The sequence below is a fragment of the Variovorax sp. VRV01 genome (assembly GCF_014852545.1).
In the GTDB taxonomy this organism is placed as follows: domain Bacteria; phylum Pseudomonadota; class Gammaproteobacteria; order Burkholderiales; family Burkholderiaceae_C; genus Variovorax; species Variovorax beijingensis_A.
Genome location: NZ_JACVBS010000004.1, coordinates 111,662 through 222,890 on the forward strand (window position 1 = coordinate 111,662; position 111,229 = coordinate 222,890).

Below are 111,229 nucleotides of genomic sequence, written 5' to 3' on the forward strand. Positions count from 1 at the left end.
GGCAAGAAAGCGACACTCGCGCACCTGGCCGCGCACGGCGTGCAGACACCGCTGGCCTTTGCCGAAGCACTCGATATCGCACGCTGGGTGGTCAAGCCCGACGATGGCGCCGGCGGCGTGGCCACCCACGTGCACACCCACCACGCCGATGCGCTCGAAGACCAGGCCCTGCGCGCGCAGGCCGGCGCCACCTTGACGCTCGAGCCCTGGATCGAGGGTGAAGCCCTGAGCCTCTCGCTGCTGTGCACGGAGCAGAATGCCGAAATGCTGAGCATCAACCGCCAATGCATTTCGATCGATGCGCACGGCAGGCTGTCTTTCGATGGCGTGAACGTCGATGCGGTGGGCCGCGGCGATCCGCGCCGGCATGACCTGGCCGCGCTGGCCATGCAGGTGGCGCGCGCCATCCCCGGGCTGCGCGGCTTCGCGGGCATCGACCTGGTCTGGCACCCGCAGCGCGGGCCGGTGGTGATCGAGGTCAATCCGCGTGTCACCTGTGCCTACGTCGGGCTCTCCGCGGCGCTGGGCCGCAACCTCGCAGCGGAGCTGCTGGCAGACCGCCGGCACGGCGGCGGCACTCCAGAACGGGAACTTGCGCGTGCCGACGCCTGAACGCACCACCATCGGCTGGGACATCGGCGGCGCCCATGTCAAGGCCTGCCTGCTGCAAGGCGGCGAGGTGGTCGACGTGGCGCAGTGGGGCTGTCCGCTCTGGCAGGGCCTCGACCATCTGGCGCGTGCGCTGCAGGCCGCAAGCACGCGCTGGCCCGCGCTTGCATCCGCGCAGCATGCCGTCACCATGACGGGCGAGATGGTCGACCTGTTTCCCGACCGCGAAGCCGGCGTGCGCGGCATTGCCGCGGCGCTGGCGGCATCGCTTCCCGCGCCATCGGGCGCCCTGCACTTCTTTGCCGGCGATGCCGGCTGGTGCGCCGCCGCGGATGTGGCACGGCACTGGGAGCACATCGCCTCGGCCAACTGGCTCGCGACCGCGCGGCATGCCGCGCTGGTGTTTGCCGAAGGCGTGCTGGTCGACATCGGCAGCACCACCACCGACCTGATCGCCTTCGGCAACCGGCGCGTGCTGACCACCAGCCGCAGCGATGCCGAGCGCCTGGTGACCGGCGAACTCGCCTACCACGGCGTGGTGCGCACGCCGGTGTGCGCGCTTGCCCAGCGCATCGAATGGCGCGGCCAGGCAAGGCACGTGATGAACGAGTTCTTCGCCACCACGGCCGACGTCTATCGCCTGTGCGGCGAACTCGATCCCGCGCACGACCTGCACCCCAGCGCCGACAACGCGGCCAAGAGCCTGCCAGCCACGCGCCAGCGCCTTGCGCGCATGGTGGGGCTGGACGAGCGCGATGCATCCGCCGAAGAATGGCTTCAACTCGCACGCGCCTGGCGCGCGGCACAGGTGGAGGCCATCGGTGCGCAGCTGCGCGGTGTGCTGGCGGCGCATGCGCTCTCGCGCGATGCCGTGGCGGTGAGCGCGGGCTGCGGCGCCTTCCTGGTGCCCGGCCTGGCCGCGGTCGCTGCGGAGGGCGAAGGCGCGGGAGCCGTGCCGCGCCACTTTGCCGCCTATGGCAGCGACGTGGCAAACGTCGCCCGCCATGCGCCCGCGGGCACCGCCGGCTGGGCGCAGGTGTGCGCACCGAGCGTGGCGGTGGCCGCGCTGTTCGAAAGGGAGCACGACTGATGTGGGTGGTCAAGATTGGCGGCAGCCTCTGCGCCGACCCTGTGCTGCCGCAGTGGCTCGATCTGCTGGCGCAGATCGGCGGCGGCCGCGTCACGGTGGTCTGCGGTGGCGGCACATTTGCAGACGAAGTGCGGCGCGTGCAGGCGCACTGGCAGTTCAACGACCTGGCCGCGCACAACATGGCGGTGCTGGCCATGGCGCAGACGGCCTACCAGCTGCATGCGCTGAACCCGGCGCTGCAGCTGGCCGCGCGCAAGACCGAAATCCCCGACCTTCTGCGGCGCGGAAAGACCGCGCTGTGGCTGCCGCTCGAACTGCGGCGCGACAAGCCGGACGGCCGCACCAGCTGGGACGCCACGTCCGACACCATCGCGCTCGACCTCGCCAAGCATCTCAACGCGGAGCAGCTGGTGCTGGTGAAGTCGTGCACCATCGATCCGCAGATGACGCTCAATGAGCTTGGCGACGCGGGCGTGGTCGACCGGCAGTTTTCCGAGCGTTCCGGCGATGCTGCGTTTCCGATCACCCTGCTTCACAAGAACCAGCTCGCGACCATGCGTGCGCTGCTGCTGGGCGAGGCGACCTTCGCCCCGCGCTGAAGTTCAGACCGCCACAGGTTCCACCGCCTCGCCGTGCAGCAGCGCGGCCAGTGCCGCCAGCCGCTCGGGGCTGAGGGCCGCCTTGCGGTCGCCCACGCACACCGCGCTGCGAAACCCCGCGAAGTCCGGTGCCAGCGACTGCAGCAGCGGAACATGGGCCGTGCGCAGCGCGCCCGCCACGCCGGCCATTTGCCCTGCGGCGCGCACCTGGGCCAGGAAGGCGCGCAGGTCGGCCATCGGCACGGCATCGAACAGGCTGCCGGCCTGCTTGTCGGCGGTGTCGACCATGAGCCCCGGAAAGCCCAGCGTGCAGGCATGCGCGGTCAGCGCGGCATCGAGCCCGTGGTCGCCGATGAAGACCGGCACCACCGGCCAATCGCAGGCCGCGAGCGCATCGAGCACCGCAAGGGCCTCGGGCCCGCGCTCGATGCCGACCTTCACATAGTCGACGCCGCAGGCACCCACCGCATCCACCTGCGCCAGGATGACGTCGAGCGCATGCATCGGCAGATCGCCGATCGTCGCGCTCACGGGCAGGTCGATGCCATGCGCACGCAGCGCGCCCACGATGGCGCCGATGGTTGCCGTCGGCAGGCCGCCCAGTGCGCCTTCGTTGGGTTCCTTCAGGTCGATGAAGTCGGCGCCGCCGCGGGCCGCGAGCAGGGCCTCGTCCACGCTGCGCACGCTCACCAGCATGCGCGTCGTCATGATGTGCGCTCCCGGTCGGCGGCACGGTGCTGCGCGACCGCGGCGCGCAGCCACTCCCAGGCCTCGCGTTCCTCGGGGCCGGCGGTCTTGTCGATCGCGATCTGCAGGTAGGTCATTTCGGTTTCCACTTTCTCGGGAGGGAGCATGTGCAGCCGGCTCACCAGCACGGCGCCTTCGATCACCGCGGCCTGCGCGCGGTTGAAGCCGGCAAACGGCGCATGCGTGGCCTCGTGCACTGCCACCATGCGCAGCACCGGCCGCTGCACGTCGTCGCGCTGCTCGGCCAGTTCGAGTTCGACGTGCCGCAGCGCAGCGGCCAGCCGCACGCCTTCGATGCGCTCGGCCGGCAGCGTGGGCCACGTCTTGCGGCCCGTGACGCAGCCCGCGAACACGCGGGTGTCGCAGACGATGTTGAGCACCGCATGGCCGGTGGCCACGATGTTGTCGTGCGTGGTCGAGGGCTTGAACGGCATCAGCAGGATGCCGCCCTCCTGGTAGCGGATGCCCATCGGCGCCACGTGCGGCTTGCCGCCGGGGGCCACGGTGGTCACCACGGCTTCGAAGATCTGGTCGTTCATGAGGGGGATGGCGCAGCGGTGGTGCTCGTGGCGCCGGTCTCGGCCGCGCTGCTCTTCTTCGATGTCTTCATGGTGGTTCCCGGCGCGCACCAGCGCGCGAGGTCTTCGGCGGGCCGCGGCGCGGCGCAGCCCCAGTCGAGCGGCTGGTCCTGCACGTAGCGCTTGCCGAGCTGCCAGGCGATCTCGGCCCGCGCCAGCTCCACGCCCATGTAGAACGCATGGTCGGCATCGTCCTGCAGCCGGAGCTGCGGCCAGAGCTCGAAGGCGCCCTGCGCGAGCCGCATGCCGTCGCGGTTGTAGACGTGCAGGCCCAGCGGCGAGATCTGCACGCGGAAGTTGGGGTCGCGCACCTGCGAGGCGATCTCGCCGATTTCTTCCGGCGTGTCGGGGAACGGATGCTTGGCGTGCACCGTCATCAGCGCATCGCTCATGCCCTTGGGCAGCGTGGCGTTGCGCGCTGCGGCATGCATGATGCGGCGCGCCCAGTCGGCCTCGCTCACCGCGCGGCGCGCATGCTGGCTCACCTGCGTGGTCAGCACCGCCGCCACGTTGAGCTCGGCGGCAATGCCGAACAGCACTGCGTTGATGCCGCTGGTGTCGGCCTCGGTGAGCTCGGTGAGGTTGCCTACGCCGAGCATGATCGGCGCATCGGGAAAGCGCTCGCGCAGCCGGTGGTAGCGCACGATGGAGGCGGTCAGGCCGAAAGGTATCGGGTCGAGGATCGAATCGGCCAGGAAGGCGCGGCCGCGCCGCTGCATCTGTTCGACGGCCGCATACAGCGACGCTTCGTCGGCCGGAACGCGCGGTATCAGCACCGGCGTGGCCGCAACCTCATCGGCGATCCACAGCGTGTCGAGCGTGAGGCTCAGCAGGTAGTCGGCGCCGGCCTTGCCGCCGAGCAGCAGTTCCTGCGCGTCGCTCGAATCGACGCTGACCTGGAAGCCCGCGGCCTTCAGCGCCTGCACGCTTTCGCTCAGGTGGTCGAAGCGCGTCTCGGGCAGGCAGCCCAGGTCGATCACGTTGGCACCGTCGGCCGCAAGCTGCTGCGCGCGCTCGATGATCTGTGCCACCGAGAGCCGCGGCGCGTCGACGATCTCGGCGAAGATGGCGACCTCGTACTCGCTCAGGTCGACCGCGCGCGCGCTGCGGTTGAAGTGGCGCGGCAGATCTTTCAGCTCCTGCGGGCCGCGTTCCACCGGAACGCCGAAGTGAAGGCTCAGCGCCTCGACGTCGCCGCGGCAGCGGCCCGGCACCATGATGCGGTCGGCGCGGCGCGGTGCGGCGCCCTCGCCTTCGGCCTCGGTGAACACGGGGGCCGCAACGCGGCGGCGGATCATGTCGGCCGTCATCAGCGCCGCCACCTGCAAACCGATCTCGCGCACTTCCCATGTGAACGGTGCCGCCTCGATCCCGGCCAGCACCCGCGTGAGGCTGGCTTGGGCGAGACGCCCGGTCAGGAAGACGATGTGTTCCATGCGAGAGAAAGTTCCTTCAGGCGCGTGTCGAGCGCGGTCTCCAGTTCGGTCGGTGAACAGACCACCTGGCAAAAGTCGATGCCGCGCAGCCGCTCCACGTTGTCCAGTTCGATGCGCCGCGGACGCAGCGTGACCCAGTCGTGCGGCGACTTGGTCACCACCACCGGTTCCGTATCGCATGCAAACACGATGCCAGGAATGCCGAGCTTGCCGGCCTGGGCAAACATGTTGGTCGGCAGCGAGTCGCTGATGCCGAATGCGCACTTGGCCACCGTGTTGCTGGTGGCCGGCGCCACCACCACCGTGTGATAGACGTCGTCATAGAGCATGCCCACCGGCACGCCGCTGGCGGTCTTGTCGCGGAACACGCGAAAACGCGGCTTGAGCGCCTCGATCTGCAGCTTGTAGATGGGCAGCACCTCCTCGGCCGCAGCCGAGAGGAACAGGTCGACCGAGGGCAGCCGCGCCGCAATGGCAAGCGATTCCTCGAGGAAATGGCCCGAGCCCGTGATGCACCACGCCAACCGCGAGCGCGGCGGCGATGCGGGCATGGGCGCCTCGCCGTCTTCGGCAGCCAGCGCGGCGCCGCGTGGATCGATCTTGCCCGTGCCCGTCGGCTCCCCGTTCGTCATGTCTGCGAGCCTTGAGGCTCAATCGGGTGGAGAGATCTCGATGTGAAGCTTGTGGAGTTTTCGGTACAGGGTGTTGCGGCTGACATCGAGCGCCTTGGCGACGTTGCTCACGTTCCAGCGATGCTGCTCGAGCATCTGCAGCAGCACCTGCCGCTCGTTGGCCTGGATCGGGTTGAGTTGCTTGATGGCGGGCGCCGCATCGGACGGCGCTGCGTCCGCGGCCGTATCGGCCGGTTCGGAGGACGCTGCAGCCGCATGGGCCAGCGCGGGCAATGGCGACGGCGCCGTGCGCACCGCCAGCGAAGGCAGGTGCTCCCGCGTGATGGTCTTGCCGTCGGCCAGCGCGGCGGCGCTGCGCAGCACGTGGCGCAGCTGCCGCAGGTTGCCGGGCCATGAATAGGCCATGAGCAGGCGCTCGGCCTCTTCGCCGAGCCGGCTGTCGCTGCCGCCTTCGTCCTTGAGCACGTCGTGGATCAGATCGCGCTTGTCCGTGCGGTCGCGCAGCGCGGGCAGGTCGAGCTCGATGCCGGCCAGCCGGTAGTAGAGGTCTTCGCGGAAGCGGCCTTCGCGCACCAGGCTCGGCAGGTGCTGGTGGCTCGCGCTCACGAGCTGGAAATCCACCGGATGGGTGTCCTCGGTGCCCAGCGGCGTGACCTGGCGCTCGTCGAGCACGCGCAGCAGGCGGGCCTGCAGCTCCAGCGGCATGTCGGCGATCTCGTCGAGGAACAGCGTGCCGCCATCGGCCTGCAGGATCTTGCCGCGCCGGCCGCTGCGCTGTGCGCCGGTGAAGGCGCCGGCCTTGTAGCCGAAGAGTTCGGATTCGATCAGCGTCTCGGGCAGGCTCGCGCAATTGACCGCGACGAAGGCGCCTTCTGCATGCGGGCTGCTTTCGTGGATGGCGCGCGCGAATACTTCCTTGCCCGAACCGGTCTCGCCGCACAGCAGCACCGGGGTTCGGCGCGCGACCACGCGCCGCGCGGTGTCCAGGTGCGCGACGAGCCGCGCGTCCTTGAAGGTGCGAACGCTCGGTGCACGCGCGGCCGCTGGCCGCAATGGCGCACGGAAGGAGTCGGCGCCCGTCTCTGACACCATCGATGCCGTGCCTGCCGCACCCGCCACGCGCGCACGGGCCGGCGTGGCGGCATCGGAGGCCGGCCGCCGCGCCACCGCGAAGAAGCGCAGCGCCGCATTGGCCCGGTAGGCCACCACCGGATGGAATGAAGAAGAAAGGCTGCGCTGGACGATGTCCTCGAGCGAGGTCTGGAACAGGTCGTCGATGCGCTGCGTGCGGATCTCGTCCATCGACTGCAGGCCGAGCTGGAACAAGGCGCTGCGGTTGGCGGCAAGAATGCGCCCGTCGTCGCCGACGGCGAGCTTGCCCTCGTGCAGCGTGTAGACGAATTCGGGCCGGCTGTGGAAGTGCAGCGGATGCGCATTCGAGAAGCGCTTGTCGATGAGACGGTTCTCGATCATGCGCGCCGTCATGCCCAGCAGCACCAGCACGTGCTGCTGCATGAGGCTGGAGCGGCTGGTCACGTCGAGCACCGCGATGATCTCGCCGGACGGATCGAACACCGGCACCGCCGAGCAGGTGAGCTGCGTGAAGTGGCTGAAGAAATGCTCTTCGCGCCGCACGGAGATCGGATGCGCCGCGGCCAGGCAGGTGCCCATGCCGTTGGTGCCGGCCTCGGCCTCGCCCCACATGCCGCCGGCGCGCAGGCCCATGGGCTCCGCTTCGGCGGCGAACTCGGGCGAGGACACCATGTGCACGATCACGCCATCGGTATCGGTCAGCACCACGGCGGACTCGGCGTCGGCGAGTTGCTGGTAGAGCGTGGTCATCTCGTAGCGCGCGCACTCGATGACGTCGGCATGCTGGTTGCGCCGACTCTGCAGCGCAGACGATGCAATGACCACTGGTTCGCGCGGGCGGCCCGGATCGAGCTGGTACTGGTTCAGGCAGCGGCTCCACGAGCGCGTGACCAGGTCGTTGCCCTCTTCGTGAAAGCCTCGCCTCACCACGTCGAGCACACGGTCAGCGTGTCGATCGCCTTGCCTCAGCGTCAATGTCATTGGAGTTCTCCGGCGCGTTCCATCGTGTCTCCTTGTTCGGCCCATTGTTGTGCCTGCCGGCCTGCCGCGCACCCGGTGAAACACCAAGCACTGGCAATGCCGGAGCGGGTCCGGTCTCTGGCCTGCATTTTGCGTTGACGAATCTCGCTGGGGTGGGCTTGCATGCCGCCAGACACACTTTCAAACATATTCGATCACTGGAGACACCACTTGAACACCAGCCCGCGTCCTTCCATCGCCCGCCTTTCCTCCCCGAATGCGTCGAACGCATCGCCCGACGCCGCCGAGGCAGCCGCGCCCATGGACCTGATCTTCATCGAGGGCTTCAGCGGCCAGACGGTGATCGGCATCCACGACTCCGAACTGCATCATCCGCAGCCCCTCTTGATCGACGTGCATGCCGGCGTGCCCCGCGCACGTGCCTGCGACACCGACCGCATCGGCGACACCATCGACTACGGCATGGTGCGCGAACGGCTGGTGCGGCTCATGGCCGAGCACCGGCTGCAACTGCTCGAAGCCTTTGCAGAAGCCATTGCCGACATCCTCATCGACGAGTTCGGCGCCAGCTGGGTTCGCGTGAAGGTGGTGAAGCCGCGCAAGTTCGATGACGTGCAGGCCGTGGGCGTGCAGATCGAGCGCCATGCGCCCACGCATCGCGCCTCGAAGCTGGGGCACGGCGCCACCGTACTCAACTTCCTTGCGAGCGGCATGGTGCCCGCCAAGCACTGAACACGAACACTCGCCGCACCATGCGGCAGCAGCAAAAAAACCGACGCGGTCCACGCGTCGGTTTTTTTGTTTTGCGGCTCAGAGGTGGGCAGCGAACGGATGCGCCGTGGTGCCCTTCTTGTCCACCACTTCCGCGGCGGTCGGCGAGCCGGCCACGGCACGCTGGATGGCCTCGCGGGTGGCCTGGTAGTTGTAGTCCTGGATCTTCTTGTCGTCGTCGGCAAGCCAGTGGATGAACACGCCGACGCAGATGAACAGGTTGTCCGCCTCCGCCATGGGGATGGTGCCATCCTCGACGCTGTCGGCCACCGCCAGCGCCACGGCGCGCTGCGCCGGCCCGAACATCTGCACCGCCTGCTTGGCGCCCTTGATGGTCACTTTGTTGAACATCACGGTGGCCGGCTTGGTCAGCAGGTTGGGAGCCACGACTGCGAGCAGCGAAGTGAAGCCGTCCTTGTTGTTCGTCAACGCGTTCGCGAAGGCTGTCTCGGCAGCGCTGCCGCGCGGTCCGATGATCAGGTCGATATGGGCGACTTCATTGCCGTCGCCAACGAGCGATTCGCCCACCATCAGTCGATCGATTTTTGCCATGGTTTCGAGTCTCCTCTCAGAGGTCCAAGGTGTTTAGGGTCAATACGACACCGGTCAGGAAGACCAGCGCAAAGCCATGGGTATCACGATCCGTGCCATCCGTTCGCCGCCTCGCGCGCGGGCGCCGCGCACGAGCGGATCCAGCCTGACAGCAGAAGCGCCGCCACGGTGAAATCGGCGCTGGTCCCGGGGTTGACGCCTGCGGCCTTGAGGGAGAGGTCCCAGGCGGCGAAGCCGGGGTCGGCATCGAGCGCGACGCCGGCACCGGCGCACCCCTGCCAGGCCTGCGCCGCCGTCATGACAGTCTGTGCCACGCGCTCGCCGTGTTTTCGAACAATGTGTGAATCAGGAAAGGCGCTCAGGCAGGCCAGGTAAAGCCGTTGGACCGAAGCCACAGTGGCCGCATCGGGCGGCGCTTCGGCATCGGCCGGCGCTTCGCTGCAGCCCGCCGGGTGGACTGGCGCCTGGAACGCCAGGGCGAAAAGATCCGCAAAGCCGTCGCGGTACTGCCGCGCGATGAGATCGCGGTCCGCAGCAAGGGCCATGGCGGCCCGCAGATCGACGCTGGGTGCATCGCGCACGTCTTCGGTCGGTGCTGTCCCCAGTCCGCCGGGATGGGCGCGCGCAATGGCGCGATAGGCGGCGCGGGCATCGTCGATGTCGAGCGTGGCCAGCACGCCCTCGACGGCCGCGCGCAGGGCCGCGGGGGTTCCGGCGTGGGGGTGCTGCTCCACCGCCAGCGCAATCGGCGCGCACAGCAGCAGGATGCCGAGGTTGGTGTTGCACCCGGCCACCGCCCAGGTGGCCTCTACCGCGGCCTCGATGCGCTCGCCCACGCGCAGGCCCGGCTCGAACAGCGCCCCGGCCGCGGCCTGGGCGCTGGCAATGAACATCGACGCCTGCATGCCATGGCCGGGCGAGGCCTGGCTGACGTTGCCGGGCTTGCGCACGGCAACGTCGAGCCAGCACGCGCGCAGGAAGCAGGCCCGCGCACGCTCGATGGCCAGCTGCCGCGCGTTCATCATCAGGCGCGGCGCTCCGGCGGCAGGCTCTCTTGCGCGCGGCGGCGCGCCTGCGCGAGCTTGCGGTCGAGCAGGTCGTCGACGATGGCGCGCGCGATGTTGAAGCCCGTCACGCGCTGCAGCCCCTGCCAGGCGGCCACGCCATTGACCTCGAGCACCTGGATCTTCGGCCCGCTGGCCGCGGCGATGAGGTCCACGCCCGCGTAGTCCATGTCGAGCGCCTGCGCCGCGCCTTCGGCCAGTTGGGCGAGCGCGGGCTCCAGCACGGCCGGCTCGCAGCGCGCGCCCTGGGCCACGTTGTGGATCCAGTGCATGCTGACGCGCCGCATCGCGGTGACGGCGCGCCCGCCGACCACCATCACGCGCCAGTCGAAACCCGGCGAGGCCATGGGCGGCACGAAGCGCTGCAGATAGGCCAGGCCCGCGTAGCGCGCATCGATGTCGGGCATCGGATGATGAACGCCGTCGACCTCGCCCACCAGCTGCAGGTTCTTGCCCTGCGAGCCGAACAGGGGCTTGAGCACCAGCGCATGGCCCGCGGCCATCTCGCGCATGGCGATGCGACGCGCCTGCGCCGCCGATTCGGTGGCCCAGGTGGCGGGCGCGGGAATGTGCGCGGCATGCAGCAGCAGGCTGGTCATCGACTTGTCGACTGTGCGCTCGATGGCGCGCGCATCGTTGTAGACCGGCACGCCCAGTTCGCGCAGCGCATGCAGCACGCCAAGGCGCTTGGTGACCTGCTCGAAGCTCCCGCCGGCGATGCCGCGCACCAGCACCGCATCGGGCAGCTCGCGGCCGTAGCCGGGAATGACCAGGCCATGCCATGCCGCGGTGGTGTCGATGTTGCAGTCGGCCAGGTCAACGCAGCGCCCCACCGCGCCGCGTGCGCGCAGCGCGGCCTGCAGCTGGCGCGTGTGCCAGCCGATCTCGTCCGTCATGATGACGATGCGCATGGTCAGGCCTCCTGCAGCCACAGCCGCTGCAGCAGCGCCATGTCGGGTGCGCCGCCATGCCAGGTGTTGCCGCTGTCGATGTTGCTGACCCACACTTCGGCCGGAGCGAACAAGGCGCCATCGATCTTGTAGAAGTCGTACGCGACCTCCTTGAAGATCTCGGCGAACGAGCGCCCGTGATCGCGTGAATTGCGCGACGGCAGCGCACGCGCCAGTTCGCGCGCCGCGCCGTCGTCGCCGCGCACCGTCAGGTGCACGCGGCCGCCGTACAGGATGGAGTCGTTGGTGCGGCCCATGGCCTCGACGCCATCGGCGCTTGGCGACGGCAACGGCGCGGTGCCGGCGCCGTCGACGATGTTGGCCAGCGCAAAGCCCAGCTCGTGCGCCTTGTGCAGCGCCACCTCGAGCACACGCGCCACCACCTGCGTGGTGCCCGCCAAGCTGGTGGTGGGCGTGAGGATCAAGGTCAGCGCTTCGGCGGCCAGGCCGCAATCGCGCAGCAGCTTGTCGATCACGATCTTCGGCGGCGCGCGATCGACTTCCAGCACCAGCACGCCGCAGGGCGCATGGTCGCGGTAGCCCAGTTCGGCAAAAAGTTTTTCCTTGACCGCCAGCGCGCGCGCCGGCCCCGAGCCAAGCGAAAAGAACTTCTTGCCGCCGGTCTCTTCCTTGGTGGCCGCGAGGCTCCAGCCGGCGTACTGGCTGCCAAGGCAGGCCAGCACCGGCTGCGAGCTGCGCACGTCGAGCCAGGTGGGCCAGCCCTCGGCGCTGCCGCCGCTGCGCAGGTTCACATGCCCCAACCCGCCCATGCAGATCTCGCCGATCTGCAAGCCGGCCGCCACGCTGCCGCGTGCCTCGATGCCGGCATCGACGATGCGCGCGCCGCTGTCGTCGCGGCGCAGCTGCAGCCCGAGCGCATCGGCATCGGCCAGCAGGCGCTCGACCAGCGGGCGGGCCAGCAGGTTGACGCTCAGGCCCGACGCGGCCGCGGGCGGGGAAGTGTTGCTCATGCCTTGGTCTCCAGTGATTGCAGCAGCCGCTCGCGGCCTTCGTCCAAGCGGGTGCGCACCTGCTGCGCGCTGCTTCCGCTCGCCGTCAGGGTGCACACGGGGTCGTCGATGTCGAAGCGCTGGCCGGCTTCGGGCAGGTCGCGGATGCCGGGCCATGCGGCAAGGCGCTGCGCCAAGGCCGCGTCGAGCTGCAGCGGCTGCCGCGCGAACACGATCTCGAGGCCTTCGACCTGTTGCGCATGCGATGGCACCGGCGGCGGCAGTTCGCCATGCAGGCAGGCACGCAGATGCGCCTGCATCACGCCCGGCGAACCGGCGGGCGCCTTGTAGAGGCTCATGCTGGCTGGCGGCCTCGGGTTGACCTCCAGCACGCCGATGGCGTCGCCGTCGCGCATGAAGTCGAGGCTGCACAGGCCGCGCAGCTCGAACTCCGCAGTCAGCGTGCGCGCGATGGCCGTCACGCGGCGCGCGATGGCCTCTGCCACGGGCACCGGCCCGACGGCGCCGCAGAACACGAAAGGCCGCGTGCCGAAGCGGCGTACGGTCTGCTCGTTGAAGCCGAGCACGTGCACATCGCGGCCGTTGGCGATGAAGGTGGCCGACATCGGCAGCCCGGCCATTTCGCGCTGGAAGTAGTGGTGCGAGGACGGCGGCTCGTCCATCGACCACGGCGCATGGCGCACATGCCAGCCGCCGCAGCCGTGCGCGTCTTTCATCAGCCATCCGGCGGGATCCTCGGGCGGCTGCAGCAGCACTTGCGGAAAGGGTATGACCTGCGCCGCAAGAAAGCCGAAGAAGGCGGCCGGATCGCGCAGGCGGCGCACGGCCGCGGGCGCGGTGCCGATCAGCGGCAGCACGGCCGCGCCCTCTTCCAGCAATTCGGGCTCGCCTTCGAAGCCGCTGCCTGCGATCCAGCCCAGCACCGGTTCGCCAGCCTCTGCGAGCGTGCGCAGCGCGGCCAGGACGCTGGCCGCATCGATCTGCAAACTGCCGGGCGCGCCAATGGGCAGCCAGCGTGAGGCCGCGCGGCGCGTGTCGACATCGCCGAACAGGTCGAGCGCGACCACCTGGAAGCCATCGCTCGCCGCCGCCTCGGCCATGGCGCGCGCAGAGATGGCGGCAACGACGATCGTCTGCATGGTGCCCGCGGGCTTCAAGCCGTCTTTCCGGCCTGCTCGACCAGGAACGCGCGGGCCACCGCAAAGGCTTCGGGAAAGCTCAGCACCTGCGCCTTTTCAGCCTCGCACATCTGCACCAGCAGCCGATGCTGCGTCTGGTACTTGACGTTGCCCACCGCCAGCGCGCCGATGGCCACGGCCTGCGTGCCGGCCAATGGCTTGGCGTCGTCCATCACGCCGACGCCGGCAATGCCTTCGGGGGGCACGGCGTTCACGTCGGCCGCCACCTTGAGCCGCGTCGCGGCGCCGAGCGCCTCGCTCGATACGACCTGCACGCCCGCGGCCGCACAGGCCAGCAGTACGTCGGCATCGGCGATGGAGCGGCGCACGGCGTCGGGGTCGCCGCCCGAGAGGCCGTGCAGCTTCACGCCGAAGCGCTGCCCGGTTTCGTCGGCCGCTTCCTGCGCCGCGTCGATGCCGTTGCGGCTGGACAGGTACACCTCGGCACCAGCCTGCGCCGCGATCACACCGGCCACGCGGCCCACCGGGCCCGTGCCGCCGAGGATCACCACGCGCTGGCCTTCCAGTCCCTGCCCATGGTGGCGCTTGAGCGCGGCCTCGACGCAGGCCACCATGGCCGCGGCCGTGGTGTAGGCGCCGCTCGGATCGGCCATCGCCGAGACGACGAAGGGCTTGACCATCGACGTCCGCGCGCGCTCTAGCATGTCGGCCGCCAGCTGCGCGTCGCGTCCGCCGATGAAGATGCCGGTGCGTGCCACGCCTTTGGGCCCACGCGAGAAGATGGTGTCCTGCGTCAGTCCGGTGATGCGGTCCAGGCCCACTTCGCAGTAGGGCACGATGATCTGGTAGCCGGCGTCCGCCGCCATGTTGATGTCGAACGGGCTCATCTGTTGGCCGGGGGTGAACATGTGGAGGATGCGGGGACGTTCCATGAGGGCCTGCGTTGGTTGATGTTGATGTGTGGAAGGTTGAGGCGTCGGGTGGCCTGCGCCAGCAGGATTCAGCGGTTGCGCGGCTCGGCGGCACGGCCCCGCACCACCGCCCCGCGGTTGCGGCCCGAGACGATGCGCAGCTCGAGCCGCGGGTCGAGCTGTCCGGAGGCACGCGCCGCATCGACCAGCATCTCGGCCCGCACGTGCGAAGGCACGATCGCAAAACTCGTGGGGCCCCACGAACTCTGGCCGATGGCCACATCGTGCCCGCGGCTCGCATCCGCGAACCAGTGCATCAGCCGCCCGACCGCCGCGCTCGTGTAGATGCCGCCCTGCGCGGGCGCGAAGTGCTCGCCGAGCAGCTGCTGCATGCGGTTGATGCCCGCGGCAAACGGCGCGAACTCTGCGCGCGCGGCGCCGGGCAGCACCCGCATCAGCACCTGATGGCAGATCTCGGCCGCGCCTGCCTGCGGCAGGGGCGGCAAGGCCGCAATGGCTTTCTTCTCCGCGCCGCCCGACAGGCCCTTGTGCGTGGGATCCTGGACCACGATGACGCGCCATTCCTCCGGAAACTCGATGCGCGACAGCAGCGGCGCGGGCAGCCCGTCGGCGCCCGGGCCGCCATCGAGCAGCAGGCCGCCGCTGTCGAAACCCGCAATGCCGATCCCCGAGCGCAGGCCACGCCCGAGCCAGTGCGCCAGCGTGCCCGTGTCCAGACCGAGCCCATGCCATTCGGCAAAGGCCCGCCCGATGGCCGACGCGAGCTGCGTGCCCGAGCCGAAGCCCGCATGCGGCGGCAGCGCATGGCGCAGCCGCAGCGACAGCGGCGCGTGGCGGCTGCTGCGCTGCTTCAACACCGCCAGATAGTCCGCCGCGCGGGCCAGTTCCGCTTCGCCGGCCGGCGTGTCGGCCGCCAGGTGGTCCACCGCGGACGCCGACAGTTCCACGTCGGTGGTGAAGCCGTCGATCACCAGCCCCAGGCTGCCGAACGCGCGCCCGAGCGAGCCCGAGGGGTCCAGAAAGCCCAGGTGCAGGCGCCCGGGCGCGCTCACGTCCACCGTGCGAACGCTCTGGTCGAGCCTGGAAGCAAAGGCGAGGTCGGCGGAAGTCATGGGCGGCGGTGTGCGACGAGGCGAGGTCATGGACCCGCTTGTCGTAGCAAGGGCCGTTCCGTCCATGCGCCCAGAGGGAGCACCGGGGCCAGGGCGCGTTCAGGAGGCCGCCGATGTCCCAGGAGCGGGACAATGTGTCACGGCGCGCGGGGCCGCGGCGGGAGTCGCGGCTGCGGCGCAGCGCCCCAAATGAAAAACGCCCCGTGAGGGGCGTTTTTGTTTGCTATCTGGCGGAACCGGAGGGATTCGAACCCTCGATGAGGCTCTACACCCCATACTCCCTTAGCAGGGGAGCACCTTCGGCCACTCGGTCACAGTTCCTGAAAGAAGCCGAGATTATGCCACCATCAGGCGGCCGGTTGGTCCAGATCGAAGGCTTTGTGCAGGGCGCGCACGGCCAATTCCATGTATTTTTCGTCGATCACGACCGAGGTCTTGATCTCGCTGGTGGAAATCATCTGGATGTTGATGCCCTCTTCGCTCAGCACGCGGAACATCTTGCTGGCAACGCCCACGTGGCTGCGCATGCCGATGCCCACGATGCTGACCTTGCAGATCTTGGTGTCGCCCACGATCTCGGTCGCGCCCAGCGAGGGCATGACCTTCGACTGCAGCAGGTCGACCGTCTTCGCGTACTCGTTGCGGTGCACGGTGAAGCTGAAGTCGGTCCGGCCGTCCTTGCTGAGGTTCTGGATGATCACGTCGACCTCGATGTTGGCATCCGCCACGGCACCGAGGATGTGATACGCGATGCCCGGCTTGTCGGGCACGCCGAGCACCGAGATCTTGGCTTCGTCGCGGTTGAAAGCGATGCCGGATACGACGGCTTGTTCCATGTTTTCGTCTTCCTCGAAAGTGATCAGCGTGCCGGACTTGGCCTCTTCATTGATGTCGATGTCCCACGGCGTGAAGCTCGAGAGCACACGCAGCGGCACCTTGTACTTGCCGGCGAATTCCACCGAGCGGATCTGCAGCACCTTGGAGCCCAGGCTCGCCATCTCGAGCATCTCTTCGAAGCTCACGGTCGAGAGGCGTCGGGCATCGGGCTCCACGCGCGGGTCGGTGGTGTAGACGCCGTCGACGTCGGTGTAGATCAGGCACTCGTGCGCCTTCATCGCCGCCGCAATGGCCACGGCCGAGGTGTCGCTGCCGCCGCGGCCCAGCGTGGTGATGTTGCCGTCGTCGTCCACGCCCTGGAAGCCGGTGATCACCACCACCTTGCCGGCGTCGAGGTCGGCACGCACGCGCTCGTCGTCGATGCTTTCGATGCGCGCCTTGGTGTAGGAGTTGTCGGTGCGCACCGACACCTGCCAGCCCGCGTAGCTCACGGCTTCCATGCCTTCGGCCTGCAGCGCAATGGCCAGCAGCGCGGAAGAAGCCTGTTCGCCGGTCGAGGCGAGCATGTCGAGTTCGCGCCCGTGGGCCTCGCTCGGTTTGCTCGGCGCCAGTTCCTTGGCCAGGCCGAGCAGGCGATTGGTCTCGCCGCTCATGGCACTCGGGACCACGATCATCTGGTGGCCGGCGCGCGCCCACTTGGCGACGCGCTTGGCGACATTCTTGATGCGCTCGGTCGAGCCCATCGACGTACCGCCGTATTTGTGAACGATCAATGCCATGGATGAATTCAGAGAATAAGAAAGGGCCGGTGCTGCACCCCCGAGTGCCAGCGCGGCGCCCTGCAAGCCGTCAGCGCGAAGCCTTGGGCGAGGGCCCGGAATTGTACCAATGCAGCAGATCGCCCCTGCGCTGGGCAAATCCATTGGCCACCTTGAGGTGGATCCGGTGGCCGCGGGTGGTGCAGGCGCGAACCTGGTCCAGCAGCTGGTCGAGCTGCGCCGCGCTGGGCGCGCAGCCGTGTGCCTGCATCAGCCAGTGCCGCAGCACATTGGCCTGCCGCGCGCGTGAAAGCGCCTGCAGCGCGGCGATGCGGGGCGGGTTGCCCACCACCGCCAGGTCCTGCGCCGCGAGTTCGCCCAGCAGTTCCTGCGCTTGCGCGGCATGGCCGATGCTGCGGGCGAAGGTGGCGCGGAACTGCGGGAAGGTCCGCTCCAGCGCGGGCAGCAGCACGGCGCGGATCCGGTTGCGGGTGTAGCGCTCGTCCTCGTTGGTCGGGTCCTCGATCCAGGGCAGGCCGACGCCCTTCAGCCACGCCCGGATGTCGGCCCCAGGCACCGCCAGCAGCGGCCGGTAGATGTCCAGTCCGTTGCGCCGCGCATGCGCGGGCATGGCCGCGAGGCCCGGCAGACCGGCGCCCCGGGAGAGCGCCAGCAAAAGGGTTTCGACCTGGTCGTCGGCATGGTGCCCGAGGACTATCGATTCGATAGCGCCGAGCGCCGTATCCATGCGCGCCATGGCTGCAAAGGCGTCGTAGCGGGCGCGGCGCGCCGCATCTTCGGGGCTGTCGCCCTGCGCATGGCGTGCGTCCACGCGGTGCACCACCAGCGGCACGCCCAGGCGTTCGCACACCGCCGCGCAATGGCGTTCGAATTCATCGGCTGCCGCCTGCAGTCCGTGGTGCACATGAAACGCGAGCACCTGCCCTGGCCAGGCCGAAGCGCAAGCGGCCAGCAGGGCCGTGGAATCCGCTCCGCCGCTGAAGCCCACCGCCAGCGGCAGATGCGCCGGCTCGAACGCGGCCATGGCGCGTTCGAAGGCTTCGTTCATGGAAGGAGCAGCGCGCTGGGCTGGCTTGTTCTTTACCTGCCGGTGTCGGCCTTGGTGTCGTTGAAGCGCCCGTAGCTCTGCAGGCGTTCGTAGCGGCGCTCGAGCAGTTCCTTCGGCTTCAGGTCGCTGACCTGGCGGAAGGCGTCGTTGAGCGCGCGCTTGAGGAAGGCGGCCATCTGGCGATGGTCGCGGTGCGCGCCGCCGACCGGCTCGTTCACGATCTTGTCGACCAGGCCCAGCGCCTTCAGGCGGTGCGCGGTGATGCCGAGCGCATCGGCCGCTTCCTGCGCCTTGTCGCTGGTCTTCCAGAGAATGGAGGCACAGCCTTCGGGGCTGATGACCGAGTAGATCGAATACTGCAGCATCACGAGCTGGTCGCCCACCGAAATGGCCAGCGCGCCGCCGGAGCCGCCTTCGCCGATGATGGTGACGATGATCGGCACCTCGAGCTGCGCCATCTCGTAGATGTTGCGGCCAATGGCCTCGGACTGGCCGCGCTCCTCGGCATCGATGCCCGGATAGGCACCGGGCGTATCGACGAAGGTGAAGACCGGCAGCTTGAACTTCTCGGCCGTCTTCATGAGGCGCAGCGCCTTGCGGTAGCCCTCGGGCTTGCTCATGCCGAAGTTGCGCGCAGTGCGCTCCCTCGTGTCGCGCCCCTTCTGGTGGCCGAGCACCATGCAGGGCGTGCCGTTGAAGCGCGCCAGGCCGCCCACGATGGAAAGGTCGTCGGCAAAGTGCCGGTCGCCGTGCAGTTCGACGAAGTCGGTGAAGATCTCGTTGACGTAGTCGAGCGTGTAGGGCCGCTCCGGATGCCGCGCGATCTTGGTGATCTGCCAGGGCGTCAGGTCGCTGTAGATGTCCTTGGTGAGCTGCTGGCTCTTCTTGCCGAGCTGGTCGATTTCCTCCGAGATGTCGACCGCCGATTCGGTCTGTACATAGCGCAGTTCTTCGATCTTGGTTTCGAGTTCAGCAATGGGCTGCTCGAAGTCGAGGAAGGTTCGTTTCGCCAACGTCTTCTCCTGTTGTTCAATATGCGACCGGTACCGGGTCGAGCGATCGCCAAATATACCAAGTCGCCACGCTGCAATACGGGGCCCAGGCCACGGCAACGTCGCGGGCATCGCTTCGGCTCACGGGATCGCCCGAAAAATAGTTAACGCTGATGCCGTTGAGCAGGCCCAGGTCGTCGACCGGCAGCACGTTGGGCCGCATCAGGTGGAAGATCAGGAACATCTCGGCCGTCCAGCGGCCGATGCCGCGGATGGCCACGAGTTCATCGATGATGAGCTCGTCGGCCATGTCCTTCCAGGCGTCGACGTGCACCGCGCCCGAATCGAAATGGATGGCCAGGTCGACCAGGTACTCGATCTTGCGCGCCGACAGCCCTGCCGCGCGCATGTCGTCGACCTTGAGCTTGAGCACGTTGGCCGGCGTGAGCTTGCGCGGCAGCAGCGCGAACTTGTCCCACACGGTCTGCGCGGCCTTCACCGAGATCTGCTGGCCCACGATGCTGCGCGCGAGCGTGGTGAACGCGTCGCCGCGCGACTCGAGGCAGGCGTCGCCGAACTTCGGGATCAGCCGCTTCATCACGCGGTCCTTCCTGGACAGGTGCTTGCAGGCCTCTTCCCAATAGTCCGGCGTATAGATCTGGACCGCCGGATTTTTCGAGGAAGCAGGCATGGGATTCGTGGTTCCGTTCACTGCGCTGCGGCCCAGGTTGTGCCGGTGGGCGAATCCTTGAGCACGATGCCCTGCGCGAGGAGGTCGTTGCGGATGCGGTCGGCCTCGGCAAAGTTCTTGGCGGCCTTGGCAGCCGCGCGCGCGTCGATCTGCGCCTGGATGGCGGCTTCGTCCAGCGTGGCGCCTGCGCGCAGGAAAGCACGCGGGTCGCCCTGCAGCAGGCCCAGCGAACCGGCCAGCGCCTTCAGCAAGCCGGCTGTTTCTGCGGACTTGGTGCGGTTGACTTCGCCGGCCAGCTCGAACAGCACGGCGATGGCCTCGGGCGTCCCGAAGTCTTCGTCCATGGCGGCCTTGAAGCGCGCGGCATGGGGCTGCGTCCAGTCGATCACTGCTTCGGCCGGAGCGACCAGATCGAGCGCGGTGTACAGGCGCTTCAGCGAATTGCGGGCGTCGTCCAGGTGTGCGTCGCTGTAGTTGAGCGCGCTGCGGTAGTGCGTGCGCACCAGGAAGAACCGCAGGCTCTCGGCGTCGTACTTCTGCAGCACCTCGCGGATGGTGAAGAAGTTGCCCAGGCTCTTGGACATCTTCTCGTTGTCCACGCGCACGAAGCCGTTGTGCACCCAGAAGCGCGACAGCGGCTTGCCATTGGCGCCTTCGCTCTGCGCGATCTCGTTCTCGTGGTGCGGGAACTGGAGATCGGCGCCGCCGCCATGGATGTCGAAGGTTTCGCCGAGCGTGGCGCAGCTCATGGCCGAGCACTCGATGTGCCAGCCCGGCCGGCCGGTGCCGTAGGGGCTTTCCCATTTGGCGTCGGCAGGCTCGGTCTGCTTGGCAGCCTTCCAGAGCACGAAGTCGAGCGGATCCTGCTTGCCGTCGAGCACCGCCACGCGTTCGCCCGCATGCAACTCGTCGAGCGACTTGCCCGACAGCTTGCCGTAGCCCGGGAACTTGCGCACCGCGTAGTTCACGTCGCCGTTGTCCGAACGATAGGCCAGGCCCTTCTGCTCGAGCTTCTCGATGATGCCCAGCATCTGCGGCACGTATTCGGTGGCGCGCGGCTCGAGGGTGGGAGGCTCGATGCCGAGCGCGCCGATGTCCTGGTGCATGGCCGCGATCACTTCGTCGGTCAGCTCACGGATGGTGATGCCGCGCTGCACCGCGCGCGCAATAATCTTGTCGTCGATGTCGGTGATGTTGCGCACGTAGGTCACGGCGTAGTCGCTCGCCCGCAGCCAGCGCTGCACCACGTCGAAGGCCATCATCATGCGGGCATGGCCGATGTGGCAGAAGTCATAGACCGTCATGCCGCACACGTACATGCGCACCCGGCCCGGTTGCAATGGGGAGAACTCCTCCAGTTCACGCGAAAGCGTGTTGTAGATGCGCAGACTCATGAGGCTCGGAAAGCGTCGCTTCGCGCTCGTGCGGTACGGGCGAACGACGATGTATTTCAGGGGTGACGGGACAGTGGCCACGAGGGGTTGGACATGGCCCCTCGGCTACAATGCACCGCAGTATAAACGGCTGCTGCCGTCTCATTCCGGGTGTTTTCGAAGCCCGCATTTCCCACTCCTGCCGAGGCTTCATGAAGCACGTCGCGTTCTCCAAACTCTCCATCGCCTTCGCACTGCTGTTCAGCCTGTGGGGGTCGGCTGCCTACGCCAACGACTACGACGACGTCAACCAGCTGCTGCGCCAGGGCAAGTCGAACGAGGCGCTCGTCAAGGCCGACGCCTACATTGCCGGCAAGCCGCGCGATCCGCAGATGCGCTTCCTGCGCGGCGTGATCCTCACCGAGCAGAAGAAGCAGAACGAGGCCATTGCCGCGTTCACGCAGATGACGCAGGATTTCCCCGAACTGCCCGAGCCCTACAACAACCTGGCGGCGCTCTATGCAGCGCAAAGCAAGTTCGACCAGGCGCGCGCCGCGCTGGAGCAGGCGCTCAGGCTCAACCCCAACTACGCCACCGCGCACGAGAACCTCGGCGACGTGTACGCCCGACTGGCGGCCCAGGAATATGTGCGAGCGCAGCAATTCGCCAGCACCAACGCCAGCGTGGCGCCCAAGCTCTCGCTGATCCGCCAGATCTTCACGCCCAAGGCCGAGGCCGATGCCGCAGCCCTGCCGGCGGCACCGCCTGAAGTGCGCAAGCCGGTCGGCCGCGCCAGCAAATAGCAACAACCGTCGGCAGCATCCCGGCCGCGGCCGCTTGCATTGCCCGGTCCGTGCCCCACATCATTCGCACACGGAGCCATCCTTGAAGATCCAAGCCCCTTCCCTGTCCACCCGCTTCAGCCGCCGCGGCGCGCTCCTGCTGGCCGCCTCGCTCGCGCTTGCCGGCGCCGTCCATGCGCAGCAGCCCGGCCCGCGCGTGAAGCTCGCCACCTCGGCCGGCGACATCCTGGTCGAGCTCGACCAGGCCAAGGCGCCCCAGACGGTCGAGAACTTCCTGCAGTACGTCAAGGACAAGCACTACGACGGCACCGTGTTCCACCGCGTGATCGACGGCTTCATGATCCAGGGCGGCGGTTTCACGGCCGACATGCAGCAAAAACCCACGCGCGCGCCCATCCCGCTCGAAGCCGGCAACGGCCTGAAGAACGACCGCTACACCATCGCAATGGCGCGCACGGGCAATCCGAACTCGGCCACCTCGCAGTTCTTCATCAACGTGAAGAACAACGACTCGCTCAACGCGCCCAGCCCCGACGGCTACGGCTACACGGTGTTCGGCCGGGTCGTGGCCGGCACCGAGGTGGTCGACAAGATCCGTGCCGTGCAAACCGGTAACAAGGGCGGCATGCAGAACGTGCCGCTCGAACCCATCATCATCAAGTCCGCCACACTGGCGAAATAATTTCCGAACATCCGAAGGAAGGACTCCCTCATGAGCAACCCCAAAGTCGAACTCCACATCAAGAACTACGGCGTGATCACGCTCGAACTCGACAGCGCCAAGGCGCCGAAGTCGGCCGAGAACTTCGTCAACTATGTGAAGAACGGTCACTACGACAACACGGTGTTCCACCGCGTGATCCCGGGCTTCATGGTGCAAGGCGGCGGCTTCGAGCCCGGCATGAAGCAAAAGCCCACCGGCGCCGAGATCGAGAACGAAGCCAACAACGGCCTCAAGAACGACAACTACACGGTGGCCATGGCCCGCACCAGCGCACCGCACTCGGCGACCGCCCAGTTCTTCATCAACGTGGCCGACAACGGCTTCCTGAACCACACTGCTCCCTCGGCCCAGGGCTGGGGCTACGCGGTGTTCGGCAAGGTCACCGGCGGCACCGACGTGGTGGACAAGATCAAGGCCGTGAAGACGGGCCGCAAGGGCTTCCACGACGACGTGCCACTCGAGGACGTGGTCATCGAGAAGGCCGTCCTCGTCGCGGAATAACGAACGGATGCCACGCGGCATGAGCGCAGCGCCGGGCCGCCCCAAGCAAGCTCGCTCCCGCTTGGCGGGAAGGCGCGCAGCGCCAAGGGTGCATCAGTGAACATGGCGGAACATCCGGTTTTCAAGGAACTGCTCGCCCCGCCCGCGTGGCGCACCGTCGACCTGATCTCCGACCTGCACCTGCAGGCCGACGAGCCCGCCACCTTCGAGGCCTGGCGCGGCTATCTGCAGACCACGCCGGCCGATGCACTCGTCATCCTGGGCGACCTGTTCGAGGTGTGGGTGGGCGACGACGCGGCCGCCCTGCCCGGCTTCGAGGCCGAATGCGCCGAGTTGCTGCGCCGCACGGCCGAGCGGCTGCCGGTGTACTTCATGCACGGCAACCGCGACTTCCTCGTAGGCCCGGCGCTGGCCGCCCGGTGCGGCTTCACGCTGCTGGACGACCCCACGGTGCTGGTGCTGCACGGCGAACGCTGGCTGCTGAGCCACGGCGACATCCTTTGCCTGGACGACACCGACTACCTCAAGTTCCGCGCCCAGGTGCGCACGCCCGAATGGCAGGCCGCGTTCCTGGCCAGGCCGCTGGCCGAGCGCCGCGCGCTCGCGCGCTCCATGCGCGCGCAAAGCGAAGACCGCAAGCGCAATCCCTCGGCCGTCTGGGCCGACGTGGACGGCGGCGCCGCGCGCCAGTGGCTGCAGCAGGCGCGCGCGCACACGCTGGTGCACGGCCATACGCATCGCCCGGCCGATCACGACCTGGGTGACGGCCTCAGGCGCATCGTGCTCAGCGACTGGGACGCCGCGGCCCATCCGCCGCGCGCGCAGCTGCTGTGCCTTTCTCCCGGCGGCGCGCAGCGCGTCGATCTGCGCTAGGGCCTGTTGACGCTATGGAAGGGGTCGCGAAGCTCGCCACAGCCCGCCCATCAAGGCGCGCGACGCCGTGCGTGCGTCCGCACGCGCAAGGAACGCAACGCCGAGGGGCGGGCTGTGGCGAGCTTCCCTTCGGGTTGCTTCGCCAAGGGGCCGTCTGCGGCGTTGCCCGCGCTTGCAAGGCCAAAGCCTTGCTGCGCCCGGGCGCCTTGCAGCCAGCCCCTTGGCGAAGCAACGCGATCCCCTTCCATAGCGTCAACAGGCCCTAGCCGATGTTCAAGTGGCTGCGCCGGTTGCGCGCCCTGCCCCCTATCCCTGAAGACGCCTGGCAGGCCACGCTGGCGCGCTATGCCTTTCTTGGCGAGCTTCCGCAGGACCAGCAACTGCGGCTTCGAACGCTGTCGGCCGAATTCCTGCGCGACAAGGAGTTTCACGGCACGCAAGGCTTCGTCATCACCGACGAGGTCGCGCTGGCCATTGCCGCACAGGCGGTGTTGCCGATCCTCAACCTGAAGGGCGGCCTGGACTGGTACGACGATTTCGTCGGCATCGTGGTGCATCCGTCCGAGGTCGTCGCACGGCGCAAGATCGTCGACGAAGCGCAGGTGGTGCACGAATACGACGAGGTGGTGGCCGGCGAGGCCATGGACCGCGGGCCGGTGATGCTGAGCTGGCAGGACGTGCTCGCGAGCGGCATCACGACGGGCGGCGGCTACAACGTCGTGATCCACGAATTCGCCCACAAGATCGACATGCGCGCGGGCGACGCCGACGGCTGCCCGCCGCTGCCGCCCGGCTTTGCGGGCAAGCGCAGCGCGCGCGAGGCCCGCGCCGCCTGGCTCGCGGTGCTGCAGCCGGCCTATGAAGACTTTCGCGAGAAGACCATCCTGGCCGAGCGCTTCGGCGCGGAGCCGCCCTGGCTGGACGACTATGGGGCCGTGTCGATCAGCGAATTCTTCGCTGTGGCCTGCGAGGCCTACTTCGTGAACCGTCCGAACTTCGCCCGGGACTTCCCCGCGGTGCTGGTTCTCTTCGATGCGTTCTTCCGGCCTGAACGGGCCTGATCGCCCATCACGCCTGCGTTTCCTTGCTTACGCGCACGATACCGGCCCGCATACCCTGTCCAGGGTAAGAGTCGGCCGCGGGGTGCCTTGCCTTTGCGGGCCCCGGGCGTAGCATCGCTGCCGCCATCGCCTTCCACAGCATCGCTGCGCGCGTGATGACGTGAAGCGTCGCCGTCGGGGGCGGCGTTGCCTCATGTGATTCGTCCCCCGCGGATAACACAGGAGCGAAAAATGGTGACCTATATCGGTATGCTGAACTTCACGGACAAGGGCATTCAGAGCGTCAAGGAAACCACCAAGCGCGCCGCTGCCGCCAAGGAAACCGCCCAAAAACTCGGCGTCAATATGCGCGATATCTACTGGACCATGGGCGACTGCGATGTGGTCTGCGTGCTGGAGGCCGACGATGAGCAGGCGCTGGCCGCATTCAGTCTGGCTGTCGCCATGCAGGGCAATGTGCGCACGCGCTCCCTGCGCGCCTACACCGCCGGGGAAATGGACGGGATCCTGGCCAAGCTGCCTTGAGCCGGGCTGGACTTTTTCAGGACGGATCAGGGAAATGAAAAAGCCCGCGCGCGGCGGGCCCTTTCTCGTGAACGCACGCTGGCGCCTTATTTACGCAGCAAGGCCTTCAACGCGTTCTGCAGCCGGCGCGCACTCGCGGGGTCATGGGCCGCCGCCAGCACCTTGCCGGCATCCTGGCCCCAGGTCTGGGCCGGCGCGGGATCGCCGCGCTTGGTCAGCAGCTTGAGCTGCAGCGCACGGCGCGCATCGAGCTGCTCGGCAGGCGTCGGCACTTCAGCGGCCATTTCGAGGCGCAGCAGTGCTTCTGCGGCTTCGTCGGGCGCAGCCTTGGGCGCCGCGCCGATCGCCTGGGACCAGCCGCTGCGCACCGCAGGCGTGACCGCGCGTCCGAGTTCCTGCACGCTGGGCAGCCGCGAGGCGTCGCGCTGCTCCCATGCGCCAAGCACTTGCGTGAGCGCTTCGCCGTGGGCCTGGGCCGCGAGCTTGCGCAGCGCGAGGTCGGCGCGCTCGAGCGCCTCGCGCTGGGCGCGGAAAGCGGCGTCGCCGAGCCGCGGACCACGGTCCTCGAAGCGAGGCGGACGGTCGCCGAAGCGGCCGGCCGGTGCACCGCGACCATCGGGACGCGCTGCACCGCGATCGCCTGGGCGGCCCGGGCCGCCCGGTCCCGGACGGGCACCGTCGCGCCGGTCGCCGAAGCGCCCGCCTGCACGGCCCGCAGGCACGGCCTCGGCCTTCTTGTTGCCGGGCCGGTCGTCGCCGCGCACCGCGACCACAGGCTTGGGAGCGGGCTTCGGCGGCGTGGGCGGTGCCTTGGCTTCCTCGGCCACGGCAGCTTCGCCGGCGTCGTGTGCCGCAACGTCGGAGCGTGCCGATGCATCGGCACCGTCGGCCGGTGCAACGAGGTCCGGAGTGGCCGCGGCATGTGCCGGAGCGGGCGTGCCCGGCTGCGCTTCCGCATCGCTGGAACCCGGCGCCTGCTCGGCGCTTTCGCCGAACTCGGCTGCGGCCTGTCCGGGCGCGACCACTTCGGTGGCGCCCACGGCGGGGCCGTCGCTGGAGGGCTCGGGCTTTGCGGCAGGTGCCGGCGGAGGCGCTTCGCCACGCAGCGCGGCTTCGAGCCGCGCGATGGCGGCGCGGATCTTCTGCACGTCGCCGCCGGCATTGGCCGCGTCCAGCGCCTTGGAGGCCTCGAGCACATGGCGGTCGTGCTCGCTCATTGCGGAAGAGACCTTCTCGCGCTCGGCCGTCTTGCGGTTGAAGGCTTCGTCGATGGGTGCGCGGAACGCGTCCCACAGCTTTTGCTCGTGGCGGCGGTCGAGCGGCACGCTCTGGGCCTCGGCCTGCCAGCGCTGCTGCAGCGCCTTGACGGCATCGATGCGCAGCATGGGCTGGGCGCCGAGCTCGGCCGCCTCCGCGATCATGGCCTGGCGCCGTTCGATGCTGGCCTTTTGCGCCGCCTCGAAGGGTGCGCGCGCGGCACCGAAGGCTTCGTTCCACTGCGGCTGCAGTTCGGCAAAGACTTTTTCGCCCACGTGGCCGGCATCGCGCCAGCGGTCGGCAAACTGGTGCAGCGCGCGGTTGTGCGCCTTCAGGTCGGTGGGGTTGGCGTGTTCGGCCGCCCAGGCCCGCACTTCTTCGATCAGCGCCACGCGATGGGCGCGATGCTCCGCCGCATCGGCACGAACCTTTTCGAGCCAGGCCTCGACCACCTTGTGGGCTTCGTTGCAGGCTTCGTCGAAGCGCTTCCACAGCGCGTGGTTGGGCACGCCGCCCTGGTCGGCCTGCTTCCACTGGTCGCGCAGCGAGCGCAGCGTTTCCTGCATCTTGCGGCCGCCGAGCGCCTGGCCTTCGGGGCGCTTGAGCAAACCTTCGGCCTTGGCGACCAAGTCTTCGCGCACCTTGTCGGCGCTCCAGCGCTGCCAGCCTTCGAGCTCGCCGGCTGCGACCAGCGCCGCATGCACGCGCGCTTCGAGCGGCGCCTCGACCAGCTTGCCGTGTTCCTTCAGCACCGCGCGCAAGGCGGCGGCCGCGCCGGCGCTGGCCTTGCCGTGGCCTTCGGCGGTTTCCTGTTCGAGCTTGGCCAGGGCCGCCTGCACGGCGTCCTGCGCTGCTGCGCGCACGGACGGATCGACCTTGGGCGCGGCAGGCTTGGCGGGTGCCGCCTTGGGTGCGACGACCTCGCCGCGCGCGGCGCGAAGCTCGTCGGCCCACACCGGCACCGGCGGCAAGGGGGCCGCAGCGTCGGCGGCCGCGGCCTGCGCCTGGGCCAATGCCGCATGGAAGGCATCCGAGACGACCAGCAACTGCGCCTTCGACGATTCGAGCTGCGGCGCAAACCTGGCGTCCAGGCTGCTCCAGTTGGCATCGGCCGTGATGTCGGCGGCCTGCTGCTGCCAGTGGGCCACGTCGGCGCGCAACGACTCCTCGGCGGCCTGGGCGTCCTGCCAGCCCTTGGTCGACAGCACTTCGAAGCGCTGGGCCAGCAGCACGGCGGCCTCGCGGTGCACCTGGGCGCGGTGCTGCAGGTCTTCGATGCCCTTGACGCGTTCGGCCAGTTGCACCTTGAAACCCGCCAGCGGCTCGCGCGAGAGGGGCGCGCCGGCCTTGGCGGCGTCGCGCTGCCAGGCGAGCGCATCGGCGATGTTGAGCTTGGGCTGGGCCAGCAGCGCTTCGGCCTTTTGCGCCCATTCGGCGGCGATGGCCTCCTGGCTCTTGGCGCGCTTGAGTTCGTCGAGCTTTTCGCGCAGCAGGCGCGCCGCGCCCTTGTCGCGGCCGCTCAGCTCCTTGAAGACTTCCTGCATCTGCTCGGGCGCGGGGTTGCCGGCGAGCCAGTCGCGGATGCGCGCGGCGCGCTCGCCCGAAGTTGGCGCGGTGAAGGCGCCGCCGGTGAGCGTGTCGAGGGCCTGGAGGTCGTGTGGCTTGGAAGAAGTAGAGGTCACTTGCGCGAAATCGTTGTCTGAAGAGAGAAAGCGAAGGCGCCGGCAAAGGCCGGCGCACATCGACATTTTCACCCAGTTGTGGCGGGCGGTTGAATTCCATGCCGCAACCGCAGCCAAATGGCTGCCGGAAGCGGACGCGGGATGGCTACCTATATGGCGAGACGGGGCGGAAAACCAAGTGGGTGTTTGTCACTTCATGGCCAGGTCGAGCTCGGCGCCGGGCTTCCAGTCGCCACCGCTCGCCTTGGTCTTCACGGCACCGAGGAACAGGCGTTCGCTCGGCAGCTTCTGGGCCAGCAGGTAGTCGCGCACCACGGCGCCGCGCTCCACGGCCAGCTGCCGGATCGACTCCTCGTCGACCGGAATGCTCGCGAGCAGCAGGTTTTCCATTTCCTTCACCGGCAGGTCCTTGGCGAGGCCGACCATGTTGCGCGGCTTGGTGATGTCCGCGCGCTTGTACACGGCAGTCAGCAGCTCGGGGTATTCGGCATCGGTCACCGGCGGCACCTCGGTGCCCGCCTGGCCGCCGCGCACCGCCACGCGCCGCTTCTCGGCCTGGGCGAGCTGGCGCAGGCGCTGGCGCTGGTAGGCGTCGCGCTCCTTTTCGAGGCTGGCCGTGCCGACCACCGTCATCTGCAGGCTCGGACGCTCCGTCAGCGCCTTGACGACCTTGTCCAGGCTCTCCTTGGCAGTGGTACTGAGCACGGCGCTTCCGGACTCGAAAGTGATGGTGCTCGACTCGCCGCTGCCGCCGCCGAGCCCGCCGGTCAGCAGGCTGAACGGCGAGGTCACGGCCTTGACGATCAGGTTGACCACCGCCTTGAAGATCAACGGGCCGATGCTGAACTGCGGGTCGTTGAGCGAGCCCCTGAGCGGCAGGTCCACGTCGATCACGCCGTTGCGGTCGGCCAGCAGCGCCACCGCGAGCCGCACCGGCAGGCTGTTGGGCGCACCCTGCACTTCGTCGCCGAACTGCAGCTGGTTGAGCACCAGCTTGTTGGAGGCCGTGAGCTGGCCATCGGGCGCGATCTTGTAGTTGACGTCCATGCTCATCTTGCCGCGCTCGATGCCGTGGCCGGCGTAGCGCACCGAGTACGGCGACAGCGGCGCCAGGTCGAGGTCGCGCATCTTGGCCGTGATGTCGAGTTCGAGCGGCTTGGCCAGCGGGTTGAGCTTGCCGGTGATTTCCAGCGCGGCGGTCTGCTGCGCCTTGCCGCGCAGTTCCAGGTCGGCCAGCGCGGGGCGCCCGCCCTCGCCCTGGGGCGGATTCGACGAGAAGGAGCTGAGCTTGCCGGTCAGCTCGCTCAGGTCGGCCGAATAGTTGGGCTTCACGAACAGGTCGGTGAAGTCGATGCGGCCGTTGACCAGGCTCATCGGGCCGAAGTTGATGACCGGCCTGGGCCCTGAATCGGCTTCGGCCTGCGCGGTCGCAGCAGGCGCCGCGGCCGGCTTGGCGGGCTCGGGGCCGCCGCCGACCATGGCTTCGGCCGACACCGGCGCACCGCCGCCGCCCGAAGGCTGCTGCGGTCCGCCGCGCGTCGTGGTGGTGGTTCCGCCGAGGCTGCGGCGGGTTTTGACCTCTGCGCTGGCCGCGGCGGCGGCGTTGGCGTCCGCCTCGCCCTTCTTGGTGAGGTTCACCAGGTTGAGCCGGCCGGTCGGGTCGACGATCACGCGGGCGAAGAAATCGGTCAGCGTGGTTTCCCGCACGTCCACCGCCGGCGCGGCATTGGGCGCCATGCTCACCTGCAGGCCGCGCAGGCTCAGCGTCTTCCAGCTCAGCAGCTGGTTGGTGTTGCGGTCGAAGCCGGGCGACTGGGTCAGCGAGATGCTGTTGGCGCGGAAGTCGTCGAGCGCCGTGTCCCCGGCCAGCTTGATCGTCATGCCGGCCGGCGCGCTCGCGTAGCGCACCGTTCCCTTGTAGCTGGCGAAGGCGCGGCGGATGTCGACGTTGAGCGCGTCGGCGTAGTAGGCCTTGAAGGCATGGGCCGGGAACGAGGCCACTTCGAGCCGGCCCTCGGCCGAGAGCGGCTTGAGCACCACGTTGCCCTTGTAATCGAAACGGCCCGGCTCCGAGCGGCGCGACCCGATGCGCCCCGAAACCTGCAAGGGAGAGACCGTGGCGGTTTCGGGCGCGACCTTCTGCGCCTTCAGGGTGAATGCCGTGATCTCGACCGCGACCGGCGTCGCGCTGGCCTTGTCCGCATAGGAAAGCGTGCCGTTGTCGACCGCCAGCGTGCCGATGGTCAAGCCCCAGGGCTTGGTGTTGGCGCCGGGAGGTGCCGCCTCGGGGCCCGAGCCGGCGGGCTTGGGCGCGGCCGCCTTGGCCTGCGCGCCGCCGCCGGCCGGCGTCTTGAGCCAGCGCTCGAACATCCAGCGCTTTTCGCTGTCGCGCTCGACCTGCACCTTCGGGTTGGTGGCGGTGAACGAGGCGACGTCGAGCGTGTGCCTGGTCATGTCGACCTCGGCATCGACCAGCTCGAAGCGGCCGACGCTTGCCAGCGCGGTCTTCGCCTGGGTGAGCGCCAGGCCATCGACGGCCAGGCGCCGCGCCTTGAACCGGAGATCGGGCTGGGCCCAGGCGATGTCGATCTGCCCGCTGAGCTTGCCGTCGAGCGTGGGCTCCAGGCTGTGCGCGAGGTACGGAGCCGCCAGCGACAGCGGCAGCGCATCGACCTCGGTCTGCACCTCGGCCACCTTGTCGGTGGCGCTGCCCTGGAACTTGAGCGTGGCGCCGGCAAGGGCGGTGCTGCCGCTGAACCGGGCCGGCTTCTCCATGGGCCAGGTGAGCCCGGTCAGGTCGAGGCCGAGCGCGGTCGTCTCGATGGCCGCGGCCGGCTGAACGGTTTCATCGCGCCACCCGATGCGCCCGCCGCTGAGGGCCACCTTGTCGACCTGGACCTTCAGCTTCGGCTTTTCGGGGGCCTTGCCGTCCGGCGCGCTTGCGACGGCGGCGGGGGCTTGTGCCACCTTCTCTGCCGCTCCGGTGGCCGGATCGGTGGCCAGCAGGTTCAACTGGCCCTTGGCATCGCGTGCGACCGCAAGCTGCGGATTGGCCAGCGCGACTTCGCTCAGGTGAAACACCGCTTCCAGCGGCCGCACGTCGGCCAGCGCCAGCTTGAGCGAATCGAAACCCAGGAGGTCCCGCCCCCGGGCATCGCCGAGCTTTGCCTTGTGCGCTTCGACGGTGCCGGTGATCTTGAGGCCGGCGGTGGCGGCCTGCTCGAAGTCGATCTTCAGGTCGGCATCGAGGCTGCCCGCCTGCAGCTGGACGGGCAGGCCGCCCGGGATGTAGCCCAGGTACGGCGACAGGTCGAGGCCCTTGAACTGCACATGGGCATCGGTCTTGCGGCTCTTCGCGAACGGCGTGGTGAGGGCTGCCGAATCGAACTTGCTGCCGTTGAGCGCAAAAGCCAGCTTGGGCTCGGTGTTGATGTCGCGCTTGGAGGCCAGGTTGCTCAGGAACGGCACGTTGAGAACGAAGCCGCGCAGTTCGTGCCTGCGCTTGACGGTCTGGTCGTCGAAATCGACCGCGCCGTCCCTGAGCGAGATGTTGTAGATCGCAAAGCGCGCCGGCTCGGCCTTGGGATCGGGCGGCGGGCCGGCTGCGAGCTTGGCCAGGATGTCGTCGATGTCGTACTTGCCGTCGGCCAGGTGCGTGAGCAGGATGGCCGGCGCCTCGACCGTCACCGCATCGATCACCGGCGCCAGCCGCAGGATCGACTGCAGTTCGGCGTCGGCATAGATGCGCTTGACCGCCACCTGGGGCCGGCTGCCGTCGGCCGTGGCTATGCGCAGGTCGTGCAGCGCGAGCTCAAGCGTCCAGGGCTTGAAATCGATCTTGCCGACGGTAACCTGCCGGCCCAGCTTTTCGCTCGCGATCTTCTGGAGCTGGCTCTTGGCAATCGGCGGCACCGCCAGCCAGGCGATGACCCAGAGAGCCAGCAGAACCAGCAACGCGACGATCCCACGTCGCACCCATTTGTTTTGTTTGAGCGAAGCTACATCCATCGCGGGAGTGTGCCGCAAAGACGCAGGCCGCCAGAAACAAGAAAGCCCGGCAATTCGACGAAATGTCTCATTACCGGGCTTGATGGCGGGCACAAAACCCATGCCATCGTTTCGCGCGACCGGAAGTCAATGGTTCCTGCCGTGCTGGCAGCAAGAGATTGCCGCCATGGATCCTCCATCGTTCCGACCCTTGACTTGCACCTCGGGCCGTAGGATTTCGGAAAACCGCCTGAGAACTCAGGCGTGTTCAGATTAGGCGCCGCACCCTTGCATTGCAATGCCGTCTTCCAAGGGTTTTCCCTTAGATATTGTTTAAATGTGTAATCACATAAGGGAATAGGCTCTTATACTTGACCGGGTATTTAGCCGCGCTAGAATCCCGCCTGCCCCTGGCTGCCCCAGACCCAGCAGGGGCCACCTGAATCCGCTGCCGAGTTCCCCCGGCTTGATCAGGCCGCCGCGCTCTACCCTTACACCTCCATGCGCGGAGCCTGATTCGTACCAATCCAAGCGCCGTTGCCTTCATTCCATTCGCCCCCGCGGCGCTGCGAACAGGTGCCGCACAGAAAGGAAGAGCGATGAACAAGGCGTTTGATGCCACAGCCCGCGGGCTGAGGACCTTTGTGTCCGATGTGGCAGACGGCTTTTTTGAAATCACCCACAACGGGTTTGCGCTGGTTGGCCTGGCCATCGTGTTCGCAGTCCTCGCGCTTGTGGCGCGGCCCGATCTGCGCAAGACCGGCGAGGAACAGCTCATGGGCTGGCTAGAGTCGCGCAAGCCCGCGCCCGAAGCCACCGACCTGGAGCCGACCGCCATCGTGCGCACCACGGCCGCGAGCCCCGGCGACCTGCCCAAGCAGCAGGCCGCCGTGGCCTATTGGCTCAGCAAGAAGTACCGCGTGGCGGCCGAACCGCTGAGCGTGCTGGTTGCGGAGGCCTACCACCTGGGCAAGCGCACCAAGCTCGACCCCACGCTGATCCTGGCCATCATGGCCGTCGAATCGAGCTTCAATCCCTTCGCCCAGAGCCAGGTGGGCGCCCAGGGCCTGATGCAGGTCATGACGCGCGTGCACGGCGACAAGTACGAAAGCGCCGGCGGCACGCTCACCGCGTTCGACCCGGTGACCAACATGCGCGTCGGCGTGAAGGTGCTGCAGGAATGCATCGCCCGCGCCGGATCGCTCGAAGGCGGCCTGCGCTACTACGTGGGCGCGGCCAACCTCGACGACGACGGCGGTTATGCCGGCAAGGTCCTGGCCGAGCACGAACGGCTGGTGCAGGTGGCCAACGGCCGCAATCCGCCAACGATGGCAACGCCCGCGGCGCCGGTCGTGCGGGCGCAGGCCCAGCCGATCCCGGTTGCCGTGCCGCCCAAGCCGCAACAGGCGGCCGAGCCGGCCGCGGACCCGCAGAAAGTGGCCCTGCTGTCGGGCGTTTCCTGAGCCCCTGCGCTACACTCCACCCCGTACGCGACTGGCGATAGGCGCAGCACCCCGCAAGGTGCCCTGCGCTGACGTGGAATACCACTGGGAAGCGTGCCGCCTGGCATCCATTCAGGCGTTCAGCCGTTCGCCTGGGCAGCCCTTGTTTGGTTGAAGAACAAGGACCTCGTCTTCAAAGGACTGCCATGTACCACCGCAACATCCTGGTCGAACAGACCGATCCTGAAATCTGGGCTGCCATCCAGGCCGAAAACGCGCGCCAGGAACACCACATCGAGCTGATCGCGAGTGAAAACTACGCCTCGCCGGCCGTCATGGCCGCCCAGGGCTCGCAGCTCACCAACAAGTACGCCGAAGGCTACCCCGGCAAGCGCTACTACGGCGGCTGCGAGCACGTCGACGTGGCCGAGCAACTGGCCATCGACCGCATCAAGCAGATCTTCGGCGCCGACGCCGCCAACGTGCAGCCGCACTGCGGCGCCTCGGCCAACGAGGCCGTCATGCTGGCCTTCCTGAAGCCCGGCGACACCATCATGGGCATGAGCCTGGCCGAAGGCGGCCACCTGACGCACGGCATGCCGCTGAACATGAGCGGCAAGTGGTTCAACGTGGTGAGCTACGGCCTGGACGCCAACGAAGCCATCGACTACGACGCGATGGAGCGCAAGGCGCACGAGCACATGCCCAAGCTGATCATCGCGGGCGCCTCGGCCTACTCGCTGCGCATCGACTTCGAGCGCTTCGCCAAGGTGGCCAAGGACGTGGGCGCGATCTTCATGGTCGACATCGCCCACTACGCCGGCCTGGTGGCCGCGGGCGTGTACCCCAACCCGGTGCCGCACGCCGACGTGGTCACCTCCACCACCCACAAGAGCCTGCGCGGCCCGCGCGGCGGCATCATCCTGATGAAGTCGCAGCATGAGAAAGCCATCAACAGCGCGATCTTCCCGGGTCTGCAGGGCGGTCCGCTGATGCACGTGATCGCCGCCAAGGCCGTGGCGTTCAAGGAAGCCATGTCGCCCGAGTTCAAGGCCTACCAGCAGCAGGTGGTCAAGAACGCCCAGATCGTGGCCGACACGCTCACCGAGCGCGGCCTGCGCATCGTGAGCGGGCGCACCGAAAGCCACGTGATGCTGGTCGACCTGCGCGCCAAGGGCATCACCGGCAAGGAAGCCGAAGCCGTGCTGGGCAGCGCCCACATGACGATCAACAAGAACGCGATCCCCAACGACCCTGAAAAGCCGATGGTCACCAGCGGCGTGCGCATCGGCACCCCCGCCATGACCACGCGCGGCTTCAAGGACGAAGAGGCGCGCATCACCGCGAACCTGATCGCCGACGTGCTCGAGAACCCGCGCGACGCCGCCAACATCGACGCGGTCCGCGCCAAGGTGCACGCGCTGACGAGCCGGTTCCCGGTCTACCGCTGATCCCGCAAGAAGTGGCCGCATGAAATGCCCTTTTTGCGGTCATCTCGAAACGCAGGTCGTCGAGACCCGCGTTTCGGAAGACGCCGACTTCGTGCGCAGGCGCCGCCAGTGCAGCGCCTGCGACAAGCGCTTCACCACCTATGAGCGGCCCGACGTCAACTTTCCGGTGGTCGTCAAGAAGGACGGCAGCCGCGCCGACTTCGAATCGGGCAAGGTCCGCGCCTCGATGATGCTGGCGCTGCGCAAGCGGCCGGTCAGCATCGAGCAGATCGACAACGCCCTGCTGCGCATCGAGCAGAAGCTCCTTGCCAGCGGCCTGCGCGAAATCGATTCGACCAAGGTGGGCGAACTCGTGATGCGTGAGCTCAAGAAGCTCGACAAGGTGGCCTACGTGCGCTTTGCCTCGGTGTACCGCAGCTTCGAGGACGTGGACGAGTTCCGGCAGCTGCTGCGGGACATCTGAAGAGCCGCGCGCTCAGCGGTTCCAGCAGGCCTGCACCAACGCATTCGAAGCGCTGGTCTGGCCGGCCGCCAGCTTGACGCCCTGCTGGTTCACCGTGAGCGTTCCGCACTCGTCGGCTTTCGATGCGCCCTGAGGCACGGCTTGCAGCGTGTAGGTGGTTGCCGTTCTTGCGGCGTAGCCGATGGCGTAGTTCGCCGTGCCGGACGATGGCGCCTGCTGCAGCCCGGCCGGCAGCGGGACGGTCGCAGGTGGATATTGCCCGTTGGCCGTCAGGTAGCGCTCGGTCCACTGCGCCGCCTGCAGCAGTTGCTGCTTGGCATCGGCCCGCTTGGCCCGCAGCACATAGCGCGTGTAGCTCGGATAGGCAATCGCGGCCAGGATGGCAATCACCGCCGCCACGATCATGAGTTCGACCAGCGTGAAGCCGCGCGGGCGAATCCGCTCCTTGCGGGCCTGCATTTCAAGATGTTTGTTCATGCGGCCTTAATTCCACGAGATCAGGTTGCGCCAGCCGAAGCGGCGCACGGCTTGCGGCAGCTCGGTCTCGTTGCAGCCGCCGGCCGCATTGCAGATCACGTGCTTGCCTTTTTCCGCGGCGTTCTGCGGCCGAAAGACGATGTCGTCCCGGCCCGAGTGGTTGCGGAAGCCGAGATAGCCGCCCAGCGCGCTGGTGGACCCGTTGTAGGCGATGCCGTCGGGGACGACGCCGCTGAAGAAGTCGATCACCATCGACCAGCCGTCGTCGCTGGTGCCCGGCGCGCAGTCGAGCGAATTGCTCGCCGAGCCGGGAATGGTGGACGAGAACAGGCCCGCGCTGCCGCTCAGCGCGTCGCCCGGGTAGACGATGCGCTCGCCGGCGGTTCCCAGTTCCAGGTACCAGCCGCGCTTGCCGCCTGAGCCGCTGTAGCTCACGCCGTGGCTCGACGCGGTGCGGAATTCCACGTCGCCTTCCTTCACCGTGCCGGCGCCGATGGTCTGCGCCACCAGGTCGGCCAGCACCGCGGTGCCCGTGCTGCCGTTGGCGCGGTCCCAGACGCCGTACAGGTACTGCCTGGCGCTGCTGCTTTCGTCGCCGGCGGCAAACAGCCGGCCGGTGCCGAACATCACCATGTAGCCGCCGCGCGGATGGTCGGCGACCAGCGGCGCGGCCGTGATCGGCTGCGTGGCGCCGGCGGCGAACAGCGGCGTGCCGTCCAGGCTCGATGCTGCAGTGCCGGAGCCCAAGGTAGCCTTCCAGTCGCTGCTCTTGCCGCTGCTCAGGTCGAACTTCCAGAGGTTGCCGAGCAGGTCGCCGGCATAGACGTAGTCGACCTTGCCGTCGCCATTGCTGTCCACCACCTGCGGCGCCGAGAGCCCGTTGCCGGTGCCGGTGGCCTGCGTGGCGGGCGCGGGGATCTTCAGCACGGACTTGTCGCCGTCGAGGTATTGGATCCACAGCATCGCCTTCTCGCTCGTGCTGTTGTAGCCGTTGCCCAGGATCACGGCCCTGCGGCCGTTGTTGAGCGGCGCCACCTGCAGCGCGCGCCTGGAAAAGGAATCGAGCACGGGTTGCTGGAACTGGTGGCCGAGGTCGTCGTCGGCGAGCGCGGTGGTGTCGATCACGGCCACGTCGGCGGCATGGGTCTCGCCGATGTTCTCGGGCTTGGTGACGTCGAGCACGAAGTAGCCCTTGCCGCCCGCCCCCAGCGTGCCCACGAGGAAGGACTTCCACAGCTTCGCCTTCTCGGTGTCGGTGGCCATGGCGTCGGCGGCCGAACCCATGTAGATGTCGGCCACGAAGGGGCTGCCGTCGACGTAGTACCTGTGCGAGTAGGTGCTCTCGCTGAGCTTCTTGAGCTGGGGCGCCGCCGCCGTGCCATAGACGCCTTCGGGCACATAGGCGAACGCCTCCTGGCCGGTGCCGGCGTTGAACGCATGCAGCATGCCGTCGTTGGCGCCGACATAGACCGTCGGCTTGCGGTCGATGGTCGAGGCGAACGCGGCGTAGCCGTCATGGGTGAAGCCGCTGCTGGGCTTGCCCGTGTACCAGACGCTGGAGTCCACGATGTCGCCCAGCACGTGGCCGCGCCTGCGCAGGCCGAGGCCGGTGCCCTCGTTGCTGCGGTCGCCGCGAAGAAAGTCGAGCACGCCCTGCCCGAGGGCGGTGCTTGCCGTGTCGGTGCCGGTGCTGCCCTTGAGCGCCGCCTTCTGCGCGTCGCTCAGGTTGGCCCATCGGAATGGCACGCCGGCACCGGCGGCCGCGGCGCTGGTGGGTGTTGCCGCGGTGGTTCCAGAGAAGCTCAGCATCTTGCGATCGCTGTCGTGCGCGCCGGCCACGGACATGCGCGCATCGAGCAGTTCGCGCGCCGACCACGCGGGCGTGGCGGCCAGCTTGCCGTTGCTGCCAAACGGCGTGGCCGTCAGCTTGCCCGACCAGTCGGCCGTGTCGTAGCCGGCCTGGTAGGCCGAGGTGGCGCTCGATATCCTGCTGCCGCTGGCCGAGATCGAGGTCAGCGGGGTGCTGGTGTTGAACAGGATCTGCGAGAGGATCGATCGGAAGGCATCGCCGAGGGCCTGCGCGTTCGCGGCCGGTGTGAAGGTGCCCCGGCTGTTGAGCGCGGCGTGCCAGAGGTCCATGCGCACGGCGGCGGCGTTGTCGGTGAGCTCGTGGTAGTAGCCATAGGCGCCGCTTGCGGAATACCATCCTCCGTTCGCCGCCAAGGTGCTCGCCAGCGGGTCCTTCCAGGCGATCGAGCCATCGGCCAAACGCGCGTAGTCCCCGCTGTAGGTCGGCTGCGGCGCATTCGCCGAGATGGCCGGCGTGCCCGTCCACGACGAGGCAGCGCCAAAGCCGATGGTGTAGGTGCTCAGGTGCTGCCAGGTGGCGGGATCGTTCTTGGGATTCCAGTACTCGGGGACCGTCGCCGTTCCCACGCTCACGTCGCCGGGCTCTGCAACGACCTTCTTGAGGTTGTTCGACACGGCGGGCTGCAGGTCGCTGGCCCAATAGTGGAAGGCCATGTCGGCCAGTGTGGGCCGGTATTCCGCCTTCGGCCTCCAGTTGCCGGAGGCGTCTTTTTCCCAGTTGAGGCCGATGTTGACCGCCCCTGCATCGTCCTTGAAGGGTGCACGCGGCACGTAGGCCACAGCATCGGGCAAGGTGCGGCCCGTTCCATCCGCATTGCCGATGGCAGGCATGCCGAGTGCCGCGGGGTCGGGGTTGAATCCAAACAGGTTGTAGTCGCCGTCGGTCATGAAGATGTGGAAAGACTTGCGGCAGCTCGACTGGGTCGCCCCTTCCACCCCCGGGTCATCCGAATAGGGATTGAACTGGCCTGTCGTCTTCATGTATTCGCCGGCGCGGGTCATCATGGCGTGCAAGGGTGTTCCGCCGGCCGCCGCCAGGGCATCGACCCAGCTCATGAAGTTGGCGCGATGCGTGTCATCGAGCGAACGCATCAGGTTCGCATTGGCCCGGCCATTGACGAGGCAACTGCCGGCTTGATAGGCGCCCGCGGCGGTGTCGCCGAAGAAGCCGACGCAGCCGCCAACCTTGTTGTTGTTCATCGCCTGCCAGGAAAGGCGGATCCGGTCGTTGGGGATGTTGGCCGCCGAGAAGTTGTCCCTGAGCGCGGTCTTCAGCGCTTCCAGCCGCGTGGGTATGCCAGCCGGTGGTTCCGAGCTTCCATCCGAAGCCCGCGACGACCACGCCATGCTGCCCGAGTTGTCGACCGACACGATCACGTTCGGCGCGGGCTCCTTGACCGCCGTGTTGCGCGGCGCCTGGGCCAGCGGATATTGCGCGGCGTGCCCCGCGGCCTGCGCCAGCACCAGGCCGCACAGCACGGCGCTCCTCGAAAACCTGTGGATGCTCATCTCGATTTTTCTTGCCATGCTCAATTCACTTTCCTGACCGCGGCCGGGTCGAAGGACATCTGCAACAGGACCCGCGTGCCGCCGCCCGTGCCGGCCGTGCGCGCGCCGGTGGAGAGCGCAGTGATCCGGTACAGCGGCTCGTCACTCCGGGGACGGTCGATCACCTCGATCCAGTACCTGGCACTGGCCAGGGCTGGATTGCCAGCCGTCGGCGCGCCCGTGAATCGACCATAGGCGGCGTACTGGTCCACGTACGCGGCACGGGTCCAGAACCGGTAGGCCTCGCTGCCCGAAGCAGCGCCCACGGAGTCCGTCCCGGCGAAGTAGCAGATGCCACGCTCGCAGCTGTTGGCGCCCTTGCCCACGTAGGCGGTGACCCAGCCGGTATCCCGATCGGGAAAGACGCGGCTGTCCGCGGCCTTGCGGCAAGGCGAGTCCACGAGCGCAGAACACGCCACGTAGGTCTGCGTCGCGGCATCGAAGGCCAGTTGCCGGATGTCGCGCTCGGCATCCAGCAATGCGGCTTCGGCGGCTTCGAAGGCGCGCTGGTAGTCGCGCTGGTTGCCCGCCATCGATTCGAGTAGTTGGGCCGTCCGCGCACCGCCCACCGCGAGCAGCGCCGAGAGCAGCAGCATGATGAGCACGATGAACAGCGAGAATCCGCGCTGCTGCGCCGCGCATCTGCCGGGGACCTGAATGTGTTTCATAGGTTCCGCAGCGCGAACACCGCCGTGTAGACGCGACGCAGCCTGCCGTCGCTGCTGGTCCGCGACGAGCCGTCGCAGTCGACGTAGCTGCCGCCCGGGTTGCTCCTGGAAGTACCGGCAAGCTGCAGACACACGCGCACCGTTCGAACCTGATCGAAGCTCGCGACGTTTGCGGCCGTCACGTAGCGCACCACGCGTTCGGTTCCGGCATCGCCGATGCCGTACATGACATCGAAGCGCTCGACGCCGTCGATGATCGGCTTTGGCGTGGTATTGCCGCTGCCCATGCACCGCAAGGTGCCGTTGACCACGTAGAACTCGCTGGTGATCAGGCGCACGTTCGCGGGATCCGCGGGATTGCCGGGGGTGTACGCTGCGCCCGCCGAACTCTTGGCCACCTGGCCGAGGCAGTCGTGGAAGAAATCCGGGTTCGGCGCATAGCCGACCTTCAGCGTGTCGTTCACCGAACCGGCGGCCGCTTCCTGCCCCTTGATCGCGAAGAAGGCCGGCTCGCTCCCGAGCTTGGTGTCCGCATTGACGTCGAAGTAATACAGCGGCCCGTTGGCATCGATCGGAAAGTAGCCGGCCTGCCGGATCTGCTGCCCGAGCAGCCTGAATGCCAGCGCCGACGACTGGTGCAGCGCATTGACGTCATCACCCGTCATGGCGGTGCTGCGCGTGCCGAGCATGCTGGCCATCGCAGCCAGCACCACCAGCATGCCGATGATCAGCGCGACGAGGATCTCGACCAGCGTGAAGCCGACCTGGCGCAAGGAGAAGGCTTTGTTGTTCATGGCTGTGGCACCGCGACGATGGCTTCCTGACAGGCCTTGCCGGTCGGGCAGCTCCAGGCCGAATCCGGTGCGATCGGGTTGACTGCAGCAGGCTCTTCCCAGGCGATGTGCACGAACAGCAGGCCGCCGGCGGCCTTGCTGCTCTGCACGTCGGCCACGCCGCCCGGCAATGCACTCGCCACCCGCTGCTTCCAGGTCCACAGATCGTGAGCCGCCAGCTGAGCGGCGGTGCAACTGGCCTTGGCCCCTGCGCACGCGGGGGTGGGTTCGGTGGCGCCCGCCGCCGTCCAGTCGGCCACATAGGGGCTGGCCGCCATGGCGCCGCTCACGGGATTCGCACGGATGCGATCGGCCATGTCGCCGGCCAACTGCGCAGCGATGTTCTGGTTGCTCGCGCCCACGCTGTCGGAAAGCACACGCAGCTGGAAGCCGGCCAGCGCGAGCAGGCCGAACGAGAGCACGAGAATGGCCACCAGGGCCTCGAGCATCGAGAAGCCCGCCTGACCCCTGCGCAGCTTGCGTGGCTCGCGAATCAGGCAGCTCAGCACACGCTGCCCCCCTTCACCACTCGGGTACGCCAGCCCAGCGACAGGCATACGGCAACATCGTTGGATGAACTGGCGCTCCCCGCCGGGTGGAAGCTGATGCGGGCGACGCTCGAAAAATGGCCCATGGGATCGAAGGCCATGGGCCCCATGGCGCTTTTCTCGACCGCAACGCGCGTGTCGGGGTCTTGCCGCTGGAGGATTTCGAACCCGTCGCCGCTGCCGACCACTGTTTCCCAGCCGCAGCTCCAGTCTGCGCCGCTGCACTCCGCGCGCTGCCGGATGGTCACGGCCTGCCCGCGCCGAGCCGCCTCTGCGCGCGCGTGGCTCACGCTCGCCATCAGGGCCGAAGCCATGCCCTCGACGCGGTACTTTTCGACCAGGCTGTTGAAGCTGGGCAGCGCCAGCGCCAGCAGGATGGCCATCAGTACGATGACGACCATCATTTCGACCAGCGTGAAGCCGCGTGGCGTTCCGGGTCGGCGGAAATGCGTCCTCGCGGACGCGCAGAATCCGTTTTTCATGCCGTACCGTCCGCCGCCTCGCCGAAGTGGCTGGAGCGGCGGACGTTTTTCTCCCTGATTGCAATTTTTCAAAAATTCTATTTGGCAAATTTCTATTGACCAGCTGTTGAACGACGAGCGGTCGAAATAAACGGATCAATGGATCATTGGCTTCAATTGTTTTAAATTGATTTTCAAATAGATTTAATTTAATAAAAAAATGACAAATGCAAATGAAATTGTGAATTTCATGGCCCAAGCCTTGGACCTCGCGCGCCAGGCCGGGCCGGAGACCGACCCCAATCCCCGCGTCGGTTGCGTACTCGTGGACGCCAACGGCGCCGTGATCGGCCAAGGGCACACCCAGCAGGTCGGCGGCCCGCATGCCGAGGTGATGGCGCTGCGCGATGCCGCGGCGCGGGGCCTTTCGGTTGCCGGTGCCACCGCCTTCGTCACGCTCGAGCCCTGCGCGCACCACGGCCGCACCGGGCCCTGCTGCGAGGCGCTGGCCGCGGCCGGCATCGGCCGGGTTGTGGCATCGATCGCCGACCCCAACCCGCTCGTGGCCGGCCAGGGCTTCGAGCGGCTGCGCGCCGCGGGTATTGCGGTCGAGGTGGGGCCGGGCGCGGAGGAAGCACGCGAACTCAACATCGGCTTTTTCAGCCGCATGGTCCGCAAGACGCCCTGGGTGCGGCTCAAGACCGCGGCCTCGCTGGACGGCAAGACCGGCCTGCGCAACGGCGTGAGCCAATGGATCACCTCGGAACCGGCGCGCGCCGACGGCCACGCGTGGCGGGCCCGGGCCAGCGCGGTGCTGACCGGCGTGGGCACGGTGCTGGAGGACGATCCCCGGCTCGACGTGCGGCTGGTGCAAACCAGCCGCCAGCCGCACGTGGTGGTGGTCGACAGCCAATTGCAGACGCCGCCCGGCGCGCAGATCTTCATGGCCGGCCGCCCCGTCTGGATCTACGCCGCGGTACAGGACAGCGCCAAGGCTGCCGCGCTGCAAGCGCGCGGCGCCACCATCACCTGCCTGCCCAATGCGCAGGGCAAGGTCGATCTGGCCGCGATGCTGCGGGATCTGGCCAAGCGCGAGGTCAACGAACTCCACGTCGAGTCCGGCCACAAGCTCAACGGCTCGCTGCTGCGCGAGGGCCTGGTCGACGAGCTGCTGGTGTACCTGGCGCCCAAGCTCATCGGCGACGGCCTGGACATGGCCTCCGGCATCCACACCGGCGGGCCGCTGGCCGACCTGGCCGGCGCCCTGCCGCTGGAATTCAGGACCATCGAGCGGATCGGGCCGGACCTGCGGATCGTGGCCCGGGTCGCGGGAAGGGACGCTTTCTAGCGGGCGAATGCAGGCGCCCGCCGGGCGGACCCAGGATGTCTGCGAAAATGCGCGGATGTTCACCGGAATCATCACCGGCGTGGGGCGCATCGCCGCCATCCACGACCTCGGCCCCTCCTCCTCCTACGGCAAAAGACTCGGCATTGCGGTGCCCGACGGCTATCTCGACGACGTCGGGCTCGGCGACAGCATTGCGCTCAATGGCGCGTGCATGACCGTGACCACGCTCGACCCCGCGCGGCAGCAGTTCACCATCGACATCTCGGCCGAATCGCTCGACAAGACCGCGGGGCTGACCGAGGAAGGCGCCCGCATCAACCTCGAGAAGGCGCTGCGCGCCAGCGACCGGCTGGGCGGCCACATCGTTTCCGGCCACGTGGACGGCATCGGCACGGTCAGCCACTTCGCGCCGGTCGGCGAAAGCTGGGAGCTGCGCGTGGTGGCGCCGCCCGCGCTGGCGCGCTTCCTGGCCTACAAGGGCTCGATCACGGTCAATGGCGTGAGCCTGACCGTCAACAGCGTGAGCGACATCGAAGACGGCGCCGAGATCAGCATCAACCTGATCCCGCACACCGTCGACAACACTTCGCTGGGCAGCCTCCAGGCCGGCTCGAAGGTCAATCTAGAAATCGATACCGTGGCGCGCTACGTGGAGCGCATGCTCCAGGCCGGCGTTCTGGTGCCGCCCTCTTCCACATACTCCAAGGACACCGCCGAATGAACGCTTCCGTCACGCCCATCGGCGCTCCCCGCGGCACGCGGGCGCCCGCGCCGATTTCTTCCGTCGAGGAGATCGTGGCCGAGCTCGCCGCCGGCCGCATGGTGATCCTGGTCGACGAGGAAGACCGCGAGAACGAAGGCGACATCGTCATTGCGGCCGATCACATCACGCCCGAGGCCATCAATTTCATGGCGCGCCATGCGCGCGGGCTGATCTGCCTCACGCTCTCGCGCGAGATGTGCGAGCGGCTGCAGCTGCCGCCCATGGTGTCGCGCAACGGCGCCAAGCATTCGACCGCCTTCACCGTCTCCATCGAGGCGGCCGAAGGCGTGACCACCGGCATCTCGGCCGCCGACCGCGCGCGCACCGTGCAGGCGGCCGTGGCGCGCAACGCCGTGGCCAGCGACCTGGTGCAGCCCGGCCATATCTTCCCGCTGCAGGCGGTGGACGGCGGCGTGCTGATGCGCGCCGGCCATACCGAAGCCGGCTGCGACCTGGCCGCGATGGCCGGCTGCTCGCCCGCCTCGGTGATCTGCGAGGTAATGAACGAAGACGGCACCATGGCGCGCCTGCCCGACCTGCAGATCTTCGCGGCCGAGCATGGCCTGAAGATCGGCACCATCGCCGCGCTCATCGAGCACCGCAGCCGCACCGAATCGCTGGTCGAAAAAGTCGGCTGCCGCGAGATCCAGACGGCCTGGGGCACTTTCACCGCCCATGCCTTCACCGACAAGCCGAGCCGTGGCGTGCACCTGGCGCTGGTGCGCGGCAAGTGGGCGCCGGAAGACACGGTGTCGGTGCGCGTGCACGAGCCGCTGTCGGTGCTCGACGCGCTCGAGATCAACCGCTCGCTGCACTCGTGGAGCCTGGACGCCAGCCTCGCGCACATCGCGAACGAAGGCAAGGGCGTGGCCGTGCTGCTCAATTGCGGCGAAACGGCCGGCGAACTGCTCGCGCAATTCGACGGCACCGCACGGCCCGCGCAAGCCCCGGAACGCGGCCGCATGGACCTACGCAGCTACGGCATCGGCGCGCAGATCCTGCGCGAATGCGGCGTGCACAAGATGAACCTGCTCGGCACGCCCCGCCGCATGCCGAGCATGGCCGCAGGCTACGGCCTCGAAATTGCCGGCTACCTCACGAAAGACTGACCACCATGCAAGGTGCAAACAAGGGCGCTGACAACAACACGCCGCTCGACGGAAAAGGCCTGCGCATCGGCATCGTGCAGGCGCGCTTCAACGCCGACATCACCAATGCGCTCGCCGCCGCCTGCCTGGCCGAGCTCGAGAGGCTGGGCGTGGCCGCTGACGACATCCATCATGTGCAGGTTCCGGGCGCGCTCGAAGTGCCGGTGGCCCTGCAGGCCATGGCCGTGCGCGGCGGCTACCACGCGCTGGTGGCGCTGGGCTGCATCATCCGCGGCGAGACCTACCATTTCGAACTGGTGGCCAACGAATCGGGCGCGAGCGTGAGCCGCGTGGCGCTCGACCATCGCCTTCCCATCGCCAACGCGATCCTCACGACCGAAAACCTCGAGCAAGCCGTCGCCAGGCAGACCGACAAGGGCCGCGATGCGGCCCAGGTGGCTGTCGAGATGGCGCGGCTGCTGGCCTCCCTCACATGACCGAAGACAACAACAAGGCAGCCGGCGCCAAGCCGCGCCCGGCGCGGCAAGTGCGCACCGGCCTCACCAGCACCGGCGCGCGCAAGGCCTCGGCCAAGTCGAACCGCAGCCGCGCGCGCGAGTTCGCGCTGCAGGCGCTCTACCAGCACCTGGTGGGCCGCAACGACCCGACCGAGATCGACCACTTCACGCGCGACCTCGCGGGCTTCCACAAGGCCGACGCCGCGCACTACGACGCGCTGCTGCACGGTTCGATCGAGGGCGCCGAGCAGCTCGACGCATTGATCCGCCCGCTGCTGGACCGCAAGTTCGAGGAGATCTCGCCGATCGAACACGCCGTGATGTGGATCGGCGTGTACGAGTTCCAGCACTGCCTGGACGTGCCATGGCGCGTGGTGCTCAACGAGTGCATCGAACTCGCCAAGGAGTTCGGCGGCACCGACGGCCACAAGTACGTGAACGCCGTACTCAATGGCCTGGCGCCGCAACTTCGCCCGCTCGAAGTGGAAGCCGACCGGGCTTCGGGGAAAGCGAAGGCATGAGGATCTCGGCGCGCGCACAGCGCATCGAACCCTTCTACGTGATGGAGGTGGCCAAGGCCGCCGGCGTGCTCGCACGCGAGGTGGCCCACACCGACCGTCCGATGATCTTCCTGAACATCGGCGAGCCCGACTTCACGGCCCCGCCGCTGGTGCAGGAAGCCGCCGCCCGCGCGGTGCGCGCCGGCGCCACGCAGTACACCCAGGCCACCGGCCTGGAGCTGCTGCGCGAGCGCATCAGCGGCTGGTATGCGCAGCGCTTCGGTGTCGACGTGCCGGCCCGCCGCATCGTGGTGACCGCGGGGGCCTCGGCCGCATTGCAGCTGGCCTGCCTGGCGCTGATTGAATCCGGCGACGAGATCCTGATGCCGGACCCGAGCTATCCGTGCAACCGCCATTTCGTGAGTGCCGCGGACGGCAAGGCCGTGCTGCTGCCGACCACGGCCGAAGAACGCTTCCAGCTCACCGCCGCCAAGGTCGAGGCCGCGTGGACCGACAAGACGCGCGGCGTACTGCTCGCCTCGCCGTCCAACCCGACCGGCACCTCGATCGCGCCCGATGAACTGCGCCGCATCCACGAGGTGGTGTCGCGGCGCGGCGGCATCACGCTGATCGACGAGATCTATCTTGGGCTTTCGTACGACGACGCGTTTGGCCAGACGGCACTCGCCATCGACGACAACGTGATCAGCATCAACAGCTTCAGCAAGTACTTCAACATGACCGGCTGGCGCCTGGGCTGGCTGGTGGTGCCCGAGGCGCTGGTGCCCGTGGTCGAGCGGCTGGCGCAGAACCTCTTCATCTGCGCGAGCACCGTGTCGCAGTACGCGGCGCTGGCCTGCTTCGAGGCCGAGAGCATTGCCGAATACGAGCGCCGCCGCGCCGAGTTCAAGGCGCGACGCGACTGGTTCATTCCGCAGCTGAATGCGCTGGGCCTGAACGTGCCGGTGGTGCCCGACGGTGCCTTCTACGCCTGGGCCGATTGCACCGCCGTCGCCGAGAAGCTGGGCATCTCGGGCAGCTGGGACTTCGCCTTCGAAACCATGAAGCGCGCTCACGTGGCCGTGACGCCGGGCCGCGATTTCGGCACCGCCGAGACGGCCAGGTTCGTGCGCTTCTCCACTGCGAGCTCGATGGCACATCTGCAGGAATCGGTCGAGCGCCTGCGCGCCATGATCGCGAACCCTGCCCGATGAGCTACGCGTTTCCGATCCGTGTCTACTGGGAAGACACCGACGCCGGCGGCATCGTGTTCTACGCCAACTACCTCAAGTTCATGGAGCGCGGCCGCACCGAGTGGCTGCGTTCGCTGGGCGTGGAGCAGCGAAAGCTGCGCGAGGAAACCGGCGGCCAGTTCGTGGTGAGCGAAACGCAGCTCAAATACCATCGCCCCTCGCGGCTCGACGACGAACTGCTGGTTACAGCCGATCTCCGACAACTGGGCACGGCGTCGTTGATAATCGGTCAACGCGTGCTATCAAAAACAGAGCAGGAACGAATGGGGGCCGCGGCGCCGGTTCTGCTGTGCGAAGGCACGATCCGCATCGGCTGGGTGGATGCCTCCACACTGCGTCCTGCGCGGATACCAGCCCAAGTTGCGGGAACCCTCGAGCGCTGCGGCGGCTCCATGACTCAACCTTTCAAGCCATGAACCAAGACCTCTCCATCATCAATCTCCTGCTCCATGCGAGCTTCGTGGTGCAACTGGTCGTGCTGCTGCTCGTGATCGTCTCGATCGCCAGCTGGGCCGCGATCATCCGCAAGTACTTCGCGCTGCGCCGCATGCGCGCGCTCAACGACGACTTCGAGCGCGAGTTCTGGTCGGGCACCAGCCTGAACGAACTGTTTGCCTCGGCCGCGCAGAACGCCAAGTTCGCGGGGCCCATGGAGCGCATCTTCGCCTCGGGCATGCGCGAGTACCAGAAGCTGCGCGAACGCCACGTGAGCGACGCCCCCACGCTGCTGGACGGCGCCCGCCGCGCGATGCGCGCGAGCTTCCAGCGCGAACTCGACGCGGCCGAGCAGAACCTGTCGTTCCTGGCCACCGTGGGCTCGGTGTCGCCGTACGTCGGCCTGTTCGGCACGGTCTGGGGGATCATGCATGCCTTCACCGGCCTGGCCGCGCTCGCGCAGGTGACGCTGGCCACCGTGGCGCCCGGCATTGCCGAAGCGCTGGTGGCCACCGCCATCGGCCTGTTCGCCGCCATTCCGGCGGTGGTGGGCTACAACCGCTTCGCGCGCGAGATCGACAAGATCGCGATTGCCCTCGAAACCTACATCGAGGAGTTCTCCAACATCCTGCAGCGCAACCTCTCGGCCAATCCGGCCGCGGTGGCGTCGGCAACTTCGGCGGCTCCGGCCAACCGCTGAGCGAGGTTACAGCGCATGCCCGCCGTTTCATCCCGGGGCCGAGGCCGCCGCACGATCAACGAGATCAACATGGTCCCGTTCATCGACGTGATGCTGGTGCTGCTGATCATCTTCATGGTCACCGCGCCGCTCATCACGCCGAGCGTGATCAACCTGCCCTCGGTCGACCGCGCCAACAAGCAGCCCGACAAGCCGATCGAGATCGTCATCAAGAGCGACGACGAAGCGCAGATCAAGAAGGACCCGTCCACCGGCAGCGGCGGCACGTCCGTTCCCATGACCCAGATCGGCTCCGCGGCCAAGACCGCCCAGGGCGGCGACGACCAGCGCCCCGTGGTCATCAGCGCCGACAAGTCGGTGAAGTACGAAACCGTCGTGAAGGCGATGAACCAGCTCAAGCGCAGCGGCATCGAGCGCGTGGGCCTGTCCGTCACCACCACGGGCGGCAAATAAGGCATGTCCCTCGCACTGGATCGCCCCGAGTTCGCACCACCGCCGCAGCGCGGCACGCCGCGCGCGGTGCTGCTCGCGCTGGTTGCGCATGCGCTGCTGATTGCCGCGCTGACGTGGGGCGTGCGCTGGCGCAGTGATGCCGACGAAGGCGCCGTCGATGCGGAGCTGTGGTCGTCCACGGTGCAGCAGGCCGCGCCGCGGCTGTCGGCGCCGCAGGCACCCACGCCGGCTCCCGCGCCGCCGCCGCCTGCTCCGCCGCCACCGCCGCCGCCTCAGGTGAAGGCCCCCGAGCCCGCACCGGCGCCGCGTGCGCCGGATATCGCGCTCGAGCGCGAGAAAAAGCTCAAGGAAGAAAAAGAGCAGAAGGAACGCGAGCTCGAGCGCCAGCAACAGCAGCGCAAGAAGGAGCTCGAGGCCAAGCAGCGCGCCGAAGACGAAGCCGAACGCAAGAAGGCGCAGCAGCAAAAGCTCGCCGAGCAGCAGAAGAAGCAGCAGCAGGAAGCCGAGGCCAAGCAGGCTGAAGCGAAGAAGCAGCAGGAAGCCGCAGCCAAGCAGTCCGCGGCCGACCGCGCCGCAACGCTCAAGCGCATGCAGGGCCTTGCGGGCGCGAGCGGCAGCGACGATTCCAAGGGCACGGCCATGCGCTCGTCAGGACCGTCGAGCGGCTACGCGGGACGCATCGCGGCCGCCGTGCGACCGAACATCACCTTCCCCGATGCCGAGACGGTCAACGGCAATCCGGCCGCCGAGTTCGAAGTGAACCTGGCACCGGACGGCACCATCGTCGGCGTCAAGCTGACCAAGTCGAGCGGACTGCCCAGCTGGGACGAAGCCGCCGAGCGCGGCCTGCACAAGACCGACAAGCTGCCGCGCGACACCGACGGGCGCATCTTCCCGTCGCTGATCGTTTCGCTGCGGCCCAAGCGATAGCAGGGCCGGCCAGGCGCTACACGCGCCCGGCCGCCTCGCCGCTCATCCTTCTCATTCGTAGACGACCGAGGCCTTGCCGGCCTCCGCCTGCGCGGTCCAACTCGCCAGCGCGGCGTCGGTCGGGAAGAACCTGGCGCGCTCGCCGAGCTGCAGCTCGACCTGCGCGCCGCCGCGCGCCATCGACAGGCGCACTGGCAGCCCCTGCACGAGGTCGCCGTGCTCGCTCTGCTCGGTGCGCGGCGGAAAGTCCTTCACGAGGCGCGCGATGTCGGGCGCCTTGCCATTGACGGCCACCCGCAGGAATTTTCCGAAGCGGCAGCGCGCGGTGGCCAGGTCCCACACCTGCTGCACCTGGAAGCGGGCCTCGAAGCCGCCGCGGCCCGGCTGGAGCCGGCCGCTCACGATCACCAGCTCGTCGTCCTTCAGGGTGTTGCGGTTCGCATTGATCAGCGCCTCGTCGGCGGTGGCGTCGATGGCATCGGACTTGTCGTCGAGCTTGAAGATCGCCAGCCGGCCGCGCTGGCCGTTGATCACGCGGAAATCGCTCACGATGCCCGCGATCACCTGCTGTTCGCGCGTGTCCATCAGGTCGCCGATCTCGCGCTTGCAGAAGCGCCGCACCTCGTGCGCCACCTCGTCGAACAGGTGGCCCGAAAGATAGAAGCCGACGGCCGTCTTCTCGAAGGTGAGCCGCTCCTTCACGCCCCAGGGAGTGGCGTCGACCAGCTCGGGCTCCTGCGTGGCCGAACCGTGCTCGCTGTCGCCGAAGATGTCGACCTGCGCGGCATTGGCCTCGGTGGCGGCCGCGAACTCGAAGGCGCGGTCGACCGAGGCAATGAGCGAGGCGCGGTTCTGCTGGATCGAATCGAAGGCACCAGCCTTGATGAGCGCTTCGACCGTGCGCTTGTTGATGCGCTGGCGGTCGATGCGCACGCAAAAGTCGAACAGGCTCTTGAACGGGCCGCCCTCCTCCCGTGCGCGCACCACGGCCTCGACCGCGAGCTGGCCCGTGCCCTTGACGGCGCCCAGGCCGTAGCGGATCACCTTGTCGGTGACCGGTTCGAAACGGTAGTTGCCGCGGTTCACGTCCGGCGGCTCGAAGGTGATGCCGAAATTCTTCTGCGCGTCCTCGAACAGCACCTTGAGCTTGTCGGTGTCGTCCATTTCCACGGTCATGTTGGCGCAGAAGAACTCGGCCGTGTAGTGGACCTTGAGCCAGCCCGTGTGGTACGCCAGCAGCGAGTAGGCGGCGGCGTGCGACTTGTTGAAGCCGTAGCCCGCGAACTTCTCCATCAAGTCGAAGATCTCGTCGGCCTTGTCCTGGGGAATGCCGTGCGTCTTGAGCGCACCCGCACGGAATTTCTCGCGGTGCTCGGCCATCTCCTCGAGCTTTTTCTTGCCCATGGCGCGGCGCAGCAAATCGGCGCCGCCGAGCGAGTAGCCGCCCAGGATCTGCGCGGTCTGCATCACCTGCTCCTGGTAGACCATGATCCCGTAGGTCTCGGAGAGCATCTCGGCCACGGCCGGGTGCGGATACTCCACCTCTTCGCGGCCATGCTTGCGCGCCACGAAGCTCGGGATCAGGTCCATCGGACCCGGACGGTACAGCGCATTGAGCGCGATCAGGTCCTCCAGGCGCGTCGGCCGCGCATCCTTCAGCATGCCCTGCATGCCGCGGCTTTCAAACTGGAACACCGCTTCCGTCTTGCCTTCGGAGAACAGCTTGTAGGTCTCGCGGTCGTCGAGCTTGATGTTCTCGTACGCGAAGTTCTCCTGGCCCTTATGGCGCTTGACGATGAACTCTTTCGCAATCTCGAGGATGGTGAGCGTGGCCAGGCCCAGGAAGTCGAACTTCACGAGGCCGATGGCCTCCACGTCGTCCTTGTCGTACTGGCTCACGGCCGAGTCGCTGCCGGGCTGCTGGTAGAGCGGGCAGAAGTCGGTGAGCTTGCCGGGCGCAATCAGCACGCCGCCCGCGTGCATGCCGATGTTGCGGGTCATGCCCTCAAGCTTCTGCGCGAGCTCCACCAGCATGCGCACTTCTTCTTCCTTCTCGATGCGCGCCGCGAGCTGCGGCTCCATCTCGATGGCGTAGTTGTTCTTGTCGCCTTCCACCTTGGGGTTGGGCGGATATTGAATGGTGACGGGCTGGCCGGGCTTGTTGGGAATGAGCTTGCTGATGCCGTCGCAGAACATGTAGCTCATGTCGAGCACACGGCCCACGTCGCGGATGGCGGCGCGCGCGGCCATGGTTCCGAAGGTGGCGATCTGGCTCACGGCATCGCGGCCGTACTTGTCCTTGACGTAGTCGATCACGCGGTCGCGGTTGCCCTGGCAGAAGTCGATGTCGAAGTCGGGCATCGAGACGCGCTCGGGGTTCAAGAAGCGTTCGAACAGCAGCTTGTATTCGAGCGGATCGAGGTCGGTGATCTTCAGCGCGTAGGCCACCAGCGAGCCCGCGCCCGAGCCCCGGCCCGGGCCCACCGGACAGCCGTTGTTCTTGGCCCACTTGATGAAGTCGCCCACGATCAGGAAGTAGCCCGGGAAGCCCATGTTCAGGATCGTGTTGATCTCGAACTCCAGCCGCTCCACATAGCGCGGCCGCTCGGCATCGCGCTTGGCGACGTCGGGGTAGAGGTGCGCCAGGCGTTCTTCCAGGCCCACGAACGACTCCTGGCGGAAGAACTCGTCGATCGGCATGCGCACGCCTTCGCTGATGAAGGGCGTCGGAAAGTCGGGCAGCTGCGGCTTGCCGAGCACCAGCGTGAGGTTGCAGCGCTTGGCGATCTCGACCGTGTTGGTCAGCGCGCTCGGCACGTCGGCAAAGAGCGCCTCCATTTCGGCGCTCGACTTGAAGTACTGCTCCTCGGTGAACTTGCGCACGCGGCGGGGGTTGCCCAGGATTTCGCCTTCCGAGATGCAGACGCGCGCCTCGTGCGCCTCGTAGTCCTGGCGTTCGGCAAACTGCACCGGATGCGTCGCGACCACCGGCAGGCGCAGCCGGGCCGCGAGCTTCACGGCGGCGATCACGTGCGGCTCGTCGTCGGGGCGGCCCGCGCGCTGCAGTTCGATGTAGAAGCGGTGCGGGAACATCCCCGCCAGCTGCAGCGCCAGCTCGGCGGCGCGTTCTTCCTGCCCCTGCAGCAGCGGCGCACCCAGCGGGCCGGCCTGCGCGCCCGACAGCGCGATCAGCCCGCCCTGCAGCTCCTGGAGCCATTCGAGCTTGCAGGCCGCCTGCGACTGGCCGCGGCCCACGTTCTGCGTCCAGGCGCGCGCCAGCAGCTCGGACAGGTGCAGGTAGCCTTCCATGTTCTGCACCAGCAGCACGATGCGGGTGAGCACCCCGGGCTCCTTGCCCAGCCCCTCGATGAAGATTTCAGCGCCGATGACGGGCTTGACGCCCTTGCCGCGCCCCTGCTTGTAGAACTTGACCGCCCCGAACAGGTTGTTCAGGTCGGTGATGGCCAGTGCGGGCTGCTTGTCGGCAGCGGCGGCCTTGACGACTTCGTCGATGCGGTTGGTGCCGTCGACGACGGAAAACTCGGTGTGCAGGCGCAGGTGAACAAACATCCTTCCATTGTAGAAAGCCGCACTCCACGATGTGGGGTGGCGATCCCTACAATTACGCCCCGTGCAAGAGATTTTGAATATCGCGGCCTACAAATTCGTGGCCATAGACGACAGCCCCATGCTGCGCGAAGAGCTGCGCGGGCGCGCCCAGGCCCTGGGCCTCATGGGCACCATCCTGCTGGCGCCCGAGGGCATCAACCTGTTCCTGGCGGGGCTGCCTGATGCCATCCGCAGCTTCGTGGCCAGCCTGCGCTGCGACGCGCGCTTCGCCGACCTCGAAACCAAGGAAAGCTGGTCCGCCGCGCAGCCCTTCCGCCGCATGCTGGTGAAACTCAAGCGCGAGATCATCCGCATGGACCATCCGGCCATCCAGCCGGCGGCAGGCCGGGCGCCCGGCGTGGACGCGCCCACGCTCAAGCGCTGGCTCGACCAGGGCCACGACGACCAGGGCCGGGAGATCGCGCTGCTCGACACGCGCAACGACTTCGAGGTCGACGAAGGCACCTTCGACGGCGCGATCGACTGGCGCATCACCAAGTTCACCGAATTCCCGCCCGCGCTGAAACAGCACCGCGCCGATTTCGCTGGCAAGACCGTGGTGAGCTTCTGCACCGGCGGCATCCGCTGCGAGAAGGCCGCGATCCTGATGCGCGAGGAAGGCGTCGAGAACGTGCTGCAGCTCGAAGGCGGCATCCTGAAATATTTCGAAGAAGTCGGCGGCGCGCACTACCACGGCGACTGTTTCGTGTTCGACGGCCGGCGCGCGCTGGCACCCGACCTGAGCGCGCGTGCGGCCGATGCCAGCGCGCGTGCGTCGGAAGACATCGACCTCGGTCGCGGCCTGAAGAAATAGCCGGCGGATTGCCGGCCGCGCGCTCCGGAGATCAGACCGGCGTCGTGCCTACGTCCGGCTCGCGCACGCCGAAAGGCTTGCCCGGCAGCGGAATGAATTCGGTCTCGCCAGGCACATGGCCCATGCGCTGCGCAGCCCAGTCGGCGCCGGCTTCGAGGATGCGCTCGCGCCGGCTCGAGACGAAGTTCCAGGTGATGTAGCGCGGGCCGTCGAGCGGCTCGCCGCCGATCACCATCAGGCGCGCGGCGGTGTCGCAAGTCAGCACCGCGCCCTGGCCATCGGGCAGAACAGCCATGGTGTGCGCGGGGATCGATTCGCCATCGACGCGCGCATCGGCATCGACGACGTAGACGGCCAGTTCGGGCGCCAGCGCGGGCAGCTCGAAGCGGCCGCCCGCGGGCAATGCGATGTCGAGATAGATCGTCTGCGACAGTGTCTTCACAGGCGAACGCGCGCCAAAGGCCTCGCCCACCAGCACGCGCACCGTCACGCCCTGCTCCACCACCTCGGGAATGGCACTGGCCGGCGTGTGCTCGAAGCTCGGCTCGGCTTCTTCATGCGCCCGCGGCAACGCAGCCCAGAGCTGCAGCCCGTGGTTCACGTAGGTGTCGGCCTTCAGGCGCTCGGGCTTGCGCTCGGAGTGCACGATGCCGCGCCCCGCGGTCATCCAGTTGATGGCGCCGGGCAGGATCTCCTGCACGCTGCCGAGGCTGTCGCGATGCATCATCGCGCCCTCGAAAAGATAGGTGACCGTGGACAGGCCGATGTGCGGGTGCGGCCGTACGTCGTGCTCCGTGCCGGGCTGCTCGGTGGCCGGGCCGAAGTGGTCGAAGAAAACGAAGGGCCCGACCGAACGGCGCTGCGCCGCCGGCAGCAGGCGCCGCACCTTGAAGCCGCCGCCGAGGTCCTTGTCGTGCGGTTGAAGCAATTGGGTCTGGGCGGTGGTATCGGTCATCGGGGGCTCCGTGGGTGGCTGGGTTTTATCCGCGTGATCTTGCCACTGTGGCAATACGCTCGCCGAATGCCCTTGCTGTGTCGAAGTCGCCCTTGAACATCTCGGCCGGGCTTGCATCCGAAGGCGACTGCGTCAGCAAGCCGCCGTAGCCGCCCACGTAGTTCATCGAATCGCGCGTGGCCGCCTTGTTGTTGGTCGGCAGGATGCCCATGCTGACCCAGAGGCCGCTGTGCTGCATCGCGAGCGTCCACAGGTAGGCGATGGTCGCGACCTTGTCGCCGTTCATGGTGGCGCTGTTGGTGAAGCCCGCGAAGAGCTTGTCCTTCCAGCCCTGCGTGAACCAGACCTTCGACGAGGCATCGGCGAATTTCTTGAACTGCCAGCTCACGCCGCCCATGTAGGTCGGCGAGCCGAAGATGATCGCGTCGGCCGCGGCCAGCGTCTCCCAGCCGCCTTCAGGCAGGTTGCCATCGGCGTCGATGGCGAGCAGCTGCGCGTCCGCGCCATCGGCCACGGCTTGCGCCACGCGCTGGGTATGGCCGTAGCCGGAATGGAAGACGACAACGATGTTTGCCATGTTCAGGGACTCCTTTGTTCGGGTTGTGGAATCAGCGCTTGTCGATGCTGAAGCGGCCGGGGCCGAAGGCGGCGAAGGCGAGCAAACCGCCTGCGATGGCGATGTTCTTGTTGAAGTTGATCTGCTGCATCATCTTCATCGCGTCGGGCACGGCCCAGTACTTGTGGAAGAACAGCGCGGTGGCCACGGTGAAGATCGCCATCGCAATGGCGGTCCAGCGGGTCTTGAAGCCCACCAGCAGCGCAATGCCAAGGACGAGCTCGACCAGGATGGCGATCGCGGCGCCCACTTCCGGCAGCGGCAGGCCCACCGAGTTGATGTAGCCCACGGTGCCCGCAAAGCCCATGAGCTTGCCGATGCCGGCCGGGATGAACAGGTACGCGATCAGGATGCGGCCGGCCAGCGCCAGCGTGTCCTGGGCTGCATTGGGGGTGTTGGTTGTGGTTGCCATGTGTGAAAACTCCTCGGGTTGTTGAAATTGAAAAAGGAACAAGAAAAAAAGAAAAGAAGGCCGGGCGGCATGCGCCCGGCCCAGGATCATGCCGCCAGGTCGAACACCAGCACTTCGGCATCCTTGCCGGCGCCGAGCGTGAGCTGCGTTTCGCCTTCGAGCATCGCGGCGTCGCCGCCCGCGAGCTTCTGGCCGTTCACTTCGAGCTCGCCGCGCACCAGGTGCACGTAGCTCTTGCGCTTCGGATCGAGCGCCAGGCTGGCCTTCTCGTCGCCGTCGAGCAGGCCTGCGAAGAGGCGCGCATCGGCATGCACCGTCACCGAGCCGTCGGCGCCGTCGGGCGAGGCCACCAGGCGCAGCTTGCCGCGCTTCTCGGCGTCGCTGAACTTCTTCTGCTCGTAGCCCGGTGCAATGCCGCGCACGTTGGGCTCGATCCAGATCTGCAGGAAGTGCGTGGTCTCGTCGGCCTTGTGGTTGAACTCGCTGTGCATCACGCCGCGCCCCGCGCTCATGCGCTGCACGTCGCCCGGCGGAATGGATTCCACGTTGCCCATGCTGTCCTTGTGCGCCAGTTCGCCCGAGAGCACGTAGCTGATGATCTCCATGTCCTTGTGGCCATGGGTGCCGAAGCCGGCGCCCGCGGCCACGCGGTCTTCGTTGATCACCCGCAGGTTGCCGAAACCCATGTGGGCCGGGTCGTAGTAGCCGGCAAAGGAAAAGCTGTGGAACGAGCGCAGCCAGCCATGGTCGGCATAACCGCGTTCCTGTGATTTACGGACTTGCAACATCGTCAAACTCCTTCGGCCCTGCCCCGTGGGGACGTTCGGGCCTTCTTCGTATGCCGCGCCGGATGCGCAGCGGATGTGAAGAACTTTAGGCCCGCACCCCCGCAGCAAAAGCGCCGGGTTTTGATGGCATCATTCAAATTTTTTGATCAATCGATCGGTCGATCGACAGGAGCCGAGATGCCCAGCGCCAGAGACGTACTGACCCCCGACGCGCTCGCCATGCTGCAGACGGTGGCCGCCACCGGCAGCTTTGCCGGCGCGGCGCGCGAGCTCAATCTGGTGCCCAGCGCGCTCAGCTACCGCGTGCGCCAGATCGAGGACGCGCTCGACGTGCTGCTGTTCGACCGCAGCGCGCGCCAGGCCCGCATCACCGAGGCCGGCGCCGAGCTGCTGCGCGAGGCGGCGCGGCTGCTGGGCGAGATCGACGCGGTGGCCAACCGCGTCAAGCGCGTGGCCACCGGCTGGGAGCCGATGCTCACCATTGCGGTCGACAGCGTGATCGCGCGCGATCCGCTGCTCGACCTGGCCACCGCCTTCTTCGCGCTCGATCCGCCCACGCGGCTCAAGCTGCGCGACGAAACCCTGCTGGGCACCATCGAGGCATTGACCAGCGGCGAGGCCGACCTGGCCATCGGCGCCGTGCTCGATGCCGCGAGCCTGGCCTTCACCGCCACCGGCATCCGCAGCCGGCCGATCGGCGAGCTGTGTTTTGTCTATGCCGTGGCGCCGCACCATCCGCTCGCGCGCCTGCCCGAGCCCTTGACCGATGCGGTGCTGCGCCAGCATCGCGCGGTGGCGGCGGCCGACTCGGTGCGCAGCGGGCCGAGCATGACGGTCAACCTGGTCGGCGGGCAGGACGTGCTCACGGTGCCGAGCATGCAGGCCAAGCTGAACGCGCAGCTGCACGGTCTGGGCGGCGGCTTTCTGCCCGAGCCGATGGCACGGCCCTATATCGAGGCCGGCCACCTGGTCGAGCGCAAGACCGAACGCCAGCCGCCCCTGGCCACCATGCACTGCGCCTGGCGCGTACGCAGTGCGGGCGGTCCGGGCCGCGCGCTCGAATGGTGGCTCGCGCAGTTCGAGCACGAGGCCACGCGGCGGGCGCTGCTGGAGCGGCACCGGGGGCGTTGAAAGCCATCGCCTTACAGCCGCGCGGCGGCCCCTTTGCAGACCGTTGTAGAGTCCGGACACATCCATCCGTCTCCCGTACACAAGAAAAGAGTCCCTCATGACCACTCGCGCAACTGCAAAGGCGGCCGACCGCCACCGAACCCCCACCGCTCCACGCCACTACGCCGTCGTCGGCGCCGGCATTGCCGGAGTCGCCTGCGCGCGAACGCTGGTGCAGGCCGGCCACAAAGTCACGGTGTTCGAACGCGAGGCCGCGCCCGGCGGGCGCATGGCGAGCGTCGACACCGCCTTCGGCCGCTTCGACAGTGGCGCGCAGTACTTCACCGTGCGCGATCCGCGCTTTGCGCTGGCGCTCGAAGCCACGCCCAGCCTCTGCCGTCCCTGGAGCGCCAACCTCGTGCGCGTGCTCGATGCGCACGGCCGCGTGGCCGAGGCCGCATTGCCCGGGCGCGAATCGCACTGGGTGGCGCAGCCCGGCATGGACGCGCTGGTGGCCCACTGGGCCGCGCCGCTGGGCGACAGCCTCGTGCTCGACACGCAAGTCACGCAGATCGAGCCCGATGCGCTCGACCCCAGGCGCTGGCAGCTGCGCACCGCCGGCGAAGACGATTCGCAGCACGTGTATTCGGGCTTCGACGCCGTGCTGCTGGCCGTGCCGCCCTCGCGCACGCGGGTGCTGCTGGGCGACGGCAAGCTTTCCGCTTCCATCAGCCAGAAGATCGAGCCGGTGCGCATTGCGCCCTGCTGGACGCTGATGATCGCGTTCCCGCAGGCCAACCAGGCCAACATGTCGCACCTCGGCCCGCAATGGAATGCGGCGCGCAGCACGCACCACCGCGTGGCATGGCTCGCGCGCGAATCGTCCAAGCCCGGCCGCGAACGCGTCGAGCGCTGGACGCTGCAGGCCAGCGCCGCCTGGTCGCAGGAGCACCTGCGCGACGACGCCGCGCGCGTCGAAGCCAAGCTGCTGCGCGCCTTCGCCGAGATCACCGGCATCCATGCCGCGCCCACGCACGCCCGGGCACGCTGCTGGACCGAAGCCCAGACCCAGGTGCCGGTCGGCAAGAGCCACCTGTGGGACGCCAAAGCGCGCATCGGCGTGGCCGGCGACTGGTGCACCGGGCACCGGGTCGAAGACGCGTTCCTCTCGGGCCTTTCATTGGCGCTCGCAGTGATCTGATCCTCGGATGCGGGAGACCGGCCGTTTCGCGCCCTCGCCCACTGGCCCGCTGCATGCCGGCTCGCTGGTGGCCGCGCTCGCAAGCTGGCTCGACGTGCGCGCGCGCGGCCCCCAGGCGCGCTGGCTGGTCCGCATCGAGGACGCCGACACCGAACGCTGCCTGCCCGGCATGGGCGAGCACATCCTTGGGCAGTTGGCCGACTGCGGCCTGCTGCCCGACGAAGCGCCGGTATGGCAGACGCAGCGCACCGCGCGCTACGAAGCCGCGCTGGCAAGGCTGCAGGCCCTCGGCCTTGCCTACCCCTGCGGCTGTTCGCGCAAGGACATCGACGAGGCGCTGGCAGGGCTCGGCCGGCCGCACACGCGCCATGGCGAGCGGGTCTACCCCGGCACCTGCCGCGAGGGGCTGCACGGCAAGCCCGCACGCGCCTGGCGCTTCGCCACCGAGAGGTTCGAATCCGCCCAGCCGGCGCTGGCCTCCGGCGAACTCTGCTGGACCGACCGCCGCCTTGGCCTCCAGTGCCAGGACGTGAGCCGCGAAGTCGGCGACTTCGTGCTGCGCCGCGCCGACGGCCCCTGGGCCTACCAGCTTGCGGTGGTGGTCGACGACGCGGAACAGGGCGTGACCGACGTGGTGCGCGGCGAGGACCTGGCCGACAACACCGCGCGCCAGATCCTGCTGCAGCGCGCGCTCGGCCTGCCCACGCCCAGCTACCTGCACACGCCACTGGTGCGCGGCGCCGACGGCGACAAGCTCTCCAAGCAGAACGGCGCCACCGCCATCGACACCGCCGCGCCCGAAGCCGCCCTGGCCGCGCTCGACGCGGCCGCGCGCGTGCTCGGGCTGCGCGCCACCACGGCGGCTTCCTGCGCGTCGGCATTGGCCGGCTGGGTGCCCGAATGGCGCGATCTCTACAATTCGCGGCCGCAATGACCTCTTCCGACACCGTGCCCCACGATTCCCCGCCGAGCGACGACGCCGCCGACAAACCGCATCCGCTGCACCGCCGCCTCAAGAGCTTCGTGAAGCGCGCCGGCCGCACCACCGAAGGCCAGGCGCGCGCCTTTGCCGAACTGGGTCCGCTGTTCCTCATCCCCTACAAGCCCGAGCCGCTCGACCTGACGGCGGCCTTCGGCGGCCGCGCCGGCCCGACCGTGCTCGAGATCGGCTTTGGCATGGGCGAGGCCACCGCGCACATCGCCACCGTGCTGCCCGAAACCAACTTCCTGTGCTGCGAAGTGCACGAGCCCGGCGTGGGCGCGCTGCTCAAGCGCATCGGCGAGCAGTCGATCCCCAACATCCGCATCTGCGCGCACGATGCGGTCGACGTGCTCGACCACATGCTGCAACCCGGTTCGCTGGCGGGCGTGCATGTGTTCTTCCCCGACCCGTGGCACAAGAAGCGCCACAACAAGCGCCGCCTGATCCAGCCCGAGTTCGTGAAAAAGCTTGCCGAGCACCTGCAGCCGGGCGGCTACATCCACTGCGCCACCGACTGGCAGCCCTACGCCGAGCAGATGCTCGAGGTGCTGTCCGCCGAGCCGCTGCTGCGCAACACGGCCGAAGGCTATGCGCCCAAGCCGGCGTACCGGCCGCTCACCAAGTTCGAGAACCGCGGCATCAAGCTGGGCCACGGGGTCTGGGACCTGGTGTTCCGGCGCGCCTGAAGCCGCGCCATCGGCAAGCCGGCCGGCATCTTTCGCCGCAGCCTTCCCCCTGGGCACCGAAATTGCTACACTTTTTTACTACTGTTAAAAAAGGTGAGCCATGGACAGTTCTCGCAGGGAATGGCTGGGCAAGGCGTGCGGGGCGCTGCTGCTGGGCAGCGGCGTTCATCTTCCGGCGCTGTCGCAATCATCGAACCGCGCAGCGGGCGCCCGGGTGGTCGTGCTGGGCCAGTCGGTGCCGCTGACGGGCGCGGCCGGCGAGATCGGGCTGGCGTTTGCGGCCGGCAGCCGGCTCGCGGTGGCCGACTTCAACGAGCGCAATGCCGCGAGCGGCCTGCAGCTGAAGCTGCTGCAGCTGGATGACGGCTACGACGCGGGCCGGGCGGCCGCCAATGCGCGCACCCTGCTCGGTGCCGACAAGGCCGACATGCTGTTCGGCTTCGTGGGTACCGCCAGCAGCGATGCCGGCGCCAACGTCGCCGCGCAGCAGGGCAGCCTGCTGTTCGCGCCCTTTGCCGCCGCCGACTCGCTGCGCGAGGCCAGCCATCCCCATGTGTTCCACGTGCGCCCCGGCATGATCGACGAGGCGCTGAAGATCGTGCGCCAGTGCGCCACCGTGGGCCAGACGCGCATCGCGCTGGTGGGCGATGACGACGCCATGGGCCGAGCCGGCCTCGCCGCCGTCCAGCAGGCCATCACCGAGCTGAAGCTGCCCGCGCTGGTGGCCTCGGCGATGGTGCCGGCCGGCGCCGACAAGCTCGACGCGGCGCTGAAGACGGTTCTGCAGCAGGCGCCGCAGGCCATCGTGCTGGTGTCGCTCTCAGGCACCACGGCCAATGCGATCCGCAAGCTGCGCAAGAGCGGCTACAGCGGCAGCTTCATGGCCTTCTCGATCGTGGGCATCGACCCGCTCTATGCCGAACTGGGCAAGGACATCGGCGGCATCGTGATCTCGCAGGTGGTGCCGTCGCCGCGGCCCTCGGCCATCCCGATCGTCAAGGAGTACCGCGCCGCAGTCGACAACTCCGACCAGACGCCCTCTTACGAAGGCCTCGAAGGCTTCATCGCGGTCAAGGTGGCGGGCGAAGCGGTGCGCCGCGCGGGCCGCGGCTTCACCACCGCGAGCCTGCAGCGCGTGATGACCGCCATGACCGACTACGACGTGGGCGGCTTCCGCGTCAACCTGCGTCCGGGCCTGCGCGATGCCTCGCGCACCATCGACCTGATCAGCATCTCGGCCGACGGGCGCGTGTTGAGATAGGTTCGCCCCCAGGCTGCGCGCACTTCGTGTCGCTTCGCCACCCCCGACCGGGGGCGACACCTGAGGCCCGGCGAAGCCGGTTCCTCGGTGTCTCACGAACAGACGCGAGCATTCATACGCTGACAGCGCTCATCCTGCACTCACCAGCGCCTGCAGCGCATCGAGCGATCGGAGCTCGATGCGTCCGTAGCCCAGCGCGAGCATGCCCTCGCCCGCCAGCGCATTGAGCTCCTTCGAGAGCGTCTGGCGCGTGACGCCGAGCATCATCGCCAGCGCCTCCTGCGGCAGCATCAGCGTGCGGCGCAGTTGCACCGACTGCGTGGCGTCGCCGCGCGCCAGCACCAGCAGCCGGTGCGCCACACGGGCACGCAGGCTGCGCAGCGTGGCGTCTTCGGTGAGGCCGTAGAGCATGCGCACGCGCGCGGCCAGCATGGCGGCCACCGCGTTGGCAAAGACCACGTCGCGCATCTGCTGGGCAAAGGCCTCGGGCGGCACCACGAGCAGGTCGAGCGCCTCCAGCGCGGTGGCGTCGTGGGTGCGCGGCGAGCCGTCGATCAGCGTGATCTCGCCGAACCAGTTGCCGGGCTCGAGCACTGCGAGGATGGCCTCGCGCCCGTCTTGCCGCAGCGACGAGATCTTGATCGTGCCGGCCAAGAGGCCATAGAAGCCGCCGCCGGCGGCATGGATCGGATCGCCCTGGCGGAACACCATTGCGCCGCGCCGCACGTGAATGAGTTCGGCCGCGCCCAGCAGTGCTTCGCGCTGCGCGCGCGGCATGCTGGTGAACCATGGATTGCGCTCCATCGCGGCACGGTGCGGGGCGGAAAGTCGCGGTTTGGAAGGCGGCATGCGGGGGTTTACCAGAGCCTTGCATTGTCAAATTCTTGACAGTTGAACGTCAAGCCCGGGTCTACAGTGGCCGCTCCCCCCAAAGAACACGGAGACGTACACGATGAGCGAACGGGCAGGTTTCAGGAGCATGCAGGAGAGCACGCGCGAAGACTGGCAGCTGATCGGCGGCGAGTTCAGGCAGTTCGCGGCCGGCCTGCCGGCGCGCGTGATCAGGCACCTGCAGATCCTCGAAGGCGACTACGGCGGCTTTCCGGTCGACCGCTACACCCATTCGCTGCAGACCGCCACGCGCGCGCTGCGCGACGGCCGCGACGAGGAATACGTGGTGTGCGCGCTCCTGCACGACATCGGCGACACGCTCGGCAGCTTCAACCACCCCGACATTGCCGCGGCCATCCTCAAGCCCTTCGTGAGTGAAGCCAACCACTGGATGGTGCAGCACCACGGCATCTTCCAGGGCCACTACTTCTTCCATCACATCGGCCTGGACCGCGACATGCGCGACGGCTTCAAGGACCATCCGCACTACGAGCGCACTGCCGAGTTCTGCGCGCTCTACGACAACCCGGCCTTCGACCCCCGCGCCGAGACGCTGCCCATCAGCGAATTCGAGCCCATGCTGCGGCGCCTGATGGCGCAGCCGAAGCAAAGCATCTACAAGGCCGCCATGACGGAACCGGCCGCGGCCTGACCCCCACAAGGAAACCACGCACCATGAACGCAAACACCCAGTCCGAAATCCAGAAGCTCGTCTCCGCCGAGGAGTGGCAGCTGCGCGTCGACCTCGCCGCCTGCTATCGCCTGGTGGCGCTCTACGGCTGGAGCGACCTCGTCTTCACGCACATCAGCGCGCGCATTCCCGGGCCCGAGCACCACTTCCTGATCAACCCCTACGGCCTGATGTTCGACGAGATCACCGCCTCGAGCCTGGTCAAGGTCGACCAGCAGTGCAACAAGGTCATCGACTCGCCCTACCCCGTGAACCCGGCCGGCTTCGTGATCCACAGCGCCGTGCATGCGGCGCGCGAGGACATCCAGTGCGTGCTGCACACCCACACCCGGGCCGGCATCGCGGTGAGCGCGCAGAAGAACGGCGTGCTGCCCATCAGCCAGCAGTCGACCTTCGTGCTGGCATCGCTGGCCTACCACGACTACGAAGGCGTGGCCTTCCGCGACGACGAGAAGCCGCGGCTGCAGGCCGACCTGGGGCACGCCAATTTCCTGATGCTGCGCAACCACGGCCTGCTGACTTGCGGCAAGACCATTGCGGACGCCTTCCTTTCGATGTACACCTTCGAGAACACCTGCCAGATCCAGATCGCCGCGCAGTCCGGCGGCGGCGAACTCACGCAGGTGAACCCCAAGATCGTCGAAGGCGTGGGCCAGGCAATGAAGGTGCAGACCGGCGGCCTGGGCGGGCAGTTCGTCTGGCCCTCGCTGATCCGCAAGCTCGACCGCATCGACGACAGCTACAGGCAATAAGCCGCGCCGATCCCGGTTTCCACGGCTGCCAGTGCCTGCGCGACAGGTGCCGGCAGCCATTTTTTTTAACTGCGCGATGATGCGTACATGGAACTCCGGCAACTGCGCTACTTCGTCAAGGTCTGCGAACTCCGCAGCATGGGCCGTGCGGCCATCGAACTGGGCGTGGTCACGTCGGCGCTGAGCCAGCAGATCAGCCGGCTCGAAGGCGAGCTCTCCACGCGCCTGCTGCAGCGCAGCTCTACCGGCGTCACGCCCACCGATGCCGGCATGGCCTTCCTGCACCAGGCGCAGCTCACGCTGCGCCATGCCGACGACGCGGTGCGCGCGGCGCAGCAGGCGCGCCTGTCGGGCCATGTGAGCGTAGGCCTCGCGCCCACCACCGCCACCGTGCTCGGCGTGCCTTTGATGCGGGCGATGCAGGAGCGCTATCCCGAGGTGCGGCTGCACATGGTGGAGGCGCTCTCGGGCCACCTCACGACGATGCTGCATGCGCGCCAGCTCGACCTGGCGGTGCTGTTCCAGACCGACACGCCGCGGCGCTGGAGCGTGCTGCCGCTGCTGGGGGAAAAGCTGTTCGTGATCGCATCGCCGAATCTCGCGCAGCGCCCGTCTGGCGCCAAGGTGCGACTGTCGCAACTGGCCGAGCTGCCGCTCATCCTGCCCAGCGGCAGCCACGGCCTGCGCGCCACGCTGATGGCGGCTTTCGCGCGGGCCCGCATCGCGCCGCGCATCGTCGCCGAGGTGGACGGCCTGGCGCTGTTGATGGACGCGGTGCGCGCCGGCCACGGCGCGACCATCCAGCCCGGCGCTGCCACCGCCCGCCGTGACCGCGGCGACCTTCAGCTCACGCAGATCAGCGATGCGCACGTGGGCCGCCACAACCTGCTGGTGAGCCTGTCCGACGACGAGCTTTCGCCGGCCGCGCTGGCGGCGCGCGTGGTGCTTGCCGACACCGCCCGCGCCCTGGTGCGCGAAGGGCGCTGGGCCGGCGCCAGTCTTCTCGAAAACTGAACACCCGTTGCCTGTTCCGGCCTTTCGCGTCAAGGCACCGCTGCCTAAAGTCTCCCGTATTCCAAGGAGACCCACGAGTGATAGACGTACTGGTTGTCGGCGGCGGCAATGCCGCGCTGTGCGCCGCGCTGATGGCGCGCGAGGCCGGCGCCTCGGTGCTGCTGCTGGAGGCCTCGCCCAAGGCCTGGCGCGGCGGCAATTCGCAGCACACGCGCAACCTGCGCTGCATGCACGACGCGCCGCAGGACGTGCTGGTCGATGCCTACCCTGAAGAGGAGTACTGGCAAGACCTGTTGAAGGTGACCGGCGGCCTGACCGACGAGCATCTCGCGCGCCTGGTGATCCGCGCCTCGTCGAACTGCCGCGACTGGATGCGCCGCCACGGCGTGCATTTCCAGCCGCCGCTGTCGGGTGCGCTGCACGTGGCGCGCACCAATGCCTTCTTCATGGGCGGCGGCAAGGCGCTGGTGAACGCCTATTTCCGCAGCGCCGAACGGTTGGGCGTGCAGATCCGCTACGACACGCCCGTGGCCTCGGTCGAGCTCGACGGCGACCGCTTCGTGGCCGTGCGCACCGAGGCCGGCGAGCGCATCGCGGCAAAGAGCTGCGTGCTGGCCGCCGGCGGCTTCGAGTCGAACCGCGAATGGCTGCGCGAGGCCTGGGGCCGGAACGAGCGCGGCGAATGGCCGGCCGACAACTTCCTCGTCCGCGGCACGCGCTTCAACCAGGGCGTGTTGCTGAAGTACATGATCGATGCGGGCGCCGACAGCATCGGCGATCCGTCGCAGGGCCACATGGTGGCCATCGATGCGCGCGCGCCGCTCTACGACGGCGGCATCTGCACGCGCATCGACTGCGTGTCGCTCGGCGTCGTGGTCAACCGCGAGGCGAAGCGCTTCTATGACGAGGGCGAGGACTTCTGGCCCAAGCGCTACGCCATCTGGGGCCGGCTCGTGGCGCAGCAGCCCGGGCAGATCGCATGGTCGATCATCGACCAGAAGGCGGTCGGGCGCTTCATGCCGCCGGTGTTCGCCGGCACGCAGGCGAACACGCTGGGCGAACTGGCGCAGAAGATCGGCCTGGACGAAGCCACGTTCGTTCGCACCGTGCAGGACTACAACGCCGCCTGCCGCGTCGGCCGCTTCGACCACACCGCGCTCGACGACTGCCACACCGAGGGCATCGCGCCGGCCAAGACGCACTGGGCCCGGCCGATCGACACGGCGCCCTTCCACGCCTACCCGGTGCGCCCCGGCATCACCTTCACCTACCTGGGCCTGAAGGTCGACGAGACCGCGGCCGTGCGCTTCGGCGGCCGGGCCAGCCCCAACCTGTTCGTGGCCGGCGAAATGATGGCCGGCAACGTGCTGGGCAAGGGCTACACGGCCGGCGTGGGCATGAGCATCGGCACGGCCTTCGGCCGCATCGCGGGCACGCAGGCGGCACGCGCAGCAAAGAACCTTTCGAAGAATCCCCCGGAGACCGCCCTTGCAGCAGCTCACTGATCTGGTCGCACGCGCCCGTGCGGATGCCGACGGCATCGGCAGCGCCTCGGCCCGCGTGATTCCCATCGCCCCCGCCCTGCCGCTGACCGCCAGCGAAGGCGAGGTCGCGCGCATCCTGCAGATCTGCAACGCCTGCCGCTATTGCGAAGGCTTCTGCGCCGTGTTCCCCGCGATGACGCGGCGGCTCGAGTTCGGCAAGGCCGACACGCACTACCTTGCCAACCTGTGCCACAACTGCGGCTCCTGCCTGCATGCCTGCCAGTACGCGCCGCCGCACGAGTTCGCGGTGAATGTGCCGCAGGCGATGGCGCAGGTGCGCATGCAGACCTACCACGACTACGCCTGGCCACCCGCGATGGGCGCGCTCTACAGGAAGGCCGGCCTCACCGTTGCACTGGCACTGGCCGCCGGGCTCGCGCTGTTCCTGGTGCTGGCCGTGGCAATGACGGGCGCGCTGCTGCACGCGCCGCTTGCGGGCAACTTCTACGCGATCTTCCCGCACAACTTTCTCGCGCTGGTGTTCGGTGCGGTGTTCGCCTTCGTGGTGTTCGCGCTGGCGATGGGCGTGCGGCGCTTCTGGCGCGAGGTGTCGCCGGCACGGGACAACGCGCCGGGCGAAGTGGCCGGCGTGCGCGCCGCGGCCGGCGCCGAGGCTGCACACGATGTGCTGCGCCTCAGGTACCTGGGCGGCGGCCACGGCGAGGGCTGCAACAACGAGGACGACCGCTTCACGCTCTGGCGGCGCCGCTTGCACCACTTCACCTTCTACGGCTTCATGCTGTGCTTCGCCTCTACCTGCGTGGCAACGCTCTACCACTACCTGCTTGGCCTGCACGCGCCCTATGCGCTCACGAGCCTGCCGGTGCTGCTGGGCACCGCGGGCGGCATTGGCCTGGTGATCGGCCCCATCGGGCTGCTGTGGATGAACCTGCGGCGCAACGCAGCGCATGGCGACGTGGCGCAGCGGCCGATGGACCGCGGCTTCATCGCGCTGCTGCTGCTCACCAGCGTTACGGGCCTGGCCCTGCTCGCGTGGCGCGACACCGCCTTCATGGCGCTGCTGCTCGTGGTGCACCTGGGCGTGGTGATGGCGCTGTTCCTCACGCTGCCCTACGGCAAGTTCGCGCACGGCATCTTCCGCTCGGCGGCGCTGCTCAAGTTCGCGATCGAGAAACGGCTGCCCAGCCGCCTGCAGCTGGGTGCCGACTGACATCGCCCCTCACTCGAAGCCATCCCGCTGCCGAGCCAAGCGAGCGGGACCGGCTTTTTCCGAAGACCACGACAACACCAGGACTCCCGCGATGAAAAAAACGCTCTCCTCCTTCCTGCGCGCCGGCATGGCCGCCCTGCTCGCGGCGGCTGCCGCATCGACCGCGCTCGCGGCCGGCTGGCCGGCCAAGCCCATCACCATCGTCGTGCCCTTCGTGGCCGGCGGCACCACCGACATCGTCGCGCGCACCGTGGGCCAGAAGCTCTCGGAATCGCTCGGGCAGCCGGTCATCATCGACAACCGCGGCGGTGCCGGCGGCACCGTGGGCGCGGCCATCGCATCGAAGGCGCCGGCCGACGGCTACACGCTGTTCCTGGCCACCATCGCGCATTCGATCGCGCCGGGCCTCTACAAGCGCCTGCCTTACGACTTCCAGCGCGACTTCGAGCCCGTGGCGCTCGTGGCCTCCACGCCCAACGTGCTGGTGGTCAACGACAAGGTGCCGGCCAGGTCGGTGGCGGAACTGGTGGCCTACATCAAGGCGAATCCCGGCAAGGTGAACTTCGGCTCGGCCGGCAACGGCAGCACCGAGCACATCTCGGGCGAACTGTTCCGCTCGATGACCCGGACCGACCTCACCCACGTGCCCTACAAGGGCGGCGCGCCGATGATGGCGGACCTGATCGGCGGCCAGATCCAGATGGCCATCGAGACCAGCCCGTCGGCCGCACCGCACGTGCGCGGCGGCAAAGTGCATGCGCTGGCCGTGACCACGCTGAAGCGATCGCCGGCCTACCCGGGCGTGCCCACGCTCGACGAGGCCGGCCTCAAGGGCTACGACATGACCACCTGGTTCGCGCTCATGGCGCCCCACGGCACGCCGCCGGACCTCGTCACGCGCCTGAACGCCGAAGTCGCCCGCGCGCTGCAGCAGCAGGACGTGGCCAGGCGCTTCGAGGAGCAAGGCGTAACAGCAGGCAACATGCGGCCGGCCGAGCTCAAGTCCTTCATCGGCAGCGAAACCACCAAGTGGGTGAAGGTGGCCCGCGACGCCGGCGCGACTGCCGAATAGGCTTGCGCGCCTACCGCCAAAAGCCCGAGCAGACCGTGCGGCCTCGCTTTGGCGGGACAATGGCGGGCCATGCACGTTCGAATCCCCGCCATGGCGGCCCTGCTGGGCCTGGCCTGTTTTCTTCCCTTCTCCCCCGTCTCCCAAGCAGCCCCGGCCACCGCCGAGGGCGCCGCGGGCGCGGATGCCCGCGTCGAATCGCTCATCGCCCGCATGACGGTCGAGGAGAAGGTCGGCCAGCTCAGCCTCTACGGCCCCGCCAACACCAACATTCCCGGCAACCCGCAGGCCGGCCAGCGCAATGCCCAGCAGGAGATCGACGACGTGCGCGCCGGCCGCCTCACGGGCCTGTTCAATAACGAGGGGCTGGAGCGCAAGCGGGTGCTGCAGGAAGTGGCCGTGCGCGAATCGCGCCTGGGCATCCCCCTGCTCTATGGCGCCGACGTGATCCACGGCTTTCGCACCATCTTCCCGATGCCGCTGGCCGAAGCCGCGAGCTGGGAGCCCGAACTCGCCGAGCGCACCGCGCGCGCGGCCGCGGTGGAAGCCAGCGCCGACGGCTTTCGCTGGACCTTCGCGCCGATGGTGGACATTGCACGCGACGCGCGATGGGGCCGCGGCATCGAGGGCGCGGGCGAAGACGTGTACCTGGCCAACCAGTTCGCGGCCGCGCGCGTGCGCGGCTTCCAGGGCACAGACCTGTCGCACGCCGATTCGCTGCTGGCCACGCCCAAGCATTTCGCGGCCTATGGCGCCGCCGAAGGCGGGCTCGACTATGCCGCCACCGACATCTCCGAGCGCACGCTGCGCCAGGTCTACCTGCCGCCGTTCCGCGCCGCGCTGGACGCGGGCGCGCTCTCGGTCATGAGCGCCTTCAACGAGATCTCCGGCATTCCGTCCATCGCGAACCCTGCGCTCCTGACGGGCGTGCTGCGCGACGAGTGGAAGTTCAAGGGCTTCGTGGTGTCCGACTACACGGCCGACGAGGAGCTGATCGCGCACGGCTATGCCGCCGACGGCCGGCAGGCGGCCAAGCAGTCGTTCCTGGCCGGCACCGACGTCAGCATGCAGAGCGGCCTGTACATGCGCTACCTGCCCGAGCTCGTGGCCTCGGGCGAAGTGCCGATGGCGCGCCTGGACGACGCGGTGCGCCGCGTGCTGTGGGTCAAGCAGAGGCTGGGCCTCTTCGATGCACCTTTTCGCGGGCTCGATGCCGCACCGGCAAAGCCCCGGGCCGACAACCCCGCGCACATCGCGCTCGCGCGCGAGGATGCGCGCCGTTCCATCGTGATGCTGAAGAACGAGCGCGCGGTGCTGCCGCTGCCCAGGTCGGGCCGGAAGATCGCGCTGATCGGACCCTTCGCCTCGGGCACGCAGGACCTGCTCGGCGCGTGGAGCCTGTTCCCGGGCCAGTCGGCACCGGTCGGCATCGACGAAGGCCTGCGCGCCGCGCTGGCCGATCCCGCTGCGCTGGCGGTGGTGCGCGGCTCGGGCATCGATGCGCCGCTGGCCGGCGGCATCGAGGCCGCCGTGGCCGCCGCGCGCGATGCCGACGTGGTGGTGCTCGCCATCGGCGAGAGCGAGCGCATGTCGGGCGAAGCCCGCTCGCGAACCGACATCGGCATTCCACAGGCCCAGCAGGACCTGGCCGAGGCCGTGGCCGCCACCGGCAAGCCGGTGGTCGTGCTGCTGAGCAACGGCCGCGCGATGACGCTCAAGGGCGCGGTGCGCGATGCCGACGCGATCCTCGTCACCTGGTTTCTGGGCGTGCAGACCGGCACGGCCATTGCCGACGTGGTGTTCGGCGACTTCAATCCCTCGGGCCGGCTGCCGGTGAGCTTTCCGCGGGCCTCCGGCCAGGTGCCCTTCTACTACGGCCAGAAGCGCACCGGCCGGCCGCTGCCCGACAACGACCAGGCCATGGCTTTCAAGACCCGCTACGTGGACACCACGAACCAGGCGCTCTACCCCTTCGGCCATGGCATCGGCTATGCGCCGGTGCGCTACGACAGTGTGGAACTGAGCCAGGACCGGCTGCCGATCGGCGGCACACTGCGTGTGCGCGCCACCGTCACCAACACCGGCCGGCGCGAGGCCGAGGAAGTGGTGCAGCTGTATACCGCCGAACGCGCCGCGAGCGTGACGCGGCCCGTGCGCGAACTCAAGAACTTCCGCAAGGTGCGCATCGAGCCCGCGGCGTCGAAGGTGGTCGAGTTCACGCTGCGCGCGGACGACCTGCAGTTCGTCGGCCGCGACATGAAACCGACGGTGGAGCCCGGAGAGTTCGATCTGTGGGTGGCGCCTTCGGCCACGGGCGGCATCAGGAAGAGCTTCGCGCTCACGCGCGAATGATGCGCGGCAGGGAGCGCCGATGAAACCACCCGTGCCCACCGCGCGCCGCCTGGCACTGGTCTCCGAAACGGCGGTCGAGAGCTATCGCTTCGATCCGGACGGCACCGTCGCCGCGGTCCTCGGAGAAAGGGACGGCCCCACCTGCGCGCCGCTGTTTCGCTGGAGCGCGCCGTCTGCCGGCAGCATCGAACTGTCGGACGGCGATGGCGTGTTCGCCACCTGGACGCACATCGAGATCGAGGGCGACGAGCTGCGCGCCCTGTGCAACGGCCAGGCCAAGGTATTCAGGATCGGATGACCGGCGCGGAAAAACAAAAAAACGGGCCCCGTCGAGGGCCCGTTCTTCATTGCGCCGATCAAGGGCCAGCTTCGGCTCAGAGGCCGGCCTGGCGCGTGAACGACACGCTGGGCTTCTTGTAGGCTTGCGGCACTTCGTCGCGGTAGAACGCGCGGCGGTCGAGACTTGCGAGCGGGTCATGCGCCTTGGCAACGGCTTCGGCCTGGATCACTGCACGGTCGGCGGTCGAGGTGAAGGCTTGTGCGCCAGCGGCGGCACCGTCGCTGTATTCATTGCCGGCGCGGGCGGCGGCAACGGCTTGCGGCGCGACTTCGGCGCGCGAGACGCCGGAGTTCACGGTCAGCACGCCTTCGTAGGTTTCTGCATGCGCACCGGCGGCAGCCAGGAGCGAGAGGGCAGCAGCAGCGAGGACTTTCGAGGCATTCATTTCAATCTCCTAATGGGTTGGTTGGTGAAATGAAGTGTGATCCTGAAGGCCCCAAAAAAACCGCCGCAAACGGAATCGCGGCGTTCACGGGATTGAAACAATCGGCCGGCGCCGGCCCGCTGCACGCCACAAATTATTAGCCCGGCATTAGTGCGAAATCATCCAGGGCCGCTTCGAAGGCGCCGACTTGGCGCCGTTCGCCGCCGTGACTGTCGCACTGCGCCGCGACGACGAACCCGAGCAGCAGCCGCAGCCCGCCGGATGCTTGAAGCGCGCGTAGTCGCGCGAGCTGCCCGGCTCGTGCCGGGCGCGCTCGTTGGTCTCCATCGCGCGGCGCGTGCCAGAGGCCATCAACGCGAGCCGCGGCGCCGCCGAAAGCACGCGCGGCGATGCGCAGCCGCAGTCGGGGCACGCGGCGGGCTCGTCGCGCTGGCCCGAAGGCCGCAGCGCCTCGAAGCCGCCGCACTGGCCGCAGGCGTAGTCGTAGGTGGGCATGGGCGCGTCCGTCAGGCCAGGTCGTGCGAGAGCGGCATGTCGATGCTGCCGTCGATCATCTTCATCGGCCCCGCTGCGTTCGGGTTGATGTCGAAGTCGAAGATCTGCGTGGGCAGCCAGAGCGTGGCGCAGGAGTTGGGCACGTCGACCACGCCGCTGATGTGGCCCTGCACGGGCGCGGTGCCCAGGATCGAGTAGGCCTGCGCGCCCGAGTAGCCGAATTTCTTCAGGTACTCGATGGCGTTCAGGCAGGCCTGGCGGTAGGCCACGTTCACATCCAGGTAGTACTGCTTGCCGGCCTCGTCGACCGAGATGCCTTCGAAGATCAGGTAGTCGTTGTACTGCGGCGTGATCGGGCTCGGCTTGAAGATCGGGTTCCTGATGCCGTACTTGGCCATGCCGCCCTTGATGAGCGTGACCTTCATGTGCACCCAGCCGGCCATCTCGATGGCGCCGCAGAAGGTGATCTCGCCGTCGCCCTGGCTGAAATGCAGGTCGCCCACGCTGAGGCCCGCGCCATCGACGTACACCGGGAAGAACACCTTCGAGCCGCGCGACAGGTCCTTGATGTCGCAGTTGCCGCCGTGCTCGCGCGGCGGCACGGTGCGCGCGCCTTCGGCCGCCGCCCTGGCGCGCGCTTCGCCGGTCATCTTGCCCATGTGGGCGGTACCGGCGAACGGCGGATTGGCCAGGCCGGGCACGCGGTCCGGGTCGGTGGCAATGAGCTTGCCCTCGCGCTCGTTCCACATGTCGAGCATCGGCTTGTCGGGCAGGCAGCCGATCAGGCCGGGGTGGATCAGGCCCGCGAAGTTCACGCCCGGCACGTGGCGCGAGCTGGTGAACATGCCCTTGAAGTCCCAGATGGATTTCTGCGCTTCGGGAAAGTGGTCGGTCAGGAAGCCGCCGCCGTTCTTCTTCGAGAAGAAGCCGTTGAAGCCCCAGAGGCTGTCCTGCTTGGCGCCGATGTCGAGCAGGTCCACCACCAGCAAGTCGCCGGGCTCGGCGCCCTTCACGCCCACGGGGCCCGAGAGGTAGTGCACGGTGCTCAGGTCGATGTCGCGCACGTCGTCGGCGCTGTCGTTGTTCTTGATGAAGCCGCCGGTCCAGTCGAAGGTCTCGAGGATGAAATCGTCGCCCGGGTTGACCCAGCAGGCCATCGGAATGTCCGGATGCCAGCGGTTGTGGATCATCTCGTTCTCGGTGGGCGTCTTGGTCAGGTCGACCTTGATCAGCGTGTCCGTCATTTGCAGTGGCTCCTGGTTGGGTTGTGGTTAAACGGAGAGATAGGCTTTGATGTGATCGACATCGGTTTTGTCGCGCGCCGTTTCGTGTACGAGCCGACCGCCTTCGATCACGAAGAGCCGGTCAGCCACGTCCAACGCAAAACTCAGCACCTGCTCGGACACGACGATGGTGATGCCGCGCAGCTTGCGGATCTCGTTGAGCGCCTTGGCGATGTCCTTGATGATCGAAGGCTGGATTCCTTCGGTGGGCTCGTCGAGCAGCAGCACCTTGGGATCGGTGACGAGGGCGCGCGCAATGGCCAGCTGCTGCTGCTGGCCGCCGGAGAGGTTGCCGCCCTTGCGGCGCTTCATGTCCCAGAGCACGGGGAACAGGGCGTAGATCTCTTCGGGGATGCGTTTTGTCTTCGAGTTCTCGAGGCCGGTCTGGATGTTCTCTTCCACTGTGAGGGTCGGGAAGATCATGCGGCCCTGCGGCACGTAGGCGATGCCCTTGGCGACGCGCCTGAAGCTCTCGTCGCGCGACACGTCCTGGCCCGCGACCTCGATGCGCCCGCTCCTGATGGGCAGCACGCCCATGAGGCTCTTGAACAGCGTGGTCTTGCCCATGCCGTTGCGGCCCATGATGGCCACGGTCTCGTTGGCATGGCCCTCGAAGGAAATGCCATGCAACGCCTCGCTCTGGCCGTAGGCTACGTGCAGGTCTTCGACCTTCAGCATGATGTTGCTCATCTCTCAGGCTCCTGTTGTTGATTCTTGCCGCTGTTGTCCAGGGCGGGTGCACAGGCCACCGGGTACTCCCCTCCGCGAATGTCCCCCGCCTTCGGCTCCTCCTTTATTTCGCTGCGGGGAGCACCCGATGCCCTGCGCATCTGGACGCGCTGTGGGTGTACCGCTGATCAACAGCCGCTCTGCCCAACGATCACGTCGATGGGGTGCCTTGCGCAGCGAAATAAAGGAGGAGGCCGAAGGCCGGGGGACATTCGCTTCGCCGCGTACCCCGTCGGCGGGAGCGCGCCCTGAACGACTGCACTTCATCTAGTGCCCCAGATAAACGTCAATGACCTTCGGATCCGCCTGCACCTTCTCCATCGGCCCTTCGGCCAGGATCTTTCCCTGGTGCATCACCGTGACCTTGTGTGCGATCTGCTTCACGAACGCCATGTCGTGCTCGATGACGATCACCGCGCGGTTCTGGCAGATGCGCTTGAGCAGCTCGGCCGTGAGTTCGCGTTCGCGCGCGCTCATGCCGGCAATGGGCTCGTCGAGCATCAGCAACTCGGGCTCCTGCATCAGCAGCATGCCGATCTCCAGCCACTGCTTCTGCCCGTGGCTCAGCAGGCCCGCCTCGGTGCGCAGCCGGTCGGCCAGGCCGATGTCCTCGGCCACCGCCTGCACCTTGGCCTTGACCTCGTCGTCGCATTTGAACGCCAGCGCGCCGAGCACCGAGCGGCCTTTCGGAAAAGACACCTCGAGGTTCTGGAACACGCTGAGGTTCTCGTAGATCGACGGCGTCTGGAACTTGCGGCCGATGCCCAGCCGCACGCGCTTGTGCTCGGCCATCTTCGTGAGCTCGGTGTTCTTGAACTTGATGCTGCCGCCGCTGGCGCGCGTCTTGCCGCAGATCAGGTCGAGCAGCGTGGTCTTGCCCGCGCCGTTGGGGCCGATGATCACGCGCAGCTCGTTCCTGTCGATGTAGAGCGTGAGGTCGTCGATAGCCTTGAAGCCGTCGAACGAAACGCTGAGGTCTTCCACGGCAAGCGCGAAGTCGGTGTTGCTCATGAGGTGTGGCTCCGGGTTCAGGCGCTCTGGCTGCCAACGCCTTCAGGCAACTGCGGTGCGGGCGAAGACGGCGAGGAAAGAGAGACAGGTGTGGGCGGCATCGGCGTGGATACGGGCGGCTGCACCGCGGCCTCGCGCAGCGCCTTGCGGCGCTCCTTCCACCAGGGCCTGATCTTTTCGTCCCACAGGCCTGCGAGCCCCATCGGGAAGGCCATGGTCACGCCGATGAAGAGGCCGGCCATCAGGAACAGCCACAGGTCCGGAAAGCTCTCCGAGAACAGCGTCTTGCCCGCGTTCACCAGCAACGCGCCGTAGACCGCGCCCACGAGGCTCATGCGGCCGCCCACGGCGCAGAAGATCACCATCTCGATCGACGGCACGATGCCCACGAAGCTCGGCGACATGAAGCCCACCTGCAGCGCGAACATCGCGCCGCCGATGCCCGAGAGCCCGGCCGCCAGGCAGAAGATGAAGACCTTGAAGTTCGACACGTCGTAGCCCGAGAAGCGCACGCGGTCTTCCTTGTCGCGCATGGCGAGCAGCAGCGTGCCGAGCTTGCTGGTCTGGATCCAGCGGCACAGCACGATGCTGGCGATCAGCAGGCCGACGCAGACGTAGTAGAGAACGTACTTGGCACCGTCGGTGCGCGTGTCCCAGCCCAGCATCGTTTTCAGGTCGGTCATGCCGTTGACGCCACCCGTGTAGCCCTGCTGGCCGATGATGAGCACGGTGCAGATCAGCGCCACCGCCTGCGTGATGATCGCAAAGTACACGCCGCCCACGCGGCGCTTGAACATCGCAAAGCTCACCAGCCAGGCCAGCGCCATCGGCGCCAGCACCACCAGCGCCAGGCTCAGCGGCAGGCTCTTGAACGGCAGCCACAGCGCGGGCAGCTCGGTGATCTGGTTCCAGTCCATGAAGTCCGGAATGCCGGGCGTCGACTGGATCTTGGTCGTAACGGGGTCGGAGGCTTCGAGCTTGAGGAACATCGCCATCGCGTAGCCGCCGATGCCGAAGAACACGCCCTGCCCCAGGCTCAGCACGCCGCCGTAGCCCCACACCATCACGAGGCCGACGGCCACGAAGGCATAGGTAAGGTACTTGCCCACCAGGTTGAGGCGAAAGATGTCGAGCGACAGCGGCAGCACGACCGCCAGCAGCAGCACCAGCAGCAAGAGGCTGCCGAGCTGGTAGCGCAGGATCGAGGCCTTGATGAAATTCATCATCGGAACGTTCTCCAGGAAGGGTTCGGGTTCATCAGCGGCGGACCTTGACGGCGAAGAGCCCTTGCGGCCGCATCATCAGGATCAGCACGATCAGCGACAGCGTCAGCACCTTGGCCATCGAGCCGGTCATGAAGAACTCCGAGACCGATTGCGTCTGCGCAATGCCGAAGGCCGAGACCACGGTGCCCAGCAGGCTGGCCGCGCCGCCGAAAGTGACGACCAGGAAAGCGTCGACGATGTAGAGCGAGCCCGAGGTCGGCCCGGTCGAGCCGATGGTGGTGAAGGCCGCGCCCGCCACGCCGGCGATGCCGCAGCCGATCGCGAAGGTCAGGCGGTCGGTCTTCATGGTGTCGATGCCGGTAGCGTTGGCCATGGTGCGGTTGGCCACGGTGGCACGCACGCGCAGGCCCCAACGGCTCTTGTGCAGTGCGATCAGCACGCCGCCGGTCACAAGCGCGGTGAGCGCCAGCACGAACAGGCCGTTGATCGGAATGTCGAGGCCCTCGTGCGGCGTCCACGAGCCCATGAGCCACTCGGGCAGCGTGGGGCTCACTTCCTTCGGGCCGATGAAGGTGCGAAAGATCTGCTGCAGCCCCAGGCTCACGCCCCAGGTGGCGAGCAGCGTGTCGAGCGGGCGCTTGTAGAGGTGGCGGATCAGCACCCACTCCACGATCCAGCCGACGATGAAGGCGAACACGAAGGCCAGGCCGATCGCGATCGGAAAGTAGTACGGCATGAACGCCGGCGCCAGGCTTTCGGTGACGCGCGCGGCCAGGTAGATGGAATAGGCGCCGATGGTCATGAACTCGCCATGCGCCATGTTGATCACGCCCATCTGGCCGAAGATGATCGCCAGGCCCAGGCCCATCAGCAACAGCACCGCGAAAAGGCTCAGCCCCGCGAAGCCCTGCATGAGGCCGATGTTCATCATGTCCGACAGAGTCATGGCGACAGGTTCCAGGTGTTTGGGTATTGGCTCCTTCCCCCTCCGGGGGAAGGTTGGGATGGGGGCAGGCAGGGCGTGCCCATTGGCAACGCCGCTTGCCCCCACCCCTGCCCTCCCCCGGAAGGGGAGGGAGAAAGTCATCAGGGATTTATTGGTACCCCTTCGGAAACGGATCCGGCTTGATCAGCTCGCTCGACTCCGCCACCACCTTGAACGTCCCGTCCAGTTGCCCCTGCCCGATGCGCGCCTTGCTCCACAGGTGATGGTTCGCGTCCAGCTTCACGTAGCCTTCAGGCGCCGTCTTCAGCTCGATGCCCGGCGAGCCGGCCACCACCTTGTCCACGTCGAAGCTGCCGGCCTTCTCCACCGCCGCCTTCCAGAGCCACGGGCCCAGGTAGCCCGCCTGCGTCACGTCGCCGATCACCGCGTCCTTGCCGTACTTGGCCTTGAAGGCCTCCACGAACTTCTTGTTGTTCGGGTTGTCCAGCGTCTGGAAGTACTTCATCGACGAGTAGAAGCCCGCGAAGTTCTCGCCGCCCACGCCGGTCATCTCGTCTTCCGTCACGGCCAGCGTCAGCAGGAACTGCTTGTCGCCCGTGATGCCCGCGGCCTTCAGCTGCTTGTAGAAGGCCACGTTGGAGCCGCCCACCACCGCCGCGAAGATGCAGTCGGGCTTGGCCACCTTGATCTTGTTGATCAGCGAGTTGAAGTTGGTGTGGCCCAGCGGGTAGTACTCCTCGCCCTTGACCGAACCCTTCTGGAAGTTCTCGATGTGCTTGCGCGCGATCTTCATCGAGGTGCGCGGCCAGATGTAGTCGGAGCCCACGAGGAAGAAGGTCTTGGCCTTCTTCTCCTTGGCGCCCCAGTCCAGGCCCCAGATGATCTGCTGCGTGGCTTCCTGGCCGGTGTAGATCACGTTCTTGCTCTGCTCCAGGCCTTCGTAGAAGGTCGGGTAGTACAGGAGGCCGTTCTCCTTCTCGAACACCGGCAGCACGGCCTTGCGCGAGGCGCTGGTCCAGCAGCCGAAGACGGCGGCGCAGTGGTCGTTGACCAATAGCTTCTTCGACTTCTCGGCAAAGGTCGGCCAGTCGGAGGCGCCGTCTTCCTTGATGACCTTGATCTTGCGGCCGAGGATGCCGCCCATCGCGTTGATCTGGTCGATGGCGAGTTGCTCGGCCTGGATGGAGCCGGTCTCCGAAATGGCCATGGTGCCGGAGGACGAATGCAGCTGGCCCACGGTCACCTCGGTGTCGGTCACCGCAAGCTTGGTGGTATTGACCTTGGCGGTGGGGAACTGCGACTGGCCGAAGCTCAGGCCGCTCAGGCCCATCACGGGCAGCGCGGCGGCGCCTTGCAGCAATCGGCGGCGGCGCAATGCCAGGGCATCGAGGGAGGGATCGGAATCACGCGACATCAGGAAACTCCAGGCAGGTTGTTGGAAAGAAGAGCCGCGCACCATCGCAGTGCATCGGAAGGTGCCCCGAGCACCATGGCTGGTACTTTAGAAATCACCTGCGCCACCGCGAATACGTCATTCAACGTAGCGGCCAGGACGCCTCCAGCGGCCAGACTCGCAGGCCGTGCACAGGCCGGGCAGTTGCAGGGAGCGCTTCTTGCTGTGTCTGCCTGCCATGCCAACGCCGCCCTCGCCGCCAGAGCCCACCATGCCATCCGTCACCGGCCAGAAGATCTTTCGCATCCGCCGCGACTACAACGCGTGGGTTGCGAACGAAACGCTGGAGGACTACGCGCTGCGCTACACGCCGCGCAGCTTTCGCAAGTGGTCGGAGTTCCGCGTCGCCAACGCGGCCTTCGGCGCCACCTCGTTCCTGGCGCTGGAGGCCATCGGCGGCGCCATCGCGCTGAGCTACGGCTTCTCGAACGCGCTCTGGGCCATCCTGGTGGTGGGGCTCATCACCTTCCTCACCGGCCTGCCGATCTCCTACTACGCGGCCCGGCATGGCGTGGACATGGACCTGCTCACGCGCGGCGCGGGCTTCGGCTACCTGGGCTCCACCCTCACCTCGCTGATCTACGCGAGCTTCACCTTCATCTTCTTCGCGCTGGAGGCGGCCATCCTCGCGCTGGCGCTGCAGCTGTACCTCGACTGGCCGCTGCCGCTGCTCTACCTGCTGTCGTCGATCGTGATCGTGCCGCTGGTGATGCGCGGCATCACGCTGATCTCGGGCCTGCAGCTGTGGACGCAGCCGATCTGGATCGTGCTGTTCGTGTGCCCCTTCATCGCGGTGCTGGTGAAGAAGCCCGGGCTGTATGCCGACTTCACCGGCCTGGTGGGCCGCAGCTCCGACAGCAGCAGCTTCGACCCGCTGATGTTCGGCGCCGCCGCCACGGTGGCCTTCTCGCTGGTGGTGCAGATCGGCGAGCAGGTCGACTACCTGCGCTTCCTGCCCGAGAAGACCGCCGCCAACCGGGGCCGCTGGTGGGCCGCGGTGCTGGTGGCGGGCCCGGGCTGGATCGTGCCGGGCATGCTCAAGATGATGGGCGGCGCCTTCCTGGCCTTTCTGGCGCTGCAGCACGAGATTCCCGCCAGGCACGCCGTCGAGCCCACGCTGATGTACCTCACGGGCTTTTCGTACGTGCTGCGCGATCCGGCCTGGGTGCTGGCGATCACCACGCTGTTCGTGGTGGTCTCGCAGATGAAGATCAACCTCACCAACGCCTATGCGGGCTCGCTGGCGTGGTCGAACTTCTTCGCGCGGCTCACGCACAGCCACCCGGGGCGCGTGGTGTGGCTGGTGTTCAACGTGGTCATCGCGATCCTGCTGATGACGCTGGGCGTGTTCGCGGCGCTGGAGCACGTGCTGGGCTTCTACAGCAACATCGCCATTGCCTGGGTCGGCGCGCTGGTGGCTGACCTGGTCATCAACAAGCCGCTGGGCTGGAGCCCGCGCACCATCGAGTTCAAGCGCGCGCACCTGTACGACATCAATCCGGTCGGCCTGGGTGCGATGCTGGTGGCGGCCGCGCTCGCCATGCTGGCGTATTCCGGCGTGCTGGGCCAGTGGGCCCGCGCGTTCTCGCCTTTCATCGCGCTGATCACGGCGCTTCTGGTCTCGCCGCTGCTGGCCTGGCGCACGCGCGGGCGCTACTACCTGGCGCGCAGCGACATCCGGCGCTGGACGCCCGGGCAGATCGTGAAGTGCTCGGTGTGCGACAACAGCTTCGAGTCGGAAGACATGGCGCACTGCCCGGCCTACAGCGCGCCGATCTGCTCGCTGTGCTGCACGCTCGAATCGCGCTGCCACGACCGCTGCAAGACCGATTCCCGCGCGGCCGAGCAGATGAGCGGCTGGCTCCAGGCGCTGCTGCCGCCCGCGCTGTCGGGCCGGCTCAACTTTCGCGTGGCGCACTACCTGATGGTGGCCACTTCGCTGGTGGCGCTGCTGGCCACGGTGATGGGCGTGGTGTATGCGCAGGAGGCCATCGTGGGCGCCGATGCGGTGGACCCGGCCCTGCGCAGCGCCTTCCTCAAGGTGTTCGCGCTGCTGTCGCTGGTGGCGGCGGTGGCCGCCTGGTGGATCGTGCTGGGCAGCGAGAGCCGGCAGATGGCGCAGGAGGAATCGAACCGCCACAACCACCTGCTCACTGTCGAGATCGAGGCGCACCAGCGCACCGACGCCGCCCTGCAGACCGCGAAGGAAGCCGCCGAAGCCGCCAACCAGGCCAAGACCCGCTACGTGGCCGGCATGACGCACGAGCTGCGCACGCCGCTCAACAGCATCCTGGGCTACTCGCAGATCCTGCTCAAGGGCGAGGCCGTGGCGCCGCCGCGGGAAGCCGTGCAGACCATCCAGCGCAGCGGCGAGCACATGCTCGGGCTGATCGACGGCCTGCTCGACCTCGCGCGCATCGAGGCCGGACGCTTGCAGCTGGAGCCCGCTGCGCTCGCGCTGCCGGCGTTTCTGGACGAGGTGGTGCACATGGTGCGGCCGCAGGCGGAGAACAAGGGCCTTGCGTTCGTGTACACCCACAGCGGGCGGCTGCCGCCCTGGGTGCATGCTGATGCCAAGCGGCTGCGCCAGATCCTCATCAACCTGCTGGCCAACGCGGTGCGCTTCACCGACAGCGGCACGGTCACGCTGCACGTGGATGCGCGGCGCGAAGTGCTGCGCTTCGACGTGGTCGACACCGGCATCGGCGTGGCGCCGCAGGACCACCAGCGCATTTTTCTCCCGTTCGAGCGCGGCGCCGCCGGGCGCCGGCGCGGCGAGCCCGGCACGGGCCTCGGCCTCACCATCACAGGCCTGCTCACATCGCTGATGGGCGGCGAACTCGCGCTGGCCGCTACCTCGCCCGCGGGCAGCACCTTCAGCGTGCGGGTGTACCTGCGCGAAGTGGCCGACCCCGGCCCCCAGGCAGAGACACGGCGGCCGGTGTCGGGCTACATCGGCGCGCGGCGCACGCTGCTGGTGGTCGACGACCAGCCGGTGCAGCGCCAGATGCTGGCCGGCATGCTCGCACCGCTGGGCTTCGAGGTGCGCGAGGCCGCGAGCGGCACCGAATGCCTGGACAGCCTGCGCGAGAACCTGCCTTCCGCCATCCTGCTGGACCTCACCATGGACGACATGGATGGCTGGCAGACCGCGGCACTGGTGCGCGCCTCGGGCTTCGATCGCCTGCCGATCATCATCGTCTCGGCCAACATGTTCGAGAACCAGGGCGACCTGCTGCGCGCCGCGGGCTGCCAGGCCTTCGTTGGCAAGCCGGTCATCGAGTCGGAGCTGATCGCCACGCTGGAGCGCCACCTCGGGCTCGAATGGCTGGCGTCGAGCGACGCCGCAATGCCGCCCGCCGTCGACATCGCGCCACGGCCGGTGCAGCTCGCGCTCTCGGAAGACGACCGCGCCGAGCTGATGCGGCTGGTGCAGATGGGACATGTGCGCGGCCTGCACCAGGTGCTCGACCGGCTCGCCGCCGCATCCCCGCCGGCCGCGGCCACCTGCACCTGGCTGCGCGGCATGGTCAACCGTTTCGAACTCGACAAGCTCCGCAAGGCACTCGCAGAACAAGATGCAGACACTCTCGCCCCCTGAAACCGAACGCCCCGTGGTGCTGGTGGTGGACGACGCCCCCAGCAGCCTCGGCATGCTGTGCGACACCCTCGAATCCAGCGGCTACACCGTGCTCGTCGCGGCCGATGGCGAGGCTGCGCTGCAGCGCCTCGAACTGGTGGTGCCCGACGCGATCCTGCTCGACGGCCTGATGCCCGGCCTGTCGGGCTTCGAGACCTGCCGGCGCATCAAGGCCAATGCGGCGCTTGCGCACATTCCGGTGCTGTTCATGACCGGCCTCTCGGAGACGGCGCACGTGGTCGAGGGCTTCGAATGCGGCGGTGTCGACTACGTGGTGAAGCCGATCCGCGCGCAGGAGGTGCTGGCACGGCTGCACACCCACACGCGCAACGCACGCATCACGCGCATGGCGCGCGACGCGGTCGACGTGGCCGGCATGGGCGTGGTCTTCGTCGACGCGCGCGGGCGCATCGCATGGCGCTCGCCGCAGGCTGCGCTGTGGCTCCACGCACTCGATGCACCGCCGGCCGCCGGGCTGCTGCCCGCCTCGCTCGAATCCGCGCTGGCGCCTGGTGCAGCCATTGCGCTGGTCACCACGGCGGGCGCACGCATCTCGGTGCGCAACCTCGGCGCCGCGGCGCTCGGCGAGACCATGCTGCTGTTCGCGACGCAGCGCGAGGGGACCGCGGGCACGCCCTCGGCCCGGCTGGCCGAAGCGGCGCTCACACCGCGCGAGACCGAAGTGCTCTCATGGCTCGCCAAGGGCAAGACCAACCGCGACATCGGCGAGATCCTCGGCACCAGCCCGCGCACGGTCAACAAGCATCTCGAGCACATCTTCGAGAAGCTGGGCGTCGAGACGCGCGCTGCCGCCGCGGCACTGGCCAGCGGGCAACTGGCCTGATCCAGCCATCGGGCGGGCAGACAGGCTGGCCCCGTTCCTTACCTCTTCGGTGCCGGCGTTGCAGGCACCGCAGGCGTCGTCGTCGTGCTGTCGGCCTTGGAACCGGGCACTGCCGGCGTCGCGGGCGTGGCTGACATCGTGGACGACGAAGACGAAGACTGCTGCGACGGGGTGGCCGGCGTCGCAGGCGTGGCTGGCGTTGCAGGCGATGTGCTCGTGGCTGGCGTCGCGGGCGTGGCGGGTGTCGCCGGGGTGGCTGCATTGGCCGAGGCATTGGACCCGCTGGCCGCGCCGGCGCCATTGCCTCCCGCACCGGCACCTACGCCTGCGCCGGCACTGCCGCCGCCACCTCCCCCGCCCCCGCCAGCGCCCCCACCGCCGCCTCCCGAGCCGCCGCCCGCAGCCAATGCAAGCGGGGCCACGCAGGCGCCCATGAGAACCGCAACCAGGGTCGGTGCAATACGTCGTGTCAGCTTCATCGAGGTCTCCTTGTTGATGTTTCGACAAGGCCAAGCTAGACGCAGCCGGAAACCCGGCTTGTAGTCCAAAGTCTTCATGGCAGGCCGGTCCAGTCGCCGGTGCCATGCAATGGACAGCTGGGCGGGGCCTGTCTGCAAGCCCTCCGAATCAGATCGTCGGCCTCACGCGCCGTCCGGGGCCACCTGCTTGCCGCCGCGGGGCAGATGGACGGTGAAGGCCGTTCCTTCCTCCGCGGAGGAGGCCACCGTGATGGTGCCGCCGTGTCCTGTCACGATCTCACGCGCAATGTAGAGGCCGAGGCCCAGGCTCGTGGCGGGACGCTCATGCGGTGCCGATTCGCGCGTTGCAACCTGCACCAGCGGATTGAAGATCACCTGCATCGAATCGGGAGCAATCGGCCTTCCCTGGTTCCTGACGATCAGGGTCACATACGCGCCCTCGTCCCGGATCACCAGCGCGACGGGATGGGCGGGGTCTCCGTGCTGCACGGCGTTGCTCAGCAGGTTGGTGAGGACCTGGCGCATCCTGGGTGCGTCGAACATCAGGACCACGTCGGTCGGAATCTCGGCGACGAGCACCCGCTTGGGATAGGCCGCGCAGACCTCGTCGAAAGCCTCCTGGCACAGGGCGCTCAGGCTGCCTTGCTGGGGAACCACCTCGATGCCGCGGCCGAGCCGGGTGCGCGTGTACTCGAGCAGGTCGGTGACCATGTCGTTGATCGACGCGATGCTTCGCCTGGCGATCTGGAGCGTGCGCGCCCTGGGCTTGGCCTCGCCCCCCAGCTCGAGCAGATGGATGCAGGAGCTGAGCGCACTCAACGGGTTTCGCAGGTCGTGGCCCAGCACGGCCAGGAAGGTGTCCCTGGAGTTGGCCACATGGTCCGAGTAGGTGGCCATGGCTTCGGCCAGGCCCTGGTCGATGCCTTCGTTGAAGCGCACCACTTCTTCCAGGACCGTCGCATCGACCGTGCCGATGTGCCCCATCCACAAGCGAAGAACCGTGGCCCGCAGCGCGCGATATTCGGCGCCCAGCTGGGAGAGGTCGAACCCCACGCGCTGGCGCAGGCCACCGTGTTCGGCGGCAAAAGTCTCTTTCAGGAACGGCACCGCGAGCCCCTTGGACTTTGCCTCGCGCTCCTTTTCCGACTGAGCCGATTCCATTTCGCCGGCAATGGCCAGCAGGATTTCATGCGCATGGTCGCGCAGTTCGACAACGGACATGGTCTCCGCCGGCGGGATCATCGTTCGTGCGAAGGATTCCCACTCGACAAGAATGGGTTCGATGTTGTCCTTGATGAATTGGCTCAGGCGCATGCAGGGCGGAGTATGCACCCCGTGCAGGGCAGCAAGAGGCACGGCGAACAACGGCTGGACAGGCGCCGGGAAAAAGGGGTACTCGATGAAGCGTATCCTGGGGCCTCTCGAACCGGAACACATTCCATGCCTGAACAGCCTCCATCCGGGACCGATCCCCTCGATCCTCCCTTCTTCCACGAGGCCTCCGGCACGGTCCGCTTCTGGGTGCTCATCGATGGCCAGCACATGGGCGCGAGCATCAGCAGGGATGTCCTGCGCTACCGCTTCCGGCCCGGCGCGCAGGGCGACGACCCGATGGAAATCTACGCGCAGTACGCGGACCAGCTCGAAGCGGCCGTGCGCCGGCGGGCGGCGCAGGGCTCGATCGAGCCCGTGATGCTGCGCGAGTTCGATCTACCCCGCGGTTGAATCCACGCGCGCACCGCGCGTGCAGGCACCGCTGGCCAGCGTCACGCCGATCACGGCGCTGGCAATGGCGATCCGATCGATGCCCGTGGCGGGCTCGGCCAGCCACCACCATCCGCCCAATGCGGAGAAAACGGGTGCCAGCCCTCCGAATGCCGCCGCCTGCGACGCACCAAGACGCACGACCGCGGCGCCGAAGATCCACAGCCCCAGCAGGCCCGCAACCGCGCCCTGCATCAGCGCCTGCCACAGCACGTCGCGCAGCGGCGCATCGACGAGGCCCGTTCCGCCGCGCCACAGCAGCCATGGCACCAGCAGGATCGCTGACCACGCACTGACGACGGCCGCGCCCTGCCATGCGCCGAGGCCGGCGCGCCTGAACGACAGCGAGAAGCCGGCCCACAGCGCGGCCGCAAGAAGAAAGAGCAGATCGCCGCGCCAGGCGCCCGCATCGACGCCGCGGAAGCTGCCCGCTCCCAGGATGCCGATGCCCGCCGCAAGGAACAGCAACCCCGATGCGCACGCGCGGTCCGGGCGTTCGCGCCAGAACATCCAGGCCAGGCCCGCAGCAAAGAGCGGACATGCGCCCGCCATGAAGACACCCATGTGCGCCGACGGGGCGAACCTGCTGCCGCTCATCGCCACCAGTCCGAACGGCAGCCCCGCGCCAAGCACCATCCCGGTCAGCCAACGCAGCGGCACCCCGCGCGGCAGCAGCCCCACGCGCAGCCACACAGGCATGAGCACGATCGCCGGTATGCCGTAGCGCAGGATCGCCAGGTCGGCCGGCGCGATCGTGGTGGTGGTCGAGTGGCGCGTGGCCACCTGCCAGATGCCCGCGATCAGCGCCGAAGCCGCGCCGGCGGCCAGGCCGGCTGAAAGGCGCGCGTTGACCGTCATATGCTGGCTCCGTTGAATGCGAAGCCCGCAGTGTCCGGTCAATGCAGGCGGCGTGCTTCCAGATTCGTGCGCATCTGGCTCGGCGCCATGCCGAACGCGCGGCGGAAGGCCACCGTGAAGTGCGCGTGGCTTGCAAAGCCCAGGTCCGCCGCAAGCGCGCTGATGCTTCGCTCGCCTTCACGCAGGCGATCGAGCGCGAGCGTCATGCGCAGCTGGTTGCGCAGGCCATGCAGGCTCGTTCCCGTGTGCATGCGGAAACGGCGCGCCAGGTGGAATGCCGAGCAGTGGACCGCCTTGGCGATCTCGTCGAGCGTGTCGCTGCGCTCCGGTGCCGCGGCGATGTGGTCGCGGGCGCGCTCGACCGCACGGTGAATCTTCGGCGGCGCCGGCCGATCGGCCGGCCGCACGCTCTGGACCAGGCCTGCAAGATGCTCCTGCACCTCGAGCGCATCGATGGCCTGCATCGCATGGGCCTGCAGGCATCGGCGCAGCAGCAGCTGGCCGCCCAGCGGCAGGTACACCCGGCCCGCCGGCGCCAGGTCTTCGGCCAGCGTGACCACCATGCTGCGCTGGCCCGCCATCGGGTGTTTCAACTGGTAGGGCCCGTCGGGCGACAGCCACAGCGCGGCCGCGGGATCGCAGACGAAGGCGTCCGCGCCCAGCCGGCATTCGAAGCGCTGGCTCAGCGGCAGCAGCAGGCGCGGCCCCTGCACGCGATAGGGTGGGCTCCAGCCGGGCTCGGCCGTCTCCAGCGTGACCAGCTGGCAGCTGGCGGAGCCGCTTTCGAAGAGCACGCTGCGAAGGTAGGTCATGGGTGTGAAAGGCAGCAGTACCGCCCCGCCCGGATTCTGCCAGCCGGGTCGCCGCCCTGGTGTTTACCCCGAAAACGCTGAAGGCCGATTGACAGCCTCACTGCCTACGATCGAGGCAGATTCACCAGGAGACACCATGAAGCCCCAGACCTTCTCGTTCAACCGCCTGACCCGCCGCGCCAGCCTGCTGGCGGCGGCCTCCGTTCTTGCCGCGTGCGGCAGCTTCGGCAGCGCACCACCCGCGGCCGGCGACATCCACGTGATGACCTCGGGCGGCTTCACGGCCGCGTACAACGAACTGCGCCCCGGTTTCGAACGCAGCAGCGGCCGCACGGTCAAGACCGCGTATGGCGCTTCCATGGGCAATGCGGAGGATTCCATTCCGAGCCGGCTCTCGCGCAACGAGCCGGCCGACGTGGTGATCCTCGCGCGGCCCGCACTCGATTCGCTGGTGGCGCAAGGCAAGGTGGTGCCCGGCAGCCAGGTCGACCTGGTGCGCTCGTCGATCGGCTTCGCGGTGCGCAAGGGCGCGCCCAAGCCCGACATCTCGACGGTCGATGCGCTCAAGCGCACGCTGCTGGCAGCGCCTTCGATCGCCTATTCGGCCAGCGCGAGCGGCACCTACTACGAGACCGAACTGCTCAAGAAGCTCGGCATCGAGGAGCGGGTCTTGCCCAAGAGCAAGCGCATCCTCAGCGAGCGCGTGGGCACGGTGGTGGCGCGCGGCGACGCGGCGCTCGGGCTGCAGCAGGTGAGCGAGCTGCTGCCGATCGCGGGCATCGACTACATCGGGCCGCTGCCCGCGGAGGTGCAGCAGGTGACTGTGTTCTCGGCCGGCATTGCCACGGCCTCGAAGCAGCCCGATGCGGCACGCCAGCTGATCCGCTATCTCAATTCGCCCGAAGCGGCGCCGACCATCGCGAAGACCGGGCTGGAGCCGCTGACGGCGCGGCGGTGATGCGGCGGTTCGGGGCTCAGTAAACTGGCGTCCATCATCTTTCCCGGACGATGCATGCCATGAACCAAGCCGTTGCCCCTGCCCTTGTCTCCGCCTTCGCGCCCGGTGGCACGCTGCGCGCATCGATCAACCTCGGCAACCCGATCCTCGCGAACAAGGATGCGGCCACCGGCGAACCGGTGGGCGTGTCCATCGATCTCGCGCGCGAGTTCGCGCGCCGGATCGGCGTGGGCATCGAGCTCGTGGTGTTCGAGAAGGCGGCGGCATCGGTCGAGGCGGTGAAGAACGAGAAGGCCGACATCGGCTTCTTCGCCATCGACCCGGCGCGCAGCGAAGGGCTGCTGTTCACCGCGCCCTACGTGCTGATCGAGGGCAGCTACCTCGTGCGCGAGTCGTCGGAGCTCACCGACAACGCGCAGGTCGATGCCAAGGGCCATCGCATCTCGGTCGGCGCGGGCAGCGCCTACGACCTGTTCCTCACGCGCGAGATCGGGCAGGCCGGCATCGTCCGTTTCCAGGGCGCGGCCGCCGCGCAGGCGGCACTGCGTTCAGGCGAGGTCGAGGTGGCCGCCGGCATTCGCCAGCTGCTCGAAGCCGAGGCGCGGCGCGAACCGGGCGTGCGCGTGCTGCCCGGCCGCTTCATGGTGATCCAGCAGGCCATGGGCACGCCCGCGAGCCGCGGTGCGGAGGCCCAGGCGCTGCTGTCTTCCTTCGTCGAAGAGATGAAGGCGAGCGGCTTTGTTGCCGATGCGCTCAAGCGCCACCGCATCGAAGGCGCGATCGTCGCACCGGCTTCGATTGGCGCGGCGCTGTAGCGCCTGGCGCTAGCGGGGCATCACAGCTTGTAGGCTTCCACCGGCCCCTGCGAATAGAACAGGAAGTAGCCGGTCTCCGTCCTGAAGCTGTTCTTCTGCCACCCCGGCGGCACCTTGAAGATCGCGAGCTGGTCGCTCGACACACCGATGAACGCGGTGTTCCCGGTGTCGGTAGTGATCCGGTTCCAGCGCTCGCGCGTCACCGGCTGCATCTGCATCTTCGGCTCGCTCCACTCGGGGGTGCGCACCTTGTCTCGCATGATGTAGCGGCCGCCCTGCCGCTCGATCTTGACCAGCTCCCGCAGTGCGCCGTTCGTCTTCACGGCATAGACGCCGACCAGCTGCGCCTCGGGCTCGGCGCGCGGGCCGCAGCCGGCCAGCAACAGCAGCGACGACAGGCCGGCCGCAACACAGTTGAGGGTGTTTTTCATGGTCGTGCGGCCTCAGCGCTTCTGGTTCTCGCGCAGCTTCAGGCTGCCCTGGTAGCGCAGCGCGTGCGGATAGTCTTCCTTGCCGCCCGCGTCCTGCGCCATCATCTTCTGCTGGCTGGCCTCGGTCTTGGCCAGCAGCGTCGTCGGCAGGTTGAGAACGCCCTTGATCTGGTCGTACTGCCCCTGCGTGACGCGCCCCGCCGACAGCAGGCGGAACGCGTCGCGCTCGATGTTGAGCAGGAGCGGCTTGTTGTCCGCGAAGTTCTGCGCCTTGGCCAGCAGGTCGCTCCACGACTGCGTGCTGTAGTTGCTCACGTAGTAGTCCTGCCCCGTGGGCCCGGCCATCACCGCGGTGCAGCCCGAAAGCTCCAGCTGCGTGGTGCTGGTGGCCATGACGAAGGTCTTGCGCTGCTCCATCGCGTCGCCGTAGGCCAGCGTCACGGGAATGGTCCAGGTCGAGGCCGGATAGGCGTTCTGGTTCGGGAACGGCTCCTGGCTGATCGACACGTAGGTGCGGTCGCCCGCGCACTGCGCGTCCACCGTCAGCAGCGGCACGCCGGTCTGGCGGATGAAACTGTCGCCGATGTCCGCCACCTTCTTGCCGCCGCTCGCCTTCTCGAGCGAGGTCCACAGCCGCGACGGCGTGGCGTTGCCGAAGGCATAGTCCTTCAGGTAGATCTGCAGGCCCTTCTGCATCGCCTCCTCGCCGATGTAGTTCTGCACCGTCTCCAGCACGTGGCTGCCCTTGTTGTAGACGAAGATCGACGGGCTGATGAAACCGAACGAGCCCGCATCGTTGAGGTTGCGCTGCACCGGAACCGCCGTGTCCTTCAGGTCGGCCACGATCACGGTGTGCTTGTCGAGCACATAGTCGGAGAAGCTGTAGTAGTCGGGATGGAATTTGATCGTGGTGCGGCGGTCGAACCAGCGCGCGAACGATTCGTTGAGCCACACGTTGTCCCACCAGTCGAGCGTGACGAGGTCGCCGAACCACTGGTGCGCGATCTCGTGCGTCACCACCGTCACCGAATACAGCGTGGGCGTTTCGCCCGGCCTGGTCAGCACGCGGTCGGCAAACTCGAAGATCGAGCCCCAGTTCTCCATGCCGCCGAAGCCGGTGTTGGGCTTGTTGTCGTAGCTGTCGTTGGCCGCCACGGTGTCGAACTTCTTGAACGGCAGCGCAATGCCGGTGTAGTTGTAGTAGTAGTCCATCGCCACCTTGGTCCACTCCATCGCGAAGGTGGCCCAGCTGGAGCGCCCCGGCGGCGTGAACCAGCGCAGCGGCATCTCGCTGCCGTCGAGCGGGCTCTTGAAGGTGTCCGAAAGAATGTCGAACTTGCCGCCGCCGAAGAAGGCGAGGTACATCGGCATCGAAGGCGTCTTCTCGAACGACACCTGCTGGTAGCCGTCGGGCAGCTTGACGGCCGACTTCTGCGCGGCGTTCGACACCGTCTGCCAGTCGCCCGGCACCTCGGCGGAGATCTCGAAGCTGTGGCGGAAGGCCGGCTCGTCCCAGCCCGGGAACCACTGCCGCGCATAGTTGGTTTCGCCCTGCGTCACGATCGCGTCGCTGCTCACGCCCTCGGGCGTGGAAAGGCCCACCTTGAAGACGCCGGTCGCGGCCGAGCAGAACGGATTGCGGGCCATCTCCTCGGGCGGGCAGTATTCCGCGTCGGAGAACTGGATCTTGCCGTCCCATTCCATGTGCAGCAGGTACTTGCCCTTGGCGATCTGCCCGTCGTTGCGCCGCAGCTGCACGAAGTCGCCCAGGGTCTGCGGCGTGGGCACCAGCGCGATCACTTCCGAAGGATTCGACAGCTTGCGCAAGGTGGTGCGGCCGTTCGCGAACTTGAGGTTGTGCGCGGCAACCACGATCGCATCGACCGGCTTGAGCACTTCGATCTCCACGTCGCCGCGCCCCGCGAAGGTCTTCAGCGCCGCATCGGGTCTGAACCACAGCTTGTAGTTGACGGGCCAGACGGTGTCGGGCAGCTCCATGGGTTTCACCGAGCGGTCGATCGCCGCCAGGCTCGACTCCTGCGATGAAGGCGCGCCGTCCTCGGGTGCCTTGGCGGGATCCTCCGCGCTGGCCGTGAGCGACGACAATGCGCCCATGCCGGCGCCGCCAAAGGATGCGCCGCCGCCGCCGCTGTCTCCGCCGCCGCATGCTGTCAAGGCGGCAAGCATCACGGCGGAGAGGGCCAGGTGATGAACGACGGGTGTATTCAGTTTTTTCATGATCGCCTCTGGGTACTCTGGGTAAGGAACATGCGCAGCACTGCGGACGCCAGCGGATAGCAGGCGCTGCACATGGCACGCGGGATGAGATGAAAAGCCAACCGTGGAAAACGGCGGGCGGCACGGCGCCCTCCCGTCGAACACCGGGTTCGTCAGGAACGCACGCTCAAGCCGGATCGCACCGCTCGGGGTTCGGCGGCCCCAGGATGCGCGGAGTGACCGGAGCCATTTCCGTCAAGGCACGGCGATGGAAGATGTGCGGGCGCGGATGGTGGCGCGTGGAAGCGGGCTCAGTGCCCGTGCATCGATGCGGCGCCCTGCCGCGCCGAAGAAAGAATGGCCGGTGCCGGAACGGCAGCGGCAGGCCTGCAAGCGGCTCTTGTCTTTGTTTTCACGCGCATTCCCTCGTCCGTTGAAGTGCGCACAGTTGTAGCTGATCGAATCTGGCAGCTCAACGACCCGCGGAACTTTTCTCTCTCAAAATGTTCGCGCGCCATAAGCCGAATGGCGTCATGGCCCGCGCCGCAGGCCTTGCGATACGAAGATGGTTCTGCGCCCGCGGCATCGGCTCGCATGATCCGCAAGCACAGGGGCCGTTCGCTGTGACACAGCGGCCACAGTACGAAGGTTCCAGCGCGCGCCGCCGCTACGAAAGCTGTGAACCAGAGACTGCAGCCACGCGCTGCGCGCGTTCGCGCCACCACAGCAGCAGTCCGCAGGCGAACACCACCGCCTGCGTGCCGATGAGCAGCGCAAAGCCCGCGAAGAAGCCCGCCGCCGACGAAACCGCGGTGACGGCCGCGCCCGCGCCGCCATGCGACACCGCACTGATCACGCCGCCCATCAGCGCCGGCATGAAGGCCGCCACCAGGCTGCCTGCGCCGTTCGTCACGCCGAAGGCGCTGGCCGTGTGCTCGGGCCGCGAGCAATGCTGCACCGTGCTCGGAATGGCCGGGCTCTGCAGGCCCCAGAAGAAATTGGCCGCCACCAGGCAGCTCGCGGCCGCGTACGGATCGCGTGCATTGATGGCCATGAGCACCGACAGCGCCACGCCCGCGCTCGCGCCCATGAAGATGAACGGCACGCGGTCGCGCCCGAGCCTGTCGATCAGCACGCCGCCCACGAACACCGCAAGCACCGTGGCGTACTGGGGCGCCGACGCGATCCAGCCCATCTCGCGCAGCGAGAAGCCGCGCGCCTCGCGCAGGTAGGTCGGCAGCCAGTTGCTGCTGCCCCAGAGATAGGCCAGCGCCGCCGAAGTGAGCAGCGTGATGAGGAACAGGTTGCGCGTGTGCAGCGCACCCCGCACGATGCCGCCCACGCGCGCCATTGCCTCGCCAAGCGACGACGGCCTGGCGCCGCCTTCATGCCCCGCCGGCATGCGCACGAAGGCCAGCACCAGCGGAATGCCGAGTGCGATGTTGAGCACGCCCAGCACATGGAACGAGCTGTCCCACGCGAAGCGCGTGAGCAGGTAGCCCACCAGCGGATAGCCCACCGCCAGCCCCAGCCCCGTGCCCATGTTCACGAGCGCGTTGGGCTTGCCGTTCTCGTCGCTCTTGAAGTGAGCCTTGATATAGGACGACGCGAGCGAGAACAGCGGCCCCTCCGATACGCCCAGCAGCACGCGCGAGGCCAGCAGGAGGCCGTAGCTGTCGAACATGGGCGAGGCCCAGGTCACCACGCCCCAAAGGACCAGGCCGTAGACCAGGCTGCGGCGCACGCCGAACAAGGCTGAGCAGAACGGCGTGAGCACGAAGGCCGACACGCCGTAGCCCAGCATGAAGGCCGTGGCCAGGAAGCCCTGGCTCACGCGGTCGGACGCCGCCACGCCCACGTGCTCCAGGAACGCGGCATCGGTGATCAGCACCGCGATGTTGATGCGGTCCACGTAGGAGATCGCGACGATCACGAACAGCGTGACGACGCCGTACCAACGAAAGTGTCTGCTCTGCATGGCCTGTGCCTCTCCTGCGTGGGTGGTGCTGGCGCGTTGCGCGCCTAGAACATGTGCCGCATGCCGAACTCGGTACCGCTCGACGCGCGGTTCGGCGCCGTGATCGCACCCGAGAGCGCCTGCGCCGCGCCGTTCCTGTTGCTGATGCGCGCCACCGTCGCATACAGCGCCGTGCGCCTGGACAGGTTGTGCACGTAGCCGATGGCCAGCTTCGACGAGGTCGGCTGCAGTGCCGCATTGGCGGGCGCCAGCTTGTAGCGTGCATACGAGGCCTTGATCTCGCCCGGCCCGACGGGCAGGTGGAAGCCGATCAGCGCGCCCTTGGCGTCGGTGCTGCCCTTCGACTCCTTGTACAGCTCGCTCGTGAGCTTGAGATTCATGAGCGAGGGCCCGAAGGTATAGGCCGCACCCAGGTTGGTCACGCGCAGGTCGCCGAGCACATAGCGCGTGCGGCCGGTCGCGATGGCAATGTTGAGTCCGCCGTCCTGGTAGCCGAAGCGCGCGCCGGTGTGTTCGCCGTCGTGCCTGTTCGACACCCGCGCGCCCGGCAGCAGCGCGTTCGAATCGTTCTCGCCCATCGCATACATCACCTGCCCGTAGAAACCGCCGAGGCTCGCGGGCAGGAAGTAGCCGATGCTGTTCGAGGCGCGCGTGCCGGTCGGCGCGACCAGGCCGCCCAGGCCCGAGAAATAGATCTGGTTGGCGCCGATGCCGCCGCCCGTGCCGAAGGGATCGAAGATGGCCGTGTTCCAGAACGCCGGCACATAGTCGCGGCCCAGGCGCACTTCGCCGAACGGGCCCGCCAGGCTCACCGTCGAGCGGCGGTTGAAGCTCAGCACGCCCGCCATGCCGTTGCCGCTGGCCTGGTTGTTCGAGTTCGAGGGAAAGCCCGTGCCGCTGTCGTTCTGCAGGCCCATCTCGAGCCAGAAGTTGGCCGAGTACCCGCCGCCCAGGTCCTCCGTGCCGCGAAAGCCGAGGCGGCTGAACATGTTGCCGCTGTTGGTCAGCTGCGCCTTGTGGGCCGATCCGTCGCCGCTGCCGCGTGTGTAGGTGACGGCCGCGTCGACCACGCCGAAGAGCGTGAGGGAAGATTGGGCCAGCGCTGCGCCAGCCGCGCTGGCCGCAGCCAGCGCGATCAAGTACTTTTTCATTGGATTTTCGGGTTGGTTTTTCTCTGGCCTGCGGCCTCAGATGTCGAGCACCAGCCGCTCGCCCTTGCAGCGAGAGACGCAGATCATCATGGTCTTGTTGGACGCACGTTCGATCTTGGTGAGGATGCCGTCGTGGTGGTCGATCTCGCCTTCGAGCACGGCTGTCTCGCAGGCGCCGCAGACGCCCTCCTTGCAGCTGTGATCAGGGTTCAGGCCGGCATCGATCAGGCTGTCGAGGATCGACTTGCCGGGCGGCACCTCGACACTCCTGCCGCTCTTCGCGCACTCGACCACGCAGCCCTGCGAGGCGCTCGGCGCCTCCACGTGCACCGCGGCAAAGCGCTCGATGTGCGCATGGGCGTAGCCCAGCTTCTCGCAGCTCTTCTCGAAGGCATCGAGCATCGGCGTGGGGCCGCAGCAGTAGTAGTGGCTGGCGGCGCCCTTGCCGCCCAGCAGCGCGGCGAGGTCGGGCGGCGCGCCCTTTTCGTCGTCGAAGTGCCAGGTGAGCGGTACGGCGTGCTCACGCGCCAGAGCCTCGATCGCGTCGCAGAAAGCCGCCTCCTTGCGGGTGCGCGCACAGTAGACGAGTTCCACCGGCTTGGCCGCGGCCACGAGCCGCTGCAGCATGCACCAGATGGGCGTCACGCCGATGCCGCCGGCCACCAGCACCGAATGGTCCGCGCCCTCTTCGAGCTTGAAGTTGTTGCGCGGCGCCGAGATCGGCAGCGTCATGCCCACGCGCAGCTGCTGGTGCACATAGCGCGAGCCGCCGCGGCTCTTGCGGTCGTTGAGCACGCCGACCACGTAGCGCTGGCGGTCGGTCGGCGGGTTGCACAGCGAGTAGCTGCGCACCAGGCCGTTGGGCAGGTGCAGGTCGATGTGGGAGCCGGCCTCGAAAGCGGGAAAGTCCGTGTCCGGCGAAGCCGGCCGGAACTCGACGCTGATGATGCCGTCGGCCTCGTAGCGCATCGTGTGCACCAGGGCGTTCAGCGTGGGGGAAGACATGGCAAGGCTTTCTATGGATCAGGCCGTGGCCGTGGCCGCGGCCGCTTCCGCGAGCTGGGCTTGCGCGAGATTGCGCATGTGGCGGCGCAGCCGCACGATGCCCAGGTCGTGCTGGTACAGGTTCTCGTGCTGGTTGGCGTCGGGCTCCATCTCTTCGAGCATCACGCGGTCCTGCTCGAGCACGTGCCAGTGGCGCGCCTCGAGGCGGTTCTTGTAGAGGAAGCGCCAGGTGTCGCGCTGCCAGCCCGGCGGCAGCTTGCGCACGCGCCAGAAGAAGGTGGCCGTCATGCCCTTCACGATCGGCGAGAAGGCGCCGATGATGATGAAATTGCCGCCGGGGCCGCCGGTCTTCGGATACGGAATTTCCAGCCGCATCCAGTGGATGCCGGTGTCGGCCCATTCGGTCCAGTCGAAGTTGACGTTGCGCTGGCCCTCCTTCTCGAACACGAAGCCGGTGTCGGTCTGGCGGATGCCGAACTTGGCCGACGAATCGCCCTCGGCCATCGAATGCGACTGCTTGTGCAGGTAGGTGCCGTGCATCGGGTCCATCACGTTGTCGAGCACGTAGCGGTAGTCGCCCTTCCACTCGGTGTAGCAGAGAAAGCTGCTGTACTCGGCGTCATCGGTCAGCTGCTCGGGCAGCACGAGCGGCGGCGGCACGTCGACCGGCTCCTTCGAGTTGTAGAGAAACACGGCGCCCGCGCGCTCCTGCACATGGAAGTGCCGCGTGGCCTGCGAGCCTTCGAGCTTGCAGCCCGGGCTGCCGGGCACGCGCGTAACGACGCCGTCATGCCGCACTTCCACGCCGTGATACGGGCACGAGAGCCGGTCGCCCAGCACCACGCCCTGTGACAGCGGCGCGCCGCGGTGCGGGCAGCGGTCTTCCAGCGCATGCAGCACGCCTTCGCCGTCGCGCCACAGCGCGATCTTGCGGCCCAGGCGGCGCAGCGAGACGGGGTTCTCCTTGATGAAGTGGGAGGGGCAGATCGGGTACCAGAGGTCCTTCAGGCCGATCTCGAGCAGGTGGTCGACCGGGTCTGCGGCAACGGGGGTGATGGCGATGTTCATGGTGTGATGCTCCTCAGGCGGCCAGCGTGGCCATTTCCTTGCGGTACAGCGCCTCGGTCCAGGGCTGGCCGCCGGGCGTGGCCAGGCCGCTGTCGTTCAGGCGCTGCACCAGGCCGGGCAGGTCGTGGATGCCGTCGGCAAAGGCACGCTCGATCACGTCGCCCAGCAGGTCTTCATAGGTGGTCGCGGGGCGCTGGCGCGCCTGGTGCGGTTGCAGGTAGCGGTCTTGTTGCATGGTTGCCTCCGTGGGGTGAGGTGGATGTGAATCAGGCGGTGGCAGCGGCGGGGGCACCCAGCGGCACGGCCCAGGCGTCGTAGCCGTAGACCCAGTCGGCGTTGCCGCCTTCGCGCAGCCAGTTGTTGCCGCGCGAGCCGAGCTGAACCTGGCCGGCGCGTTCGATGCGGGCTTTTTCGTAGCCCTTCAGCGCAGCGGCCGCGTCGGCCATCGCCACGCCTTCGAGGTGGCGCGACAGCACCACGGCATCCTCGATCGCCATGCCCGCGCCCTGCGCCATGAATGGCAGCATCGGGTGCGCGGCATCGCCGAGCAGGGCCATGCGGCCCGCGGTCCAGGCCGGCATCGGGTCGCGCTCGTAGAGCGCGGTCTTCAGCACCGTGTCGCAGGCGTCGAGCAGGGCCCGTGCCTCCGGGTGGTAGTCCGCGTATTGCTCCCGCAGCTCGTCGACGCTGCCGGGCGCGGTCCAGGATTCGAGGTGCCAGCTGTCCTGCGGCGTGGTCGCGAAGATGAAGATATCCCTGCCGCGGTTGAGCGGGAACGTCACGATCTGGCTCTGCGGATTCGGGCCCCACCACTTGGTGAAGGCGCCGAGGTTGGGCACACCCGCCACGCGTTCGGCAGGCACCACGGCGCGGTAGGCCACGATGCCGGTGAAGCGCGGGCTCTCGGCGCCGAACATCGCGGCGCGCACGCATGAATGGATGCCGTCGGCGCCGAGCAGCGCGCCGACGCGGGCTGTCGTACCGTCAGCAAACGACAGGCTCACACCATTCCGATCGGCGGCGATCTTCTCGGCGCGCTTGCCGAGAGCAACGTGCTCCATCGGGAACATGTCGGCCAGCGCCGCCAGCAGGTCGGCGCGGTGGATGGTGAGCTGGGGTGCGCCGTAGCGCTGCTCCGCCGAGTCGGCCATCTCCAGGCGCGAGGTTTCCTCGCCGGTGTCGTAGGTGCGGCTGATGCGGTGCGAGGGACGTGCCGCCGTCACGCGGGCCGCCTCGCCCACGCCGAGGCCATCGAGCGCGCGCACGGCGTTGGGCGTGAGGTTGATGTCGGCGCCGACGCGGGCGAACTGCTTCGCCTGCTCGAACACGGCCACGTCGTGGCCCGCGCGCCGCAGCGCGATGGCCGCCACGAGGCCGCCGATGCCCGCGCCGACGATGCCGATGGTGGATTCGCTTGTCTTCATGGGTGTCTCCCCTTTTTGTTGTTTGCGGCTCATTCGGCCACGATGTTGCGGGCCTTGATGATCCGGGCCCACACGGCCGTCTCGTCGCGGATGTGCGCGGCAAACGCGGCCGGCTTCATGGCCGCGTCGGTCATGCCCTGCGCCTTGAGGCGTTCGCGCACGTCGGGCTGGGCCAGCATCTCGGCGGCATCCTTCGCGAGCTGCTCGACCACCGCGGGCGGCGTGCCCCTGGGTGCCAGCAGGCCATACCACGAGGTCACGGCCACGCCCTGGATGCCCTGCTCCGCCAGCGTCGGAATGTCGGGCGCGGCGGGGCTGCGCGCGGCCTCGGTCACGCCCAGCGCCACCAGCTTGCCGTTCTTGATGAAGGGCATGGTCGCGGGCAGGTTGCTGAACATCAGCGGCACCGCGCCGCCGAGCACGTCGTTGAGCGCGGGGGCGGTGCCCTTGTAGGGCACGTGCAGCATCTCGATGCCGGCCTGCTGCTTGAACAGCTCGCCCGCCAGGTGCAGGCCGCTGCCCACGCCGGGCGAGGCGTACGAGAGCGAATCGGGCTTGGCCTTGGCCCGCGCCACCAGTTCCTTCGCGCTCTTGATGCCCGACGACGGCGAGGCCACCAGCACGTTGGGCGCCTTGGCCAGCATGGTGACGGGCACGAAGTCCTTCTCGATGTCGAACGGGAAGTTCGGCATCAAGGTGGGGTTGATCGTGAGGTTGCCTGCTGGCACCACGAGCAGCGTGTGGCCGTCGCCCTTGGCCCGCTTGACCTTGTCGATGCCGATGTTGCCGGCCGCACCGACCAGGTTCTCGACCACCGCGGCCTGGCCGTAGCGCTTGGCGAGCCCGTCCGAGAGCACGCGCGCCAGCGTGTCGACCGGCCCGCCGGGCGGGAACGGCGAGACGATGGTGAAGCGATCGCTCGAGAGCTGCTTCTGCGCGTCGCCCTGGGCCTGCACGGGCGAAGCGATGGCGAAGGCCGACAGCGCGGCGAACACGAGGGAAAGGGAAAGACGTCGTTGCATGATGGTGGTTATCGGGGTCACTTTTTCTCTGTGAGGAAGGCGCCTTTCGGGCCTTCCGCGTTCTTCTGCCGGCGCGTGTTGCCGTCGAGCCCGCCATCGACCGCCCATTCGGCAAACACCGTGGGCCCCGGCTCGAACTCGCGTGGCTGCCAGTCGGCCGTGAGCTGGTCTTCGTCCGCGTAGTACTCGATCAGGCCGCCGGCCGGATTCTTGAAGTACCAGAAGTAGGCCGACGACACCGGATGCCGCCCCGGGCCCAGCTGCGTTTCCCAGCCGCAGCGCGAAAAGTGCAGGCCGCCGCCGAACACCTCGTGGATGTCGCGCACGGTGAAAGCGACGTGGTTGAGCCCGCGCTTGCCCGAAGGGATCTGCAGCAGGAACAGGTCGTGGTGGCCACCCTCCGGCGCGCAGCGCATGAACGCGCCGCGGTTCGGATAGCTGTCGGACGAGACGAAGCCGAAGCGCTGTGCGTAGAACGCGCTGGTGGCCGCCACGTCGCTCACGAAGAACACCACGTGGCCGACCTCGATCGGCATTGCACGCTCGTAGACCGGTGCGGGCTGGTTGACGCGCGGCTTGGCGTTCCAGGTGTTCATCGCACCGCAGTCGACCTCGACCGCATGCTTGCGGCTGACCTGCAGGCGCACGGCGAGGCCGTTGGGGTCGATGCAGCCGATGCGGCGCGCGCCGTCGACGGTGCCATCGAAAAAGGCCGGGTCATGGGCGATGGCGGCGGCGTAGCGGTCGAGGTCCGCTTCGCTTTGCACGCCCCACACCACTTCGCGCAGTGTCGGGCCCTCTTCCATCGCGCTCGGCAGGCCCGCCTTGTCCAACGCCGCGACGACCACCTTGCAGCCGTTGAGGCATTCGAAGACGAGTTCGTCGGCCTCCTCGGACCTGAGCGCGAGGCCCCAGTCCTCGAAGAAGCGGCGGCAGGTGGGCAGGTCGTCCGCCCCGTAGGTGATCTGGTCGATGCCAAGTACGCTCATGTCAGTGCCCAGGGCAGAGGTTGTTCGTTGGTGCCCCAGTACATGCTCTTTTGCTCCATGTACTGGAAGATGCCTTCGCGGCCCTTCTCGCGGCCCAGGCCGCTGTCGCGCCAGCCGCCGAAGGGCGTGGAGACCGAGAACTGCTTGTAGGTGTTGACCCAGACCGTGCCGGCCTGCACCGCGCGGCCGAGCTTCCAGGCGCGCTTGAAGTCGCGGCTCCAGATACCGGCGGCCAGCGCATAGACGCTGTCGTTGGCCTGCGCGACCAGCGACTCCTCGTCGTCGAAGGGCATCGCGACCAGCACCGGCCCGAAGATCTCTTCCTGGCTGGTGCGCGCGCTGTTGTCCAGCCCTTCGATGATGGTCGGCCGGTAGAAGTAGCCCCTGTCGTAGTCACCGCCATGCGGCCGCACGCCCCCGGTGCGGATGCGCCCGCCCTCGGACACGCCCAGCTCCACGTAGCGCTCGATGCCCTCGCGGTGCCTGGCGGTGATGAGCGGGCCCATCTGCGTGCGCTCCGAGGCCGGATCGCCCACGCGCAAGGCATTGGCGCCTTCGGCCAGCCGCGTGAGGAACTCGTCGTAGATGCCGCGCGCCACGAAAAGCCGCGAGCCCGCGATGCACGACTCGCCCGACGAGCTGAAGATGCCGTAGAGCACGCCGCTCACCGCATGGTCGAGATCGGCATCGTCGAGCACCATGGTGGGCGACTTGCCACCGAGCTCCAGCGACACCGGCATCATCTTGTCGGCCGCGATGTGCGCGATGTGCTTGCCGGTGGTGGTGCCGCCGGTGAACGACACGCGCTTGACCAGCGGGTGCTGGGTGATCGCATCGCCGATGACCGAGCCCTTGCCCGGCAGCACGCTGACGATGCCCTTGGGCACGCCGGCCTGCTCGCAGATGCGCGCAAGCTCCAGCGCCATCAGCGGCGTGACCTCGGCCGGCTTCACGACCACCGCGTTGCCGGCCGCCAGCGCGGGCGCCAGCTTTTGCGCCTCGCTCGCGATCGGCGAGTTCCACGGGGTGATGGCGGCGACCACGCCCATGGGTTCGTGCACACTCATCGTGACGAAGGCGCCGCGCGACGGGGTGATGGTTTCTTCGAGCGTTTCGAGCGCAGCCGCGAAGAACTGGAAGGTACCCGCGGCGCTGGCCACGAGGTTGCGCGTTTCGTTGATCGGCTTGCCGTTGTCCAGGCGCTGCTTCTGCGCAAGGCTTTCACTCTCCTCGCGGATCAGCTGCGCCACGCGGTGCAGCACCGCGGCGCGCTCATGCGGCAGGCGCTGGGCCCAGCCGCTGGTGCGGAAGGCATGGTCGGCGCGCGTGATGGCCTCCTCGACGTCGGACAGGCTCGCGGCCCTCAGGCGCGCGATCGGCTCGCCCGTGGCGGGATAGAGGCTCTCGTACACGTCGCCGCCGCCCAGGCGCCATTCACCGGCAATGCAGATCGGAAGAAGTTCGGAAGAAATCATGGGGATGACTCAGATGGCCAGGGCCGCGGCCCGGTTGCGCAGTGCACGCACCGCGCTGTAGACGGTGAGCGCGGAGGTCTTGGGGTTGGCCGCGAGCGGCTTGTTGCGCATGGTCAGCGCGAAGCTGCCGAAGGCACCCTCGGCTTCGACCGTGTGCACGTTCTCGGCAATGGCCGGATCGGCGACGAGCCGCACGAGCGTCCTGTCGAGCCCCAGCCCCGCGAGCGACACGGTGGCCGCGACATTGGCGTTCTTGGGATAGAGCTGCGCCGCTTCGCGTGCGCTGCCTTCGAAGATCACGGTCTCCTGCGTCAGCGCATCGAGGTCTCGGCCCTGCTCGGCCGGCGTGCCCTTCCAGGCCTGCGGCGGCTTGCGGCCCGTGTAGCGCACGCTGTCGAGCCCGCCGATGCGCGCGGCCGCCAGCGCGTCGATGGCACCGATGGCGCCCGCGATCAGCTGCACCTGCGTGCGGCCGGCAACCGCGGCGGCCTCGAGCCTTTCAGCGAGGCCCGCAGCCGACAACGCGCCCACCGAGGCGACGATGCAGGGCGTGCCGCGCGCGAGCGCCGGCAGCACATGCTCCTCGATGGCGGCATGGCCGGCCGTCTCGACCACGAGGTCGATGCCCGTTGCCGGCACGCGGCTTGCGACCGGCACGCCGGGCACCAGCTTCTGCGCGGCGGCCACGCCTTCTTCAGGCACGACGATCGCCACCACCGCCAGGGCCGTGTCGCCCTTGAGCAGTTCGAGCACCGAGGTGCCGATGGCACCGCAGCCGATGAGTGCAACGCGCAGCACGGTCATGCCCTTCACTCCACCGACGCAGCGGCAGCCTTGCCGAGCGCCGGAATCTGGGTCACGGTGTTGGTCGGCGGGCCGGCGAAGGCGCTCTTGAATTCGCCGATCGACAGCATGTCGATCTCGAGCAGGAACGGCCCCTTCTTTGCCAGCGCCTCGCCGAGCTTCGCCTTCAGCTCGTCCGTGCGCTGCACGCGCGCATGCGGCAGGGCCAGCGAGGCGCACAGCATCGCGTAGTCGGGCGTGTGCAGGTCGGCATAGCAGCGGCGGCCGCCGTACTGCGCGTCCTGGATGTTCTTGATGACACCGTAGCCCTTGTCGTTCATGAGCACGATCAGCATGTCGGCCTGCTCCTGCACCGCGGTGGCAAGCTCGCCGAGGTTCAGGATGAAGCCGCCGTCGCCGGCCAGGCAGAAGGTCTTGCGGCCCGAGCCCGTCTCGGCCGCGCCGATGGCCGCGCCGATGGCCATCGGCATGCCCTGGCCGATGCCGCCGCCCGTGGCATGCACGCCCGCGCTGGGTTCGAAGATGCGCAGCTCGCGGTTGCCCCAGGTGCTGTTCGACACCGTCACGTCGCGCACCCAGTTGAAGCTGCGGCCGGCTGCGGCCTGCAGTTCCTTCACGAGCGCGGCGTAGGGGCCGAGGCCGTCGGTCAGCGAGGCCACGGCCTGCGCGTGCGCGGCGCGCAGCTCGGTGAGGAGCAGCGGGTCGGCGCTGTACTTCGCGGCTTCGAGCCGGTCCGCCAGGCCTTCGAGCGCCAGCGCGGAATCGCCGCAGACGAACAGGTCGGTGGCGTAGCCGCGGCCTTCGGCAGCGGCGTCGGCATCGATGCGCAGCAGCGGGCGCGGCAGCTTCAGCTCGTACTTGAGCGTTTCGTTGCCGCGCAGCCGCGAGCCGACGACCAGCATCGCGTCGCAGCGCTGGTAGAGCGCCTCGACCGGCTTGTGGATGTTGTAGGAACCGAGCGAGCCCGCATCGTCTTCGGGCACGGTGCCGCGGCCCTGCGTGGTCGTGACCACGCCGAAGCCGAGCTTTTGCAGCCGGCGGATGGCAGCCCCCGCATGGCGCGCGCCGCCGCCGACCCACAGCATCGGACGCCTGGCGGCCACCAGGCGCGCCGCCAGCGCGTCGAGCGAGGCCGCGGAAGGCACGGGCCGCTCGATCGGCAGCGGCGACAGGTCGGCCGGCATGGTCGTGAGCGCGGACTGGATGTCGATCGGGATCTCCACGCTGACCGGGCCGGTGGGCGCCGTCAATGCAAGCTGCACCGCGCGCTTGAGCGTGCCGAGCACTGTCTCGACACTGCGCACGCGCAGGGCCGCCTTCGACACCGCCTTGAGCATGGTGAGCTGGTCGGGCGCTTCATGGATGTACGACATGCCCTTGTCGAGGTACGGCGTCTCGATCTGGCCCGTGATGTGCAAGAGCGGCGCGCCGGCCGTCAGCGCCTCAACCATGCTGCCCGCGATGTTGCCGGCCGCGGGACCGGTGCTCGTGAGGCACACGCCCAGGCTGGCCGTGGAGCGCGCATAGGCATCGGCCATGTTGCCGGCGCCGGCCTCGCCGCGCGCGGGCACGAAACGGATCGCACCGCGCTGCGCGAAGGCATCGAGGATCGGCATGTTGTGGATCGAGATCACGCCGAACGCCGCCTTGACGCCGCACTGTTCGAGAAAGGCCGCGACGACTGCGCCGACCGTGACCGTGTTGTTGTTGGGGTTATGCATGGCGCGAAAGGCCTCCGGAAATATCGATGTGGCTGCCGGTCGTGTATGACGCGAGCGGTGAAGCAAGAAAAAGAATGGCGCGTGCGGCTTCGCTCGGAAGCCCCAGGCGGCCCAGCGGGATGTGCTTGTTCTGCGCGAGCTGGCCGCTCCATGCGGCCCAGTCCTGCGACCGGTCTTCGCGCGCCTCGAAGCGGCGGCGCCATTGGCCCGACTCGACCAGGCCGATCAGGATGCCGTTCACGCGCACGCCCTGCGGCGCGAACTCGGTGGCCATCGAGCGCACGAGGTTCAGCAGGCCGGCGCGCGCGGCCGAGGTGGCGACCATGTGCGGCTCGGGCTGGCGCGCGAGCAGCGAGTTGGCGCAGACGATGGCGGCATCGCCCAGCACGGCACGCTGCGCCGCGAGCTGCGGCAGGAAGGCGCGCGTGGGGTTGATGACCGAGAAGAACTTGAGCTTGAGCTCCTCGGTCCAGGCCGCATCGTCGGTATCGGCGAAGGTCGAGACCCGCCCTTGCCCCGCGTTGTTGACGAGCATCGAGGCCGGGCCGAGCGCGGCCTCGCTGGCGGCCGCAAAGGCGCGCACCGAGGGGCCGTCGAGCACGTCGCAGGGTTGCGCGAAAAGCCGCGCGTCGGGGTGCCTTTCGCGCAGGCCGGCCACCGCGCCGTCGAGCCGCCCGGCATTGCGGCCGCACAGCGCCACCGCGGCGCCGCATTCGAGCAGCAGCTCGACCGTGGCCAGGCCGATGCCCGAGGAACCGCCCGTGACCACGGCCACGCGGCCCGCCAGTGCGTCGGCGGAAAAGAAGGAAGAAGAAGATGGCTGTGTCATGGCGTGGTTCATGCGCTGCGAAGCGGCACCACCTTTTGCGTGCGGGCAGGCGAGTAGTTCAGGAGGCCCGAAATTTCCTCGGCGGTGGCGCGCACGCGCTGCACCATCTCGTCCATGCGGTTCTCCTCGATGTGGCCCGAGGTGATGGTGGCGCCCAGCGCAGCCACGATGTGGCCGCTGTGGTCGCGCACCGGCGCCGCGATGCTGGAGATGTTCGATTCGAAGAAGCCTTCGCCCAGCACGTAGCCGCGCGTGCGGTCGGCCTGCACCATGTCGAACAGCTCGCTCACGGTCTTGGGCGTGCTCGGCGAGAAGGTCTCGAGCCGGTCTTCCGGATAGAGCGCGCGCAGCTGCGGCAGCGTGAGGTCTTCGAGCAGCACGCGGCCGAGCACGGTGGCATGGGCCGGCAGGCGCGTGCCCACAGTGACCGAGCTTGCGAACGGCGTGGGCGGCGCCACCTTGGCCACGTAGACGATGGAGCGGCCGTCGCGCACCACCAGGTTGCAGGGCGTGCGCAGCTCGTCGCACAGGCGGTTGAGCAGCGGTGCGCCCAGCTGCGTGAGCTCGAGCGAGGCCAGGTACTCGAAGCCCAGGCGCAGCACGGCCAGGCCCAGGCGGTAGTCGCGCCCGCCCTCGGCGCGCTCGAGGAAGCCCATGTTCTCGAGCGTGGTGAGCAGCCGGAACACGGTCGAGCGCGGCAGGTCGAGGCGGCGCGCCAGTTCGGGCGCGGAGAGCGTGCGGCTCTCGCGGCTGAACTCGCACAGCACGCGCAGGCCGCGTTCGAGCGCCGGTACGTTGTAGCGCTCGCCGCCCTCTTCCATTGTCTCGTTGTCGTTGGTGGCCATGGTGGTTCGTTCTTCCCTTTGCATGTCTTGTGGTGTGTCTTCTGTCAGGCCTGTCAGGCGGCGAGCACTTCGCGCAGCAGTGCGGCAACGGCCTGCGGCTGCTCCACGTAGCTGGCGTGTCCTGCATTGGCGATCGGTTCGAGCGGCACGCCGCAGCGGCGCGCGACTTCGGCGCAGGCCTCTGGCGTGGTGACGGCATCGAGCGTGCCGCAGGCTACGCGCACCGGCATGGCGGGCGGCAGGTCGGCCAGCAGGTCGGCGTTGCACAGCAGCTCGACGGCCTGGCGATAGCCGCCCTCGTTCAGCTGCGCCATGTTCCACTGCACCCATTGGCGCGCGAGTTCGCCGGCACTGCCGGACACGAGGCGCCCCGCGCGCTTCGCGGCCATGCCGGCGATGCCGAGCTCGTCGAGCGTGGCAAGCCGCTCGGCGCGCACCTTGCGGCGGGCTTCCTCGCGCTGCGGGGCGCCATAGCCGGCCGCGGGGCTGATGAGCACGAGGCGCCGGATGCGCGAGGCCAGCGCCGAATCCTCGCGCGCGGCAGACGCGGCAGTGAGCGCACCGAGCGAATGGCCGACCAGCACGCAGGACTGGATGTCGAGCGCATCGAGCAACCCGTGCAGCCGCTGCGCATAGTCGGCCGCGCAAGGCGCCGCGGCCGCGAGCGGCGTCGATGCGCCATAGCCCGGCGCATCCCACGCGATCACGCGGGCCTGCGGCGCGAGCTGCAAGGCGAGGCCGAGCCACGAGGCCGCACCGGAGCCGATGCCGTGCAGGCAGATGAGGGCCGGGCCCGTGCCGCATTCGCGCACCGACACCACGGCACTGCCTTCGACCGGCACGGCGTGCGCCGGAAAGCGGGCCTCCAGCAGCGCCAGCTCGGAAGCGGGCAAGGCGGTCAGCACGTCGGTGGCGGTGGCGTCGTTCATGGCCTGCTTCTTCTTCAGCGCTTGATCTTCGCGAGCGGATGGTCGGCCGGATAGGTCGGCGTCACGGGCTTCTTCGCGCCGAGCATCACGCACATCAGTGCGTCTTCGTCGCCGATGTTGATCTCTTCGCGGTACACGCCCGGCGGCACCGAGATCAGGTCGCGGTCGGTCATGACGGTTTCGAAGCGCTCGCCGTCCTTTTCGATCACCACCTTGAGCTTGCCGCGGATCAGGAAGAACACCTCTTCCACGTCGGTGTGCAGGTGCGGCGGGCCTTCATGGCCGGCCGGGATCACCATGGTGGAGAAGGTGAAGTGCTCGGCCGGCACGGTGTTGACGTCCTTGGCAACGCCGGTGCCGCCCGTGCCCACGTAGCGCATCTGCGCGCGGCGGAACTTGGGATCGAGGTCGGCCTGGAACTTGAGCGCATCCCAGTCGTACTTGCGGGTTTCGTAGCGCGCGATGCGGCTGTTCATCCACTCGGCCAGGCTGCTGCCTTCGGGCTGCGCCAGCGTGCTGCCGGCGGTGTCGGTGATCTTCTGCTGTTCGGACAAATCGCTCATCGTGTTCACTCCATTCGTCGTCGGAAAAATTTGATTCAGTGCATCGCAAAGCCGCCGTTGACGGCGAGCAGCTGGCCCGTCACGAAGCGTGCGAGGCCGGAAAGCAGGTACAGCGTGGCGCCGCAGACGTCGGCGGCCTGCTGCTCGCGCGGGATGGCGCGGCCTTCGAGGTACTTCTGGTGGCGCGCCATCGGCACGTACTCGGTGGCTTCCACCAGCGTGAGGCCCGGCGCCACGGCGTTGACGGTGACGTTGTCGCCGCCCCACTCGCGCGCCAGCGAGCGCGTCATGGCAATGACGGCGCCCTTGCTCGACGCATAAGCCAGCAGGTTGGGGGCGCCCCACAGCGCGGTGTCGGACGCGAGGTTGACCACCGCGCCGCGTCCGCTGGCCGCGAGCGCGGGCCGGCAGGCCCGGCCCATGAGCCAAGTGCCGCGCACGTTGACGTTCATCACGCGGTCCCAGGTGTCGAGGTCGAGCTGGTGCGCATCGCGTCCACCCGAATTGGTGATGGCGGCGTTGTTGACGAGGCCGTCGAGCCCGCCGAGCAGGCGGACGGCTTCCGTTGCACAGGCCTCGATCGAAGCCGGATCCGACAGGTCGACGGCCAGCGCGTACGCCTTGTGGCCGGCATCGCGCAGCGCCCTGGCTTCGCTCTCCGCCAGCTCGCCGAGGATGTCGGCCAGCACCACGCTCGCGCCCGCCGCCGCAATGCACTGCGCAAAGGCAAGCCCCAGCCCGCGCGCGCCGCCGGTCACGAGGATGCGGCGGCCCGCCAGCAGGTTGGCGGGCAGCTCGGCCAGCAGGGCTTGCAGGCTCGAGGGATCGGGAACGGCTTTGAGTTCGGTCATGTGCGTTCAGTCGGCCTGGATGCCGAGCTCCTTGATGACCTTGCCGAAACGTTCGAAGTCCGCGGCGTTGATCTTGCCGAGCACGTCGGCACTGCCACCCACGGGCGTGGTGCCGAGAACGGCCATGCGCGAGACGATGTCGGGCATCTTCAGGATCTCGTTGAAGTGGCCGTTGAGCGTCTTGACGATCTCGGGCGGCAGGTTGCGCGGGCCCCAGAGGCCGTTCCAGGCCGTGACCTCCACGTCCTTGTAGCCGAGTTCCAGCAGCGTCGGCACCTTGGGCGCCAGTGCCGAGCGCTCGCGCGATGCCACCGCGAGCGGCAGCATCTTGCCGTTGGCGAGGTACGGCGCCACCGGGCCCAGCGTGATGAAGGTGGCGGGCACGTGGCCGCCCAGCACGTCGTTGACCGCGGGCGCCACGCCCTTGTAGGGCACGTGCGCCAGATTCACGCCTGCGGCGCGGTTGAACATCTCGCCCAGGATGTGCATCGGCGAGCCACTGCCCGGGCTCGCATAGGTCAGCGGCTTGCCGGCCTTGGCCGCTGCCGCCAGGTCCTTCACGCTCGCCAGGCCGCTGGCGCCGCTCGCCACCAGGAACAGCGGCAGGCTGCCGGTCTGCACGATGGGCGTGAAGCCGTTGAGCACGTCGTAGCCCGAGGTGCCGCCCGTCTTGAGCACCAGCTGCGCAATCGAGAAGGTGCTGGGCGCGAGCAGCAGCGTGTAGCCGTCGGGCTGCGCCTTGGAGACATAGGCGCTGCCGATGATGCCGCTGGCGCCGGGACGGTTGTCGACCACCACGGGCTGGCCCACGCGCGCCGACAGCTTTTCGGCGAAGAGCCGCGCGAGCGCGTCGGTGTCGCCGCCGGCCGGATAGGCGACAACCAGCGTGATCGGCTTGCTCGGATAGCTGTCGGCCCGGGCGAGCCCGGTGGCGCAGGCGGCGGCCAGTGCGAGCGCGGTTGCAATGGCTTGTCGGCGTGTGGATGGCATGGCGTTCGTGGGTTGATCTGTTTGTTTCACTAATGAAACAATGATTTATTAATGGAACGAAGCGAAGAATACCGAGTACCAATGGCTTCGTCAATCTAGGTACAAACCCTTGAATCAAGGCGCGCAGCCCCGGGCGGCCGTGCGGCCGACAGGTGGTTCTCGACGGGGTGTCCGGAGGGTCGCGGGCTCTTGCCCCGCGCGCCGGCCGGTGCTGCTCAGCTCACGCGCCGTAGCGCGCGACCGTCAGCCCTTCCATGTCGATGGCGGGGCTTCGGCCGTCGATCAGGTCGGCCATCACGCGGCCGGTGCCGGCCGCCATGGTCCAGCCGAGGGTGCCGTGGCCGGTGCTCAGCATCAGGTTGGGAATGCGCGTGGCGCCGATCACCGGCGTGCCGTCGGGCGTCATGGGGCGCAGGCCGGTCCAGAAGGAGGCGTCGCGCACGTTGCCGCCCTTTGGAAAGAGGTCGGTCACGACGTGCTCGAGCGTGTCGCGCCGCTTCGCATCGAGCCGCAGGTCGAAGCCCGAGAGCTGCGCGGTGCCGCCCACGCGGATGCGCTCGCCGAGCCGCGTGACGGCCACCTTGAAGGTCTCGTCCATCACGGTGGATTCGGGCGCGCCGCTGGCATCGGAGATGGGCACGGTGATCGAGAAGCCCTTGACCGGATACACCGGCAGGTCGATGCCCAGCGGCTTGACCATGGCCGGCGAGTAGCTGCCCAGCGCCACCACGTAGCGGTCGGCCGTGAAGCGGCCGGCATCGGTGCTCACCGCCGTGACGCCGCCGGCGTCGTGCTCGATGGCTCGGATGGCCGCGCCGAAGCGGAACTTCGCGCCGGCCGCCTCG

104 protein-coding genes, 1 tRNA gene and 1 riboswitch (2 of these 106 cut by a window edge) are annotated in these 111,229 nt (G+C 68.1%); of the genes, 42 read left to right on the forward strand and 63 right to left on the reverse strand.

Annotation, left to right across the window (positions count from 1 at the left end):
• The 3 genes in view from IB278_RS08880 to IB278_RS08890 are tightly spaced (each overlapping or abutting the next) and all read left to right on the forward strand, a layout consistent with a single transcriptional unit that may run on beyond the window.
• On the forward strand, nt 1–612 hold the 3' portion of the coding sequence (locus tag IB278_RS08880; RefSeq protein WP_192323242.1) for an ATP-grasp domain-containing protein. The gene continues 378 nt to the left of window position 1, outside the view; the window shows 612 of its 990 coding nt (coding positions 379–990); its start codon lies off the left edge, out of view; its stop codon occupies nt 610–612.
• Nucleotides 599–1,699, forward strand: coding sequence for a hydantoinase/oxoprolinase family protein (locus IB278_RS08885; protein WP_261380340.1), 1,101 nt, complete (start codon nt 599–601; stop codon nt 1,697–1,699). Before IB278_RS08880 ends, IB278_RS08885 begins: the two co-directional genes overlap by 14 nt.
• Nucleotides 1,699–2,298 carry an aspartate kinase gene (locus IB278_RS08890; RefSeq protein ID WP_145745041.1) on the forward strand — a complete coding sequence of 200 codons (600 nt, stop codon included), beginning with the start codon at nt 1,699–1,701 and terminating at the stop codon, nt 2,296–2,298. The genes IB278_RS08885 and IB278_RS08890 overlap by 1 nt, the downstream gene beginning before the upstream one ends.
• A gap of 3 nt (nt 2,299–2,301) precedes the next feature.
• Here IB278_RS08890 and IB278_RS08895 read toward each other — a convergent pair whose 3' ends face one another.
• The 5 genes from IB278_RS08895 to IB278_RS08915 are packed head-to-tail and all read right to left on the reverse strand — an operon-like array spanning nt 2,302 to nt 7,764.
• Nucleotides 2,302–3,006 (reverse strand): (5-formylfuran-3-yl)methyl phosphate synthase, encoded by a 705-nt coding sequence (locus IB278_RS08895; protein ID WP_145745040.1) that lies wholly within the window; start codon nt 3,004–3,006, stop codon nt 2,302–2,304.
• Nucleotides 3,003–3,584, reverse strand: a complete 582-nt coding sequence (locus IB278_RS08900; RefSeq protein ID WP_192323243.1) for a DUF447 domain-containing protein — start codon at nt 3,582–3,584, stop codon at nt 3,003–3,005. Before IB278_RS08900 ends, IB278_RS08895 begins: the two co-directional genes overlap by 4 nt.
• Nucleotides 3,581–5,059, reverse strand: a complete 1,479-nt coding sequence (locus tag IB278_RS08905; RefSeq protein WP_145745036.1) for a DUF6513 domain-containing protein — start codon at nt 5,057–5,059, stop codon at nt 3,581–3,583. Before IB278_RS08905 ends, IB278_RS08900 begins: the two co-directional genes overlap by 4 nt.
• Nucleotides 5,038–5,691, reverse strand: coding sequence for a flavoprotein (locus IB278_RS08910; RefSeq protein WP_145745035.1), 654 nt, complete (start codon nt 5,689–5,691; stop codon nt 5,038–5,040). The genes IB278_RS08905 and IB278_RS08910 overlap by 22 nt, the downstream gene beginning before the upstream one ends.
• A gap of 18 nt (nt 5,692–5,709) precedes the next feature.
• Nucleotides 5,710–7,764 (reverse strand): sigma-54-dependent Fis family transcriptional regulator, encoded by a 2,055-nt coding sequence (locus tag IB278_RS08915; protein WP_145745033.1) that lies wholly within the window; start codon nt 7,762–7,764, stop codon nt 5,710–5,712.
• A 300-nt stretch (nt 7,765–8,064) separates the two neighbouring features.
• On the opposite strand from IB278_RS08915, the gene IB278_RS08920 reads away from it, so the two are divergent.
• Nucleotides 8,065–8,496 carry a dihydroneopterin aldolase gene (locus IB278_RS08920; protein ID WP_145745224.1) on the forward strand — a complete coding sequence of 144 codons (432 nt, stop codon included), beginning with the start codon at nt 8,065–8,067 and terminating at the stop codon, nt 8,494–8,496.
• A gap of 78 nt (nt 8,497–8,574) precedes the next feature.
• Here the strand turns inward: IB278_RS08920 and fae are convergent, their stop codons facing one another.
• From fae to cysS, 13 genes are all read right to left on the reverse strand, one after another.
• On the reverse strand, nt 8,575–9,087 hold the full coding sequence (gene fae, locus IB278_RS08925; RefSeq protein ID WP_012748178.1) for a formaldehyde-activating enzyme: 513 nt from the start codon (nt 9,085–9,087) through the stop codon (nt 8,575–8,577).
• A gap of 83 nt (nt 9,088–9,170) precedes the next feature.
• Complete coding sequence (locus tag IB278_RS08930) at nt 9,171–10,109, reverse strand: triphosphoribosyl-dephospho-CoA synthase (protein ID WP_186454208.1); 939 nt, start codon at nt 10,107–10,109, stop codon at nt 9,171–9,173.
• 2 nt (nt 10,110–10,111) lie between these two features.
• Entirely contained in the window at nt 10,112–11,062 is a 951-nt protein-coding gene (locus tag IB278_RS08935; RefSeq protein ID WP_145745029.1) for an ATP-grasp domain-containing protein, read from the reverse strand.
• Between the two features lie 2 nt (nt 11,063–11,064).
• The gene (gene mch, locus IB278_RS08940) at nt 11,065–12,072 is read right to left on the reverse strand and encodes a methenyltetrahydromethanopterin cyclohydrolase (RefSeq protein WP_145745027.1); all 1,008 of its coding nucleotides are present in this window, start codon (nt 12,070–12,072) and stop codon (nt 11,065–11,067) included.
• Nucleotides 12,069–13,211, reverse strand: a complete 1,143-nt coding sequence (locus IB278_RS08945; protein WP_145745025.1) for an ATP-grasp domain-containing protein — start codon at nt 13,209–13,211, stop codon at nt 12,069–12,071. The genes mch and IB278_RS08945 overlap by 4 nt, the downstream gene beginning before the upstream one ends.
• A 14-nt stretch (nt 13,212–13,225) precedes the next feature.
• Nucleotides 13,226–14,143, reverse strand: coding sequence for an NAD(P)-dependent methylenetetrahydromethanopterin dehydrogenase (locus IB278_RS08950; protein ID WP_145745023.1), 918 nt, complete (start codon nt 14,141–14,143; stop codon nt 13,226–13,228).
• Nucleotides 14,144–14,211: 68 nt separating this feature from the next.
• Nucleotides 14,212–15,255, reverse strand: coding sequence for a beta-ribofuranosylaminobenzene 5'-phosphate synthase family protein (locus tag IB278_RS08955; protein ID WP_145745021.1), 1,044 nt, complete (start codon nt 15,253–15,255; stop codon nt 14,212–14,214).
• Nucleotides 15,256–15,483: 228 nt separating this feature from the next.
• Nucleotides 15,484–15,576, reverse strand: a tRNA-Ser gene (locus IB278_RS08960).
• A gap of 26 nt (nt 15,577–15,602) precedes the next feature.
• The gene (locus IB278_RS08965; protein WP_145745019.1) at nt 15,603–16,871 is read right to left on the reverse strand and encodes an aspartate kinase; all 1,269 of its coding nucleotides are present in this window, start codon (nt 16,869–16,871) and stop codon (nt 15,603–15,605) included.
• A gap of 70 nt (nt 16,872–16,941) precedes the next feature.
• Nucleotides 16,942–17,919 (reverse strand): tRNA lysidine(34) synthetase TilS, encoded by a 978-nt coding sequence (gene tilS, locus IB278_RS08970; protein ID WP_145745016.1) that lies wholly within the window; start codon nt 17,917–17,919, stop codon nt 16,942–16,944.
• A gap of 32 nt (nt 17,920–17,951) precedes the next feature.
• Complete coding sequence (locus IB278_RS08975) at nt 17,952–18,932, reverse strand: acetyl-CoA carboxylase carboxyltransferase subunit alpha (protein WP_145745014.1); 981 nt, start codon at nt 18,930–18,932, stop codon at nt 17,952–17,954.
• A gap of 16 nt (nt 18,933–18,948) precedes the next feature.
• Entirely contained in the window at nt 18,949–19,602 is a 654-nt protein-coding gene (locus tag IB278_RS08980; RefSeq protein ID WP_145745012.1) for a DNA-3-methyladenine glycosylase family protein, read from the reverse strand.
• A gap of 17 nt (nt 19,603–19,619) precedes the next feature.
• Nucleotides 19,620–20,996 carry a cysteine--tRNA ligase gene (cysS, locus tag IB278_RS08985; protein ID WP_192323244.1) on the reverse strand — a complete coding sequence of 459 codons (1,377 nt, stop codon included), beginning with the start codon at nt 20,994–20,996 and terminating at the stop codon, nt 19,620–19,622.
• 191 nt (nt 20,997–21,187) lie between these two features.
• Here cysS and IB278_RS08990 point away from each other — a divergent pair, with 191 nt between their 5' ends.
• The 6 genes from IB278_RS08990 (at nt 21,188) to IB278_RS09015 (ending at nt 25,462) form a co-directional block, all read left to right on the forward strand.
• Complete coding sequence (locus tag IB278_RS08990) at nt 21,188–21,778, forward strand: tetratricopeptide repeat protein (protein WP_145745008.1); 591 nt, start codon at nt 21,188–21,190, stop codon at nt 21,776–21,778.
• A gap of 82 nt (nt 21,779–21,860) precedes the next feature.
• Nucleotides 21,861–22,460: a peptidylprolyl isomerase gene (locus IB278_RS08995; protein ID WP_145745006.1), complete on the forward strand. Its 600-nt coding sequence runs from the start codon at nt 21,861–21,863 to the stop codon at nt 22,458–22,460.
• A gap of 30 nt (nt 22,461–22,490) precedes the next feature.
• Entirely contained in the window at nt 22,491–23,003 is a 513-nt protein-coding gene (locus IB278_RS09000; RefSeq protein WP_012748192.1) for a peptidylprolyl isomerase, read from the forward strand.
• 102 nt (nt 23,004–23,105) lie between these two features.
• A complete protein-coding gene (locus tag IB278_RS09005) occupies nt 23,106–23,876 on the forward strand; it encodes a UDP-2,3-diacylglucosamine diphosphatase (RefSeq protein WP_192323362.1) in 771 nt (256 codons plus the stop codon).
• Nucleotides 23,877–24,145: 269 nt separating this feature from the next.
• Nucleotides 24,146–24,937: a zinc-dependent peptidase gene (locus IB278_RS09010; protein ID WP_145745004.1), complete on the forward strand. Its 792-nt coding sequence runs from the start codon at nt 24,146–24,148 to the stop codon at nt 24,935–24,937.
• Between the two features lie 231 nt (nt 24,938–25,168).
• Nucleotides 25,169–25,462, forward strand: a complete 294-nt coding sequence (locus IB278_RS09015; RefSeq protein ID WP_145745002.1) for a GYD domain-containing protein — start codon at nt 25,169–25,171, stop codon at nt 25,460–25,462.
• 86 nt (nt 25,463–25,548) lie between these two features.
• Here the strand turns inward: IB278_RS09015 and IB278_RS09020 are convergent, their stop codons facing one another.
• Entirely contained in the window at nt 25,549–28,461 is a 2,913-nt protein-coding gene (locus IB278_RS09020; protein WP_225612837.1) for a DUF349 domain-containing protein, read from the reverse strand.
• A 129-nt stretch (nt 28,462–28,590) separates the two neighbouring features.
• Nucleotides 28,591–32,409 carry a DUF748 domain-containing protein gene (locus tag IB278_RS09025; protein WP_192323245.1) on the reverse strand — a complete coding sequence of 1,273 codons (3,819 nt, stop codon included), beginning with the start codon at nt 32,407–32,409 and terminating at the stop codon, nt 28,591–28,593.
• 578 nt (nt 32,410–32,987) lie between these two features.
• Here IB278_RS09025 and IB278_RS09030 point away from each other — a divergent pair.
• From IB278_RS09030 to nrdR, 3 genes are all read left to right on the forward strand, one after another.
• A complete protein-coding gene (locus tag IB278_RS09030; protein WP_145744996.1) occupies nt 32,988–33,851 on the forward strand; it encodes a lytic transglycosylase domain-containing protein in 864 nt (287 codons plus the stop codon).
• Nucleotides 33,852–33,868: 17 nt separating this feature from the next.
• A riboswitch (ZMP/ZTP riboswitch) is annotated at nt 33,869–33,995 on the forward strand.
• Between the two features lie 41 nt (nt 33,996–34,036).
• Nucleotides 34,037–35,281, forward strand: coding sequence for a serine hydroxymethyltransferase (gene glyA / locus IB278_RS09035; RefSeq protein WP_145744994.1), 1,245 nt, complete (start codon nt 34,037–34,039; stop codon nt 35,279–35,281).
• 19 nt (nt 35,282–35,300) lie between these two features.
• Nucleotides 35,301–35,744 carry a transcriptional regulator NrdR gene (gene nrdR, locus IB278_RS09040; RefSeq protein WP_012748200.1) on the forward strand — a complete coding sequence of 148 codons (444 nt, stop codon included), beginning with the start codon at nt 35,301–35,303 and terminating at the stop codon, nt 35,742–35,744.
• Nucleotides 35,745–35,756: 12 nt separating this feature from the next.
• Here nrdR and IB278_RS09045 read toward each other — a convergent pair whose 3' ends face one another.
• The 6 genes from IB278_RS09045 to IB278_RS09070 are packed head-to-tail and all read right to left on the reverse strand — an operon-like array spanning nt 35,757 to nt 42,169.
• On the reverse strand, nt 35,757–36,203 hold the full coding sequence (locus IB278_RS09045; RefSeq protein WP_145745220.1) for a type IV pilin protein: 447 nt from the start codon (nt 36,201–36,203) through the stop codon (nt 35,757–35,759).
• Nucleotides 36,204–36,227: 24 nt separating this feature from the next.
• Nucleotides 36,228–39,599, reverse strand: a complete 3,372-nt coding sequence (locus IB278_RS09050) for a pilus assembly protein (RefSeq protein WP_225612821.1) — start codon at nt 39,597–39,599, stop codon at nt 36,228–36,230.
• A 20-nt stretch (nt 39,600–39,619) separates the two neighbouring features.
• Nucleotides 39,620–40,306: a PilX N-terminal domain-containing pilus assembly protein gene (locus tag IB278_RS09055; RefSeq protein ID WP_192323246.1), complete on the reverse strand. Its 687-nt coding sequence runs from the start codon at nt 40,304–40,306 to the stop codon at nt 39,620–39,622.
• The gene (locus tag IB278_RS09060; RefSeq protein ID WP_145744991.1) at nt 40,303–41,100 is read right to left on the reverse strand and encodes a PilW family protein; all 798 of its coding nucleotides are present in this window, start codon (nt 41,098–41,100) and stop codon (nt 40,303–40,305) included. Before IB278_RS09060 ends, IB278_RS09055 begins: the two co-directional genes overlap by 4 nt.
• A complete protein-coding gene (gene pilV, locus IB278_RS09065) occupies nt 41,097–41,696 on the reverse strand; it encodes a type IV pilus modification protein PilV (RefSeq protein WP_225612822.1) in 600 nt (199 codons plus the stop codon). The genes IB278_RS09060 and pilV overlap by 4 nt, the downstream gene beginning before the upstream one ends.
• A complete protein-coding gene (locus IB278_RS09070) occupies nt 41,642–42,169 on the reverse strand; it encodes a GspH/FimT family pseudopilin (RefSeq protein ID WP_145744987.1) in 528 nt (175 codons plus the stop codon). Before IB278_RS09070 ends, pilV begins: the two co-directional genes overlap by 55 nt.
• 199 nt (nt 42,170–42,368) lie before the next feature.
• On the opposite strand from IB278_RS09070, the gene ribD reads away from it, so the two are divergent.
• From ribD to tolA, 10 genes are read left to right on the forward strand one after another with little or no spacing between them, the layout of a single operon-like run.
• The gene (gene ribD, locus IB278_RS09075; protein ID WP_145744985.1) at nt 42,369–43,496 is read left to right on the forward strand and encodes a bifunctional diaminohydroxyphosphoribosylaminopyrimidine deaminase/5-amino-6-(5-phosphoribosylamino)uracil reductase RibD; all 1,128 of its coding nucleotides are present in this window, start codon (nt 42,369–42,371) and stop codon (nt 43,494–43,496) included.
• A gap of 55 nt (nt 43,497–43,551) precedes the next feature.
• Nucleotides 43,552–44,217 (forward strand): riboflavin synthase, encoded by a 666-nt coding sequence (locus IB278_RS09080; RefSeq protein WP_145744983.1) that lies wholly within the window; start codon nt 43,552–43,554, stop codon nt 44,215–44,217.
• A complete protein-coding gene (ribBA, locus tag IB278_RS09085; protein ID WP_145744982.1) occupies nt 44,214–45,368 on the forward strand; it encodes a bifunctional 3,4-dihydroxy-2-butanone-4-phosphate synthase/GTP cyclohydrolase II in 1,155 nt (384 codons plus the stop codon). Before IB278_RS09080 ends, ribBA begins: the two co-directional genes overlap by 4 nt.
• Nucleotides 45,369–45,373: 5 nt before the next feature.
• Nucleotides 45,374–45,844 carry a 6,7-dimethyl-8-ribityllumazine synthase gene (gene ribH, locus IB278_RS09090; protein WP_192323248.1) on the forward strand — a complete coding sequence of 157 codons (471 nt, stop codon included), beginning with the start codon at nt 45,374–45,376 and terminating at the stop codon, nt 45,842–45,844.
• Entirely contained in the window at nt 45,841–46,386 is a 546-nt protein-coding gene (gene nusB, locus IB278_RS09095; RefSeq protein WP_145744978.1) for a transcription antitermination factor NusB, read from the forward strand. Before ribH ends, nusB begins: the two co-directional genes overlap by 4 nt.
• Nucleotides 46,383–47,579: a pyridoxal phosphate-dependent aminotransferase gene (locus IB278_RS09100; RefSeq protein WP_192323249.1), complete on the forward strand. Its 1,197-nt coding sequence runs from the start codon at nt 46,383–46,385 to the stop codon at nt 47,577–47,579. The genes nusB and IB278_RS09100 overlap by 4 nt, the downstream gene beginning before the upstream one ends.
• Complete coding sequence (locus IB278_RS09105; RefSeq protein WP_145744974.1) at nt 47,576–48,034, forward strand: YbgC/FadM family acyl-CoA thioesterase; 459 nt, start codon at nt 47,576–47,578, stop codon at nt 48,032–48,034. Before IB278_RS09100 ends, IB278_RS09105 begins: the two co-directional genes overlap by 4 nt.
• Nucleotides 48,031–48,753, forward strand: a complete 723-nt coding sequence (tolQ, locus tag IB278_RS09110) for a protein TolQ (RefSeq protein WP_012748214.1) — start codon at nt 48,031–48,033, stop codon at nt 48,751–48,753. Before IB278_RS09105 ends, tolQ begins: the two co-directional genes overlap by 4 nt.
• A gap of 15 nt (nt 48,754–48,768) precedes the next feature.
• On the forward strand, nt 48,769–49,206 hold the full coding sequence (locus IB278_RS09115) for an ExbD/TolR family protein (protein WP_012748215.1): 438 nt from the start codon (nt 48,769–48,771) through the stop codon (nt 49,204–49,206).
• A gap of 3 nt (nt 49,207–49,209) precedes the next feature.
• Entirely contained in the window at nt 49,210–50,136 is a 927-nt protein-coding gene (tolA, locus tag IB278_RS09120; RefSeq protein WP_192323250.1) for a cell envelope integrity protein TolA, read from the forward strand.
• Nucleotides 50,137–50,187: 51 nt separating this feature from the next.
• On the opposite strand, the gene dnaE is transcribed toward tolA, so the two are convergent.
• Nucleotides 50,188–53,706 carry a DNA polymerase III subunit alpha gene (gene dnaE / locus IB278_RS09125; RefSeq protein WP_192323251.1) on the reverse strand — a complete coding sequence of 1,173 codons (3,519 nt, stop codon included), beginning with the start codon at nt 53,704–53,706 and terminating at the stop codon, nt 50,188–50,190.
• 61 nt (nt 53,707–53,767) lie between these two features.
• On the opposite strand from dnaE, the gene IB278_RS09130 reads away from it, so the two are divergent.
• The gene (locus tag IB278_RS09130) at nt 53,768–54,559 is read left to right on the forward strand and encodes a sulfurtransferase (protein ID WP_145744969.1); all 792 of its coding nucleotides are present in this window, start codon (nt 53,768–53,770) and stop codon (nt 54,557–54,559) included.
• A 31-nt stretch (nt 54,560–54,590) separates the two neighbouring features.
• Here the strand turns inward: IB278_RS09130 and IB278_RS09135 are convergent, their stop codons facing one another.
• Genes IB278_RS09135 through IB278_RS09150 form a run of 4 tightly spaced genes read right to left on the reverse strand, consistent with a single transcriptional unit; the run spans nt 54,591 to nt 57,330 of the window.
• A complete protein-coding gene (locus IB278_RS09135; protein ID WP_145744968.1) occupies nt 54,591–55,514 on the reverse strand; it encodes a pirin family protein in 924 nt (307 codons plus the stop codon).
• A gap of 25 nt (nt 55,515–55,539) precedes the next feature.
• Nucleotides 55,540–56,091, reverse strand: coding sequence for a flavodoxin family protein (locus IB278_RS09140; RefSeq protein ID WP_145744966.1), 552 nt, complete (start codon nt 56,089–56,091; stop codon nt 55,540–55,542).
• 31 nt (nt 56,092–56,122) lie between these two features.
• Nucleotides 56,123–56,632, reverse strand: coding sequence for a DoxX family protein (locus IB278_RS09145; RefSeq protein ID WP_263864247.1), 510 nt, complete (start codon nt 56,630–56,632; stop codon nt 56,123–56,125).
• Nucleotides 56,629–57,330, reverse strand: coding sequence for a pirin family protein (locus tag IB278_RS09150; protein WP_192323252.1), 702 nt, complete (start codon nt 57,328–57,330; stop codon nt 56,629–56,631). Before IB278_RS09150 ends, IB278_RS09145 begins: the two co-directional genes overlap by 4 nt.
• Before the next feature lie 177 nt (nt 57,331–57,507).
• On the opposite strand from IB278_RS09150, the gene IB278_RS09155 reads away from it, so the two are divergent.
• From IB278_RS09155 to IB278_RS09175, 5 genes are all read left to right on the forward strand, one after another.
• Nucleotides 57,508–58,461, forward strand: coding sequence for a LysR family transcriptional regulator (locus IB278_RS09155; protein WP_145744960.1), 954 nt, complete (start codon nt 57,508–57,510; stop codon nt 58,459–58,461).
• Between the two features lie 97 nt (nt 58,462–58,558).
• Entirely contained in the window at nt 58,559–59,641 is a 1,083-nt protein-coding gene (locus IB278_RS09160) for an NAD(P)/FAD-dependent oxidoreductase (protein ID WP_192323253.1), read from the forward strand.
• 7 nt (nt 59,642–59,648) lie between these two features.
• Nucleotides 59,649–60,575 (forward strand): tRNA glutamyl-Q(34) synthetase GluQRS, encoded by a 927-nt coding sequence (gene gluQRS, locus IB278_RS09165; protein ID WP_192323254.1) that lies wholly within the window; start codon nt 59,649–59,651, stop codon nt 60,573–60,575.
• Nucleotides 60,572–61,309: a tRNA (guanosine(46)-N7)-methyltransferase TrmB gene (gene trmB / locus IB278_RS09170; RefSeq protein WP_145744953.1), complete on the forward strand. Its 738-nt coding sequence runs from the start codon at nt 60,572–60,574 to the stop codon at nt 61,307–61,309. Before gluQRS ends, trmB begins: the two co-directional genes overlap by 4 nt.
• 100 nt (nt 61,310–61,409) lie before the next feature.
• Nucleotides 61,410–62,570 (forward strand): ABC transporter substrate-binding protein, encoded by a 1,161-nt coding sequence (locus IB278_RS09175; protein ID WP_145744951.1) that lies wholly within the window; start codon nt 61,410–61,412, stop codon nt 62,568–62,570.
• A gap of 129 nt (nt 62,571–62,699) precedes the next feature.
• Here the strand turns inward: IB278_RS09175 and IB278_RS09180 are convergent, their stop codons facing one another.
• Entirely contained in the window at nt 62,700–63,419 is a 720-nt protein-coding gene (locus IB278_RS09180; protein WP_225612824.1) for a Crp/Fnr family transcriptional regulator, read from the reverse strand.
• 103 nt (nt 63,420–63,522) lie between these two features.
• On the opposite strand from IB278_RS09180, the gene IB278_RS09185 reads away from it, so the two are divergent.
• The 8 genes from IB278_RS09185 to IB278_RS09220 all read left to right on the forward strand — a co-directional run bounded on the left by IB278_RS09185 (nt 63,523) and on the right by IB278_RS09220 (nt 72,352).
• The gene (locus IB278_RS09185; protein WP_145744948.1) at nt 63,523–64,113 is read left to right on the forward strand and encodes an HD domain-containing protein; all 591 of its coding nucleotides are present in this window, start codon (nt 63,523–63,525) and stop codon (nt 64,111–64,113) included.
• Nucleotides 64,114–64,136: 23 nt separating this feature from the next.
• On the forward strand, nt 64,137–64,904 hold the full coding sequence (locus tag IB278_RS09190) for a class II aldolase/adducin family protein (RefSeq protein WP_145744946.1): 768 nt from the start codon (nt 64,137–64,139) through the stop codon (nt 64,902–64,904).
• An 87-nt stretch (nt 64,905–64,991) separates the two neighbouring features.
• Nucleotides 64,992–65,918: a LysR substrate-binding domain-containing protein gene (locus IB278_RS09195; RefSeq protein ID WP_192323255.1), complete on the forward strand. Its 927-nt coding sequence runs from the start codon at nt 64,992–64,994 to the stop codon at nt 65,916–65,918.
• A 77-nt stretch (nt 65,919–65,995) separates the two neighbouring features.
• Nucleotides 65,996–67,423: an FAD-dependent tricarballylate dehydrogenase TcuA gene (gene tcuA / locus IB278_RS09200; protein WP_145744942.1), complete on the forward strand. Its 1,428-nt coding sequence runs from the start codon at nt 65,996–65,998 to the stop codon at nt 67,421–67,423.
• Nucleotides 67,407–68,633 (forward strand): tricarballylate utilization 4Fe-4S protein TcuB, encoded by a 1,227-nt coding sequence (tcuB, locus tag IB278_RS09205; protein ID WP_192323256.1) that lies wholly within the window; start codon nt 67,407–67,409, stop codon nt 68,631–68,633. Before tcuA ends, tcuB begins: the two co-directional genes overlap by 17 nt.
• 91 nt (nt 68,634–68,724) lie before the next feature.
• Nucleotides 68,725–69,705, forward strand: a complete 981-nt coding sequence (locus tag IB278_RS09210; protein ID WP_192323257.1) for a tripartite tricarboxylate transporter substrate binding protein — start codon at nt 68,725–68,727, stop codon at nt 69,703–69,705.
• A 69-nt stretch (nt 69,706–69,774) separates the two neighbouring features.
• The gene (locus tag IB278_RS09215) at nt 69,775–72,054 is read left to right on the forward strand and encodes a glycoside hydrolase family 3 N-terminal domain-containing protein (RefSeq protein ID WP_192323258.1); all 2,280 of its coding nucleotides are present in this window, start codon (nt 69,775–69,777) and stop codon (nt 72,052–72,054) included.
• Between the two features lie 19 nt (nt 72,055–72,073).
• Entirely contained in the window at nt 72,074–72,352 is a 279-nt protein-coding gene (locus IB278_RS09220) for a hypothetical protein (RefSeq protein ID WP_192323259.1), read from the forward strand.
• A gap of 76 nt (nt 72,353–72,428) precedes the next feature.
• Here the strand turns inward: IB278_RS09220 and IB278_RS09225 are convergent, their stop codons facing one another.
• The 8 genes from IB278_RS09225 to urtA all read right to left on the reverse strand — a co-directional run bounded on the left by IB278_RS09225 (nt 72,429) and on the right by urtA (nt 79,883).
• Complete coding sequence (locus IB278_RS09225; protein ID WP_192323260.1) at nt 72,429–72,779, reverse strand: alpha/beta hydrolase; 351 nt, start codon at nt 72,777–72,779, stop codon at nt 72,429–72,431.
• 147 nt (nt 72,780–72,926) lie between these two features.
• Nucleotides 72,927–73,274: an FmdB family zinc ribbon protein gene (locus tag IB278_RS09230; RefSeq protein WP_145744931.1), complete on the reverse strand. Its 348-nt coding sequence runs from the start codon at nt 73,272–73,274 to the stop codon at nt 72,927–72,929.
• A gap of 11 nt (nt 73,275–73,285) precedes the next feature.
• Nucleotides 73,286–74,518 carry a formamidase gene (fmdA, locus tag IB278_RS09235; RefSeq protein WP_145744930.1) on the reverse strand — a complete coding sequence of 411 codons (1,233 nt, stop codon included), beginning with the start codon at nt 74,516–74,518 and terminating at the stop codon, nt 73,286–73,288.
• A 27-nt stretch (nt 74,519–74,545) separates the two neighbouring features.
• Nucleotides 74,546–75,235, reverse strand: coding sequence for an urea ABC transporter ATP-binding subunit UrtE (gene urtE / locus IB278_RS09240; RefSeq protein WP_145745216.1), 690 nt, complete (start codon nt 75,233–75,235; stop codon nt 74,546–74,548).
• A gap of 318 nt (nt 75,236–75,553) precedes the next feature.
• Complete coding sequence (gene urtD / locus IB278_RS09245) at nt 75,554–76,297, reverse strand: urea ABC transporter ATP-binding protein UrtD (protein ID WP_145744928.1); 744 nt, start codon at nt 76,295–76,297, stop codon at nt 75,554–75,556.
• A gap of 17 nt (nt 76,298–76,314) precedes the next feature.
• A complete protein-coding gene (gene urtC, locus IB278_RS09250; protein WP_145745214.1) occupies nt 76,315–77,520 on the reverse strand; it encodes an urea ABC transporter permease subunit UrtC in 1,206 nt (401 codons plus the stop codon).
• Between the two features lie 34 nt (nt 77,521–77,554).
• Nucleotides 77,555–78,469 (reverse strand): urea ABC transporter permease subunit UrtB, encoded by a 915-nt coding sequence (urtB, locus tag IB278_RS09255; RefSeq protein ID WP_145744926.1) that lies wholly within the window; start codon nt 78,467–78,469, stop codon nt 77,555–77,557.
• A gap of 148 nt (nt 78,470–78,617) precedes the next feature.
• Complete coding sequence (gene urtA / locus IB278_RS09260) at nt 78,618–79,883, reverse strand: urea ABC transporter substrate-binding protein (RefSeq protein ID WP_145744925.1); 1,266 nt, start codon at nt 79,881–79,883, stop codon at nt 78,618–78,620.
• A gap of 250 nt (nt 79,884–80,133) precedes the next feature.
• Between urtA and IB278_RS09265 the strand changes: the two genes are divergently transcribed.
• Complete coding sequence (locus IB278_RS09265) at nt 80,134–83,523, forward strand: ATP-binding protein (RefSeq protein WP_192323261.1); 3,390 nt, start codon at nt 80,134–80,136, stop codon at nt 83,521–83,523.
• Nucleotides 83,501–84,406 (forward strand): response regulator transcription factor, encoded by a 906-nt coding sequence (locus IB278_RS09270; protein WP_145744921.1) that lies wholly within the window; start codon nt 83,501–83,503, stop codon nt 84,404–84,406. The genes IB278_RS09265 and IB278_RS09270 overlap by 23 nt, the downstream gene beginning before the upstream one ends.
• A 641-nt stretch (nt 84,407–85,047) precedes the next feature.
• Here IB278_RS09270 and IB278_RS09275 read toward each other — a convergent pair.
• Nucleotides 85,048–86,199, reverse strand: coding sequence for a sensor histidine kinase (locus tag IB278_RS09275; protein ID WP_192323262.1), 1,152 nt, complete (start codon nt 86,197–86,199; stop codon nt 85,048–85,050).
• A 126-nt stretch (nt 86,200–86,325) separates the two neighbouring features.
• Between IB278_RS09275 and IB278_RS09280 the strand changes: the two genes are divergently transcribed.
• The gene (locus IB278_RS09280; protein WP_145744915.1) at nt 86,326–86,610 is read left to right on the forward strand and encodes a DUF1488 family protein; all 285 of its coding nucleotides are present in this window, start codon (nt 86,326–86,328) and stop codon (nt 86,608–86,610) included.
• On the opposite strand, the gene IB278_RS09285 is transcribed toward IB278_RS09280, so the two are convergent.
• Nucleotides 86,596–87,507, reverse strand: a complete 912-nt coding sequence (locus IB278_RS09285; protein ID WP_192323263.1) for a DMT family transporter — start codon at nt 87,505–87,507, stop codon at nt 86,596–86,598. The two genes, IB278_RS09280 and IB278_RS09285, sit on opposite strands and share 15 nt — an antisense overlap.
• Nucleotides 87,508–87,545: 38 nt before the next feature.
• The gene (locus IB278_RS09290) at nt 87,546–88,319 is read right to left on the reverse strand and encodes an AraC family transcriptional regulator (protein ID WP_192323264.1); all 774 of its coding nucleotides are present in this window, start codon (nt 88,317–88,319) and stop codon (nt 87,546–87,548) included.
• A 136-nt stretch (nt 88,320–88,455) separates the two neighbouring features.
• Here IB278_RS09290 and IB278_RS09295 point away from each other — a divergent pair, with 136 nt between their 5' ends.
• Together IB278_RS09295 and IB278_RS09300 are read left to right on the forward strand one after the other, a co-directional pair.
• Complete coding sequence (locus tag IB278_RS09295; protein ID WP_192323265.1) at nt 88,456–89,277, forward strand: substrate-binding domain-containing protein; 822 nt, start codon at nt 88,456–88,458, stop codon at nt 89,275–89,277.
• A 59-nt stretch (nt 89,278–89,336) separates the two neighbouring features.
• Complete coding sequence (locus tag IB278_RS09300; RefSeq protein WP_192323266.1) at nt 89,337–90,092, forward strand: transporter substrate-binding domain-containing protein; 756 nt, start codon at nt 89,337–89,339, stop codon at nt 90,090–90,092.
• Nucleotides 90,093–90,112: 20 nt separating this feature from the next.
• On the opposite strand, the gene IB278_RS09305 is transcribed toward IB278_RS09300, so the two are convergent.
• The 20 genes from IB278_RS09305 to IB278_RS09400 all read right to left on the reverse strand — a co-directional run.
• Entirely contained in the window at nt 90,113–90,523 is a 411-nt protein-coding gene (locus IB278_RS09305) for a hypothetical protein (protein ID WP_192323267.1), read from the reverse strand.
• Between the two features lie 12 nt (nt 90,524–90,535).
• Nucleotides 90,536–92,761, reverse strand: a complete 2,226-nt coding sequence (locus IB278_RS09310) for a M1 family metallopeptidase (protein ID WP_192323268.1) — start codon at nt 92,759–92,761, stop codon at nt 90,536–90,538.
• A 646-nt stretch (nt 92,762–93,407) separates the two neighbouring features.
• Complete coding sequence (locus IB278_RS09315) at nt 93,408–94,718, reverse strand: MFS transporter (protein WP_145744902.1); 1,311 nt, start codon at nt 94,716–94,718, stop codon at nt 93,408–93,410.
• Between the two features lie 44 nt (nt 94,719–94,762).
• Nucleotides 94,763–95,869 carry a porin gene (locus IB278_RS09320; RefSeq protein ID WP_192323269.1) on the reverse strand — a complete coding sequence of 369 codons (1,107 nt, stop codon included), beginning with the start codon at nt 95,867–95,869 and terminating at the stop codon, nt 94,763–94,765.
• Nucleotides 95,870–95,905: 36 nt separating this feature from the next.
• The gene (locus IB278_RS09325) at nt 95,906–96,874 is read right to left on the reverse strand and encodes a PDR/VanB family oxidoreductase (RefSeq protein ID WP_145744898.1); all 969 of its coding nucleotides are present in this window, start codon (nt 96,872–96,874) and stop codon (nt 95,906–95,908) included.
• Nucleotides 96,875–96,892: 18 nt separating this feature from the next.
• A complete protein-coding gene (locus IB278_RS09330) occupies nt 96,893–97,942 on the reverse strand; it encodes an aromatic ring-hydroxylating oxygenase subunit alpha (protein WP_192323270.1) in 1,050 nt (349 codons plus the stop codon).
• 13 nt (nt 97,943–97,955) lie between these two features.
• Nucleotides 97,956–98,177: a recombinase-like helix-turn-helix domain-containing protein gene (locus IB278_RS09335; protein ID WP_012748259.1), complete on the reverse strand. Its 222-nt coding sequence runs from the start codon at nt 98,175–98,177 to the stop codon at nt 97,956–97,958.
• Nucleotides 98,178–98,208: 31 nt separating this feature from the next.
• Nucleotides 98,209–99,366, reverse strand: coding sequence for an FAD-dependent monooxygenase (locus IB278_RS09340; protein ID WP_192323271.1), 1,158 nt, complete (start codon nt 99,364–99,366; stop codon nt 98,209–98,211).
• 29 nt (nt 99,367–99,395) lie between these two features.
• On the reverse strand, nt 99,396–100,388 hold the full coding sequence (locus tag IB278_RS09345) for a Bug family tripartite tricarboxylate transporter substrate binding protein (RefSeq protein WP_192323272.1): 993 nt from the start codon (nt 100,386–100,388) through the stop codon (nt 99,396–99,398).
• Nucleotides 100,389–100,405: 17 nt separating this feature from the next.
• The gene (locus IB278_RS09350) at nt 100,406–101,377 is read right to left on the reverse strand and encodes a VOC family protein (protein WP_192323273.1); all 972 of its coding nucleotides are present in this window, start codon (nt 101,375–101,377) and stop codon (nt 100,406–100,408) included.
• Complete coding sequence (locus IB278_RS09355; protein WP_192323274.1) at nt 101,374–102,852, reverse strand: aldehyde dehydrogenase; 1,479 nt, start codon at nt 102,850–102,852, stop codon at nt 101,374–101,376. Before IB278_RS09355 ends, IB278_RS09350 begins: the two co-directional genes overlap by 4 nt.
• Before the next feature lie 9 nt (nt 102,853–102,861).
• Nucleotides 102,862–103,656, reverse strand: a complete 795-nt coding sequence (locus tag IB278_RS09360; protein WP_145744887.1) for an aspartate dehydrogenase — start codon at nt 103,654–103,656, stop codon at nt 102,862–102,864.
• Nucleotides 103,657–103,661: 5 nt separating this feature from the next.
• Nucleotides 103,662–105,377, reverse strand: coding sequence for a thiamine pyrophosphate-binding protein (locus IB278_RS09365; protein ID WP_145744885.1), 1,716 nt, complete (start codon nt 105,375–105,377; stop codon nt 103,662–103,664).
• Complete coding sequence (locus IB278_RS09370) at nt 105,370–106,206, reverse strand: SDR family oxidoreductase (protein WP_192323275.1); 837 nt, start codon at nt 106,204–106,206, stop codon at nt 105,370–105,372. The genes IB278_RS09365 and IB278_RS09370 overlap by 8 nt, the downstream gene beginning before the upstream one ends.
• 8 nt (nt 106,207–106,214) lie before the next feature.
• Entirely contained in the window at nt 106,215–107,051 is an 837-nt protein-coding gene (locus IB278_RS09375) for an IclR family transcriptional regulator (protein ID WP_145744883.1), read from the reverse strand.
• A gap of 53 nt (nt 107,052–107,104) precedes the next feature.
• Entirely contained in the window at nt 107,105–107,980 is an 876-nt protein-coding gene (locus IB278_RS09380; protein ID WP_145744881.1) for an alpha/beta fold hydrolase, read from the reverse strand.
• 14 nt (nt 107,981–107,994) lie between these two features.
• The gene (locus tag IB278_RS09385) at nt 107,995–108,543 is read right to left on the reverse strand and encodes a cupin domain-containing protein (protein WP_145744879.1); all 549 of its coding nucleotides are present in this window, start codon (nt 108,541–108,543) and stop codon (nt 107,995–107,997) included.
• A gap of 35 nt (nt 108,544–108,578) precedes the next feature.
• Entirely contained in the window at nt 108,579–109,394 is an 816-nt protein-coding gene (locus IB278_RS09390; RefSeq protein ID WP_145744877.1) for an SDR family oxidoreductase, read from the reverse strand.
• A 6-nt stretch (nt 109,395–109,400) separates the two neighbouring features.
• On the reverse strand, nt 109,401–110,384 hold the full coding sequence (locus tag IB278_RS09395) for a Bug family tripartite tricarboxylate transporter substrate binding protein (protein ID WP_145744875.1): 984 nt from the start codon (nt 110,382–110,384) through the stop codon (nt 109,401–109,403).
• Between the two features lie 220 nt (nt 110,385–110,604).
• Nucleotides 110,605–111,229: the 3' end of a D-amino acid dehydrogenase gene (locus tag IB278_RS09400; RefSeq protein WP_192323276.1), read on the reverse strand. The gene runs 632 nt beyond the window's last position; 625 of the gene's 1,257 nt are visible here — the last part of the coding sequence; the start codon falls outside the window, past its right edge; its stop codon occupies nt 110,605–110,607.

What these genes read in the sequence shown, in the direction of transcription:
- IB278_RS08890 (WP_145745041.1), top strand. Translation starts at nt 1,699, where the DNA reads ATGTGGGTGGTCAAGATTGGCGGCAGCCTCTGCGCCGACCCTGTGCTG.
- IB278_RS08895 (WP_145745040.1), bottom strand. Translation starts at nt 3,006, where the DNA reads ATGACGACGCGCATGCTGGTGAGCGTGCGCAGCGTGGACGAGGCCCTG.
- IB278_RS08900 (WP_192323243.1), bottom strand. Translation starts at nt 3,584, where the DNA reads ATGAACGACCAGATCTTCGAAGCCGTGGTGACCACCGTGGCCCCCGGC.
- IB278_RS08905 (WP_145745036.1), bottom strand. Translation starts at nt 5,059, where the DNA reads ATGGAACACATCGTCTTCCTGACCGGGCGTCTCGCCCAAGCCAGCCTC.
- IB278_RS08910 (WP_145745035.1), bottom strand. Translation starts at nt 5,691, where the DNA reads ATGACGAACGGGGAGCCGACGGGCACGGGCAAGATCGATCCACGCGGC.
- IB278_RS08915 (WP_145745033.1), bottom strand. Translation starts at nt 7,764, where the DNA reads ATGACATTGACGCTGAGGCAAGGCGATCGACACGCTGACCGTGTGCTC.
- IB278_RS08920 (WP_145745224.1), top strand. Translation starts at nt 8,065, where the DNA reads ATGGACCTGATCTTCATCGAGGGCTTCAGCGGCCAGACGGTGATCGGC.
- fae (WP_012748178.1), bottom strand. Translation starts at nt 9,087, where the DNA reads ATGGCAAAAATCGATCGACTGATGGTGGGCGAATCGCTCGTTGGCGAC.
- IB278_RS08930 (WP_186454208.1), bottom strand. Translation starts at nt 10,109, where the DNA reads ATGAACGCGCGGCAGCTGGCCATCGAGCGTGCGCGGGCCTGCTTCCTG.
- IB278_RS08935 (WP_145745029.1), bottom strand. Translation starts at nt 11,062, where the DNA reads ATGCGCATCGTCATCATGACGGACGAGATCGGCTGGCACACGCGCCAG.
- mch (WP_145745027.1), bottom strand. Translation starts at nt 12,072, where the DNA reads ATGAGCAACACTTCCCCGCCCGCGGCCGCGTCGGGCCTGAGCGTCAAC.
- IB278_RS08945 (WP_145745025.1), bottom strand. Translation starts at nt 13,211, where the DNA reads ATGCAGACGATCGTCGTTGCCGCCATCTCTGCGCGCGCCATGGCCGAG.
- IB278_RS08950 (WP_145745023.1), bottom strand. Translation starts at nt 14,143, where the DNA reads ATGGAACGTCCCCGCATCCTCCACATGTTCACCCCCGGCCAACAGATG.
- IB278_RS08955 (WP_145745021.1), bottom strand. Translation starts at nt 15,255, where the DNA reads ATGACTTCCGCCGACCTCGCCTTTGCTTCCAGGCTCGACCAGAGCGTT.
- IB278_RS08965 (WP_145745019.1), bottom strand. Translation starts at nt 16,871, where the DNA reads ATGGCATTGATCGTTCACAAATACGGCGGTACGTCGATGGGCTCGACC.
- tilS (WP_145745016.1), bottom strand. Translation starts at nt 17,919, where the DNA reads ATGAACGAAGCCTTCGAACGCGCCATGGCCGCGTTCGAGCCGGCGCAT.
- IB278_RS08980 (WP_145745012.1), bottom strand. Translation starts at nt 19,602, where the DNA reads ATGCCTGCTTCCTCGAAAAATCCGGCGGTCCAGATCTATACGCCGGAC.
- cysS (WP_192323244.1), bottom strand. Translation starts at nt 20,996, where the DNA reads ATGAGTCTGCGCATCTACAACACGCTTTCGCGTGAACTGGAGGAGTTC.
- IB278_RS08990 (WP_145745008.1), top strand. Translation starts at nt 21,188, where the DNA reads ATGAAGCACGTCGCGTTCTCCAAACTCTCCATCGCCTTCGCACTGCTG.
- IB278_RS09000 (WP_012748192.1), top strand. Translation starts at nt 22,491, where the DNA reads ATGAGCAACCCCAAAGTCGAACTCCACATCAAGAACTACGGCGTGATC.
- IB278_RS09005 (WP_192323362.1), top strand. Translation starts at nt 23,106, where the DNA reads ATGGCGGAACATCCGGTTTTCAAGGAACTGCTCGCCCCGCCCGCGTGG.
- IB278_RS09010 (WP_145745004.1), top strand. Translation starts at nt 24,146, where the DNA reads ATGTTCAAGTGGCTGCGCCGGTTGCGCGCCCTGCCCCCTATCCCTGAA.
- IB278_RS09015 (WP_145745002.1), top strand. Translation starts at nt 25,169, where the DNA reads ATGGTGACCTATATCGGTATGCTGAACTTCACGGACAAGGGCATTCAG.
- IB278_RS09020 (WP_225612837.1), bottom strand. Translation starts at nt 28,461, where the DNA reads ATGTGCGCCGGCCTTTGCCGGCGCCTTCGCTTTCTCTCTTCAGACAAC.
- IB278_RS09025 (WP_192323245.1), bottom strand. Translation starts at nt 32,409, where the DNA reads ATGGATGTAGCTTCGCTCAAACAAAACAAATGGGTGCGACGTGGGATC.
- IB278_RS09030 (WP_145744996.1), top strand. Translation starts at nt 32,988, where the DNA reads ATGAACAAGGCGTTTGATGCCACAGCCCGCGGGCTGAGGACCTTTGTG.
- glyA (WP_145744994.1), top strand. Translation starts at nt 34,037, where the DNA reads ATGTACCACCGCAACATCCTGGTCGAACAGACCGATCCTGAAATCTGG.
- nrdR (WP_012748200.1), top strand. Translation starts at nt 35,301, where the DNA reads ATGAAATGCCCTTTTTGCGGTCATCTCGAAACGCAGGTCGTCGAGACC.
- IB278_RS09045 (WP_145745220.1), bottom strand. Translation starts at nt 36,203, where the DNA reads ATGCAGGCCCGCAAGGAGCGGATTCGCCCGCGCGGCTTCACGCTGGTC.
- IB278_RS09050 (WP_225612821.1), bottom strand. Translation starts at nt 39,599, where the DNA reads ATGAGCATCCACAGGTTTTCGAGGAGCGCCGTGCTGTGCGGCCTGGTG.
- IB278_RS09055 (WP_192323246.1), bottom strand. Translation starts at nt 40,306, where the DNA reads ATGAAACACATTCAGGTCCCCGGCAGATGCGCGGCGCAGCAGCGCGGA.
- IB278_RS09060 (WP_145744991.1), bottom strand. Translation starts at nt 41,100, where the DNA reads ATGAACAACAAAGCCTTCTCCTTGCGCCAGGTCGGCTTCACGCTGGTC.
- pilV (WP_225612822.1), bottom strand. Translation starts at nt 41,696, where the DNA reads ATGCCTGTCGCTGGGCTGGCGTACCCGAGTGGTGAAGGGGGGCAGCGT.
- IB278_RS09070 (WP_145744987.1), bottom strand. Translation starts at nt 42,169, where the DNA reads ATGAAAAACGGATTCTGCGCGTCCGCGAGGACGCATTTCCGCCGACCC.
- ribD (WP_145744985.1), top strand. Translation starts at nt 42,369, where the DNA reads ATGACAAATGCAAATGAAATTGTGAATTTCATGGCCCAAGCCTTGGAC.
- IB278_RS09080 (WP_145744983.1), top strand. Translation starts at nt 43,552, where the DNA reads ATGTTCACCGGAATCATCACCGGCGTGGGGCGCATCGCCGCCATCCAC.
- ribBA (WP_145744982.1), top strand. Translation starts at nt 44,214, where the DNA reads ATGAACGCTTCCGTCACGCCCATCGGCGCTCCCCGCGGCACGCGGGCG.
- ribH (WP_192323248.1), top strand. Translation starts at nt 45,374, where the DNA reads ATGCAAGGTGCAAACAAGGGCGCTGACAACAACACGCCGCTCGACGGA.
- nusB (WP_145744978.1), top strand. Translation starts at nt 45,841, where the DNA reads ATGACCGAAGACAACAACAAGGCAGCCGGCGCCAAGCCGCGCCCGGCG.
- IB278_RS09100 (WP_192323249.1), top strand. Translation starts at nt 46,383, where the DNA reads ATGAGGATCTCGGCGCGCGCACAGCGCATCGAACCCTTCTACGTGATG.
- IB278_RS09105 (WP_145744974.1), top strand. Translation starts at nt 47,576, where the DNA reads ATGAGCTACGCGTTTCCGATCCGTGTCTACTGGGAAGACACCGACGCC.
- tolQ (WP_012748214.1), top strand. Translation starts at nt 48,031, where the DNA reads ATGAACCAAGACCTCTCCATCATCAATCTCCTGCTCCATGCGAGCTTC.
- IB278_RS09115 (WP_012748215.1), top strand. Translation starts at nt 48,769, where the DNA reads ATGCCCGCCGTTTCATCCCGGGGCCGAGGCCGCCGCACGATCAACGAG.
- tolA (WP_192323250.1), top strand. Translation starts at nt 49,210, where the DNA reads ATGTCCCTCGCACTGGATCGCCCCGAGTTCGCACCACCGCCGCAGCGC.
- dnaE (WP_192323251.1), bottom strand. Translation starts at nt 53,706, where the DNA reads ATGTTTGTTCACCTGCGCCTGCACACCGAGTTTTCCGTCGTCGACGGC.
- IB278_RS09135 (WP_145744968.1), bottom strand. Translation starts at nt 55,514, where the DNA reads ATGACCGATACCACCGCCCAGACCCAATTGCTTCAACCGCACGACAAG.
- IB278_RS09140 (WP_145744966.1), bottom strand. Translation starts at nt 56,091, where the DNA reads ATGGCAAACATCGTTGTCGTCTTCCATTCCGGCTACGGCCATACCCAG.
- IB278_RS09145 (WP_263864247.1), bottom strand. Translation starts at nt 56,632, where the DNA reads ATGATCCTGGGCCGGGCGCATGCCGCCCGGCCTTCTTTTCTTTTTTTC.
- IB278_RS09150 (WP_192323252.1), bottom strand. Translation starts at nt 57,330, where the DNA reads ATGTTGCAAGTCCGTAAATCACAGGAACGCGGTTATGCCGACCATGGC.
- IB278_RS09155 (WP_145744960.1), top strand. Translation starts at nt 57,508, where the DNA reads ATGCCCAGCGCCAGAGACGTACTGACCCCCGACGCGCTCGCCATGCTG.
- IB278_RS09160 (WP_192323253.1), top strand. Translation starts at nt 58,559, where the DNA reads ATGACCACTCGCGCAACTGCAAAGGCGGCCGACCGCCACCGAACCCCC.
- gluQRS (WP_192323254.1), top strand. Translation starts at nt 59,649, where the DNA reads ATGCGGGAGACCGGCCGTTTCGCGCCCTCGCCCACTGGCCCGCTGCAT.
- trmB (WP_145744953.1), top strand. Translation starts at nt 60,572, where the DNA reads ATGACCTCTTCCGACACCGTGCCCCACGATTCCCCGCCGAGCGACGAC.
- IB278_RS09175 (WP_145744951.1), top strand. Translation starts at nt 61,410, where the DNA reads ATGGACAGTTCTCGCAGGGAATGGCTGGGCAAGGCGTGCGGGGCGCTG.
- IB278_RS09180 (WP_225612824.1), bottom strand. Translation starts at nt 63,419, where the DNA reads ATGCCGCCTTCCAAACCGCGACTTTCCGCCCCGCACCGTGCCGCGATG.
- IB278_RS09185 (WP_145744948.1), top strand. Translation starts at nt 63,523, where the DNA reads ATGAGCGAACGGGCAGGTTTCAGGAGCATGCAGGAGAGCACGCGCGAA.
- IB278_RS09190 (WP_145744946.1), top strand. Translation starts at nt 64,137, where the DNA reads ATGAACGCAAACACCCAGTCCGAAATCCAGAAGCTCGTCTCCGCCGAG.
- IB278_RS09195 (WP_192323255.1), top strand. Translation starts at nt 64,992, where the DNA reads ATGGAACTCCGGCAACTGCGCTACTTCGTCAAGGTCTGCGAACTCCGC.
- IB278_RS09210 (WP_192323257.1), top strand. Translation starts at nt 68,725, where the DNA reads ATGAAAAAAACGCTCTCCTCCTTCCTGCGCGCCGGCATGGCCGCCCTG.
- IB278_RS09215 (WP_192323258.1), top strand. Translation starts at nt 69,775, where the DNA reads ATGCACGTTCGAATCCCCGCCATGGCGGCCCTGCTGGGCCTGGCCTGT.
- IB278_RS09220 (WP_192323259.1), top strand. Translation starts at nt 72,074, where the DNA reads ATGAAACCACCCGTGCCCACCGCGCGCCGCCTGGCACTGGTCTCCGAA.
- IB278_RS09225 (WP_192323260.1), bottom strand. Translation starts at nt 72,779, where the DNA reads ATGAATGCCTCGAAAGTCCTCGCTGCTGCTGCCCTCTCGCTCCTGGCT.
- IB278_RS09230 (WP_145744931.1), bottom strand. Translation starts at nt 73,274, where the DNA reads ATGCCCACCTACGACTACGCCTGCGGCCAGTGCGGCGGCTTCGAGGCG.
- fmdA (WP_145744930.1), bottom strand. Translation starts at nt 74,518, where the DNA reads ATGACGGACACGCTGATCAAGGTCGACCTGACCAAGACGCCCACCGAG.
- urtE (WP_145745216.1), bottom strand. Translation starts at nt 75,235, where the DNA reads ATGCTGAAGGTCGAAGACCTGCACGTAGCCTACGGCCAGAGCGAGGCG.
- urtD (WP_145744928.1), bottom strand. Translation starts at nt 76,297, where the DNA reads ATGAGCAACACCGACTTCGCGCTTGCCGTGGAAGACCTCAGCGTTTCG.
- urtC (WP_145745214.1), bottom strand. Translation starts at nt 77,520, where the DNA reads ATGAATTTCATCAAGGCCTCGATCCTGCGCTACCAGCTCGGCAGCCTC.
- urtB (WP_145744926.1), bottom strand. Translation starts at nt 78,469, where the DNA reads ATGACTCTGTCGGACATGATGAACATCGGCCTCATGCAGGGCTTCGCG.
- urtA (WP_145744925.1), bottom strand. Translation starts at nt 79,883, where the DNA reads ATGTCGCGTGATTCCGATCCCTCCCTCGATGCCCTGGCATTGCGCCGC.
- IB278_RS09265 (WP_192323261.1), top strand. Translation starts at nt 80,134, where the DNA reads ATGCCATCCGTCACCGGCCAGAAGATCTTTCGCATCCGCCGCGACTAC.
- IB278_RS09270 (WP_145744921.1), top strand. Translation starts at nt 83,501, where the DNA reads ATGCAGACACTCTCGCCCCCTGAAACCGAACGCCCCGTGGTGCTGGTG.
- IB278_RS09275 (WP_192323262.1), bottom strand. Translation starts at nt 86,199, where the DNA reads ATGCGCCTGAGCCAATTCATCAAGGACAACATCGAACCCATTCTTGTC.
- IB278_RS09280 (WP_145744915.1), top strand. Translation starts at nt 86,326, where the DNA reads ATGCCTGAACAGCCTCCATCCGGGACCGATCCCCTCGATCCTCCCTTC.
- IB278_RS09285 (WP_192323263.1), bottom strand. Translation starts at nt 87,507, where the DNA reads ATGACGGTCAACGCGCGCCTTTCAGCCGGCCTGGCCGCCGGCGCGGCT.
- IB278_RS09290 (WP_192323264.1), bottom strand. Translation starts at nt 88,319, where the DNA reads ATGACCTACCTTCGCAGCGTGCTCTTCGAAAGCGGCTCCGCCAGCTGC.
- IB278_RS09295 (WP_192323265.1), top strand. Translation starts at nt 88,456, where the DNA reads ATGAAGCCCCAGACCTTCTCGTTCAACCGCCTGACCCGCCGCGCCAGC.
- IB278_RS09300 (WP_192323266.1), top strand. Translation starts at nt 89,337, where the DNA reads ATGAACCAAGCCGTTGCCCCTGCCCTTGTCTCCGCCTTCGCGCCCGGT.
- IB278_RS09305 (WP_192323267.1), bottom strand. Translation starts at nt 90,523, where the DNA reads ATGAAAAACACCCTCAACTGTGTTGCGGCCGGCCTGTCGTCGCTGCTG.
- IB278_RS09310 (WP_192323268.1), bottom strand. Translation starts at nt 92,761, where the DNA reads ATGAAAAAACTGAATACACCCGTCGTTCATCACCTGGCCCTCTCCGCC.
- IB278_RS09315 (WP_145744902.1), bottom strand. Translation starts at nt 94,718, where the DNA reads ATGCAGAGCAGACACTTTCGTTGGTACGGCGTCGTCACGCTGTTCGTG.
- IB278_RS09320 (WP_192323269.1), bottom strand. Translation starts at nt 95,869, where the DNA reads ATGAAAAAGTACTTGATCGCGCTGGCTGCGGCCAGCGCGGCTGGCGCA.
- IB278_RS09325 (WP_145744898.1), bottom strand. Translation starts at nt 96,874, where the DNA reads ATGTCTTCCCCCACGCTGAACGCCCTGGTGCACACGATGCGCTACGAG.
- IB278_RS09330 (WP_192323270.1), bottom strand. Translation starts at nt 97,942, where the DNA reads ATGAACATCGCCATCACCCCCGTTGCCGCAGACCCGGTCGACCACCTG.
- IB278_RS09335 (WP_012748259.1), bottom strand. Translation starts at nt 98,177, where the DNA reads ATGCAACAAGACCGCTACCTGCAACCGCACCAGGCGCGCCAGCGCCCC.
- IB278_RS09340 (WP_192323271.1), bottom strand. Translation starts at nt 99,366, where the DNA reads ATGAAGACAAGCGAATCCACCATCGGCATCGTCGGCGCGGGCATCGGC.
- IB278_RS09345 (WP_192323272.1), bottom strand. Translation starts at nt 100,388, where the DNA reads ATGCAACGACGTCTTTCCCTTTCCCTCGTGTTCGCCGCGCTGTCGGCC.
- IB278_RS09350 (WP_192323273.1), bottom strand. Translation starts at nt 101,377, where the DNA reads ATGAGCGTACTTGGCATCGACCAGATCACCTACGGGGCGGACGACCTG.
- IB278_RS09355 (WP_192323274.1), bottom strand. Translation starts at nt 102,852, where the DNA reads ATGATTTCTTCCGAACTTCTTCCGATCTGCATTGCCGGTGAATGGCGC.
- IB278_RS09360 (WP_145744887.1), bottom strand. Translation starts at nt 103,656, where the DNA reads ATGACCGTGCTGCGCGTTGCACTCATCGGCTGCGGTGCCATCGGCACC.
- IB278_RS09365 (WP_145744885.1), bottom strand. Translation starts at nt 105,377, where the DNA reads ATGCATAACCCCAACAACAACACGGTCACGGTCGGCGCAGTCGTCGCG.
- IB278_RS09370 (WP_192323275.1), bottom strand. Translation starts at nt 106,206, where the DNA reads ATGACACAGCCATCTTCTTCTTCCTTCTTTTCCGCCGACGCACTGGCG.
- IB278_RS09375 (WP_145744883.1), bottom strand. Translation starts at nt 107,051, where the DNA reads ATGGCCACCAACGACAACGAGACAATGGAAGAGGGCGGCGAGCGCTAC.
- IB278_RS09380 (WP_145744881.1), bottom strand. Translation starts at nt 107,980, where the DNA reads ATGAACGACGCCACCGCCACCGACGTGCTGACCGCCTTGCCCGCTTCC.
- IB278_RS09385 (WP_145744879.1), bottom strand. Translation starts at nt 108,543, where the DNA reads ATGAGCGATTTGTCCGAACAGCAGAAGATCACCGACACCGCCGGCAGC.
- IB278_RS09390 (WP_145744877.1), bottom strand. Translation starts at nt 109,394, where the DNA reads ATGACCGAACTCAAAGCCGTTCCCGATCCCTCGAGCCTGCAAGCCCTG.
- IB278_RS09395 (WP_145744875.1), bottom strand. Translation starts at nt 110,384, where the DNA reads ATGCCATCCACACGCCGACAAGCCATTGCAACCGCGCTCGCACTGGCC.